We start from the raw sequence: 112,151 nt of genomic DNA, 5'->3' as shown, positions 1-112,151 counted from the left end.
ACGCGGCGGTGGGCCGGGTGGTCGAGGGCAGGCCGGCGAGGCGCTGGCCCGCGTTGCTGCCGTCCTCGACGGTGAGCTGCGGAGTGGCCAGGTCGACCAGGTGGTCGGGGCCCAGGCCGGCCGCGAGCAAGGCCCGCAGGGCGCCCTCGCGGCGGTCGCGGACCTGGCCGAGCGTGAGCGGGCCGCCGACGAAGGCGATGCGGGTGTGGCCCTGGTCGAGCAGGTGGCGGGCGGCGAGCTCGCCGCCTCGGACGTCGTCGACGGCGACGGAGCAGTGGTCGGTGCCGGGGCGTTTGCGGTCGACGATGACGACGGGTGTGCCGCGGCGCGCGAGTTCGGCCAGGGCGGGCGAGTCCGGGTCGACCGGGGTGATGAGGACGCCCTGCACGCGCTGCTGTTCGAGGCGGCGGAGGTAGGCGGCCTCGCGTTCGGCGAGGTTGGCGCTGTTGCACACGAACAGGGACAGATCGTCCGCGGCGGCCGCGTCTTCCATGCCCGCGGCGACGTCGGTGAAGAACGGGTTGCGCCCGTCGAGCATCACGTAGGCGAGCACGCTGCTGTGCCCGGCGCGCAGCTGGCGCGCGGACTCGTTGCGCACGAAGCCCAGCGCGGCCATCGCGGCCTCCACTCTGGTCCGCGTCTTCGGGCTCACGCGCTCGGGCCGGTTGAGCACGTTGGACACCGTGCCGAGCGAGACGCCGGCGGCCGCGGCCACATCCTTGATCCCCGCCGCGCGGGGTGCGGGGGCCGCGACCTCGTTCGAGTCTTCCACCGCCACCCACCCTGTGTTGAGACGCACTGTTGAAACGAGCTGTTGAAACGTGACAATCACGGGTTGCTGCTTGAAAAACCGCGACTAGCTCGAGATAAGCCCTGGTTGCGTTTTTCGTTGACTTCCCGTTCCGCCACATAGTAGCGTCACCGCGCCAGGTTTGTGAAACCTTTCAATCCCGGAGGTCGCGATGACGCGGCAGGAGCGCGACCGAGTGCCACTGCTCGAGGTCCGCGGGGTCACGAAGTCGTTCGGCGCGGTCGCGGCGGTCGCGGGCGTTTCCTTCCCCCTCTACGCCGGCGAGGCCCACGCGCTGGTCGGCGAGAACGGCGCGGGCAAGTCCACGATCGTCAAGATGCTGGCCGGTGTGCACCGTCCCGACCAGGGCGAGCTGCTGCTGGACGGCAAGGAAGCGGAGTTCTCCTCACCCGCCGACGCGAAAGCCACGGGCATCGCGGTGATCTACCAGGAACCGACGTTGTTCCCCGACCTCACGGTCGCCGAGAACATCGTGATGGGCCGCCACCCGCGGGGCCGGCTGGGGATGATCGACCGCTCGGCGATCCGCGCCGAGGCCGAACGGCTCTTCGCCCGGCTCGGTGTGCGCATCGACCCGAACCGCCCGGCGCGTGGGTTGTCGATCGCCGACCAGCAGATCGTGGAGATCGCCAAGGCGCTCAGCGCCGACGCGCGGGTGCTGATCATGGACGAGCCGACCGCGGCGCTGAGCCTGGTGGAGGTCGAGCGCCTGTTCTCCGTGGCCCGGGCACTGCGCGACGAGGGCGCGGCCATCATGTTCATCTCGCACCGGTTCGAGGAGATCGTGGACCTGTGCCAGCGCGTGACCATCATGCGCGACGGTCGTCACGTCTCCACCGACGCGGTCGAAGAGGTGACCGTGGACGAAATGGTGCGCCGCATGGTGGGGCGTGACCTCGACGCGCTGTTCCCCAAGCAGGACGTGGAACCGGGCGCGGTGGTGCTCGAAGTGGACGGTCTGACGCGCGAGGGCGTGTTCCGCGACGTGTCGTTCTCCGTGCGGGCGGGTGAGATCGTCGCATTCGCCGGGTTGGTCGGGGCGGGTCGGTCCGAAGTGGTCCAGGCGGTGTTCGGAGTGGACGAACGCGACGCCGGAGTCGTGCGGCTCAACGGGAAGAAGCTCAAGCCCCACTCGCCGCGCGCGGCGATGGCGGCGGGCATGGCGCTGGTGCCGGAGGACCGGCGGCAGCAGGGGTTGGTGATGGACCTGTCGATCGAACGCAACGTGACGCTGCCGCGGGCACGAGCGCTGTCGAAACTCGGCCTGCTTCTCGGCCCGGGCGAGCGCCGGGAGGCGTTGCGCTGGACCGAACGCCTGCGCACCAAGTACGGCCGCCTCGGCGACGCGGTCGGCACGCTCTCGGGCGGCAACCAGCAGAAGGTGGTGCTGGCCAAGTGGCTCGCGATGGCGCCGCGCGTGCTGATCGTGGACGAGCCGACGCGCGGGATCGACGTCGGCACGAAGGCTGAGGTGCACCGGCTGATGTCCGCGCTGGCGGCCGAAGGTGTGGCGGTGGTGATGGTGTCCTCGGAGCTGCCCGAGGTGCTGGGCATGGCCGACCGGGTGCTGGTGATGCGGGAGGGCCGGATCGTGGCGGAGATCCCGCGCGCCGAGGCGGACGAGAACTCGGTGATGTTCGCGGCGATGGGACAGGGGGCGGTGGCGTGAACGCGACCAAGGTGGCGGCCCCGCCACCGCGCCAGGTGAGCCCGGGAGAGCGGCGATCGGTGTTCGGAACCGTGTTCAAGGCCCGTGAGTCGGGCATCATCCTGGCGCTGATCGTGCTCGTGGTGTTCACCGCGACGCAGAACTCGCGGTTCCTTTCGGGACAGAGCATTCGTGACATCCTGCTCGGCACGGCGATCCTCGCGGTGCTGGCCGTCGGCCAGGCCGTCGTGATGATCACGCGCAACATCGATCTGTCCGTGGGGTCGGTGCTCGGTCTGTCGGCCTTTGCCGTCGGCACGATGCTGCGCGACAACCCCGGCCTGCCGGTGATCGTGGCCCTGCTCGCCGGCTTGGTCGTCGGCGCGGCGTGCGGCCTGATCAACGGCGCGGTGGTGCGGTTCGGCCGGGTCCCGGCACTGGTGGTCACCCTCGGCACGCTGTACGCGTTCCGCGGCGCGGTCTACTTCTGGGCCGGCGGGCAGCAGATCAACGCGGACAAGCTCCCACGCTCGTTCCTCGACTTCGGCGACGCGTCGGTGCTCGGCATCCCGTGGCTGGTGCTGATCGCGGTGCTCGTGATGGTGATCGCCGGGGTGGTGCTGCGCAACTACCGCGGCGGGCGCGAGCTCTACGCCATGGGCTCGAGCCCGCAGGCCGCGCAGCTGGCCGGCATCAAGGTCGGCCGCAACACCACCATCGCGTTCCTCGTCAGCGGGGCGCTGGCCGGGCTTGCCGGCGTGCTCTTCGCCGCGCGGTTCGGCACCGTCGACGCCGCGGCGGGCACCGGGTACGAGCTCAACGTCGTGGCCGCCGCTGTCGTGGGTGGGGTCGCGGTGTTCGGGGGCAGCGGTTCGGTGTGGGGCGCGAGCCTGGGCGCCCTGCTGCTGACGGTGATCGGCAGTGCGCTGGCCGTGCTCGACATCGACCAGTTCTGGCAGCAGGCGATCGTCGGCGCCCTGATCCTGCTGGCCATCGGAGCCGACCGGCTCGTCGCCGTGCGGGTCGCCAAGGCCCTGAAGAAGAGGGACTCCCATGTCTGACCCCACCACCGCTGCGCGGCGGCCCGCCTGGCTTTCGCGGCTCGCGAGCTGGGACGTCGCCGTCATCGCGATCGCGATCGTGGTCCTGCTCGTCGCGTCGGGCACCATCGACAACTTCGGCACCGGCCGCAACTACACGTTCCTGTTGCTGGACCTGCTGCCGATCGCGTTGATGGCGCTGCCCATGACGTTCATCATCGTCACCGGCGAGATCGACCTGTCGGTCGCGAGCACGCTCGGGCTCACCTCCGCGGTGATGGGTTCCCTGTGGAACTCAGGCCTGACGATCGAGACGATCATCCCGCTGTGCATCGTGCTCGGCGCGGTCCTCGGCGCGGTGAACGGCTTCTTCGTCACGGTGCTGAAGCTGCCGTCGCTGGCCGTCACCATCGGCACGATGGCGCTCTACCGCGGCCTGGCGTTCGTGGTGCTCGGCGACAGCGCGGTGGCCGACTTTCCCGGCTCCTACACGTCGTGGGTGACTGGGACAGTGGGCGGCAGTTCGATTCCCAACGTCCTCATCCCGCTCATCGTGCTGGCGATCGTGTTCGGGGTCGTCCTGCACGCCACCCCGATCGGCCGCGGTGTGTTCGCGGCGGGCGCCAGCGACACCGCGGCCCGGTTCGCCGGCATCCGTACCGGCCGCGCGAAGTTCTGGCTCTACGTCGTCAGCGGCGCCGTCGCCGGGCTGGCCGGGGTGCTGTGGACGCTGCGCTACTCCAGCGCCCGCGCCGACAACGGGTTCGGCCTCGAGCTCGCCGTGGTGGCCGCCGTGCTGCTCGGGGGCGTCTCGATCTTCGGCGGCAAGGGCACGCTGCCCGGGGTGCTCGGTGGTGTGGTGCTGCTTTCGGCGCTGCAGAACGCGTTGCGGCTGCAGGACGTGTCGAACGAGGCGCTCAACATCGTGACCGGCGTGCTGCTGATCATCTCCGTGCTGCTGCCCAACATCCTGTCCTCCACCCGCGCCGCGCTGCAGCGGCGCAGGCGGCGATCCCCGTCCCCGAAAGCCGGAGCTCTCGCCGGCGCCGAGCAGTAACCCAGAAAGGTGACGAAGATGTCCCGACGAATCCTGACCGGCGTCGTGTCGCTGGCGAGCGCGGCAGGCCTGGTCCTGAGCCTCACCGCGTGCGGAGGCACCACGAAGAACGACAGCACGGGTTCCGGCCCGGCCGCGTCCACGGCGTCCGCGGACCCGAACGCGGCCAGCAAGCAGGGCGTCAAGATGGCGTTCCTGCCCAAGCAGCTGAACAACCCCTACAGCGACATCGAGGTCGGCGGCGGCAAGACGGCACTGGACGAGCTCAAGGGTGAGTACAAGCTCGTCGGTCCCAACGACGCCAGCGCGTCCTCGCAGGTCAGCTACATCAACACGCTGATCCAGCAGCAGCAGGACGTGATCGGGATCGCCGCGAACGACCCGAACGCGGTGTGCCCGTCGCTCAACCAGGCCCGCAGCGCCGGCATCAAGGTCGTCGCGTTCGACTCCGACGCGGCGAAGAGCTGCCGCGACGTGTTCATCAACCAGGCCAGCACCCAGGGCATCGGCGAGCAGCTCGCGAAGATGGCGAACGAGCTGGCCGGCGGCGAGGGCGAGATCGCGATCCTGTCGGCGACGCCCAACGCCACGAACCAGAACGCGTGGATCGACGTGATGAAGCAGCAACTGACCAAGCCTGAGTACTCGAAGCTGAAGCTGGACAAGATCGCCTACGGCAACGACGACGACCAGAAGTCGTTCCAGGAGGCGCAGGGCTTGCTGCAGTCGTTCCCGAACCTGAAGGTGATCGTGTCGCCGACGACTGTCGGTATCGCGGCGGCGGCCCGTTACGTGAGCTCGTCGAGCTACAAGGGCAAGGTCGCCATCACCGGACTCGGCACGCCGAATCAGATGCGCGCGTTCGTCAAGGACGGCACGGTCAAGGAGTTCGCGCTGTGGAACCCGGCCGACATCGGTTACCTCGCCGCCTACGCGGGTGTGGCGCTGAGCTCGGGGCAGATCACCGGTGCGCAGGGCCAGAAGTTCAAGGCCGGCAAGCTCGGTGAGTACACGGTCGGCGCGGACGGCGAGATCGTGCTCGGCCCGCCGACGGTCTTCAACGCCGACAACATCGACAAGTTCAACTTCTAAAGCGGAGCTCCGGCCGGGCCGCACCGGCCCGGCCGGGTCCGCTGAGTCCACCGAGTCCACCGAGGACGGAGACCGTGGCGCGATACTGCTTCCAGCTCCACGTTCGGCCCGAGCGGATGGCCGAGTACGCCGAGCGGCACCGCGCGGTGTGGCCGGAGATGCAGGCGGCCCTGCGCGACACCGGCTGGCGCAACTACTCGCTTTTCCTGCGTGAGGACGGCCTGCTGATCGGCTACGTCGAGGCCGACGACCTCGCCGCGGCACAGGCCGCGATGGCCGAGACCGAGGTGAACGCCCGGTGGCAGGCCGAGATGGCGCAGTTCTTCACCGGCCTCGACGGCCGCGGGCCCGACGAGGGGTTCGCCCTGCTCACCGAGGTTTTTCATCTGGACGACGAGCGCGCGAGCGCGTGAGAAGGAAAAGACGTGATCGACTTGCCCGACCTGGCAGCCGTGAAATCCGCACTGCGGGCGCAGCGGATCGAGACGCCCTCGTGGGCGTTCGCCAACTCCGGCACCCGGTTCAAGGTCTTCACCCAGGCCGGGGTTCCCCGCACCGCCGAGGAGAAGATCGCCGACGCCGCGACGGTGCACCGCTTTACCGGCGTGGCTCCCAGTGTCGCGCTGCACATCCCGTGGGACCGCGTCGAGGACTTCAAGGCGCTGCGTGCCTACGCCGAGGACCTCGGCGTGGGGATCGGCGCCATCAACACCAACGTGTTCCAGGACAACGACTACAAGCTCGGCTCGGTCACCAACCCGGACCCCGGCATCCGGCGCAAGGCGACCGACCACCTGCTCGAGGCGATCTCCATCATGGACGCCACGGGCTCGCGCGACCTGAAGCTGTGGTTCTCCGACGGCCTCAACTACCCGGGCCAGGACGACCTGCGCGACCGCCAGGACCGCCTCGCCGCCGCGTTGCGGGAGACGTATGACCGGCTCGGCGACGACCAGCGGATGCTGCTGGAGTACAAGCTGTTCGAGCCCGCCTTCTACGCCACCGATGTCCCCGACTGGGGCACCTCGTACGCACACTGCATCGAGCTGGGCGAGAAGGCGACCGTGTGCATCGACACCGGGCACCACGCGCCGGGCACGAACATCGAGTTCATCGTCGCGTTCCTGCTGCGGGCCGGGAAGCTCGGCGCGTTCGACTTCAACTCGCGCTTCTACGCCGACGACGACCTGATGGCCGGCGCCGCCGACCCGTTCCAGCTGTTCCGGATCCTGTACGAGATCGTGCGCGGCGACGCGCTGGACCCGGCCTACGGCATCAACTTCATGCTCGACCAGTGCCACAACATCGAGGCGAAGATCCCCGCGATCATCCGCTCGGTGATGAACGTGCAGGAGGCTACGGCCAAGGCGTTGCTGGTCGACCGCGACGCCCTGCGCGCGGCCCAGCAGTCCGGCGACGTGCTCGGCGCCAACGCCGTGCTGATGGACGCCTACAACACCGACGTGCGGCCGATCCTGGCGCAGCTGCGTGAGGACGCGGGGCTGGATCCGGACCCGGTCGCCGCCTACCACCGCAGTGGCTACCAGCAGAAGATCGAGGCCGAGCGCGCCGACGGGCAGCAGGCCGGATGGGGAGCATGAGCATGACCGTGCCCGAGGAGCTCATCGCCCGCAGCAACGCGCTGGGCGCCGATCCGCGGAACACGAACTACGCCGGCGGCAACACCTCCGCGAAGGGCGAGGTGCTCGACCCGGTCACGGCCAAGCCGGTGGAACTGCTGTGGGTCAAGGGCTCCGGCGGTGACCTCGGCACGTTGACCGAAGCCGGGCTCGCGGTGCTGCGGCTGGACCGGCTGCGTGCGCTCGTCGACGTCTACCCGGGTGTCGAGCGCGAGGACGAGATGGTCGCCGCGTTCGACTACTGCCTGCACGGGCGCGGCGGGGCGGCGCCGTCGATCGACACCGCGATGCACGGCCTCGTCGAGGCGGCGCACGTGGATCACCTGCACCCGGACTCGGGCATCGCCCTGGCCACGGCGGCCGACGGTGCCGCGCTGACCAAGGAGTGTTTCGGCGACCGCGTCGCATGGGTGGACTGGCGCCGGCCCGGATTCCAGCTCGGCCTGGACATCGCGGCGGTGAAGGCGGCCAGCCCGCAGGCGATCGGCGTGATTCTCGGCGGGCACGGGATCACCGCGTGGGGCGCGACTTCCGAGGAGTGTCAGCGCAATTCGCTGGAGATCATCCGTACGGCGGAGAAGTTCCTGGCCGAGCGGGGGAGGGCCGAGCCGTTCGGGGAAATCGTCCCCGGTTTCGAGGGGTTGCCGGAGGATGAGCGCCGCGCGCGGGCCGCGGCGCTGGCGCCGCTGATCCGTGGGCTCGCGTCCACGGATCAGCGCCACGTCGGCCACTACACCGACGCCGACGTGGTGCTGGAGTTCCTGTCGCGGGAGAAGTTGCAGCCGTTGGCAGCGCTGGGCACGTCGTGCCCGGACCACTTCCTGCGCACCAAGGTCCGTCCGCTCGTCGTCGACCTGCCCGCGACCGCGCCGCTGGAAGACGTCGTCGCACGGCTGAAGGAGCTGCACGCCGAGTACCGTGAGTCTTATCGCGCTTACTACGAGCGGTACGCGACGCCCGACAGCCCGGCGATGCGGGGTGCCGATCCGGCGATCGTGCTGGTGCCCGGCGTCGGCATGTTCTCCTTCGGCAAGGACAAGCAGACCGCCCGCGTGGCGGGGGAGTTCTACGTCAACGCCATCAACGTGATGCGCGGCGCGGAAGCTGTGTCGACGTACGCGCCGATCGCGGAGAGCGAGAAGTTCCGCATCGAGTACTGGGCTCTGGAAGAGGCCAAGCTCAAGCGCCTGCCCAAGCCGAAACCGCTGGCCGGGCGGATCGCGCTGGTCACCGGCGCGGGCTCGGGCATCGGGCGGGCCATCGCCGAACGGCTGGCAGCCGAGGGCGCGTGCGTGGCCATCGCCGATCTCAACACCGAGGCAGCCGAGGAGGTCGCCAACGGCATCGGCGGCCCCGACAAGGCCATCGCGGTCACGGCGAATGTCACCGACCCGGCAGCGGTCGCGGCGGCAATCGAGGCGACGACACTGGCGTTCGGCGGCATCGACCTCGTCGTGAACAACGCCGGGCTGTCGATCTCGAAGCCGCTGCTGGAAACCACCGAACGCGACTGGGACCTGCAGCACGACGTGATGGCCAAGGGCTCGTTCCTCGTCTCGCAGGCCGCGGCGAAGGCCATGATCGCCCAGGGCCTGGGCGGCGACGTCGTGTACATCTCGTCAAAGAACGCGGTGTTCGCCGGCCCCAACAACGTCGCCTACGGCGCGGCGAAAGCCGACCAGGCCCACCAGGTCCGGCTGCTCGCGGCCGAGCTCGGCGAGCACGGCATCCGCGTGAACGGCATCAACCCCGACGGCGTCGTCCGCGGCTCCGGCATCTTCGCCGGCGGCTGGGGCGCGCAGCGCGCGGCCGTCTACGGGGTGCCGGAGGAGAAGCTCGGCGAGTTCTACGCCCAGCGCACGATCCTCAAGCGCGAGGTGCTGCCCGCGCACGTCGCCGCCGCGGTGTTCGCGCTGACCGGCGGCGACCTCACCCACACCACGGGCCTGCACATCCCGGTCGACGCCGGGGTCGCCGCGGCCTTCCTCCGCTAGGGAGAGGACCTCATGACCGACACGCTCGGGCGGCCCGTCCCGTCAGTGCCGTCCCTCCTCGACCGCATCACCCCGCGCCGCACCCGCGTCGGCCTCGTCGCCGGCGGGCTCGGCGCGTACTGGCCGCAATTCCCCGACCTGCTGCCCCAGCTGCAGGCCTCGGCGCGCCGGGTCGCCGAGCGTCTGTCGGGAATGGACTGCGAAGTCGTCGACGCCGGGTTCGTCTCCGATGCGGCCGAAGGCGCGGCTGCCGCCGAGAGACTGAGGGTGGCCGACTGCGACCTGATCATCGGCTTCCTGACCACCTACCTGACGTCGAGCATGCTGGTGCCGATCGCGCAGCGCTCGGGTTCGCCGGTGCTGCTGCTGAACCTGCAGCCCGCCGAGGCGATGGACCACGCGTCCTTCGACACGGGCGCGTGGCTGGCCTACTGCGGCGCCTGCCCGCTGCCGGAGATGGCCAACGCGTTCCGCCGCGTCGGCGTCGAGTTCCGGTCGGTGTCCGGGTATCTGGAAGACGGCCGGGCCTGGGTGAAGATCGCGCGCTGGATCAAGGCGGCCGGCGTGCGCGCGGCGTTCCGGCACGGGCGCCACGGCCTGCTCGGGCACCTCTACCCGGGCATGATGGACGTGGCCACCGACCCGACGCTGGTCTCGGCGCAGCTGGGCGGGCACGTCGAGATCCTGGAGGTCGACGACCTGCGCGTGCGCGTGGAGCAGGTCACCGACGCCGAGACGGCGGCGCGGATGGCGCTCGCGCGCGAAGTGTTCACTGTGGACGATTCGGTCGTCGACGAGGACTTCGCCTGGGGCGCCAAGGTTTCGGTGGCGCTGGACCGCCTGGTCGGGGACTTCGAGCTGGACTCGCTCGCGTACTACCACCGCGGGCTCGACGGCGAGACCCACGAGCGCGTCGGGGCCGGGTTCATCCTCGGCGCGTCGCTGCTCACGGCCCGCGGCGTGCCCACGGTCGGCGAGTACGAGCTGCGGGCGTCGCTCGCGATGCTGCTGCTGGATCGGCTCGGTGCCGGCGGTTCGTTCACCGAGCTGCAGGCGCTGAACTTCCGCGACAACGTGGTGGAGATGGGCCACGACGGTCCGGCGCACCTGGCGATCAGCGCGCGCAAGCCGCTGCTGCGTGGGCTCGGCGTGTACCACGGCAAACGCGGTTGGGGCGTGTCCGTCGAGTTCGACGTGCAGCACGGCCCGGTGACGCTGTGCGGCCTCGGCCAGCTGCGCGACGGCACGTTCGTGCTCGTCGCGTCGGAAGGTGAGGTCGTGCCGGGGCCGCTGCTGCAGATCGGGAACACGACGTCGCGGGTGGACTTCGGCTGCGACCCCGGCGAGTGGACCGACGCGTGGTCGGCTACCGGGGTGAACCACCACTGGGCGCTGGGGACCGGCCACCGCGTCGCTGAGCTGAAGGCGGTGGCAGACCTGCTGGGACTCGAGCTGACCGTGGTTTCCGGCTGATGGGTGTCCGGGTGATGCGCTTGGCCGCCGTCGACCTCGGCGCCACGAGCGGCCGCGTGATGGCCGGGACGGTCGGGCCCGGGCGGCTCGACCTGGAAGAGGTGCGCCGCTTTCCGAACGGCGGCGTCCGGGTCGCCGGCGCCACCGGCTCCACGTTGCACTGGGACGTGCTCGGGCTGTACCGCGAAATGCTGGCCGGGCTCGGCGACGCCGGCGCGGTGGCGGGGGTCGGAATCGACTCGTGGGCCGTCGACTACGGGCTCCTCGACGCCGACGGCCGGCTGCTCGGCAACCCCGTGCACTACCGCGACTCCCGCACCGCCGGCGTGGCGGAGTTCGTGCACCGGACAATCCCCGCGCGCGAGCTGTTCGCCGTCACCGGCTTGCAGGAGCTGCCGTTCAACACGCTGTATCAGCTGGTGTCCGAAGGCGACCGGCTGGCGGCGGCCGAGAAGATGCTGCTGATCCCGGACCTGCTCGGCTACTGGCTCACCGGGAGCGTCGGCGCGGAGCGCACCAACGCGTCGACCACCCAGCTCTACGACGTGCGCGAGCGGACCTGGGCGGGTGACCTCGCCGAGCGGGCCGGCATCCCGGCGCGGCTGCTGCCCCCGCTGCGGGAGCCGGGGGAGCGGATCGGGACGTTGCTGCCGCAGCTGGCCGAAGAGCTCGGAAAGCCGCAGCTGCCGGTGATCGCCGTCGGTTCGCACGACACCGCGTCGGCGGTCGCGGCGGTGCCCGCCGAGCCCGGTACGAACTTCGCCTACATCTCCTCCGGCACGTGGTCGCTGGTCGGGCTGGAGCTCGACGAACCGCGGCTCGGCGCCGCGGCGCTGGCGGCCAACTTCACCAACGAGACCGGCGTCGACGGCAAGATCCGCTTCCTGCGCAACGTGATGGGGCTGTGGGTGCTCACCGAGACCCTCCGGACCTGGGCCACCCGCGGCGAGCCCGCGGAGCTGGCGACGGTGCTCGCGGAGGCGGCCGCCGCGCCCCCGCTGGCGGCCGTCGTGGACCTCGACGCCCCCGAGTTCCTGCCGCCCGGCGACATGCCCGCGCGCATCGCCGCCGCGTGCCGCAGAACCGGGCAGCGGCCACCGGAAAGCCGGGGCGCGCTCGTGCGGTGCATCGTGGACAGTCTCGCGCTCGCGTACCGCCGCGCGGTCCGGCAGGCCGCGCAGGTCACGGGCCGGCCGGTCGACGCGGTGCACCTCGTCGGCGGTGGTGCCCGCAACGACTTGCTGTGCCGGCTCACGGCCGACGCGTGCGGCGTGCCGGTGCTGGCCGGGCCAGTGGAGGCGGCGGCACTGGGCAACGTCCTCGTGCAGGCGCGGGCCCTCGGTGCCGACCTGCCGGACCTCGCGGCCATGCGTAGGCTGATCCGCGAAACCCAGCCGCTGCGGCGTTACGTGCCGGGCGGCGGGAACTGGGCTGCCGCCGAAGCGCGGCTGAGCGGGGCGGGGGTGGTGGCGTGAAGGTCGCCGTGCTCGTGACGTGCATCAACGACACGATGTTTCCCGACACCGGCAAGGCGGTGTTCCGGCTGCTGCGGCGCCTCGGCGTCGACGCGGACTTCCCGGAGGCGCAGACCTGCTGCGGGCAGCCGATGGTCAACACCGGTTACCTGGACGAGGCCGTGCCCGTGGTGCGGGCCTTCACCGACGCGTTCGCCGGCTACGACTACATCGTCACGCCGTCCGGGTCCTGTGCGGGTTCGGCGCGTCACCAGCACTCGCTCGTCGCGCGCCGTGCCGGTGAACCGCGGCTGGCGGAGACCGGGCCGAAGGTCTACGAGCTCAGCGAGTTCCTGGTCGACGTGCTCGGCGTGACCGACGTGGACGCCTACTTCCCGCACCGCGTGACGTATCACCCGACGTGCCACTCGCTGCGCATGCTCGGTGTCGGCGACAAACCGCTTCAGCTGCTGCGGGCGGTGCGCGGGCTGGACCTCGTCGAACTGCCCGCCGCCGAGGAGTGCTGCGGGTTCGGCGGCACGTTCGCGGTGAAAAACGCCGACACGTCCACCGCGATGGGCGCGGACAAGGCCCGCCACGTCCGCGACACCGGCGCGGAAGTCCTGGTGGCGGGCGACAATTCGTGCCTGCTGCACATCGGCGGCCTGCTGTCGCGCGAGCGTTCCGGCGTCCGCGTGCTGCACCTGGCCGACGTGCTGGCCTCGACCGAGGAGGACGCGTGAGCGCCACGTTCGTCGGCATGCCGGCGTTTCCGGCGGCCGCGCGGGCGGCGCTGGCCGACAGCCAGCTGCGCCGCAACCTCGCCCACGCCACCGGCACGATCCGCGCCAAGCGCGCGGCCGTGGTCGCGGAGGTGGACGAATGGGAGGAGCTGCGGCTGGCGGGCGCGGCGATCAAGGACAACACGCTCCGGCACCTCGACGAGCACCTGCTGACGCTGGAAGCGGCATTGCAGGAGCGCGGCGCGACCGTGCACTGGGCCCGCGACGCGGCGCAGGCCTGTGAGATCGTCGCCGGCATCGCGAAGAACCACCACGTGGACGAGGTGGTCAAGGTCAAGTCGATGGCCACGCAGGAGATCGGGCTCAACGAGGCGCTGGCCGAACAGGGCATCACCGCGTGGGAGACGGATCTCGCGGAGCTGATCGTGCAGCTCGGCGACGACCTGCCCAGCCACATCCTCGTGCCCGCGATCCACCGCAACCGCGCCGAGATCCGCGAGGTCTTCCGCCGCCGGATGGCCGCCGCGGGCCGGCCCGCGCCCGACGACCTCACGGACGAACCGGCCGAGCTCGCGGGCGCCGCGCGGCTGCACCTGCGCGAGAAGTTCCTGCGCGCCAAGATGGCGGTGTCCGGCGCGAACTTCGCGGTCGCCGACACCGGCACCCTCGTCGTGGTCGAGTCCGAGGGCAACGGCCGCATGTGCCTGACGCTGCCCGAGGTGCTGGTTTCGGTGGTGGGCATCGAAAAGGTCGTGCCGACCTGGTTCGATCTGGACGTGTTCCTGCAGTTGCTGCCGCGCTCCAGCACCGGCGAGCGGATGAACCCCTACACCTCCACGTGGTCGGGGATCACTCCCGGCGACGGGCCGCAGGAGATGCACGTGGTGCTGCTGGACAACGGCCGTACGCGCGCACTCGCCGACTCGGTCGGGCGGCAGGCGCTGCGGTGCATCCGCTGCTCGGCGTGTCTCAACGTGTGCCCGGTCTACGAGCGCACCGGCGGCCACGCCTACGGTTCCGTCTATCCGGGCCCGATCGGCGCGATCCTGAACCCGCTGCTCAAGGGCGTCGGCGTGGACGAGCAGACCGACTCGCTGCCGTATGCCTCCAGCCTGTGCGGTGCCTGCTTCGAAGCGTGCCCCGTTCGCATCGACATCCCCGAAGTGCTGGTCCACCTGCGGTCGCAGGTTGTGGACGCGCACCGCGGCGGCGCACCGAAACCCGAAGCCGTGGCGATGAAATCCGCGGCGTGGGTCCTCTCCGACGCCCGGCGGCTCACCTTCGCCGAACGCGGTATGGGTGCGGCGGGCAAGGCGTTGAACCGCTTCGGCCGCGCAGTCCTGCCCGGTGGCCGACGGGCGGTGCGGCGCCTGCCCTGGCCCGCGTCGCTGTGGACCGGTGCCCGCGACCTGCCCGCGCCGCCGGCGGAGTCCTTCCGCGCGTGGTGGCGCCGGACGGGCCGCCGATGAGCGCGCGGGACGAGATCCTCGCGGCCGTCCGCGGTGCCCTGCGCGACGCCGACCGCGCCGAGGCGCCCGTGCCGCGCGGCTACCGCGGCGCACCACCGCCCGCGGACGTGGTCTCCCTGTTCGCCGAACGCGTGGTCGACTACCGCGCCACCCTCAGCCGGTGCACGCCGGCCGACCTGGCCCGCACCGTCCGTGCCGCGCTGGGATCGGCCGAAAACGTTCTGGTTCCGGAGAGTTTTCCCGTCGACCTCGGCGGGGTAGCCGACGCTGACGACCTCGACTCCTGCGACGCCGTGGTCACCACCGCGGCCGTCGGGATCGCGCGCACCGGCACGCTCGTGCTCGACCACGGCCCGGGCCAGGGCCGCCGCGCGTTGAGCCTGGTCCCGGACGTGCACGTATGCGTCGTCCGGGAGGACCAGATCGTGCCCGGGGTGCCCGAGGCGGTCGCGCTGCTCGACCCGGACCGGCCGCAGACGTGGATCAGCGGGCCCAGCGCCACGAGCGACATCGAGCTGAACCGCGTCGAAGGCGTGCACGGGCCGCGGACCCTGCACGTGGTGCTCGTCGGTCCGTGACACGCCGAGCGAGTTGGTGACGGCTGGGGCGCTATGGCACGATTGTCCACTTGACTTCCGCGGCATCCGGGCAGCACCGCGGCGAAAGCGGTGGTGGCGATGACGGTGCCACGAGTGGTCCTGGCCGAGGACGACGTACTGCTGCGCGAAGGCCTGGCCAGCCTGCTCGACCGCTCGGGGTTCGCTGTGGCCGGGCAGGCCGGAGACGCGACCGCGCTGCTCGACCTCGTCCGGGAGCACCGGCCCGACCTGGTCCTGGTCGACGTCCGGATGCCCCCGACCCACACCGTCGAGGGGCTCGAGGCCGCGCGCACCATCCGTGAGGAGCTCCCCGAGATCGGCATCCTGGTGCTCTCGGCCCACGCCGACGTCGACCACGCGATGGAGCTGCTGGCCGGCGGCCGCGGGATCGGGTATCTGCTCAAGAGCCGGGTCGCCGACGTAGGGGAGTTCCTCGACACGCTCCGGCGGATCGCCAAGGGCGGCTCGGTCGTCGAGCCGGCGCTGGTGCAGGAGCTCGTCGAGGCCCGCCACCGCAACGACCCGCTGGCCGCGCTGAGCGCCCGGGAACGCGAGGTGCTGGGCCTGATGGCCGAGGGCCGCTCCAACGCCGGGATCGCGCGCCGGCTGTGGGTCACCGAGGGGACCGTGGAGAAGCACGTGCGCAGCGTGCTGGCCAAGCTGGACCTGCCGGAGACCACGGACGACCACCGCCGCGTGCTCGCGGTGCTGGCCTACCTCGACAACCGCTAGCCGGTCGTGCCGAGCAGGCCGTGGATCGCCCGCGCGGACAGGATGGCCTTGGGCAGGAACCCCACCGCGGGACCTTCGGCGATCACGTCGCGGTAGTCCTCTTCCTCGTGGGTGGAGATCACGATGATGTCCGAGGACCCGCCGGCCTCCGTGAGCGCCAGGCGCCCGACCAGGTCGAGGCCGCTCTCGCCGCCCAGGTCGATGTCGACCAGCACGACATCGGGTCGCAGTTCGTCGACGGAGCGCAACGCCTCCGCCCCGCCCCGGGCTACCCCCGCGACCGTGACTCCCTCACGCTCCAGCAATCGACGAGCCGCGGCCAGGAAACCCGGACTGTCGTCGACGATCAGGCACCGCACGAATTCACCCTCCCAGAACCGCGCAGTACGCGCATCCCCGCTAACCGGTACGGCCACGGCCGGTCACCCCGTCCGCGTACACCTCGTCGAGCTGGTGCAGCCTGATGCGCCGCAGCGCTTCCGCGAAAGTGCAGGCGCCGTACCAGAACCAGCCGCAGGCGTCGCAGTGGCTGTGCCAGCGCCCGCACCGGGTGCAGTACCTGTTGCTCGCGTGGTGGTGGACTGTCATGACCGGACTTCTTCCCGAGGAACCTTCGTTGCCCCCGTCTCGTCACCCAGTGTGGTGCCCGGAGGGGGTCGCCGTCGTCACGGCGAGCGGGAATTCCCGGCCCCGGCCAGCGGGTAGCTCACCTACCGGCTGGCCGGTACGGCGGCGGTCAGCCGCCCTGCCACCCGAGCGGGAACTCCGCGTTCAACGTCGTGCCGTCGCCGGGCGGGCTGTGGAGGAAGATCCGGCCGCCCAGTGCCTCGACGCGGTCCTTCAGCCCGGCCAGCCCGGTGCCCCGCGCGAAGTCGGCGCCGCCCGCGCCGTCGTCGTTCACGGCGATGCGCAGCAGGTCGGCGCGGGTTTCCACGACGACGGTGATCGTGCTGGCCCGCGCGTGCTTGGTCGCGTTCGTGAGCGCCTCGGCGACGACGTAGTACGCGCCGACCTCGATCGATTCCGGCAGCCGCCCGTCGGCGCGGACGTCGAGATCGATGGGCTGCGGCGAGCGTCGCGCGAGGGCCTTGAGGGCGGGCACCAGGCCGAGCTCGGCCAGTAGCGCCGGGTGGATGCCGCGGGCCATTTCGCGCAGCTCGTCCAGTGCTTCCGACAGCCCGGTGGCGATGCGGTCGAGCTCCCTGTTCGCCTCGCCGGCCTCGTCGGGGATGAGCGCCTGCACCGCGCGCACCTGCAGTGCGAGGGAGACGAGCTGCTGCTGGGCGCCGTCATGCAGGTCGCGCTCGATGCGCCGCCGGGTCCGGTCGGCGGTGGCGACGATGCGCGCGCGGGAGGCCCGCAGCTCGGACCGGGCCTCGGCGTTTTCGATCGCGGTCGCGACGAGCTCGGTGAAGCTCGCGATCTGCGCCTCGGTCTTGTCGGGGAAACGTTCGTCGCTCTTCGTCGACGCGGCGATCACACCCCACAGCCGGCCGGACACCACGATCGGGCAGCCGACGGACGAGCGGATGCCCAGGCCGCGCGCCTCCCGCGCGATCGCCCCCGTCTCGCCGGCGAAGCTCGCCAGCCGTACGGCCTCGCCGCTGCGGCGCACCTCGCGGGCGACACTCAGCCCGTCGAGCTCGATCCGCGTCCCGATGGTGAGGTGCACGGGCACCCGGCTCCAGGCGGCGAGGCCGGTCACCGTGCCGTCCACTTCGTACCGTTCCATGCGGGCCAGGTCGGCGTCGCAGAGCAGGCCGACCTCACGCGTCACGGCCTCGAAGACCTCCGGCGGCGAGACCGATCGGGCGACGAGCGTCGCGACGCGGCGGAGGGCCGACTGCTCCTCGGTCAGGCGTTCGGAGATCAGGGCCGTGCGCTGCAGTCGCGACGCGAGGGTCCCCACCACCACCGCGGTGATGAGGAAAACGCCCAGCGCGACCGCGTTCTGGGCGTCGATGAAGTGCAGCGGAGCAGGGGGCGGGGCGAACAGGACCGCGTAGACGCCGACACTCAGCAGCGAGGTGCCCACCGCCAGCACGGTTCCCCAGACCACGGCGACCGGCAGCACCACGACCAGGTACAACATCAGCAGGGACACCGAGTCCACGTGCGGTTCGAGCACCAGCGCGATGGCGGTGACGACGGCGACCGCGACCACGGCGGCGAGCGCGCCGCTGGAGCGCCGCCGCATGCGCTCTCCGGTCCGGCGGCGCTGCACCATCGTTTCCTCGGACACGCCGCAACACCCACCCCGACAATAGGCGCCGCCCGCGCGCACAGCCAGCCCCGGCCCGCGGGCGAAAGTCCGGGTAGCGGGGGCGGGGGACTCCAGGTGGCAGGAATGCGGACCGGAGCCGGTCCCGGCGATCCTGTGGGGACTCGAAAGCCATGGCGGTAGCCGGCATCGGGACGTGAAGATGTCGCCCGCCCCTCGAGGTCTGCTCCGGATCGGAAGGTGGAAGCGTGATGCGCCAGCACGGCTTGCCCGACCGGGGACGCGCGGCCGCCCTCCGCCGCGTCCCGGCCGGACCTCGGCAGCGGACGCGCTCGGGCCGGCTGCCACGCAGCAGGGCCGCGGCCGTGCCCGTCGCCCGCCGCCGCACGAACGCGGAGAGGACGAGCCATGCCTGAGCAGTTCTCCCGCTGGGGTCTGCAGCTCTTCGGCTGCCCGTGCTCCGTGTGCGGCCGCCCAGCCGAGCGCCTGTGGTTCCTCGCCGACAGCCGCGTCGTCTCGCACCCCGGCGGCGGGCCGCTGTGCCGGCTGCCGAACCCGCAGACCGACGACGACGTCTCGGCGCCGGCCGTCTCGCGCGGGATGAGTGCGGCGTGACCGAGTACGTGGGCCCGCGGCGCTGGTGGTCGAGCGATCGGCTGCTGGGCTGGGACGACTTCGACCTGCGCGGCCAGGCGGCGCGGCTCGGACTGCCGGCCGGCTGGCTGCTCGACCGGGCCGAGCGCCACTCGGGTGAAGGCGCGCCGCGGTGCGCCGACTGCCAGGGAATCTCCGGCGGGCAGTGAAAACCGGGACGGACCGCCGTCCCTGCAGCTACCCGGCCGACGTCGCGTGTCCCCCGCCCCGCGACGTCGGCCGGGTTCCCAATCCGTGCTTGGCCATGCGGGTCCGCGCCCTGGCGGACATCAGGGCCGAACCCAGGTCTCGTTGCGCACGACGGCGAGGTCTTCGAGGTCGAGCGGCTCACCGGAGTCCGTGTGAGGCGCGACGGTGACGGGCTTGCCGGAGCCGCGCTCGACGACCCGGACCGGGCCGCCGCCGGGCTGCAGGTGCTTGTCGGCCCACTGCATCAGCGCCAGCACCACCGGGAACAGATCGCGGCCCATCGGGGTGAGCACGTATTCGTCGCGCGGACGTGAGCCGGGTTCGCGATAGGGCTGCTTCTCCAGCGCACCGAGCTCCACGAGCTGCTTGAGCCGGGCGGCGGCGACGCCGGGGGAGAGGTCCGTGCGATCGACGAACTCGTCGAAACGCGTCGTGCCGTAGAAGGCCTCGCGCAGCACGAGCACGGTCGCGCGGGCGCCCACGAAGACGATCCAGGCGCCCGTGCTGCACGTGAACCGGGACGTCGCGGCGGAGGTGACCACCGTGCTGTCGGGGATGGCGGTCCGGCTGACTGAAACCCGTGCGCCGAGCGGGGTTCGAGCCTGATCCGGCCCGAACCCCGCTCGCGAACTCAGTGCTGGTGGGGCCGCACCACGGGGAACTCGATGTCGGTGTCGGCGACGATGTTGAAGTAGTTCGTGAGGATGTTGAGTGCGAGGTTGCCGATGACCTCGCCGATCTCGGCGTTGGTGACGCCGGCTTCGCGGGCGGTTTTCAGTGCGGTCTCGTCCATCGTGCCGCGGCCGCGGGCGATGGTGTCGGACAGGGTGAGCAGGGCGGCGACGTGCTCGTCGGCCGAGTCGGCGTGGCGGGCGCGCTCGATCTCGTCGGCGTCGAGCTTGGCGACCTTCTTGCCCAGCATCGTGTGCGCCGACAAGCAGTAGGTGCACTGGTTGTACTCGGCGGTGGCGAGCGCGAGGCGCTCGCGGACCGCGGCGGGCAGCACGCCGCCGGCGAGCGCGCCGGACAGGCCGAGGAAGCCCTTCAGCAGCGCGGGGCTGCTCGCCATGGTCTTCGCCATGTTCGGGATCGCGCCCATGTTCTTCTTCGTCTCGGCGAGCAGGACCGCGGCCTGGCCGGTGGCGTGCTCGGGCTCGATCTGGGGCAGCGTCGGCATTTCGGAACCTTCCTAATGTTTGAAACTCGTTCATCCGTTAGGCCAAGGTGGCATGAGCGGGCCGCGGCTGTCAAATGGTTGTGACGCAGACTTCCATTAGGAAGTGGTAGAGTGGAGCCATGACGACCGCTGCCGTGCTCGGCGAACCACTCCCGGTGGAGCTGATGAACACCGTGAAGGCCGGCCGCGACGGCGTGGCCGACGCGCTGACGGGCGACGCCGACGTCGTCAGCTGGCTGGCAGCGATCGCCCCTCGCCTCGAGACCGAGGCGGGCGTCGCGCTCGACGGCGACTCAGCGCCCGTCGCCGACCGGCTGCGACGCCTGCGTGACGCATTGCGCGCGCTCGCCGCCGAGGCCACCGAGGACCCCCGCCCCGTCGCGGTCGAGGTGGCGCGGGCCGAGGCGCTGGCCACGCTCAACGACCTCGCCGAGACCCGCGCCGAGCTCGTCTGGCCCGAGGACGGCGAACCCGCCCGCGTGCTGCGCTCGGGCGGCACCCCGGCCGAACGCGCGGTGGCTTTCCTGGCGCACCAAGGCATCGACCTGCTCGGCGGTGAGCAGCGGCAGAAGCTGCGCGCCTGCCTGGCGCCCAACTGCCTGCTGTTCTTCGTGAAGGACCACTCCCGGCGCGAGTGGTGCTCGGCCGGGTGCGGCAACCGCGCGCGGGTGCAGCGGCACTACCAGCGTCACCACGCCAAGAGCTGACGCCCTAGGCGCCCCGGGCGGCGTCCGGTGGGTTGACGACCGGCAGGTCCCAGGCCCGGCGGAACGCGCTGATGGTGAGCCACGCGAGCCGGGCGTTGACCGGGAAGAGCTGCCGGACCGACGTGAGGGTGTCGAACGACGCGTCTCCCTCGCCGCGCCCGCGTTCGAGATCCGCGGGGCTGAACGCCGGGCCGAACACCTCCAGGACGGTGCCCAGGTAGTACAGGTGCCCGAGTGTTTCGAGCTGAAGCCGGTGCAGTGCAACGGTTTCAGCGCTCATCGTGGCGGTGATGGGCGGCTGCGCCGCGGCCGTCAGCAGCGACGCGCTGTCGGCGAGCGCGTGGGCGTCGACGTGCCGGACCAGCTCGCTCACGGCGACGTCGTCGAAGGTGTCGCGCCCGACGACCGTGCGCAGCGCCGCCCGCTTGTCGCGCAGTTCCTCCCCGGCGAGCCGGTGCGCCACGTCGGCCAGCGGCCCGGCCGAGCCGAGCACCTGCCGCGTCACACGGATCAGTTCGCGTGGCAGCCCACCGGAGAGGCAGTGCGCCAGGCACACGAACGGTTCCGGCAGTCCCAGCACGCGCCGGTTCAGGAGTTCCCGCGCGTCGCCGAGGCGCAGGTACTCGAGCCGGAAGATGCTGTCGAACGTGCTGTCGAAGGCATCGCGCACGGGCAGCCCGCGCCGTTCGAACGACGCCAGCGCGTCCTCCGACACCGAGACCAGCAGCAGGAACCCGGGCACGTCGAAGGTCAGCACCGCCTTGATCTCGTTGACGAAATCCTGGGCCGCATCCGCCGAGACGATCTTGTCCAGCTCGTCGAGGATCACGACCACGGACGGCGTGGTCATCTGAGCCAGCCCGCGGACGCAGTCGACGGTCAGGCCGAGGAAGGCGCTGAACTCGTGCACGATCTGCGGGTACGTCAGCGGCTGCCGGGTGGTCTCGCGAGAGCCGCTCACGCCGGCTTCGGCCCCGACCGGCAGGCCGACCTTGCCCGACCAGCCCGACGTGTGCTTCTGCTGGTACCGAATCCGGCCGAGGTTGCCCTCGGCGACCGCCTTCAGCGCCCGCACGTCACCGGGTTCGAGGGGAGGCTGCTCGCGAACCTCGGTCGGCGCCGGCGACGGAATGCGCCGGTGGCGCCGCGCGAGAGTGGCGACACCGGCCACGCCCAGCAGCGTCACGAGCGCCCACCAGTTCGCCGTGAGCCACGTCCGCAGGTCGGCCTGCGGACTGCGCAACGTCAGCGATCCGAGGAAACCGACGAGGACCCACGCGAGCACCACAGCGGCGAACGGCCACGCCCGGCGCAGCACGGGCCACATAGCCGACCACCGGCTCGGCTGGTCCGCAGCCTCGGCGTCCTCGGACTCGCAGAACTTGATCACCGCCTCGCACATCCGCGCGTAGAGGTGCAGCACGAACTCGCGCGCGTCGTAGCGCACCGGGACGCTCTCCAGCAACGCGATGTGCACGCGGTTGGGGTCCAGGAACCGGCCGGCCTGGTACGCCTCCAGCAGCGTCGACTTGCCCACGCCGCGCGGACCGGCCATCCCGACCGCGCCGCCGCGGATGCCTGAGAGCAACGCCCGCAGCCGCCGGGCCCCATCGGTGTCCAGGAAGACCTGCTCACCGGGACGCATCTGGCCGAGCGCCCCGCGATCGAGCTCGGGCAGCTCCGTGCTGAACGGGGGGTCGAGCACCGCGGCGAGATGCAGCCGCACGCTCTGCTCGACCTGCGCGGCAACGGCCTTCGTCCACTCCTTGGTCGCCGCGTCGCGGGCCAGCTCCAGCTGGTCGCGGCGGCGGGTCCACGCGGGACTGCCGAACCGGGCGGGGTCCCGCGAGAGCCGCGCGGGCACGGAGCCGAGCAGGAGCGGACCGCCGAAGATTGCGATCAGCGAACACACCACGTCGGCCACGAGCCACGCGGTCCATTCCCCGCCCACGCCGGTGAACACCGGGCTGAGGATCGCGGTCGCGGCCACCGTGACGAGCAGTTCCCGGCGCAGGACCGGGCCCGGGACCCGCCGGCCGGGCGGCTCGTCCTTGAGCTTCGAGAACGCGATCGCCGCGACCAGGAACAACAGGAACGCGGTGACGAGGCCGAGGGCGACCCAGACGACCACCGCCCAGAACGGGCCCATGCTCTCGCGTGAAGACGGCCACAACCGCAGGATCAACACCAGGTAGGTCGTGGCGAAGCCGGTCAGGAACGGCCAGCCCGCGCCGCCGAGCGCAGGTTCGCCGTTCAGCCGCCGGCCCGCCCGTGCCACGGCGAGGTGCACCGGCCGGAGCAAGGTGAATCCCGCGATCACCACGGCCGCCGACACCCAGAAGTGCGCGGTCGGGCTCAGCGGAGTCTGGAGCAGCTGCCAGACGACGGCCGGCACCAGGACACCGAGCCACAGGGCTGAACCCAGCAGCACGTGCGCGACCTTGTCACGCGGGTCGGGCTGTCCGGCCGCGTGCTGGGGCGGGGTTTCGTGCGCTTCGAGGACCTGGCGGGCCTGGCGCAGTGCGGAGATGTGCTCGTTGGTCTTGCTGAGCAGCGTGTCCGAGTCCGCGGTGACCCGCTGCACGACCTCCGTCCGCACGCCCTCGTCCCGCACCCGCTGCGCCACGGCCACGTCCGGGGATTCGGCGAAGAAGCCGAGTATGGCCTCGGCCGTGGGCCTGATCAGCTCGCGCAGCTCTTCGACGAGCTCGTCGCGGACCGGTTCGGCGTCCCTCGCGGGTGCCGGCAGGGTATCGGCGAGGGACTCTGGCGGTGCGGTCACAGCGCGGGATCCTATCGGGGCGAACGTACCCACATCGGCGAATGCGGAAATTTCGGCACGCCTTGGACGAGGGTCGGCACACGGGGGCCGACTACGCCGACATCGGTCACGTGGACGTGGTGTTCAAGCGCTCGAAGGGCCACGGCCTGGAGCGCGTCGACGATCGCGGTGCAGGATTTCGGTGACACCAAGGACAACGCGGCCGCTCGAACACTGCGGCTGAACCCACCGGGGCCCTCCGGCCGAATCAGGCCGGAGGACCCGTCTGTCACGAGGTGAACGTGCCGGCCCCGGGCACGGCATCAAGCAGCTGTCGGGTGTACGGATCGGCCGGTGAGGACAGGACCTCGCCGACCGGCCCGTGCTCGACGACGCGGCCCGCCTGCATCACGAGCACGTCGTGGGCCAGGGAGCGGACCACGGCGAGGTCGTGGGAGATGAACAGGTAGCTGAGCCCGAGCTCCTCCTGCAGGTTCCGCAGCAGGCCGAGGATCTGGTCCTGCACCAGCACGTCCAGCGCCGACACCGGTTCGTCGCACACGACCAGCCGGGGACGCACCGCCAGCGCCCGGGCGATGGCGACGCGCTGGCGCTGGCCGCCCGAAAGCTCGTTGGGATATCGCTGGGCGAGCGCGGCGGGCAGTGCCACCTGGTCGAGCAGCTCCGCCACCTGCCTGCGTCGCGACGCGCGGTCGCCGACGCCGAACGTGCGCAGCGGCTCGGTGATCAGCCGCTCGACCGTCCACATGGGATCGAGCGACGCGTACGGGTCCTGGAACACCGGCTGCATCGCGCGGCGCGCGGCCCGCAAACGGGCGCCGCGCAGGCCGACGACCTCGGCGCCGTCGAGGCGGATCGTGCCGGAGGTCGCGGACACGAGCCCCAGCACGAGGTGCGCGGTGGTCGTCTTGCCCGAACCGGACTCGCCGACGATCGCCGTGGTCCGGCCGTGCCCGACGGTGAACGACACGTCGTCCACGGCCCGCAGCGCACCGCCGCCGCCGCGGATGCGGTATTCCTTCGCCACGTGCGACACCTCGAGCACCACGTCGGCGGCCGCCGTGGCCTCGTGCATCGGGCCGTGCAGCGAAGGAGCAGCGGCCACCAGCCGCTGCGTGTAGCCCTCCTTCGGCTCGGTCAGCACGCGACGCGCCGGGCCGGTTTCGACGATCTCGCCCTCGGACATCACCACGACCCGGTCGGCCCGGTCCGCCGCCAGCCCCAGATCGTGCGTGACCAGCAGCAACGCCGTGCCCAGCTCGTGGGTGAGCTTCTCCAGGTGGTCGAGGATCTGCCGCTGCACGGTGACGTCGAGGGCGGAGGTGGGCTCGTCGGCGATGAGCAGGTCGGGCCGGCAGGCCAGACCGATCGCGATCAGCACGCGCTGGCGCATCCCGCCCGAGAACTCGTGCGGGTACTGCCGTGACCGCCGCGCCGGTTCGGGGATCCCGGCCTCGCCGAGCAGCTCCACCGCCCGGGTCCAGGCCTGCCGGCGTGTGCACATCCGGTGCGCCACCAGGGTTTCGGCGACCTGCCGGCCGACACGAGCGACGGGGTTGAGGTTGGACATCGGGTCCTGCGGCACCAGGCCGACCTCGCGTCCGCGCAGGCGGCGCAGCCGTTTCTCCCCGGCGTGCGTGAGGTCTTCGCCGCGCCACCGGATCGCGCCGCCGGTGACGTGCCCGGCGCCGGGCAGCAGGCCGATGACCGCGTGGGCGGTGGTGGACTTTCCCGAGCCGGACTGCCCGACGACCGCGACGCGTTCGCCGGGCGCCACTTGCAGGCTCACGCCCCGCACGGCCGGGGTGCGGCCGAAGGACACCTCGAGGTCGCTGACTTCCAGGAGCGGTTCGGTCATCGTGGTCCCCTTCACCGCGTGCTTTTCGGGTCCAGCGCGTCGCGCAGGGCGTCGCCGAACAGGTTGAACCCCAGGCAGATCAACGCGAGCGCGATTCCGGGGAAGATGCCGGGCCAGGGCGTGCGGAACAGGTACTGCTGCGCGTCCGACAGCATGATCCCGAGGCTCGGCGCGGGCGGCTGGATGCCGAGGCCCAGGAACGACAGCACCGCCTCGCCGATCACCGCGACCGGCATGATGACCGTGGCCTGCACGATGATCGCCGAAGCCGCGTTGGGCAGCACGTGCTGCCCGAGGATCCGCCACGGTCCGGCGTGCATTGTGTTCGCGGCGAGCACGAAGTCGGTTTCCTTGAGCCGCAACGTGTCCGCGCGCACCACGCGCGTCATCGTCGGGATCTGGGCGATACCGAGCGCGATCGCGGCGTTGGTCAGGCCGCCGCCGTTGATGGCGGCGAGCCCGACGGCGAGGATGAGGAACGGGAACGCCAGCAACAGGTCGGCGAGCCGGGAGATCAGCGCGTCGAGCCACCGCCAGTACCCGGACAGCAGGCCGAGCGGCACGCCCACGACCACGGCGAACAGCGCCGACAGCGCCCCGACCTCCAGCGACGCGCGCGTGCCGTAGAAGACGCGGGAGAGGATGTCGCGGCCGAGGTCGTCGGTGCCGAGGGCGAACCCGACCGTGCCCGGCTGCTGGAACGGCGTGGAGAAATGCACCTCGGTCGGCGCGTACGGCGCCAGCAGCGGCGCGAACACCCCGGCGATCACGACGATCAGCAGCAGCACGCCACCGATCACGCCCAGCGGGTTGTGCAGGAGGCGCCGGATAACGCGGCCGTGGACGCGGGCCAGTGGTGCGGGGGTTTCGGCGGCGATCGTCATCGGGTCCTCCCGGAGACTCGCAGGCGTGGGTCGATGACCGTGTAGAGGAAGTCGACGAGCAGGTTGATCACGATGTAGGCCGCCGTGATCACGAGGACCACGGCCTGGATCACCGGGTAGTCGCGGGTGAACACCGAGTCCAGTGTCAGCTTGCCGATGCCCGGCAGGCTGAAGATGCGCTCGGTGACCACGGCACCCGCGATGAGCCCGCCGAGCTGGAGCCCGACGATGGTGGTGACCACGATGAGGCTGTTGCGAAGGCCGTAGCGGAAGATGACGGCAGCGCGCCCGAGGCCCTTCGCCCGCGCGGTGCGCACGAAGTCGGCGGTGAGCGTCTCGACCATCGACGACCGGGTCTGCCGCTGCACCACGGCCGCGTGGGTGAGGCCGAGGATCACCGCGGGCAGCGTGAGGTAATAGATCCCGCGCAGTGGCTGGTCGAAGGGCGAGACGTAGCCGGACGCGGGGAACCACCGCAGCTGCACGGACAGGTAGAGCACGGCGAGGATGCCGAGCCAGAACGTCGGCACCGACAGCGCGAACAGCGAGAAGCCGTTGGCGCCCCACTCGGGCCAGCGGCCGCGGAACACCGCCGCGACGACCCCGGCGAGCACCCCGATCAGGACCGCGACGAGCATCGCGAACACCGCGAGCTGCATCGTCACCGGCAGGGTCGCGCCGATCATCTCGCGCACCGGAGTGCCGGTGCGCACGGACTTGCCGAAGTCACCGGTGAGGGCGTGGCCGACGAACTTGAAGTACTGCACGGGCAACGGGTCGTCGAGCCCCAGCTGCGCGCGTACGGCCGCGATGGCGGCGGGGTCGGCTTCTTCGCCGGCCATCGCCGTGGCGGGGTCACCAGGTAGCGCGCGCACGCCGATGAACACCACGATCGACGCGAGCACCAGGGTCAGAGCGGACTGCCACAGGCGGTGGAGGAGGTAACGTCCCACGGCTCAGCCCTCCTTGCTGCCGACGAACGCGGCCTTGCCGAGCCGCACCACCGCGTCGGCGTACGTCTGGATGCCGGTGACGCGGGTGGACTGCACGGTGAGGTTGCGCAGGCGATAGGTGTAGACGATCGGGTTCTGCTGCTGGATCAGCTGCACGGCCTGGCCGTACAGCGCGGCGCGTTGCTTCGGGTCGATGGTGCGCGTGGCTGCGGTGAGCAGGTTGTCCAATGTGGACGAGCTGAAGCCGCCATAGTTGCCGCCCGAGCCGGTTGAAAGGAAGCGCGCGGTGTTGGCGTCGGGGTCGATGCGGCCGGACCAGCCGAGCATCAGCGCATCGAACGTGCCGCGTTTCTGCACGTCCAGCAGGGTGGAGTACTCGACCGGCACGATCTGCACGGCGAAGCCGCCCTCGGCGACGCTGGCCTGCAGGGCCTGGGCGTAGCGCAGCTGGTCCTGGGTGTTGGTCACCTGCAAGGAGATCGGGAACGGGATGGGCACGCCGGCCTCTTTCAGCAGCTGCCGTGACTTCACCGGGTCGAACGGTGGACAGGCGTCGCTGGCCGGGCTGGAATACGGCGTTTTCGGGGCGATGGGGGAGCAGGCCGGGTCGAACCAGTTGTTGAACACGGTGTCGACGAGCGTCTGGCGGTCCAGGGCCAAGGAGAACGCGAGGCGGATGCGGGGGTCGTTGGCGAGGGGCTTGTCGATGTGTTTCGTGGGTTTTCCGACGCCGTCGACGTTCCCGGTGTTGAAGGTGACGCTCTGGTAGCCCAGCGAGGGGGCTTGCAGCACCTTGAGATCCGGGTCCTGGGCGAGCGCGTCCACGTCCTGGGGCGAGATCGTGTCGGCGACCTGGATGTCACCGGAGCGCAGGTTCGCGGCGCGGATGTTGGCGTCGGTCATGATCCGGTAGGTGATCGTGTCGAGGTGGACGTCCTTGGCGTCGTAGTACAGCGGGTCGCGCTCGACGTCGATCTCGGTCTGCGGCACGCGTTTCACGAACTTGAACGGGCCGACGCACACGGGGTGGTCACCGAAGTCGTCGCCCTCTTCGGCGATCGCGGCAGGCGACATGATCATGCCCGCGCGGTCGGCCAGCGCCGCGGTGATCGGCGCGAAGGGCTGCTTGTAGTGCAGCACGACGTGGCTCTTGTCGGGTGCGTCGATGCGGCTGATCGGGCCCATTTCGCTTTTGCGCTGGGAGGTTTTGAGCTCGAAGTGCCGGCGCAGGCTGGTCGCGACGGCCGGCGCGTCGAACGGGGTGCCGTCGGCGAAAACGATGCCGGTGCGCACGGGGATGGTGACGGTGAGGCCGTCCGGGGAGACCGCGGGCAATGCGGTGGCCAGCTGCGGCACGACGTTGCTGGTGTCGTCGATGTCGTAGAGCTTTTCGCAGATCGTGGTCATCACGTAGCGCGTGTAGAGCGAGCTGGACGTGGTGGGGTCGAGTTTGTCGGGCTCGTTGGACAGGCCCATCACGAGGTCGCCGCCGCGCTGGATCGTTCGGTTGCCGACGGGGGTGCCGAAGTCGTCGCGGTGCTCGCCGCGAGCGCTCGCGTGTTGCACGGGTACGCACGCGGTGAGCGTCAGCACCGCCAGCCCGGCCAGGAGGGGGAGCAGGGACCGAGGAGACATGGCGAACAACGTACGTCGGTTTTTCCCTTACTCCATTTCCGACTGGTTAATGCGTGTTAAATCGTTATTCGCCGAAAAAGGGCACGCCGAAAGGCGGGCCCGGGAATCGGGTCCGCTTTTCGGCGGGATGTGCGGTGATTATCGCCCGGCGGCGTATCCCTGCATTCCGCGGGGGTTCGCCGCGGCCGAGAGAACGCCGGTCTCCGGGTCGCGGGCGACGGCGCACAACCTCCCTTCGGACCAGGGTTCTCCGACGGTCACGAGGTGGCCCCGGCGCTCCAGCTCGGCGATGACGTCGTCGCCGATCCGCGATTCCACGGTGACGCTGCCGGACACCATCGCGCGTGGGTAGAACGAGCCGGGGAAACTGTCGGTGTGCCAGTTGGGTGCGTCGATCGCGCCCTGCAGGTCGAGGCCGCTGCGCACTTTTTCGCGCAACGCGACGGCGAGGAAGAAATGGGCGCTCCACTGGTCCTGCTGATCGCCGCCGGGAGTGCCGAACGCCATCACCGGCACGCCGTCGCGCGAGGCCAGCGACGGTGTGAGCGTGGTGCGCGGGCGCTTGCCCGGGGCGAGCGAGTTGGGCAGGCCGGGGTCGAGCCACGCCATCTGCAACCGGGTGCCGAGCGGGAACCCGAGCCGCGGGATGACCGGGTTGGACTGCAGCCAGCCACCGCTCGGCGTCGCGGCGATCATGTTGCCCCAGCGGTCGACCACGTCGAGGTGGCAGGTGTCGCCGCGCGTCGCCCCGTCCTTGGCGACGGTCGGCTCGCCCGCGCCGGCGGCCGTGGCGACCGCGCCGCCGCCCGCCACGTACTGGGCGTGCTTGCTCAGGCGCGGTTCCCGGCCATCGGGGCTGCCCGGGCGCAGTTCGTGCGAGGCGCGTTCGCCGATCAGCTTGCGGCGGCTTTCGTTGTAGGCGGGGGAAAGCAGTGTGGCGAGGTCGACGTCGGCGCTGTCGCCGTACCAGGCTTCCCGGTCGGCCATCGCGAGCTTCGTGCCCTCGATGAGGGTGTGGTAGTAGTCCGGCGTGGCGTAGTCCAGGCCGTCCGCGTCCGGCAGGAGCGCGAGCTGCTGCAGCAGCGTCGGGCCCTGGCTCCACAGGCCGGCTTTGGCGATGGTCCAGCCGTTCCAGGTGAACGTGACGGGGTCCTCGTAGGTCGCGCGGAAGGCGGCCAGGTCGTCGCCGGTCAGGGTGCCGGCGTGGCGTTCGCCGGAAGTGTCCACGGTGGGCTTGGCCGCGAACTCGGCGATGGCCTCGGCGATGAAGCCCTCGCGCCAGACCCTGCGCGCGGCTTCGATCTGCGTCTCGCGGCTCGCGCCGGCCGCTTCGGCCTCGGCGATGAGGCGGCGCCAGGTGTTCGCGAGGGCGGGGTTCTTGAAGAGCTCGCCGGGTTTCGGCGAGCGTCCGCCGGGCAGGTACAGCTCGGCTGAGGTGGTCCACTCCGTCTCGAACAGCTCCCGGACGGTCTCCACGGTGGCGCCGACGCGGTCCACCGCCGGGTGGCCGTTCTCGGCGTAGGAGATCGCGTACTTGAGGACCTCGCGCAGTGGCTTGGTGCCGTGGTCGTGCAGGAGCAGCAGCCACGCGTCGACCGCGCCGGGCACCGCGGCGGCGAGCGGGCCGGTGCCGGGCACGAGGTCGAGGCCGAGTGAGGTGTAGTGCTCGATCGTGGCGCCGGCCGGCGCGCCTCCCTGTCCGCAGAGGACCTTCGGCGTGCCGTCCGCGGGGGCGACGATCATCGGCACCTCGCCGCCGGGGCCGTTGAGGTGTGGTTCGACGACGTGGAGCACGAACGCGGCCGCGACGGCGGCGTCGTAGGCGTTGCCGTCGTCTTCGAGCACGGCCATCGCGGCGGCCGAGGCGAGCCAGTGGGTGGACGACACCATTCCGAAGGTGCCCTGCAACGTGGGACGGGTCTGGAACATCCCTGCATCGTCGCGCGTCCGTCGGCGTACGTCAAAGACATGTATGACACCGTTCCGATAGCCTGGTGCTATGGAACGTCGGCAGCTCGAGTACTTCGTCGCGATCGTCGAGCACGGCGGCTTCACCCACGCGGCGCGGGCGCTGCGGGTGGCCCAGCCGTCGCTGTCGCGTGCGATCGCCAAGCTGGAGCACGAGCTCGGCGTGGCGTTGTTCCACCGCGTCGGGCGCACCGCCGTGCTCTCCAGCGCCGGCGAGTTCATGGCCGACCGCGCGCGGCTGGTTCTGCGCGACCTTGACGCGCTGCGCGCCGCGGCCCGCGCCGTCGGCGACGGTCTCGCCGGGCGCGTCGACGTGGCGGCCACGTCGTCCTCCGCGCTGGAACCGGTGATCAGCATCATCGCCGACCTGCGCGAACGTCACCCGGGCGTGCTGGTGAGCACCTCGTCGGCCCTGTCGGCGGCGGAGGTCGTGGCGATGGTCCTGCAGGGCCGCTGCGAGGCCGGCGTCTGCGGCAGCGCGGAGCGTCCGGCCGGCCCGGGGCTGGTGGCCCACCACCTGCGCGACGAGGAGTTTCTGCTGGTCGCGCCGCCGGGCTCGGGCATCGCGGACCCGGTCGAGTGGTCCGACCTGCGGGGCATGCGGTTCGTCGTCACCAAACCGGCCACGGCCGTGCGCGCGCTGTTCGACCGCATCGCCGCGACCGTCCCGGACGTCTCCATCGCCGCCGAAGTGGGCGACCGCAGCGTCGTCCTCCCGATGGTCCTGCGCGGCATCGGCGCCGGCCTGATGCCCGACGGCTGGACCGACTTGGCCCGCCGCGCCGGCGCGGAAGTGGTGCGCTTCTCCCCGGCTGAACGGCTGCCGCAGTGGCTGGTGCACCGGTCGGGGCCGATTACGGCGGCTACGCAGGCGTTCCTGGACACGACGTTGGCGGGCGTTCGTCTCGCCGGCCGGGCCGCGGCGGAGGCGCCTGACGTCAGCTGAACTTGGCCGAGGCCACCATCCCGTCGAAAGCCGCGTCCTGGGCGGGTGTGCTGGCGTGTTCGACGATGAGGAGTTTGCTGGTGGGCAGCCACCACATGCGGACCTGGTTGTTCTGCGCCGGGTCCTCGCAGGTTTCCTGGAATCGCGCGTATTCGGCCTTCTTCGGGCCGACCGGGGCGAAGCCGTGTTCCAGGACCGCGCCGCCGGTGGCTTCGGAGGCGACGCCGGGGTCGGCGGAGGGGCCGATGCACGTGGGGACGTCCGTGCCGGGGTACCAGCCGAAGGCGCGCGTCGAGCTGGGGAGGTTGATCATGCCGTCGTCGGCGGCCTGGCGCAGGTCCAGGATCTTGCCGGCGCAGGCGAACGTGGCCGATTGCAGGCAGCCCTCGTAGCCAGGGTCGCGCGACTCGACGGCGTACTGCGTGCCCGCGGGCAGGGTGACGGTCATGGTGGCGATGGTCGCGGTGACGCCGTCGGTGGAGGGGTAGGACGGCTGTGTGGAGGGGACCGGGGAGCCGGTGCCCGGCGCGGGGCTGCCCGGTGAGCCGCCGAGTTGCCCGACGTCACCCGCGGCGCTGGGCTGTGCCCGGCCGGTGGTGGTCTGCGTGCAGGCCGTCAACGTGATCGCCGCCGCGAGTGTGACGGTTGCCGCAAACCAGGATCTTCTTCGCACCGCTGCCCCTTTCCTCAGGTCCCGGTGTTTTCGACGTCCGCCAGTGCGGCCGGGTTCCGCTGGGCCGGGTGGCAACGTTGTGACCCGGCTCGAAACCGTTGCACACCCCGGACACGTTCTCACTCGTGGGCATGACCCAGGCGCGCGAAGGCAACGACGTGAAGCTCTGGCGGGACGACCAGACCCGCGAGCTCCACGGCGAGCTGATCAGCCCGGCGCGCGGCGGGATCGAGCACGGCAGCTGGGCGGCATGCGAGTTCCCCGGCATGCCCGAGCAGATCAGCATCCGCACGTTGCTCGCCCCTGACCGTCCACAGTGGTCGGTTCGGGATCGGCCGCAGCGGCGTTCCGTCCCGACCCGCCAGCCGTCCTGACGCTCAGCCGAACACGGCGCGGTGGCGGCGGACGAACTCGGCGAGCTCCGTCGCCGGCCGGCCTGTGAGGTCGGCGACGGTGGTGGTCACCGTGTCGGCACCCCCGTCGCGGTAGGCGCGGGCGACGTCGACGAGGGCGTTGGCGTGGAAGTGCGGAATGCCCCGGCCGAGCATCGCCGCGCGGGCCTGCTCGGCGGGCAGCCCGCGGTAGCGCACGGGCCGGCCGAGGACGACGGAGAAGACGTCCGCCGCCTCGGCGTAGGTCAGGGCGGCCGGTCCGGTGAGGTCGTAGACGCGGCCGTCGTGCCCGGCGGTGGTGAGCACGACGGCGGCCACCCGGGCGAGGTCGGCCGCGTCGACGAAGCTGATCGGCGCGGTGATCGCGGGGAAGCTGAACTCGCCCGCCGCGCGGATCGAGCGCTGGGCCAGGAAGTTCTGCTGGTAGAAGTTCGGCCGCAGGATCGTCCACGCAAGCCCGGACGCGCGCAACGCTTCTTCGACGGGCCAGTGCAGGGGGGCGACGGGCGAGAGCTCTTCGTCGGCCCGCCACACGGACAGCTTGACCACGCGTGCGCCGACGGTTCGTGCGGCGTCGAGCATCGCGAGCTCGTGGCCGGTCTGGGTCGGGCTCATCGCGCCGAGCAGGAAAACGGTGTCGATGCCGACCAACGCGGGCGGCAGCGTCTCGGGCTTCGCGAGATCGAGCGTCACCGCCGGTTGTCCGGATTCGAGTGCCCGAGCGGTCTTGGCCGGGTCGCGGTAGGCGGCCACGGCGTCCGCACCGAGCCGGGCGATCAGCGCCGAGCCGACGTTGCCGCTCGCGCCGGTCGCGAGGATCACGGCTTGCGCGCGATGCCGCCGACGATGAGGCGCTGGGCCACGTTCATCCCCGACAGCAGGGGACCGGCCGGCCACCAGGCCGCCAGCGGCACGATCTCCGGCTCGGCGCCCGGGCCCGGTGGCACGAGCTCGAGACCGTGGAACAGCTCCCGGATCTCCGCGCGCGTGCGCATGGTGGCCCCGCCGAGCGCGCCGCTGCGGACGGTCTCGATGAGCTGCTCCATGGCCTGGGCGTCGTCGGAGCCGTCGTGCGGGTCGAGGATGTGGGAGATCACCACGAACGAACCCGGCGGCAGGCGGTCGATGAACTCCTGCGTGACCTCGGCCGGGCGGGCGCGGTCGCCCTTCCAGTGGTGCAGCGTCGCGACGAACAGCAGCGCGATCGGCCTGGTCCAGTCCAGGTGCCCGCGCACCACCTCGTCTTCGAGGATGCTGGCGGGCCGGTAGATGTCGCCCTCGACGTAACGGGTTCGCTCGTTCTCCTCCAGCAGCGCCCGCCCGTGCGCGGTGACGACCGGGTCGAAGTCGGTGTACACCACCTTCGCGTCGGGGTTGACGCGCTGCACGACCTGGTGCACGTTCTCGGCCGTCGGCAGGCCCGAGCCGCAGTCGAGGTACTGGTCGATCCCGGCGTTGCGGGCGAGGAAAGTGCAGGCGCGGATGAGGAACGCCCGGTTTTCGACGGCGAGGTCGCGCACCTCCGGCATCTTCTCCGCGAGCTCGCGGGCGACCTTGCGGTCCACCTCGTAGTGCGTGTTGCCGCCCAGCAGGTAGTCGTAGACGCGTGCGACGCTGGCGCGGTTCGGGTCGACGCCCGGCGGGCTGTCGAGTGCCGACGTCTCCGCGTGCTCCGACATCCGGGTTCCTCCTCGGGTTTGCGTGGCGAGTCCGGCACCGAGGGTAGGGGTTCGCAGGTCGCCGCGTAAATCGGGGCGGCGAGGTTCACGGCCTCGGCGGCACCGCGCACTACACGTCGGTGAAGTACCCCGGGATCACGGCTGGCCGAGCGTGATGGCCATGACCCCGGCCGCCGCGATGACGAGGCCGGTGATCTGGGGGCGGCTCCAGCGTTCGTGCAGCAGGGCGCGCGCGAGGACGATCGTGATGGCGGGATAGAGCGACGTGATGACTGCGACCACGGCGAGCTGGCCCGCCCCGGTGGCGGCGACGAACAGCAGGTTGGCCGCGCCGCCGAGGATTCCGGCGGCGGTGGCCGGCCACCACGCGCGCGACCACGACGTGGGCTTCAGCCAGATCGCGGCGATCAGCAGCAGGAGCACGCCGACGGACTGGCCGGCGACCAGCGGCCAGCTGCCCGCGCCCGTGCCCGCGCGGTCGAGACCGATGAACAGGACCCCGAACCCGGCGCCGGCGGTCACGCCCTCGACCAGGCCGGACCGCTTGCGTTCGGCGTCGTCGCCCTGGTGCTGTGAGACGAGCGCGATGGCCGGCAGCACCAGCGCGATCCCCACCCACGACGGCCACGCCAGCCGGTCGCCCGTCGCGAACCCGACGAGCGCGGGCAGCGCCGCCGCGAGCACCGCAGAGACGGGCGCGACCACGCTCATGCGCGCCGTGGAGAGGCCCCGGTAGAGCGCGAACGTGCCCACCGCCGTGCCCAGTCCGCTCACCGCGCCCCACGCGAGCTCCGCGGCGTGCGGCGCGCGCGGGCCCATCACCAGCACGGCGAGCAGGGCCGCGAGCAGGCTCCAGGGCTGCGCCAGGACCGTGACGGTGTTCGGATCGCTGCGCCGCCCGCCCACGCCCGCGACGAAGTCGGAAGCGCCGTAGCTGAGCGCGGACAACAACCCCAGAAGGACACCCACGGGTCCATTCTGCCGATTTCCCGCCGGGCCGGGACCGCGGTGTCAGCGAGGGAGAGGACAGGGCCCGGCGGGGCGGGCTATGCGCCCCGGCGGCCTGGCCCACGATCTCGCCACTCGCGAGCGGCTGCGCCCGCAGCACGCCTCGCCGGTGCCAGCGAGGAAGCGGCGTCAGCCTGGGAGCTGCTGCTCCGCGCTGCACCACCAGCTCGTGCGCCCGCCGACTTTGCCGCGGGCCATGGGCGCGTGGTCGCGCGGGCACAACGCGCCGGGTTTGCGGTAGGGGATCACCGTGAGGGTGTGGACGCCGCCGTGGTCGAGGGCAGCGGTGACGGAGCCGCGGGTGGCGCGCAGGAGGCGGTCGACGGCCGGGCGGTCGAGCTCGTCGACGCGGTGGGCCGGGTGCACGCGGGCGCGCCAGAGGATCTCGTCGGCGAGGAGGTTGCCGATGCCGGCCAGCGCGTGCTGGTCGAGCAGGCGCGCCTTGATGGGCGCGGTGCCCTTGGTGACGGCGGTGCGGAACTCGGCGGGCGTGACCGCGGCGGCGTCGGGGCCGAGCAGTTCGATGTGCGGGTCGAGCGTGATGCGGCCGAGGCGGCGCGGGTCGACGAGCATCATCAGGCCGCCGTCGTCGAAGGTGAGCGCGAAGCGCGACCAGCGGTAGTCGCCCTGCACGCGGCGGCCTTCCCAGTAGTCGCCGCCGTCGATCTCGGTGCCGTCGGCGTCGGCGATCACGATCTTGCCCGACATCCCGAGGTGCACGCCGAGCGCGGGCCCGTCGTCGGCCGTGTCGCACCACAGCGACTTGCCGCGCCGGTGCGCGGCCACCAGCCGCCGCCCGAGCAGCGCGTCGCGGATCTCCCCGGGCGCGTGGGGCCGGCACACGTAGGAATCGGTGTCGTCGACCTCGACGATCAACCGGCCGAGCGCGGCCCGGTCGATGACCGATCGGGCCGACTCGACCTCGGGCAGTTCGGGCACGGGCGACTCCGCGACTCGGGGTGGACACGACGGCGACCATTGTCACCGATGCGACGCGATCCGGGCCGGTGACCCGCGAGCCCCGCGGATCACCGGCCGTGCGTCACTGGCAGGCTTCGCAGTCCGGGTCGTCGATGCGGCACGAGACGCCGTCGGTGAGCTCGAAGTCGAAGTCGTCGAGCACGGGCACGGGCAGGGCCTCGGCCGTCTCGGACGCGGTGGAAGCAGTCATGTCTCTCCCTCGGGTCGGAACAGGTGTCTCCCTTCTGTAGCGCGGAAGATCGTCCGGCATTCCGTGACCCGGACCACAGTCGGGCTTCGGCCCCGGGCAGGAGGAACAATTCTTACCCGTCGATTACCGCCCGGCCCTCGTGGGTAAGAATCGGTAATCCGCACAAAACAACCCCGGAAACTCGTAGGAGATCGTTAATATATTACCATTCCTTTTGTTTCCTTCCTCACGTTTACAATCGCCTTTAAGGTCGTGCTCAGCCACGTCGGAACATTCCCGTGACGTGGGCAAGGGAGGAACGATTCATGAGCAAGTCATCGTCGCGCGGAATGGTGCGGACGGCTTTGGCGGCCGCCGCGCTGGTGCCGTTCGCCGCGGTGTTCGCGGGGGGTACCGCTTCGGCGGCGCCGGTGCCGGACTGGAGCCGGCCGGGGTCGGTGTTCGTGGGGACCAACCACAACAACAGCAGTGATCCGAGCCAGCCGGGCAACCAGGTCGCCTACTACCACCGGGCGGCCGACGGAAAGCTGACGCTGGTGGGCACGTTCGCCACCGGTGGTCAGGGTTCGGGCCCGGGTCAGCGGTTCGCGGGTGACGGTCTCGGATCCGGCAATTCGGTGCGGCTCACCGCGGACCACCGTTTTCTGCTGGTGACCAACGCGGGCAGCAACACGCTTTCCGTGCTGCGGATCCTGCCCGATCGCCTGCAGGTGGTCGACGTCGTCCCGACCGGTGACGGATCCGCGTCGCAACGGTTCCCGAACAGCGTCACGCTGCACGGAAACGTCGTTTACGTGCTCAACGCCTCCGGTCAGGGCAGCATCACCGGGTTCCGGCTCGGGTTCGACGGCCGCCTGACGCCGATCCCGGCTCCACCCGGCAGTTGCAGGCCGACCAGGGCCGCTTCGCCCCCGACGCGCTCAAGGACCCGACCCAGATCTCCTTGAGCCCGGACGGGCACCACCTGCTGGTGTCCATCAAGGACGGCCCCACCAACGACGTGATCCCCGGCGCCAACCCCACCGGTCCCGGCCGCGTGCTGACCTTCACCGTGGACGGTGCCGGCAAACCCGGCAAGAACTTCGTCCGCACCGACTTCGCCAACCGCGGCCCGTTCGGGTTCTCCTTCGACCGCAAGGGCAACGTCGACCTGGCCGAGTTCGTCGGCGGCGGCGTGGAGGACGGGCACCCGACCGGCGCGGCGGGCAGCTACCGCCTCGGGCGCGACGGGCACCTGACCCCGATCAGCACGGCCGTGGCCGACCACCAGATCGACACGTGCTGGGTCGTGAACAACGGCAAATACGCCTTCGGCTCCAACTACACCTCCGGCACGATCTCCAGCTGGAAGGTCAACCCCGACGGCAGCCTCACCCTCCTGCACGAGGTGGCCGGCACCACGGACGCCTCGGCCGACAGCCAGGGCAGCACGCCGCTCGACCTGGGGGTGAGCCCGGACGGCAAGAACCTCTACAACGTGCTCCCGGGCTCGGGCAAGCTCGCCGCCTGGTCGATCGGCGCGAACGGCGAGCTCACCAAGATCGGTGAGTTCGGCGGTCTGCCCCAGACGGTGAACGGCGACCACGCGCCGAGCGACTTCAGCGCGCTCGGCAGCCCCGCGGGCATCGACGTGAGCTGATTCCACGCCCGGAATGGCCGCCGGAAACCGGCCATTCCGGGCCGTCGACCCCAGCGGTCCGTGAATACCCCGCGGTCACTGGGGTCGACGGCGCGGGTGTTCCTCGATGCGACGGCGCCGCCCTCCGGGGCAGGGTCGGCCCGTACCGCGTTGTCCACACTCGTGCGCAAAGGGCCTGAATCATGGAAACCGTCGAGAATTCTCTCCAAGCCGACCTCCTCGTGGTCGGCTTCGGCAAAGGCGGCAAGATCACCGCCGGTACCATGGCCCGGCTCGGGAAGCGGGTCATCGTCGTCGAGCAATCGCCCGAGATGTACGGCGGCACCTGCCCGAACGTCGGCTGCGTGCCCACCAAGGCACTGGTGCACCGCTCCCGCAACCGCCGCCCGTCCGACCCGCCGCAGGAGTGGTACGAGCGGGCCGTGGGCGAGGTGCACGCCATCACGTCGCTGTTCCGCAAGGGCAACTTCGACGGGATGGACGGCCTCGAAACCGCGTCCGTCCTAACCGGGCACGCGGTGTTCACCGGCCCGGACACCGTCCTCGTCGACACCGCCGACGGCCCCGTCACCGTCCGGGCCGAGCACATCCTCATCAACACCGGCTCCACGCCCGTGATCCCCGACCTCCCGGGCCTGCGGACGAGCAAGTACCTGGTCACCAGCACCGACCTCATCCACCGGCCGGAGCTGCCGAAGCGGCTGGCGATCGTCGGCGGCGGCTACCTCGGCATCGAATTCGCCGCCATCTACCGCCAGTTCGGCTCCGAGGTCACGCTCTTCGAGTCGACTGCGCGCATCCTCGACCACCTCGACGACGACGTGCAGGCCGTGGCCGAGAAGATCCTGGTCGACGAGGGCATCGAGATCGTCACCGGCGCCAACGTCACGGGCGTCGAGGACGGTGACGGCGAGGCGATCGTGCAGTACATGCACGACGGCCACGAGTGCACCCTGGCCGTGGACGCGGTACTGGCCGCCGCCGGCCGCAAGCCGGCGACCGAGGGCCTCGGCCTGGCCGCGGCGGGCGTCCGCGTGACCGCCCGGGGCGCGGTGGAGGTCGACGATCACCTGCGCACGAGCCAGCCGCACATCTTCGCCCTCGGCGACGTCAACGGCGGGCCGCAGTTCACCTACGTCTCCCTCGACGACAGCCGCATCGTGCTGGACCAGCTGCGCGGCGAGGGCAAGCGCACCACGACCGACCGCGTCGCCGTGCCGCGGACGCTGTTCATGACCCCGCCGCTGGCGATGGTCGGCCTCACCGAGCGGGAGGCGCGCGAGGCGGGCCACCGGATCAAGGTCTCGAGCCAGCCGGTCGCGGAGATCATCGCGATGCCGCGCGCCTACGTCGTGGACGAGACGCGTGGCGTGATGAAGTTCGTGATCGACCTCGACACCGACGAGATCCTCGGTGCCTCGCTGCTGAGCGTCGACGCGCAGGAGCTGATCAACACCGTGGCGCAGGCGATGCGTCACGGCATCACGGCCTCGCAGCTGGGTGAGGCGATCTACACGCACCCGTCGTCGGCGGAGGCGTTCAACGACGTGATCGCGACCGTGGTCCGCAGCGACGAGAAGTAGCCCCCTCGCGCCCGAAAAGCCCCACACCGTCCACAAAGGATGGTGTGGGGCTTTTCTTTTTCCCCAACGCAACGCACTGGGGGGCCGGGCCCGGGTGCACCCGGACGCGACGCGGGCGCCGCCCGGGCAGGCTCTGACGCGACGACCGGAAACGGAGAACCCACATGCCACCAACACTGGCCGCCGGCCACCTCTACCTCCAGACCAACGAGGTCAAGAACGCGATCATCCACTACTCCCGAGGGGCCGACGGCGCCCTCACCGAGGTGGAGCGCGTGCCTACCGGGGGCGGCGGGTCCGGGGTGTACAAGCCGATCAGCGGCCAGGAGAGCGCGCCGAACGCCTTCGAGGCGGCCGGCAGCGTGATCCTCACGGCGGACAAGCAGTTCCTCTTCGCCACCAACGGCGGCGACAACTCCGTGTCCAGCTTTTCCGTCGGCGGCGACGGCAAGCTGACGCTGCTCGACGTGAAGCGCACCGGCAACCTCGTGGCCGGCCGCAGCGGCACCGCGAAGTCGCTGGCCTTCTCGCCGGCCACCAGCACGCTGTACGTGCTGCACTCCTTCGGCCCGGACCACGTACGCCTGATGACCGTGGACCCCGAGGGCAAGCTCACCTCGCGGCCCGAGGGCTACACCGTGAACACGCCGGACAAGCCGCTGCGCGTGTCCACGATGGTCGTGCTCTCGCCGGACGAGCGCTTCCTCGTCGTCGGCACCACGTTCGACCAGCCGGCGGCGGCCAACCCGGACGGTTCGCCGATCCTGTGGGCCGACCAGCCCGACGGGTCGAAGAAGTCCGTCGCGTCCAACGCGCCCGACCCCGACGGCATCATCGTCTTCCCGCTGCAGCACGACGGTTCACTGGGCGAGGGCATGTTCCAGGACGGCGGCGGCGGGTCGCCGTTCTACCCCGCGTTCCTGCACCATCGCCCGGAGCACTTCGTGATCGGCTACGCCGTGGCCGACGGCATCGCGCTGGCCAAGCTCGACGACCGCGGCCAGATCGGCACCGGTCCCGTCGTGAAGATCGACACCAGCGCCGGCCTGCCCTCGGAGCTGTGCTGGCTCGCTGTCTCGCCCGACGACAAGTGGGTGTTCGCCACGAACTTCGGCTACAGCAACATCTCCAGCTTCCGCATCGACGGCGACGTCGTCTCGCTGGTGCACGACAACGCGTGCCCGAAGGTCCCCGGCGACGGCACCTTCCGCGCGCTCAACGGCACCGTCAGCAGTGGCCCGAGCGACAACTGGCTCACCCCGGACGGCACCCACCTGTACCAGATCTACGCCAACGCCTCGAAGCTCGTGGGCTACGCGGTGCAGCCCGACGGTTCGCTCGCCGAGGTCACCGCCGCCGAGATCCCGTACAACAGCCCGCAGGGCCTGGCCGGGTTCTGAGCCGTGGCGGCGGACGAGGCCGGCCAGGCGCGCATCGAGGTGACGCTGTCGTCGTTGATGCTCAGCCCCCGGGAAATCGAGAAGCTGGTGATCTACCAGGTGGCCGAGCTGGCTCGGCGGCGCAAGGACCGCGGCCTGAAGCTGAACTTCCCGGAGTCGATCGCGCTGATCACCGAGGCGCTGCTGGAGGCGGCCCGGGACGGCCGGTCGGTGGCCGAGGTGACCGAGCTGGGCAAACAGGTGCTCACGCGCGAGGACGTGCTGCCCGGTGTGCCGGAGATGGTGAACGTGGTGCAGGTCGAGGCCACGTTCCGCACGGGCACACAGCTCGTGGCCGTGGCCGACCCGATTCCTTAGGAGCACAGGATGATCCCAGGCGAGTGGCTGCCGGCCGACGAGCCGATCGAGCTCAACGCCGGCCGGCGCACCGCGCGCCTGCCGGTGCGCAACACCGGTGACCGGCCGATCCAGGTCGGTTCGCACTTCCACTTCTTTGAGGTGAACCGGGTGCTGGACTTCGACCGCCCGGCGACGCTGGGCATGCGGCTCAACGTGCCTTCGGGGCAGTCGATCCGCTTCGAGCCCGGCGACGAACGCGACGTCGAGCTCGTGGAGTTCGGCGGCGCCGGGCGGGTGGTCGGGTTCAGCGGGCTGCTCGACGGCGGTTTCGCGGTTCGCGGAGCGGCGGCCCGGGCGCAGGCACGGGCCGCCGAGCGCGGCTTTACCGGAGCGGGGGAGCAGGCGTGACCACGATTTCGCGGCGGCACTACGCGTCGCTCTACGGCCCGACGGCGGGTGACCGCTTCCGGCTGGCCGACACCGACCTGCTCGCCCGCGTGGAACGCAGCCTCATCCTCCCGGGCGAGGAAGCGATCTACGGCGGCGGGAAGTCCATTCGCGACGGCATGGCGCAGGCGCCCGGCGTGCGCAACTCCGACGGCGCCCTGGATCTCGTGATCACCTCGGTGATCGTGATGGACGCCGCGCTCGGCATCCTCAAGGCGGACATCGGGGTCAAGGACGGGCTGATCGCCGGCATCGGCCAGGCCGGCAACCCGTACGTGCAGGACGGGGTGTCGCCCGGGCTCGTCATCGGGCCGGGCACGGAGGTGATTTCCGGCGAGGGCCTCGTCGCCACCGCCGGGGCCATCGACACCCACGTGCACTTCCTGACGCCGGCCCAGATCCCGCACGCGCTCGCCAGTGGTGTCACGACGCTGCTGGGCGGCGGGACCGGGCCCGCCGACGGGTCCAAGGGCACGACCTGCACACCCGGGCCCTGGAACCTGGCCCGGATGTTCGAGGCGACGGCCGCGCTGCCGGTCAACATCGGCTTGATGGGCAAGGGCAACAGCAGCCGCCCGGAAGGCCTGCGCGAGCAAGTGGAGGCCGGCGCCTGCGGGCTGAAGGTCCACGAGGACTGGGGTGCCACCCCGGCGGCGCTCGACTGCGCGCTGTCGGTCGCCGACGAGTACGACGTGCAGGTGGCGCTGCACGCCGACACCCTCAACGAAAGTGGCTACCTGGCCGACACGCTCGACGCTATCGACGGCCGGACGATCCACAGCTACCACACCGAGGGCGCCGGCGGCGGGCACGCGCCGGACATGATGGCGATCGCGTCGCTGCCCAACGTGCTGCCGTCCTCGACCAACCCGACGCGGCCGTACACCACGGACACGACGGACAACCTGTTCTACATGACGATCGTGACGCACCACCTCAACCCCGACAACCCCGAGGACGTCGCGTTCGCGCAGTCGCGGATCCGCGCCGAGACCGAAGCGGCCGAGGACGTGCTGCACGACCGCGGTGTGCTGAGCATGTACTCCTCGGACGCGCAGGCCATGGGGCGCATCGGGGACACCGTCACGACGTGCTGGCGCACCGCGGACAAGATGAAGAAGCTCACGGGCAGCCTGCCCGGGGAAGCCGCGGGCGACGACAACCAGCGGATCCTGCGGTACCTGGCGAAGCTCACGATCAACCCGGCTCGCACGCACGGCATCGGCCACGTCGTGGGCTCGCTGGAGCCGGGCAAGCTCGCCGACATCGTGCTGTGGCCGACCAACACCTTCGGCGTGAAACCCAAGTACGTGCTCAAGGGCGGGTTCGTCGCGTGGTCGGTGATGGGTGACGCCAACGCGTCCATCCCGACGCCGGAACCGGTGCTGCTGCAGCCGATGTTCGCCGGGCTCGGCAAGGCGGTGGGGCGGACGTCGATCACGTTCCTCTCGCAGGCGGCGCAGGAGGGCAAGCTGTTCGAGCGGCTCGGGATCGACCGGTGGACCGAGGCCGTGCGCGGCTGCCGGACGGTGGGCAAGGCGCAGATGGTGCGCAACGAGCTGACCCCCGACATCGCGGTGGACCCCGAGACGTACCAGGTCACTGTGGACGGTGAGCCGGCCGTGGTGCCCGCGGTCGACGAGGTCGCCATGGCGCAGCTGTACTACATCGTCTGATGGCCGGGCCCGTCCGATGACCGGGATCCGCTGATGCCGCCGTTCCTCGGGGGCGCCGATTGGCTCACGGGCTTCCTGTCCGTGCTGCAGCTGAGCGATTCGGCGTTCCCGAGCGGCCGCTACACGCTGTCCTACGGCCTGGAAACCCTCGTGCAGTCGGGTTTCCTGGCGACGCCGAGCGACCCGCGGGCGCTCTCGGCCCTGCTGCGGGACCAGGTGCTGCTCGGGGTGGCGCCGTCGGACGGGGTGGCCCTGGCGTGCGCGCACCGCGCCACCGCGTCGGGGGACTCGCTCGACCTCGAGTGCGTGACCGAAGCCGACGAACGGCTGACCGCGGTGAAGCTGCCGCGGGAGGCGCGGGAGACGTCGGCGCGCACGGGGCGGGCGCTGCTGCGGATCGCCAAGTCGGTGTTCCCGACGAAGGCGTTGCTGCACTACGCCGACTGCGTCGCGAGCGGACGGTCGCCCGGCAATCACGCGGTGGTGCTGGGAATCCTCAGCGCGTCGGTGGGCGTGCCGCGGCTGGAGGCGGTGGCGGGGGAGCTGTTCGCGTTCTCCGCGGCCTGGGTCGCGGCCGGCGTGCGGCTGGCCGTCACCGACCACAGCACCGCGCAGGCCGTGTTGCACGACGTGCGGGCGGTCACGGCCGAAGCGGCGATGTGCGCCGTGGACAAGGACCCCGACGCCATCACGAGCTGCACGCCGCTGCCGGACGTGGCGGCGATGCGGCACGAGGAAACGCAACTGCGGCTGTTCGCCAGCTGAGGAAGGAAATCATGGAGCCCCACTCGCATTCCCACGCCCATCCGCATTCCCACGACCACGCGGAGTTCTCCGCCGTGCGCACCCCCGGCGTCGCCCGCATCGGCATCGGCGGCCCGGTCGGGTCGGGCAAGACGGCGCTCATCGAGGCGCTCGTGCCGATGCTGATCGCGGCGGGCCATCGCCCGCTGGTCGTCACCAACGACATCTTCACCAGCGAAGACGCCCTGCACGTGCGGCGTACCCTGGCGGGGGTGCTCGCGCCGGAGCGGGTCGTCGGCGTGGAGACGGGTTCGTGCCCGCACACCGCGGTGCGCGACGACCCGACCATGAACCTCGACGCCGTCACCGAGCTCACCGACCGCTACCCCGACGCGGACGTGGTCCTCGTCGAGTCGGGCGGCGACAACCTGACGCTGACGTTCAGCGCGGCGCTGGCCGACTACTTCGTCTTCGTGATCGACGTGGCGCAGGGCGACAAGATCCCGCGCAAGCGCGGCCCGGGCGTGACCCACTCCGACCTGCTGGTGATCAACAAGGTCGACCTGGCGGACCTCGTCCGGTCCGATCTGTCGGTGATGGACCGCGACGCCGGCGCAGTGCGCGAGGGTCGCCCGTTCGTGTTCACCAACTGCTTCACCGGCGAAGGACTCGACGAGGTCACCGGTCGCGTCCGCGAGGTGATCGGCCGGTTCGCGCCCGCCGCCGAAGTGGGATGACCCGTCGCGACGACCCGGCCTGGTGCACGCCGGCGCATTTGCCCGAGGAGCTGCTCGGCTTCGAGGGGTCCGTTCGTGACAGCCTGGGTGTCGGGGCGCCCGGCAAGCTGGGCGTGCTCGAACTCGCGCTCGCCCCGCGCGCCGGCACCACCCGGGTCGTCCGGCAGTACCAGCGCGCGCCGCTGCACATCTACCGCCCGATCCACCTCGACCCGCACCGGCCGGACATGGCGTTCGTGTTCCTGCAGCAGCAAGGCGACGGCTTCGTGCAGGGCGACCGCTACCGCATCGACGTCGACTGCGCGCCCGGCTCGGCCGTCCACCTCACGACGCAGGCGGCCACCAAGGTCTTCGGCGCGCGCGACAACTACGCGACGCAGTTGGTGAACCTGACCGTCGGTGCCGGCGCGGTGCTGGAGTACCTGCCCGACCCCGTCGTCCCGTTCCGCGGCTCGCGCCTCTTCCAGCGCACGGCCGTGACCATCGCGCTCGACGCGACGGTGATCCTCGGCGAGATCCTGCTCCCGGGCCGCGTGGCCCGGGGCGAGGCGCACGTCTACGACCTGTACTGGGCCGAGCTGGAAGCCCGCACTTCCGGCGGCGCTTTGCTGTTCGCCGACACGCTGCGCCTGCGCCCGGGCGGTGCCGGCGACCCCGGCTCACCCGCGACGCTGGGCGGGTACCAGGTGGTGGCGAGCCTGTACGTGGTGTCCGACCGGATGCCGCCGGCCGAGCTCGTGGCCACGCTGCGCGAGGTGCTGGCCGGGGTGCCGGACGTGCTCGCCGGGGTCTCCGAGCTGCCGGCCGCGTGCGGGGCCGCCGTGCGGCTGCTGGGCCACACCTCCCAGGCCGTCCAGGCCGCGCTGCACGCCGCTTGGGACCGTGCTCGTCTCGGCTTGCTGGGTGCGCCCGCCCCCGGCCTGCGCAAGGGCTGAGCTCAGTCGTCCGCGCCGGCGGCCAGGACCAGGTGCAGCTCGGTGCGTGTGGTGATCGACAGCTTGGTGAACACCTTGTGCAGGTGGTACTCGACCGTGCGCGGGCTGATGGACAGGGCGGTGGCGATCTCGGGGTTGGAGCGGCCGTCACGGGCGAGCGAGGCGATGCGGTGCTCCTGCGGCGTGAGCTGGGAGCTGGTTTCCGGCACCCGGCGGCGCGCGCGTTCGCCGGTGGCGAGGAGTTCGCGCATCGCGCGCGCCGCGAAGGCTTCGGCGCGCATGGCGACAAAGGCCTCGTGGGCGGCGCGCAGGGGGCCGCGGGCGTCGACGCGCCGGCCGCGGCGGCGGAGCCACTCGCCGTAGATCAGGCGGGCGCGCGCGAGGTGCGGGGTGATGCGCGAGCGGCCCAAGCGGTCGATGGCCTCCGTGTAGAGGTCTTCCGCCGCCTGGCCGTCGCGCAGCAGCGCACGCGAACGGGCGTCGACGCCGAGGGCCCATTCGGTGCCGCTGAGACAGGTGCGTTCGGAGAGGCGGTCGGCCGCCGCCGTGGCGGTGGCCAGGTCGCCGGTACGGACGGCGCCTTCGACGAGCTCGACCAGCGACCAGCCTTGGAGCTCGATGCCGTCGCGGTCGAGGACGTCGCGGGTCGCTTCGGCGGCTTCGGCGTACGCGGTCAGGCCATTGCGGAGCACGGCGGTGGCGTAGCGGGCCGTGGCCGACACCATGCCGCCGTTTTCGAGGCAGGACTCGGCGAACGCCGGCAGCTCGTGCCCACGCCACGCGGCCAGCACACAGGCGGCGTGCGGGAACGACGGGGTGCCGGTGAGCCGGGTGAGTGATTCCGCCTCTGCCACCAGCGTTTCCGCCCGGGTGAAGTGTCCGAAGTGGACTTCGGCGAGGGCGCGGTGGGTGAGGACGTACGGCAGGATCGTGCGCGCGCCGGTTTCGCGGGCGCTGGCGAGCTCCTCCCGGGTGAGGTCGTGCCAGGTGTCGTCGTCCCACAGGTCCGGCGCCACGAGGCACGCCAGCAGCCGCGAGCGGGCGTCGTCCTCGTGGTCGTTGTCGAGGGTTTTCAACGCGAGCTTGAGCGGCTCGACCGCGGCCGCGTAGCCCGCGGTGCAGCGTTGCGCGACACCTTCGAGCAGCCGGTCGGAGCCCGTCGGCCGGTGGGTGGCCAGGCGCGCGAGCACGGCGTGAACGACGTCGACGTGGCCGGTGAATATCGCCGCGCCCAGGGCTTCGAGGTAAGCGGGCCGCGCGAGGCGGGGTTCGCACAGTTCCAGATCCTGGGCCGACGTCAGCAGCCGCCCGACTGCCGGCCCGCCGCGGCCGGAGTCGAACGCCATGCGGGCGCGCACCCGGTTGGCCCGAGCCCGGGCGGCGACGCCGGGGGAGCCCAGCTCCGCGACGGCGAGCAGGCGGACCGCCGAGTCGACCGCGCCGGCCGCGTGGTGCGCGTCGGCCGCCGCGACGGCCCGCTCGGCGCGCAGCCGCGGCTCGGCGGTGCGCAGCGCGGCGTGCTCCAGGAAGGCGGCCGCGGCCGGCAGCCCGCCCCGGCGGCCGGCTTCGTCGGCGAGTCGGGCCAGCGACTCGGCGAGAGCCTCGGCCGGCTCCACCGTCGCGTGCGCGAGGTGCCACGCGCGCCGGTCGGGTTCGAGCCCCGGATCGGTCGCCAGGGCCAGGGCACCGTGAACCAGGCGACGTTCCGCGCCGGACGCGAGGCCGTAAACACACTGGCGCAGACGGGGTTCGCGGAAGGTGACCCACGCGCCGAACGAGACGAGGCCGGCCGTTTCGAGTGGTTCGGCCGCGTCCGGCCCGATCGCGAGCCGAGCGGCCGCCTGCCACAGGCGGACCGGCTCGCCGAGCGGCTCGGCGGCGGCGAGGATCAGCAGGAGCCGGCCATCGGGTGTCAACGTCGCCGCCGTGCGGGCGGTTTCGGGGCAGGACAAGGGAACCACGCCGTAGCCGCCGGCGAGGCCGCCCGTCGGTCGGACGGCGTCGAGCAGCAGCCGCGGGTTCCCGCGGGACTCCGCCACGACGCGGTCGAGCACGGCGTCGTCGAGTGGCGTGTCCAGTGCGGACACGAGGAGTTCGCGGGACTCGGCGTGGCCCAGCGGTTCGAGGCGGAGACCCGGCAGGTCGGCGAACCGCTCGCCGTGTTCGGCGAACACGAGCGTGACGGGCGCCGGCCCGAGTCGCCGGGCGACGGCCGCGAGCACGGCGGCCGAGGATTCGTCCAGCCACTGCGCGTCGTCGACCACACACAGCACCGGCCGCTGTTCGGCCGCCAGTGCCAGCAGTTCCACCACGGCGACACAGACGGGGAGCCGTTCGGGCGTGGGGCCGATGCGGAGCCCGACGGCACTTTCCAGCACCTCGCGCCGGTGCGCGTGCAGCTTCGCCAGCTCGGTGGGCAGGGCCGAACACAGCAGGTGCAGCGCCGAATACGGCAGGTCCGCTTCGGCCGCGATCCCGCGTACGGTCAGCACCCGATGCTCGTCGGCGGCGTTGGCGAGGTGGGTGAGCAGGGCTGTTTTCCCGAGTCCTGCCGCGCCGCGGACCACGATCGTGCCGCCGGCGGCGAGCAGTTCTCGTAGCTGGGCGTGTTCGGGGTCGCGTGCGACGAGGGGGAGTGGTGTGTTCATCGTGGCGCGTCCTCGGTTCCGGGCCGGTGCTCGGCGAAGGCCACGTGCAGCTCGGCTCGTGATGTGATGCGCAGCTTCGCGAAGACCTTGCGCAGGTGGTATTCGACCGTGCGGGGGCTGATCGACAGCGCGGCGCCGATCTCCGAGTTGGTGAGGCCGTCGCGAGCGAGCGCGGCGATCCGGTTTTCCTGCGGGGTCAGCGCCGGGGTGGTGGTTGCAGGGGTCTCGGGTTCGCCGATCGCGAGCTGCGCGCGGTCCGCGAAGGCTGTGGCTCCCATGCGAAGGAACTCACCGTACGCGGCGCGCAAGGGGCCAGCAGCCTCGTCGTCGCGCCCTTGCCGGCGCAGCCATTCCCCGTGACCGAGCCGGGTGCGGGCCAGGAGCGTCCGGATCTTCGTCCGTGCCAGGCGTTCGATCGCTTCGCGGAACAGGAGTCCGGCTTCGGGGCCCTCGGCCAGCAGCGCACGCGAACGGGCTTGGGCACCCAGTGCCCAGTCCGTCCCGCATCGGTCGGTGCGGTCGACGAGCATCTGGAGCGCGTTGTCCGCGACGCCGAGCCGGCCCGCGCCCGCGGCGGCTTCGACCAGCTCGACCAGCGCCCAGCCCGCCGTCGCCACTTCGTCGCGCTCGACGACACGCTGGGCCGCGGCGAGCGCCCGTGAGTGGTCGCCGACGGCGTTGCCCGCCACCGCGGTGGCCAGCTCGACGCAGGTGCGGGCGAGTCCGTGACCGGCGGGGCCGATGAACTCCTGACCACGCCAGGCCGCGACCAGCGGGGTGGCGTGCGACAACGGTGCCTGGCCCAGCTTCGCGCTCATCGTGCGAGCCTCGTCGTCCAGCGCGGCCGCGCCGGTGAGATTGCCGGTATGGATCGAAAACAGTGCCCGTCCGGTCAAGACATCCGGCAGGGCACCAGGATCAGCCGCGCCGCTCACCGCCCGGTGCCACGCCTGGTCGTCCCACAGTTCAGCGGCGACGAGCCCCGCGAGCCACGACGGCCGAGCCGTTTCGAGAGCCGCCGTCAGCGGCCCGACCGCGGCGCCGAAACCGTCGGCGCCGCGCAGCATCAGCCCGGCCGCGAGCCCGTCACAGGGACTCGCTGATCCCGGGGCGAAATCGACGCCGGTGAGGACGGCGGCACCGAGTGCGTCGAGGCCCGCTTGGCCGGGCGGGCCGAATGCCGCGGCCTGGTGGGTCGCGCGCAGCAGTGCTTCCGCGGCGGCGGGCGTGCGGGTCGAGGTGAACGTGAGCCAGGCTCGCAGGCGAGCGGCCTCAACCCGCTGTGCCGGTTCGAGCGGGCCGGTCATCGCGTCCAGCAGCCGCAAGGCGCGGCCGGGCTGCCCGGCGTCGAGTTCGGCGGCCGCCGCGGCCAACACACGTTCGGCGCGCAGCGCCGGGTCGGCGGTGAGCGCGGCGGCCACCCGCAGGAACGCTGCCGCCGCACTGGGTCCGCCTCGCTGCCGAGCCGAGGACACCTGCGCGACCAGGCCGCCGGCTGCTGCCGGATCCGGGCCCGCCACCGAGCGGGCGTGGTGCCAGGCCCGCCGGTCGGCCGAGGTCGACGCGTCGGCCAGCGCCCGGTGGACCGTGCGCCGCTCCGAAGGCGTGGCCCCGTGATAAACCCAGCCGCGCACCGCCGGGTCGGTGAACGTGACCCACTCGCCGACCGTGAGCAACCCGTCCGGCGCGACGGTCGGAATTCCCAGCCGCGTGGCGGCCCGCCACAGCAGCGCGACATCACCGGTCGGGTCCGCGGCGGCGGCCAGCAGCAGCGTGCGGCTCGCCGAGCCGAGGCGCAGCACCCGCTCCCGGGAATCGGCGTCCGGGTTCCCGTCGGCCAGCCCGAACCCACCCGCCGGCGCAAGAGCGTGCACGGCCGACCGGATCGCCCGCGGATTCCCCCGCGTCTCCGCGACGAACCGGTCGACCACGTCCTCGTCCACCGGCTCCGCGACCAGCGACTCGACCAACGCGCGAGCGCCGGCCCGGCACAACTCGGGCACCACCAGCTCAGGCAAGTCCGCCAGCACACCGGCCCCGGCGCGCTCCGCGAACAGCAGCACGACCCGTCGCTCCGGCAACCGCCGCGCCACGAATGACAGAGCGCGCACCGACGGCTCGTCCAGCCCCTGGACGTCGTCGACCACACACAGCACCGGCGCCGCCGCCGACACGAGGACCGTCGTGGCCACCCCGACCAGGAACGGATCGGAGTCCTCTGTGACCGCGCGCAGCGCCCGCGCCTGGTGGGGCAACAGCTGCTCGAACACCCCGCCGAGCTCGGTGCACAGCTGCCGCAGAGCCGCGTACGGCCGCGTCTCGGACGAGCGCACGTGGACCACCCGATACCCGCGCGCTCGCGCGACGACGTGCCGCAGCAACGCCGTCTTCCCGACGCCCGGGGCGCCCCGCAGCACGAGCGCGCCGCGGCCGTCCCGCACGAGCTGGTCGAGCAGGTGGACTTCGGCGGCACGGCCGTGCAGAGTGACGTCGGTTACGGCATTGGCCGGGTTCGGGTCGGGCACGGCGTCGACGCTCGCGGGTCCCCGGCCGCTTCGAACCCGGGCCGCCCCGGGCCCGACCCCCGGACCCGGGCGAACTCGGGCGAATCGGCGGCACCGGTGAACGCTGTGTACCCGGCGCTGGTCGTTGATCGGGATATCCTGCGGACGCCCGCTGGTCGCCGTGACCGGAAGGGAAGAGCGAGCACACGGGCAGGTGGGTGAGTGCTGGACCGGCGCGCGGAACGCGAGACTCTCGAGCGGCTGCTGGACTCCGTCCGCGCCGGCAAGAGCCAGGTGCTCGTGCTGCGCGGCGAGGCAGGCGTCGGCAAGACCGTGCTGCTGGACCACCTGGCCCGCCAGGCCGCAGGGATCCGCGTCGCCCGCGCCGGGGGCGTCCAGTCCGAAATGGAGCTCGCGTTCGCCGGCCTGCACCAGCTGTGCGCGCCGATGCTCGACGGCGCCGAAGCCCTGCCGGACCCGCAGCGGGTGGCGCTGCGCACCGCGTTCGGCCTGAGCCCCGGCCCCGCGCCCGACCGGTTCCTGGTCGGCCTGGCCGTGCTGGGTCTGCTGGCCGAAGCGGCGCGGGACCGGCCGTTGCTGTGCGTGATCGATGACGCCCAGTGGCTGGACAGCGCTTCCGCGCAGGCTCTCGCCTTCGTCGCCCGCCGGCTGGTTGCCGAGTCGGTCGCGCTGGTGTTCGCCGTGCGGGAACCGGCCGCGACCGCGGAGCTGACGGGCGTCGCGCAGCTCGTGGTCGAGGGCTTGCCCGACGCGGCGGCCCGCGACCTGCTCGACTCCGTGCTGCGCCTGCCGGCCGACGACCGCGTGCGCGACCGGATCGTCGCCGAGACCCGCGGCAACCCGCTGGCGCTGGTTGAGCTCTCGCGCGGGCTGAGCCCGAAGGAGCTGGCCGAGGGGTTCTCCCTGGCCGGGGCGACCACGATCCCGCGCCGCATCGAGCAGCGCTACCAGGCGCGGCTGGCCCGGCTCGACGCCGACGCCATCCGCTTGCTGCTGATCGCCGCCCTCGAACCGCAGGGCGACCCGGTGACGCTGTGGCGCGCGGCCGGGCTACTCGACATCGGCTCCGAAGCCGCGGAACCCGCCCTGGCGGCCGGGTTGATCGAGATCGGCACCCACGTGCGCTTCCACCACCCGCTCGTGCGCTCGGCGATCTACCAGGCCGCGGCCCCGAGCGAGCGGCGGCGGGCGCACTGGGCGCTCGCGCAGGTCACCGACCCCGAGACCGACCAGGACCGCCGCGCCTGGCACGCGGCGCAGGCCGCCGAAGCGCCCGCGGAAGAAGCGGCCGAGGAGCTCGGCCGCTCGGCGTGCCGCGCACAGTCCCGTGGCGGCATGGCGGCGGCCGCGGCGATGCTGGAACGCGCGGCCGAATTGACGGCGGACCCCCGGACCCGAGCCAAGCGCACCCTGGAGGCGGCCCACATCACGCACGTCGCCGGGACGCCGGAGGAAGCACTGCGCCTGCTGTCGATCGCCGAGGCTGGCCCGCTCGACCGGCTCGAGAAAGCCCAGGCCGACCTGCTGCGCGGCCGGATCTCGATGACCGTCAACCGCGGCCGCGAAGCACCGCCGCTGCTGTTCGCCGCGGCCCGGCAACTCGAGGGGCTGGACGTGCGGCTGGCCCGCGAGACCTATCTCGACGCCCTGCTGGCCGGGATGTTCGCGGGCGTGACCGACGCCGACCTCCGCGAGGTGGCCGAAGCCGCGCGCGCCGCACCGCGGTCGCCGCAACCCCCCGGTCCGGCCGACCTGCTGCTGGACGGCCTGGCGATCCGCTTCACCGACGGCTTCGCGCCCTCGCTGCCGGTGCTGCGGCGGGCGCTGAGCGCCTTCCGCAACCCTGAGTTGTCGCTGAAAGAACTGCACTGGCTGTGGCTCGCCCACATCATGGCCGGGAACATGTGGGACGAGCAGACCCTCGACACCGCGCGGCACCTGCAGCTCGCGCGCGACAAGGGCGCACTCAACACGTTGCCGCTCGCGCTCGCGTCGCACATCGGCGCCCACGTCTACGCGGGCGACCTGGTCACCGCGGCGCATCTGCGCGACGAGCTCGCCGAGGTGTCGCGGGCGACCGGGATTCCGGCGGCGACGTACGGGACGCTGCTGCTGGCCGCGTGGCGCGGCCGTGAGGACGAGGCGCGCGACGTGATCGCCCGCACCGAAGCCGAAGCAGTGCGGCGCGGGGAAGGGTTCGGGCTGCTGATCGTCGGCTCGGCCCGGGCGGTGCTGTGCAACAGCCTCGGCTATTACGCGGAAGCGCTGACGTCGAGCGAAGCCGCGCGGCAGCGGCCGCCGGTGATGGGCGTGGAGCCGTGGCTCGCGCTGGTGGAGCTGATCGAAGCCGCCACCCGCCTCGGCGAAACCGCGGCGGCCGAGGACGCGTTCGCCAAGCTCGTGGAGACCACGCGCGCCAGCGGCACCGACTGGGCGCTGGGCGTCGAAGCCCGCTCACGCGCGTTGCTGGCCAGCGGCGAAGACGCCGAGAGCGCTTACCGCGAGGCCGTGGAACGCCTTTCGCGCACCCGCATCCGGGGTGAGTGCGCGCGGGCGCGCCTGCTCTACGGGGAATGGCTGCGCCGCCGGCGCCGCCGGGCGGACGCGCGCGAACAACTGCGCACCGCCCACGACATGTTCACCGAGATGGGCATGGAGGCGTTCACCGAACGCGCGGGGCGCGAGCTGCGCGCGACCGGCGGGACCGCGCGCAAGCGTTCCGTCGAGACCGGAACGGAGCTCACCGCTCAGGAGGCCCAGATCGTGCGGATGGTGCGCGAGGGACTGTCCAATGCGGAGATCGGCGCGCGGCTGTTCCTCAGCCCCCGCACGGTGGAATGGCACCTGGGCCGGATCTACGACAAGCTCAACGTGACGTCCCGGCGCGGGCTTCAGAGCTGAGTGGGCTCCTCCAGCGCCGCGAAGCCCGACACGTCCACGCAGGCGATGCCGCGTTTCTCCACGATGACCATCAGGATCGCGTCGCAGTGCTCGCAGCGGGCCACCACACCCGGCGCGTCGCGGTAGACCCGCAGCTGCGCCAGGAGTTCCGTGGCGCCGCAGGACGCGCAGGTTCCGCTGGCCGTGGTCATCTCGCCGCCGAACACCGCGTTGAGCGTGCCGGCGATGGCGTTGCCGTCGAAGGTCGTCATGGTGTCCCCGTTCCGCCGAAGCGTTCGGTCCGGATCCGCCCGGGCCCGTGGCCGAGGTCGACGAGCGTGTTCGCCACGGTCTCGACGAACGCGGTCGGCCCGCACACGTAGACCAGCGGCTCCTCGGCGGGCGGGAGGCCGGTCCGTGTGAGGAAGTCCCGGTCGATCCGCCCGCGCTCGCCCGGCCAGGTGCCCGGGTTTTCACGAGTGAGTGTGACGCGGATGTCGATGCCGCCGCGTCCCCCGAGCCGGGTGAACTCGTCGGCGTAGATCAGGGTTTCCCGGGACCGCGCCGAATACAGCAGCCGCATCGGCACCGTGCTGCCCGCGGCGGCGTGGTGGCGCAGCATCGACCGGAACGGCACCACGCCGGAGCCGCCCGCGACGAGCAGCACCGGACTGTCGCACGTGGACTCCCACACGAAGTGCCCGCCGACGGGGCCGCGCAGCTCCACCTCGTCGCCGATCCGCAGCTCGTCGACGAGGTAGGGCGAGACCTCGCCGTCGTCGAGTCGTTCGACCGTGAGCACCACGTGGGGATCCTCGGGCGCCGAGGCGATCGAGTAGCTGCGCTCGGCCTGGTAGCCGTCCTCGGCGGTCAGGCGGACGTCGACGTGCTGGCCCGCGCGGTGGCCCGGCCAATCCGGCAGGTCGAAGACGATGCTGCGCGTGTTCGAGGTCTCCGCGACGAGGCCGGTCACCGTCGCCTGCTGCCAGGTCAGTCGCCCGCGTAGCGCTGTTCCCGCCATGGGTCTCCGTAGTCGTGGTAGCCGTAGCGCTCCCAGAAGCCGGGTTCGTTCTGCTCGCGCAGCTCGAGGCCCCGCACCCACTTTGCGCTCTTCCAGAAGTAGAGGTGGGGCACGAGCAACCGCACCGGGCCGCCGTGCTCGGGCTCCAGCGGCGCCCCGCCGAACTCGTGGACCAGCCAGGCCTTGCCGCCGGTGAGGTCGGCCATCGGCAGGTTCGTGGTGTACCCGCCTTCGCTGAACGCGACCGCGTAGCCGGCTCGGGTTTCCACGCTGTCCAGGAGAATGTCGAGAGAGACACCGGTCCATGAGGTGTCCAGCTTCGACCACTTGGTGACGCAGTGGATGTCCACGGTGATCGACTCGGCCGGCAGCGCGCGCATCGCCTCCCACGTCCAGGTGACCGGGCTCGTCGCCGCGCCCCGCACCGTGAACGTCCAGTCGCCGGCGACCACCTTCGGCGTCGGCCCGGCGGACAGCACCGGGAACCCCGGCGTCACGTACTGCCCCGGCGGCACGCGCGCCGGGTCGGCTTCGGCGCGGCGCTTGCCGTGGAAGTTGCGGGTGAACGCCATCAGGTGCACCTCCCGTGCCCGGCTGCTCCGAGCTCCCTGCGACGCAGCGTTTCTCCCCGGGCCCGCGCTTCGCGTCGGGGAACCCCCGCGTCGGCCCACCGGGCCGGGCACGACCGGGGTCCCGCGCCCGGGCTCCCCCCGATGCGACCGGGCTCGGTGCCCGGGCACCCTGGCGGACAAGGAAGTAGCCGGGGAGGAGTGAAAGGGTGACCGGCACGATCGGCTCCCGGGCCGGCCTGCGGGTGGTGGTCACAGGAGTGCTCGAGGTCCGCGCGGCGCAGGACGGGCGGCTCGACCTGGCCGTCGCCCTGGACGGCTCGGGGGACTGCGTCGCGCTCGAGTTCCCCTCGGACCCCACCGCGCTGACCCGGGCCGCCATCCTGCGTCCGGTGATCGCGTCGGGCCGGCTGCGCGAGTCCGAGGGGCGCTGGATCCTGCACGTGGAGTGGCTCCGTCCGGCGCGGCTCGTTAGCGGCTGATGAGCGCGGACGAAGACCGCGGGTCCCGTCGAGACGACCCTCGATGTGGGCAGCGCCCGCTCGGACCTGGTGACGCTCCACACCGGACACGAGCTCGACACGTCCGATCCGTCCGGTTTCCGGGCCGTGGTCGAGCCATTCGTTGCTTCGTGCCGGTCGGGCGAAACCGTGGGAAACCCGCGTCTCACCTGGGCAACGCGCTGTGAACCGGCAGACCTCGCCGATCCGGGAGACACTCGTACGCGGCCGCTGAACGGCGCGCGGCCGGAAGGTGGATTCATGGTGGAGGGGAAGGCCGGCGACGTTCAGGTCGTCGAGCCCGCGGTGATCAACCGGGCGGTCGGCGCGGCCGCGATCGGCAACATCACCGAGTGGTACGACTTCGGCGTCTACGGGTACCTGGCGACGACCATCCAGAAGGTGTTCTTCACGGACCTGCCGGCCTCGGCCGGGCAGATCGCGACGTTCGGCGTGTTCGCGGTCTCGTTCCTGATCCGGCCGTTCGGCGGGCTGATCTTCGGGCCGCTGGGTGATCGGATCGGGCGGAAAAAGGTCCTGTCGCTCACGGTGATCCTCATGGCGCTGGGCACGTTCGCCCTCGGCGTGATCCCGAGCTACGGCGCCATCGGCCTCGCCGCGCCGCTGCTGGTGCTGCTCGCGCGGCTGGTGCAGGGCATCTCGACCGGCGGCGAGTACGGCAACGCCATGACGTTCATCGCCGAGTATGCGCCGGACCGCCGGCGCGGGTTCTTCGGCAGCTGGCTGGAGTTCGGCACGCTGACCGGGTACGCGTTCGGCGCCACGATCGCCACCGTGCTCAGCGCGGTGCTGTCCGACCAGGCGCTGCTGACGTGGGGCTGGCGCATCCCGTTCCTGCTCGCACTTCCGCTCGGCGCGGTCGGGCTCTACTTGCGGCGGCGGCTGGAGGAGTCGCCCGCGTTCGCGCAGCTGCAGGAGAACGAGAAGCAGAACGAGCGCGTCCAGTCGCTGGGCGGCGAGCTGCGCGCGGTGTTCACGAAGTACTGGCCCGCGATGCTGCTGTGCGCCGGGCTCGTGCTGACGTGGAACGTCGCGAACTACATGCTCACCAGCTACATGCCGACCTACCTCACGGAAACGCTGCCGGAGCAGCACACCGGCGTCGGCAAGACGGCGTCGGAGATCCTGCAGATCGTGGTGCTCGTGCTGCTGATGGTGGTGATCACGTTCGTCGGCCGGCTGTCGGACAAGGTGGGCCGGCGGCCGGTGATCCTGGCGGGCTGCCTCGGGCTCGTGGTGTTGTCGCTGCCCGCCGTGCTGCTGGTCCGCGCGGGTGGCAACACCTCGACGTTCTTCGGCCTGCTGGTGATGGGGCTCGTGCTGGTGCTGTTCTCGGCGATCCTGCCCTCGACGCTGCCGGCGCTGTTCCCCACGAACGTCCGCGCCGGCGGGTTGTCGATCGCGTTCAACCTTTCGGTGTCGCTGTTCGGCGGCACCACGGCGACGGTGATGAGCGCGCTCGTCTCGGGTACCGGAGACCTCAACTGGCCCGCGTACTACCTGATGATCGCCGGCGTGATCGGCGGAATTTGCGTGTTCTTCATGCGGGAGACCGCGCGCAAGCCGCTGCCGGGATCGGTGGCGCGCCAGGGCTGACCGGCCCAAGCCGTCACTCGTCCGGGCACACTCGGTCACGCCCGAGCCGCTCCGATGGTCCATCGTGGTCGCATGGACAACACCTTCGAAGGCCGCCTGCTCATCGGGGCGACCGGTTCGGCCGCGGTCGCGACGCTGCCGATGTACCTCGCCGCGCTGCGGACGGTCTTGCGCGGCCCGATCACCGTGCTCATGACGCACACCGCCGCGACCTTCCTGCCCGCGCACACCGCCGGCCTGTTCGCCGACCGCGTGGTGACCGGTGCCGACCCGGCGACGTGGCCGGCCGACAACCACGCCACCCTCGCCGCCGGGCACGACCTCACGGTGATCCTCCCGGCCAGCGCGCACACGCTGTCCACGGTCGCCGTCGGCGCCGCGCCGAACATGCTGGCCACGACCGTGCTGGCCGCCACGCACCCCGTCGCGTTCTTCCCGGTGATGACGGCGGAGATGTGGGCCAAGGCCGCGGTGCAGCGCAACGTGGCTCGACTGCGGGAAGACGGCTACCACGTGTACGACCCGGCGTCCGGTCCGCGCTACGACGTGGCGGCCGGCGCGTTTGTCGAGAGCCCGCAGCCCCCGCCGCCGCCCCGGTTCCTCGAGATCGTGCGCGAGCTGATGGGCTGACCCTCAGGGCCGGTTGGCCCGGTAGGTCCCCGGTGTCGTGCCCTCGACGGCGCGAACGCCCGGTGCAGCTGGGCGGCGCCACCGAAGCCGGATTGCGCGGCGATCGCGGCCACCGGCAGGTCCGGCCGGTCGCGCAGCAGCCGCCGCGCACGGGCCACGCGCAGGCGCCGGGTCAACGCGGTGAGCGACTCGCCGCCTTCGGCCAGCGCGCGGTAGACCGACCGGCGCGACAGCCCGCACCCCGCGGCGCCGGCGTCCAGCGCCGGGCCGGCCAGGTGCTGCCGGACGAACCGGCGGATCCGTTCCCGCGACAGCGCGGCCGACGTCGGGGTGGTGCCGCGGGCGGCCCAGCCGAGGGCCGTTTCCAGCAGGCCGACGGCGTGCGGCAGCAGTGCGGCGGCCACTTCCGGGTCTTCCCGCTGCTGGCGGGCCAGGCCGGCGAGGAATTCGGCCACGAGCCGGCCGGGGCCGCGCCCGTCCAGCGCGACGGCCGTGCCGCCGGCCGCGACCCGGGCGGGCAGCAGCGTCCGCGGCACTCGCAGGATGACCTGGGAGAACGCTCCCGCGAACTGCAGCCGGTAGGGCCGCGAGCTGTCCAGCACCGTCATCGTCCCCGATTCCAGAGCGGCCGTCCGGCCGTCCTGCTGCGCCAGGGAGCGCCCGCTTGGTTGCACGTTGACCAGCAGGTACTCCTCCGGGTCGCGCGCGATCAGCCGCTTCGTCCTCGCCACTTCCTGCGGGCCGGACGCGATCGTCGACAGCCCGACGCCGTCGAGGGCGGCGTGCTCGAGCCGGCCCGCGAACGGCGCCTCGCCGGTCGCGCGGGCCGCGACCTGCACGAGGGTGTCGCAGATGACGTCCGACCAGTACCCGAACGCGTCGGGCGCGGCGACGTCCTCTGTGGACCAGGACGAGGGCTCTTCCACCGTTCGATGGTGACACCGGGCGAGTGTCAGCGTTCGGTGATGCTCGCCGCCCGGTCGAGATGCAGCACGAGGTCGGCTTCCGGCAGCGCCTCGCGCGCCGCCCGCTCGTCGGCCGGGGCGAGGCCGGACAGCTCGATGCGCAGCCCGCCGAGCCGGCGAAGGCGCACGAGGTCACGCGCCGGGGTCGCGGCGGTGAGGACGAGAGCGCGCAACGCCGGCAGCGCGGCCAGCTCGTCGACCTCCGCGACCGACGGGATGCCGGCCGCGGCGACGGTGTGCACGTCGGCGAGGCGGGTGATGCCGCGCAGGTCGCGCTGGTCCGCACCCATGTCGACCACGAGCTCGCCGACGCGCAGGCCCTCGGGCAGCACGTCCAGGCCGTCGACGAGCTTGCGGTGGCGCACCGACAACCGCGGCAGGTAGGTGCCCTCGACCGAGGCCAGGGCCTTGATCGCGTCGAGGGTGCCGGCGTGCAGCCGCAGATCGGTGAGGTGCATGCGCGACAGCGCCGAGAGGTCGGTCAACGCGCTGCTGAAACCGGTGATCCACACCGAACGCAGCGCGCGGCAGGCGACGAGCCCTTCGAGATCGTGCACGACGTCGTTGGACTTGATCTCGAGGTGGCGCAGGGCAGGCAGCAGCACCGCCTCGCGCCGCGGCTGCAGAACCTCGTCCACGCCGTCGACGAGCACCATCGCGCGGCCGGAGCGCAGCAGCTCGCTGACCCACCGGGCGGGTTTCTCGCCGGCCAGCGCCGGCGCCGTCACGCGCACGAAGTCTTCCGGCTGGGGCAGGCCGCGGTCGGCGAACTCGCGCAGCGGCACGAAAAACGGCACGACGCCGCGCCAGGGGCCTTCACTTTCGCCGTCGCGGCTGAACTCGGCGGTGGCCGCCGTGTAGGCCAGCCACTGCAGCAGCGTCGTCTTCCCCGCGCCCGCGCCGCCGACCAGCAGGACCCGGCGCTCGGCGGCCAGCGCGTGGGCGGTGTTGGTGCCTGCGCCGGTCAGCGCCGAGCCCGCCGCCGTCCCGCCCTGGCGGGTGACCGACGGGGCCGCGTAGTACTGCGAGAACGAGTGGCGCACGGGGGGCACGGCCGTGGCCGACCTGGAACAGCTCGAACGTGGCGTAGTCGGTCGCGAGGTAGGACAGGTTGTGCTGCTCGAAGGCCTCGGCGCGGTCGCGCGTGCGCCGGTCCTCCTGGCCCTGCAGGTCGGCGACGGCGCGGCGGATCTTCAGCACGTCGCCGGTCATCCCGGCCTGCACGGCGCGCATCACCTCGTCGACAGCCCGAGCGCGGCGGGCGACGCGCCGGCAGCACTCGTCGAGCAGGCGGTGGAACGCCGCGGCGGCGTCGGCGCCCAGGGCGGCGGCGTCGAGCGCGTGGCCACCGGCGGTGCGGACGCGGGCCCGCAGGCGGTCTTCGTCGACGAGCACGGCGGGGTTCGTGCGCACGAGCCCGCCCACGTCGGCGGCGTCGAGGGCGACCGCCACCGCGTCGAGCGCGGCCTGCCAGTCGCCGTCGGGCACGGCGGGGAACTCGACCCGCCGCAGCTCGGCCAGGTCCTCCTCGGCCGCGACCAGCTGCCGGTGGGGATCGCCCAGAGCGCGCGCCCGGCGTTGAGCCGTGAGCTTGTCGGCGCCGCGCTCGACCGCCCACTGGTACAGCGCGGAGAAGGTGGCACCCAGCGTGGCCACCAGTGCGGAGGAGAGCGGATCTACGACGACACCCCCAGCGTGCGTTCCGCGATCAGTTTACCGGCCGGGGCGACCCGCGGCGAGGACGTGAGCCGCACCGCGTGCGGGAATCAATCGAGGCCCGCGTACGCTTTCACGGGCGTGAAGAACATTGGTTTCCTCTCGTTCGGCCACTGGTCGGACACTGCGCACTCCGAGACCCGGTCGGCGAAGGACTTCCTGCACCAGTCCATCGACCTGGCGGTGGCGGCCGAGGAGCTCGGCGTAGATGGCGCCTACTTCCGCGTGCACCACTTCGCGCGGCAGGCCGGCAGCCCGTTTCCGCTGCTCTCGGCCATCGGCGCCCGCACCTCGAAGATCGAGATCGGCACCGGCGTGATCGACATGCGCTACGAGAACCCGCTCTACATGGCGGAGGACGCCGGTGCGGCCGACCTCATCTCCAGCGGCAGGCTCCAGCTCGGCATCAGCCGGGGATCCCCCGAGCAGGTGATCGACGGCTGGCGCTACTTCGGCTTCGCGCCCGCCGACGGCGAGACCGACGCGGACATGGCCCGCCAGCACGCCGAGGTCTTCCTCAAGGTCATCGAGGGCGACGGTTTCGCGCAGCCGAACCCGCGCCCGATGTTCGCCAACCCGCCCGGCCTGCTGCGCGTCGAACCGCACTCGCCCGGCCTGCGCGAACGCATCTGGTGGGGCTCCGGCTCCAACGCGACCGGCGTGTGGGCCGCGAAGCTCGGCATGAACCTGCAGAGCTCCACCCTCAAGGACGACGAGACGGGCGAACCCCTGCACGTCCAGCAGCGCAAGCAGATCGAGGCCTACCGCGAGGCGTGGAAGGAGGCCGGCCACGAGCGCGAACCGCGCGTGTCGGTCAGCCGCAGCATCTTCGCCCTCACCAACGACCTCGACCGCGCCTACTTCGGCCGCGACCGCAACTCTCAGGACCAGGTCGGCATGATCGACGAGAACACCCGCGCGATCTTCGGCCGCTCCTACGCGGCGGAGCCCGACGAGCTCGTGCGCCAGCTCAAGGAAGACGAGGCCATCGAGGCCGCGGACACCTTGCTGCTGACGATCCCGAACCAGCTCGGGGTGGAGTACAACGCCCACGTGCTGGAGAGCATCCTGACGCACGTGGCCCCGGAGCTCGGCTGGCGCTGAGTTCCGCGCGCCACCCACCGGGCGTCCCGGTGGGTGGCGCGATCGCGCCGGCCGTTCGCCCGGTTCGCGCTGTCTTGCGACGGTGAACCGGATCCGGGGGATTCCGCTCGCCGCGCTCGTGCCGGCCGGGTGCGGGGCCGGGGTTGGCCCTCTCGGAGATCACCGAACGGCCGACGACGCGACCCGGTGACGCCGGACATGCACCTGGTCTTCCGCATCCACCACGACGGCGTCGAGGCGGGATGGACGAGGACCGAGCCGGCGACCGCCTGCTACCAGGCCGATTCGACTACCGCGGACTCGTTTCCGAGAGTGCCGTGGACTGCCCACCGGACGCGACCCCGGTGACGCCGCCGCCCGCCGCGCCGGTCGAGGTGCCGGGCACCTTCGCCGATCCGCTGCGGAAGGTGCTCGCGACGGCAAGGACGGCGATGTCCCGGCAGGGAACGACACCGCCGCACTGATCCTCAGGCCTCGTGCACCACTCGCCCGCCGACGACGGTCATGGTGACGGCGAGGTCCTTGATGGAGCGCGGGTCGGCGGTCAAGGGGTTGTCGTCGAGGACGACGAGGTCGGCGAGTTTGCCGGGGTCGAGCGTGCCGAGGGTGTGCTCGGCGAACTGCGTCTGCGCGCTGCCGAGGGTGTAGAGGTGCAGGGCCTCGCGGGCGGTGATGGCCTGTTCGGGGCCGAGGACATCGCCCTTGAGGGTCTCGCGCGTGACCATCCAGCCGAGCGACCACAGAGGGCTGGGCGGGACCACCGGGGCGTCGGTGCCGCCGCCGGCGAGCAGGCCCGCGTCGAGGATGTCGCGGATCGGCACGGCGCGGGAGCCGCGTTCGGCGCCCCACCACTTGACTTGGTTGGCGCCGAGCAGCACGGGGTGGTCCTGGACGCTCGCGAGCAGGCCCATCTTCCGCATGTGCGCGAGGTTCGGGCCGCTGGGGAGGAACAGGTGCATCAGCACCCAGCGCAAGTGCGCGAGCGAGGTGTCGCGGTGCACGGTGGCGAGGACGTCGACGATGAAGTCCATCGCCGCGTCGCCGACGACGTGGGTCTGCACCTGGAACCCGTGGCGCGCGGCGCGGCGGTACATCTCGGTCAGCTCGTCCTTGCCGCCGGGCGGCAGGAGCTGCACGCCGTGGTAGTCCGGGCTGGTCTGCTCGCCGGGCACGACTTGGTACGGGTCGCGCAGGAAGCCGCCTTCGACGCCGCCGTCGGAAAGGTACTTCAGGCCGTCGAAGCGGAGCATGTCGTCGCCGGTGCGCGGCTTGAACGCCGCCACGGCCGCGTCGACATCCGCGAGTGCCGCGATCCGCCACAGCAGGTGCGCCCGCGTGGTCATCTCGCCGTCGTGCCACAAACGCGTGTAGATCTCGATCTGCGACGGGTCCAGCCCCGGCTCGGTGACGCCGGTGATACCCAGCGCGTTGTGCTCGGCCATCTGGTCGCGCAGCTGCTGCCGCTGCTGGTCGGCCGACGGCGGGGCCGGCAGCACCGGCGTCACGAGCGAGCGCGCGCGTTCCAGCAGCACGCCCGTGGGCTCGCCGCCGGCGTCACGGACGATGACGCCGCCCGTCGGGTCCGGCGTGTCGCGCGTGATGCCGACCAGCTCCAGCGCGCGGCTGTTGACGGTGGCGACGTGGCCGCCGCGCGGGATGAACACCGGGTTCTCGGGCGACACCGGGTCGAGCTCGGCCCGCGCGGGCAGCCGGCCTTCGGCGAGCAGGCTCTCGTGCCAGCCCGACCGCGCCTGCACCCACGCGCCGGCCGCGCTCGCCGCGACCCGGGTACCGATGGCCGCGACGACGTCGGCGATGCTGCGCGCCTCCAGCAACGACACATTCGGCCGGTCCAACGCCGAGGTGAACTGGTGCAGGTGGCTGTCGATCAGCCCGGGCACCACCGTGCGGCCCTTCAGGTCCACGGTCCGCGTGTGCCGCCCACGCAGGCGCAGGATCCGGTCCGACGTCCCGACCGCTTCGACGCGTCCCCCGCGGATCGCGATCGCCTGCGTGGTGCGCCCGTGCAGGGCCGCCGTGACGACGTGTCCATTGTGGAGGATCAGGTCGGCCCCGGCGTCCGGGCGGGCCGCGGCTTCCGCCGGCGCCCCGAGCATCATCGGCGTCACGGCCAGCCCGGCCGCCGCGGCGAACAACGTCCGCCTCGAGACCGCCGAGCTCTCCCATGCTTCGGAACCGCACAACTGGCACATACGCCGACCCTTCGGACGAAAGACCCGTGGTACATCGCGTGCTTGTGGCGGCGGTGACCGTATCAACACATCGGGGTCGAGTAATAGATCTTCCCCATCGAAGATCCTTTTGCTATGGACTCGAGGTCGCCGAGGTGGCGGGGCTCGTGTGGTGGACCTTGGTCGTCGGTTCGGAGACAGGCTCTAGTGCCCGCTGCAGCACGACGTGCGGCCGCGGCGACGTAATGCGGGTCGTGCCACCAGAAGGCGGCGTTGGCGGGATGGCCGGGGGCCGGGGCGAGCCGGCGGTTGACCGCGGCCTTGGTCGCGGCCGAGGTCGAGGCCGACGCGAAGGGCGCCAGCAGGTCGTCCACCGGGTGCACACGACCGGCCACGAGGGTCTGCCGGACGTCGGCCGCGGCGGTGATGTCGGTGAGCGGGTCGGCGCCGAGGACGACGAGGTCGGCGTAGTGGCCGCGGGCAATCCGGCCCAGTGGTTCGCCCAGCACTTCGCCGGCGATGCTCGTCGCCGTGGTCAGGGCTTCGTACGGGGTGAAGCCGTACTTGACCATCGCGCGCAGGTTCATGTGTGTGCTCACGGCGGTGTGGTCGATGGGGGAGTCGGTGCCGTGATGACGCGCCCGCCGCCGCGCAGGATGGCGGCGGCCTGGGCGACCTGGCGCCGCAGGTTGTCGAGCAGTGCGGTCTGGTCGGCGGATTTCGCGGCGGTGACGGACTTCCGCAGCGAGGTGTATTCCCACGCCGGGTAGAGCGTGCGCACGCGGCGGTCGGTCACGAGGCTGGTGTCGTCCCGGAACAGCGCGCTGGCGGCGAACAGCGTGGGTGTGCGCGCGGCGCCGCGGCGGACGAAGGGCTCCACCACGTCGTCGTAGCCGGAGCCGAGCAGCGACACCGTGCGCGAGTAGCCGAGGCGGTTGGTGGCGCCCATGTGTTCCATGCCGTCGCCGCCGAACGCGAGCGCCGGGTGGTGGTAATGCGAGGTCACGGGCAGCCGCCGCGCGTGGGCCCAGTCGATCACGCGCCGGTGCATTTCGGGGCTGAGCCGGACGTAGGCCTTCATCAGTTCGTAGTCGAGCTTCTCGGCGCGCTCGAGTTCGAGCTCCAGCTGGCGCTCGTCGAACGTCGGGCGCATGAAGTTGTAATAGATGCGCGAACCGTCGATAGCCTCGCCGGTCGCGAAGTACCGCGGCCCGAGCCGCGCCCCGGACTGGATCGACTCGCGTTCCTCCACCATGTGGTAGGCCGGGCTGCCGGGGGAGGGGTCGTGGTGAACCCGAGCGAAAGCCACAGCCGGCCCTGGCGGTCCCCGTAGCCGTAACCCTGCATCTGGCGGTGGTTGTGCATGTCGATCATCCCGGGCACGACCACGCCGTCACGTGCGTCGACGACGGTGCCGTCGAGCCCGCTGCCCGCCGGTTCCACGGCGGTGACGCGCCCGCCGTCGACCACGATGTCCACATCGGACCGCAGCGTGCGCGAGGTGCCGTCCCACATCCGGCCGGCGCGCACGACCACGCGGCCACGGCTGCGGGCGTTGGTCCAGGTCAGGTTCGTCGGCACGGTGCGTGGCTTCCCGCCCGAAGCCGCGACGAGCCGCAGCCGGCCGTTGTTGAGGTACAGCAGTGTGCGCGAGTCGCCGCTCCAGCTCGGCGCGGCGGTGACCTCGTCGGTGATCTGCCGCGGTTTCCCGGCGAAAGTGCCGTCCGCGTGCACGTCCACCACCCACAGGACGCTGGCCACCACGAACGCCATCCGCCGCCCGTCCGGCGACCACACCGGCCCGTCGTCACCGCGGGTCTGCAGCGAGCGGTCCGGCATCGGGTCGACGTAGCGGCCCTGGCCGGTCGCGACGTTCACCAGCAGGATCTTGCTCAGCCCCTCGCGGTAGCGTGAGGAGAACGGCTTCACCGCGGCCAGCGCGATCACCTTGCCGTCGGCCGACCACGTCGGGCGCCCGGGCTCGAACGTCGCGGTGAAGATCTGCCGGACCGCGCCCGTCGCGACGTCGACGGTGTGCAGCGCACCCGTCTGGTCGAGGAACGCGATCTCGGCGCCGTCGGGGGACCAGGTGCCCGACACGGCGGCGAGGTCGGGCAGGTTCGTCAGCTGCCGGTCCTGCCCGGTCTTCAGGTCGCGGATCCAGAGGTCGAGCGTGCCGGCGCGGTCGGTGGAGTACGCCAGCTTCGCGCCGTCGGGTGACCACGCGGGATCGCTCTTCCACCAGCCGTCGCCGGTCAACGGACGCGGCGGCCGGCCGAGCTCCATCACCTGGATGTCGTTGAGCGCCCGGAAAGCGACCCTGCGGCCGTCGGGCGAGAGCACGGGGCTCCCGATGCCGAGCACCGGATTCGGCTTCGTCGAGGTGAAGTCACGCGGCCGCGCGTGCACCGGGCCCTTCGCGACCGTGACGGGAGCGGTGAACGGCACGTCCGTCGCCGTGCCGCCGCTGAGGCTGCGCCGCCGCAGCGCGCCGTCGGCGGTGTAGAGGTACTCGTCGGCGCTCAGCCACGAGACTCGGAACGGGAAGACGTCTTCGCCGGTGAACAGCGGTTTCCCGCCCCGCATCAGCTCGGCGACGCCGACCGCGACCGGTGGCACGCCGCCGGAGTAACGCGCGTAGACGAGGTCGCCGCCATCCGGTGTCCACATCGGACTGTGCAGCACCGTGCCCGGCTCGGTGGCGAACGTGCTGCGGGCGCCGCCGGCGACCGTGACGACGTCGATCCTCGTCCCGGCCGCGACGAAGGCGAGCTTGCTCCCGTCCGGCGACCACGCCGGTTCGTACTCCTCGTCGGGCGTCTCGGTGACGAGCGTGGCCCGCCCCGACGCGACGTCCAGCACGTGGATGCCGTAGCTGCCCGGCGCGTCGGACGAGTAGGCGATTTTCTCGCCGTCCGGCGAAAAAACGGGTTCCCGGTGGTCGAACGGCCCGCTCGTGAGGCGGCGCAGACCGGTGCCGTCGGCCCGGATCGTCCAGAGGTCGAAGCTGCCTTCACGGTAGGACTGGAACACCAGCGTGGAGCTGTCCGGCGACCACGTCGGCATCGCGATGTCGAAAAGGTCGCCGGTCAGGCGCCTGGCCTGCCCGCCCCGCGCCGGCACGAGCCACAGGACGCCGAGCAGGTCGAGGGCGACCTGGCGGCCGTCCGGGGACACCTGCGGCGAGCGGCTGACCCGCGCGGGGCTCGGCCACCGCCGGTCCGGCGTCCGCGGTGCCGAGGCCCACGGCCCCGACCGCACCCGCCACGCCGGTCAGGAATCCCCGCCTGTTGACCGTCACCGAGCCCCACCTCCACCTCGACGCAAGATCGAACCGGACCCTAGTACCGAAGTCGTGCCGTGAGTGAACGCTCGACCACGGAACGACACGAACAGAGCAGCCGCCTTGCCCGGACGTCCCGGCCGGTGGGGCGTCCGGGGTGGCGTCGAAAGCCCGGTGGCCAGATCCCGGCCGCGCCGAACGCCGCGTGGAACTCGGCGAGCAGGTCGCTGTACTCCTCGATGTCGCGCGAGATGTTCGGCAGCGTGAGCGCTTCCTCGACGCCCGCGGCGCCCAGTTCGGCGACGTCACCGAGGATCTGCTCGATGCTGCCCTGGTACGGCGGACGATCCGCGGTCTCCACGCGCACGAACTCGCCGCCGAGCGCGATGATCGCGATGCAGCGGATCGCCTGCGGATCGCGGCCGTGCTCCTCGGCCCGCTTGCGCAGGTCGGTCAGCGTCGAGGCGACCTGAGCGGGCGGCACCATGACCGGGAGCCAGCCGTCGGCGCGGCGGGCGATGCGCTCGAGCGGCTTGGGGGACCAGCCGCCGAGGAACACGGGGATCCGCTCGGCCGGTTTGGGGCCGGTTTCGGCCGGCCACAACGTGTAGCGCTCGTTCTCGAACGACGCCGGGTCCGGGCCCCAGACCGCGTCGGCCACGTCGAGGAACTCCTCCAGGGCGGCGCCGCGCTCGGCCATGGGCCGGGGCGCGGTGGCGGCGAACTCGTCCACGGACCACCCGGTGCCGAGCCCCGCGACCACCCGCCCGCCGCTGATCGCACCGATGGCGGCGAGCGAGTTCGCCAGCCGGTAGGGCAGGTGCAGCGGCGGCAGGAGCACCGAAGCGCCGATCCGGACCCGCGAGGTGACGGTCGCGGCCATCGTCATCGCCACGATCGGGTCGAGCACCTTGCGATAGACGTCGGGCCAGGCGCCGTCGCCGTACTCGGTGAGCCGGTGGATTCCTGTCTGGTCCTGCGGGTAGAGCACCCGTTCGGCCACCCACACGCTGTCGTAGCCGAGCTCCTCGGCCTTGCGGGCGCCGCGGACCAGGTCGGTGCGGGGGTCGAACTTCCAGTTCTGCGGCAGCGTTACGCCGAGCCTCATCCAGGTCTCCTTGCTGACCATCGATCATTGACTGTCAATCAATGATCAGCGTACACCGAAACTGGTTGAGAGTGAAACCATCTGCGCGCTATAGGCGGGCGAGTGCCTTCGTCACGTCGAGGGCGGGGTCCAGCTCGTGCGCGCCGCGCAGGGCGCCGGCGAGCAGGGCGCAGAACGCCTCCACCAGCGCGGGGAGCTCGAACGGGCGGTCGTCCCGCAGCCAGTCGGCTGTCAGGCGTTCGGCGCCGTCGGCGAACGAGCGCAGTGCCGCGGCCACGGCGGGGCGGTCCGGATCGAGGCCGAGCAGCCCGGCGAGCACCCGCAGGTTCCGGCTGCGGAGGCCGGCGAACGCCTCGTCCCGGCCACCGATGAGGACCAGGTTCAACGCCAGGTCGGGGTGTGCGGCGAGGAAGGTGACGAACCCACGAAAGCGCGCCCGGATCCGCTCGGGCACCGCCGCCGGCTGCTCGGCCTCCTCCGCCTCGCGCAGCTGCTCGTAGACCTCGGCCACGGCGGCGACGTACGCGCCCTGCTTGCCCTGGAAGTGGTGCGACACCAGCCCGTGGGCCACGCCGGCGGCGCGCGCGATGTCGCTGACGGTCACCTCGGCGTACGGCCGCCGCGAGAACTCCGCGAGCGCGGCTTCGAGCAGCTTGCGCCGGGTCTGCTCGGCGGCGGCCTGGCGCGCGGTCAGTGGCTTCTCGGGAGTCACGGACCGTCACGGTACTGCAGGCGACCGGCGGCGGGTTTCGTGGTCACCGCGGGTGCGGACAAAATGCGATTCCTTTTCGCGAAAAGAATCGCGGCGAATGGCGAAGGTCAGGCTTCGGCGACCGCGAGACCGCTCACGCACAAGCCGGCGGTGGCGAATCCGCTCACGACGTGGCCGAGAATCCGGCGAAGGCGAAACATGGTCATTTCCTCCTGTCGATCCCGGTCGGCCATCCGGCCCTTCGTGATCGACGCTAACAGGAAACCCGGACCACGCCTCGCTCGAAAACGATCTTGCACGCTTTCGTGCCCCCGCCGCCCTTTCCGTTCACGCTCCGTCGTGGGCGAGTGTTTTCCCGGCCGAACCGCGCCGGAGGAGACCCCACGGTTTGAACACCGTCAGCAAATAGGAGAACAGCAGCAGGCTCGGCGCCACGAACACCGGGTACAGCAGATCCGACGGGCGCGCCGCAGTTTCGCCGGCCATCAGCGCCCGGCCGTAGTCGGCGGCCGCGTTGATCCCCGGTCGCAGGGAAGCCAGGATGAGCACCGTCATGAGCACGTTCACCGCCAGTTTCGCGGCGACCCACCAGTACCGGACCAGGCCGTACTTGCTGCCCAGTCCGAGCACGACCCCGGTGGTGAGCGTCAGCACGCTCGCGGCGAACATCGGCCACACCGCGAAGAACTCCAGTGCCCGCAACGAGGTCGCGGTCACGGCCGGGTCGCCGGTCAGCAGTGCCGTGCACGCGAGGATCCCCAGTGCGAGGTCGAGACCGAACCACGCCGCCGCGGACACGAGATGCCCGACCAGGTACCACTTCCGGGTGCGCGCGCCGAGCCGCCACCCCTGTCCGGTCGCCATGCCGCCTCCTCCGTCGATGGCCCGTGCTGTGCGTCCATCGTCGGGGCGAGGCGGGCGGGCGTCGTCCGTCGAGCTGCGGTACTTCGACGTACTACGGCGTGCGTACGCGGGCTGTGGTCACCGGCCCGGGAGGGCGTGATCCGGCGCGCTCACGCGGCCGGCGCCTCGATGTCGTCGTACACGCGGACCGCGCTGAGCAGCCCGTCCGGACCGCGGTCGAACACGCACACCCCGGCCTGCGGCGCCACGTCGTGCCGGCCCCACGCCACGCAGTTGTACTCGAGGACGCAGCGCACGCTGTCGTCGGTGACCACGCACGGTTCCAGGTGGACACCGCCGGCGGCGAACGTCTTCGTGAAGAACTCGCGCAGCTCGTCGGGGCCGGTGTGCTGGGTGTGCGTGCCGATGGGCTCGCGCAGGTAGCCGGTGGGGGAGAAGGTGCCGACGATCGCGTCGGCGTCGCCGGCCGCCAGCGCCGCGAGGTAGTGGCCGACGACGTCGCCGAGCGGGGTGTCGGCGGACGCCAGGATCGGCGGGCGCAGGTGCCGGTGCCCGTCGACCGGCCACTGGCTGCAGTAGGTGCGGAAGACCACGGACCGCTCGTTGGCCGACTCGGCGACCACAGCCACCGGCCAGGCCACCTCGTGCCCGTCGCCGCCGAGCCACGCCAGCAGCTCGACCACGGCGCGCCCGCCGACGCGCGTGGTCGCGATCGTCTCCGCGCGGGCGTGCTGCTCGCCCAGCCAGACCTGGTTCACGTGGACGAAGTGCCGCAGCTCCTTGCGGCCGCGGATCTCCCCGGCCCGCGGGTCGAACACCGCGATCTCGCCGGGCCAGACCGTCTCGAGCGTTTGCGCGTCGCCGCCGGTCAGCGCCGCGAAGAACTGCCCGACGGGATCCTCGTGCCCCTGGACGCGGGTCTGCTTGCGTGCCAGCTCGGCGGCGTTGACGAAGTCCGGGAACCACGGCATCTCGACCCACGCTCCTTCTCCCGAGCGGACACCCGGCCCCCACCCTGCCGTGTCCGGCGCCGCGGCGACAGTCCCGGAGGGCCGACTTCACCCGGCGTATAACGCCCTATACGGCGCGGCAGGTGCACTCGTCCGGATCAGAGGCCGGTCAACCGCGTCAGACCGGCGAACCCGTCTTCGGTGCCGGGCCAGCGGGCGCGCACGGCGTCGATCCCGGCGCGGCGCACGACACTGCGCAGCACCAGGGTGACGACGATGGCGTCGTCCGCGTAGCCGAGCACCGGGATGAAGTCCGGGATCAGGTCGATCGGCAGCGCAAGGTACACCAGCAGCAGAGCTAGCCGTACCCGTACGCCGCGGGGGAGGTCGCGGTCGGTGGCCAGGCGGCGGATCAGCCGCAGGACGTCGGGGAGCAGGCGCAGCGCCTCCCGCAGCAGGTCACCGCGCGGGCGGGCCACGGCGAGCACGGCCACGAGGGCGAGCCACAGCAGCAGCAGCCCGCCGGCGAGCCCGATCAGCAGGTCCCACCAGAACGAGCCGGTCACCGGCTCGGGCCGGGACCGAGGTTTGCCATCATGGCCTGATGCTACGGAAGCGCCGTTCAGGAACGTAGCTGCCGGTTCTTGATTCCGTACTGCGCCATCTTCCGGTAGATCGTCGCGCGGCCCATGCCGAGCTCGGCGGCCGCGCGGACGACGGTGGCGCCAGGCTGGGCGAGGCAGCGCACGATCTCGTCGCGTTCCATCGCCTGCAGGCGGCTGAGCCGGTGGCCCGTGGTCGTGAACACCTCCGGCGGCAGGTGGTGCGTGTCGACGGTGTCCGCGCGGGCGGCGGCCTCGGCGACGACGCGCCGGAGCTGCTTGGCGTTCTCGGGCCAGTCGTGGGTCGCCAGCGCCCGGGCGGCGGCCGGGGTGAACGAGACGGCGCGGCCGCGAGCGCGGTGGGCGAAGTGGTGGGCCAGCGGGAGGATGTCGTCGGGCCGCAGGCGTAGGGGCGGGAGTTCGACGACGGTGTCCACAAAAGACATCAGCGGCTTCGGGATCGCCGCGGAATCCGAAGCGGTCAGGACGAAACCGGTCGGGTGACCGGTGAAGCGCGCGGCCAGCTCGCCGGCGGCCCAGGCGGGCAGGGCGTCGACGCCGGAGACGATCACGCAGGTGTCGGCCTTGCCGACCTCCGGCGACCACATCGCGAGCCATGCGTCCACGTCGTCGGGCGCGGGCGGCCGCGCGTTGAGCACGCGCTCGCGCGGGTGCAGCTCGCGGCGGGCCAGCGCGGCCAGCGCCGTCTTGCCGGCGCCCGGCTCACCGACCACGGCGACCGTGCGGCCGCGGCCCATCGTGTCCATCGCCTCCAGCAGCGCGTGCTGCCACGCGGCCGAGAGCTCCGGCGGGTCGATGCGGTCGGCGTACACGCGGAAGACCTCGCCGCGCGGAGCGGGGCGCGGGCGGCGGCCCGAGGCGCGCGCGAGCATGAGCGAGGTGGTGTGCCCGGCGGCGGTCTGGGCCAGCGCGAGCAGCAGGCCCGACGACTGCTCGGACCACGTCGTGAGGTTCACGCTGCCCGCCAGCGCGCCCGTGATCGGGTCGAGCACGGGCACGGCGGCGCACGTGTAGCCGCGCAGGCTGGTGCAGTAGTGCTCACCCGCGCGGACCAGCGACGGCGTGCGGTCGGCCAGCGCCAGGGCGAGGCCGTTGGTGCCGGCGTTGCTCTCGGCGTAGGAGAACCCCGGTGCGAGGTGCACCCGATCCAGCGACCGGGTCATCCCCGGGTCGCCGCACAGCCGGCTGAGCACCAGGCCTTCGCTGTCGGTGAGCATCAGGCTGATGGGTTCGTCGGCCAGCGTCGCGTGCAGGCCGCGCAGCACCTCGTCGCCGCATTCGAACAGCAGGGAACCCGTGTCGACCGTGGCCGTGAACACGGGTTTCACCTCGTCGTCGGGCACCCCGTAGCGCGCGCTGCGCTGCCACGACGCCCGCAGCCTCGGCGTGGTGTCGCCGCGGGGCTCGAGCCCGTCACCGCGTGTCATGCCACCTCCCGGGAGACGCCACACTGCGTCTCGGCCGATTGTGCGTCCGGCTTGGGTAAGGCTAGAAGACCCAGGGTAGCCGCCGCCGCACTCTCGTGTCTCAAATCGAGACAGCAAGGCCCACCCCGACCGGCAATGATCGCCCTAAGTTCCGGTCTTGACGTGCCGATGTGGTCACGAATGCGGAGGAAAGCCCATGTACAGCAAGGACGGCGAGAAGTACTTCATCCTCGACGCGCACGTCGCGCTCTGGGACGCGCGGCCGGAGAACCAGCGCAACATCCACGGCAAACAGTTCATCGACTGCTTCTACGACTACCACCGCAACCTCAGCCCCGAGTCCGAGGTGTGGCCGTACGAGGACTACCTCTACTACGGCGGCGAGAAGCTGATGAAGGACCTGTTCACCGACGGGTACGTGGACCACGCCATCTTCCAGCCCGCGGCCCTGCCCGCCTTCTACAACAACAACTTCGGGCAGACCGACGAGGCGTTCGCGCTGACGCAGAAGCACCCCGACAAGCTCACCTACAACCACTGCTGGGACCCGCGCTTCGGCGAGGACGGCCTCAAGCAGCTGCGGGAGGACGCCAAGCGCTTCAACCTCAAGGGAGCCAAGCTTTACACGGCCGAGTGGTTCGGCGACTCGCGCGGCTGGAAGCTCGACGACAAGTGGAGCTACCGCTACCTGGAGGCCGCGCAGGAGCTGGGGATCAAGAACATCCACATCCACAAGGGCCCGACCATCCGGCCCCTGGACCGCGACGCGTTCGACGTCGCGGACGTGGACAAGGTCGCCACCGACTTCACCGACCTCAACTTCGTGATCGAGCACTGCGGCCTGCCCCGGCTGGAGGACTTCTGCTGGATCGCCACGCAGGAGCCCAACGTGCACGCCGGCCTCGCCGTCGCGATGCCGTTCATCCACACGCGACCGCGCTACTTCGCGCAGATCATCGGCGAGCTGCTCTACTGGCTCGACGAGAACCGCATCCAGTTCTCCAGCGACTACGCGATCTGGACGCCGAAGTGGCTCGTCGAGAAGTTCGTGGACTTCCAGATCCCCGAGGACATGACCGAGTACGCGCCGCTCACCACGGACATCAAGAAGAAGATCCTGGGCCTCAACGCCGCGGCCATGTACGACATCCCGGTGCCCGCGGAGCTGCAGGTGAAGAACCCGCCCGCGGACGCGAAGGCCGAAGCGGCGGCGGTTGCCTGATGCCCGATCTCGAACAGCTGGCGCGCAGTGCGCTCGACTCGGTCTACGACCCGGAGCTCGACGAACCCATCACCGATCTGGGGTTCGTGCGTTCCGTGGCCGCCGTCGACGGCGAGCTCACCGTGCACCTGCGGCTGCCGACCTCGTTCTGCTCGCCCAACTTCGCGTACCTCATGGCTTCGGACGCGAAGGACGTGCTCACCGCCGTGGCCGGCGAGCGGCGCGTGGTCGTGCAGCTCGACGACCACCACGACTCCGACCTGATCAACCGCGGCCTCGCCGCCGACGCCGGGTACCTCGGCACGTTCGGCTCCGAGGCCGAGAAGGACCTCGACGAGCTGCGGCTCACCTTCCGGCGCAAGGCCCACACGGCCGCCATGGAGCGGGCGCTGACGGGCCTGCTGCGCGCGAATCCGGCACTGCCTGAAGAGGATCTGCACGACGTGACGCTCGGCGGCCTGCCCGCGGGCCGCACGACCGACGCGCTGCTGCGGCGGCGGGCGGCGCTCGGCCTGAGTGTCGAGCCGGGTGAACCGGTGCTCGTCGACGAGCACGGCGAGCCCTACCCGCGAGAAGAGGTCCCGCTGCGGCTGCGGTTCGCCCGGTCGATCCGGATCTCGATCGACGGCAACGCGCACTTCTGCCGCGGCCTGCTCCGCACGCGTTACCCCGGGTCGGAGACCGACCAGACGACCCGGCCGCACGATCCGTCCGTTTCGGCTGTCGCCGGTGAGGAGGCACGAGCTTCGTGAAGGCTGTCCAGGTCGTCGGGTACGACGAGAAGCTGCGCATGACCGACGTTCCCGAACCCGAGGTGACCGGGCCGCACGACGTGCTCGTGCGCATCGGCGGGGCGGGCGTGTGCCGTACCGACCTCCACATCATCGAGGGGCAGTGGGCGGAGAAGTCCGGCGTCACCTTGCCTTACACGATCGGGCACGAGAACGCGGGCTGGGTGCAGGCCGTGGGTTCCGCCGTCACGAACGTGGCCGAGGGCGACAAGGTGATCGTGCACCCGCTGATCACGTGCGGGCTGTGCCCCGCGTGCCGGCGCGGCGACGACGTGCACTGCGAGAACAGCCAGTTCCCCGGCATCGACACCGCCGGCGGCTACGCGCAGGTGCTCAAGACGTCGGCGCGCAGCGTGGTCAAGCTCGACGACTCGCTGGAACCCGCGGACGTCGCGGCGCTGGCCGACGCCGGTCTGACGGCGTACCACGCGGCGGCCAAGGCGTCGCGTCGCCTTCACCCGGGTGACAAGTGCGTGGTGATCGGCGCGGGCGGGCTCGGGCACATCGGCATCCAGGTGCTCAAGGCGATGACCGCGGCCGAGCTGATCGTGGTCGACCGCAACGCCGACGCGGTGAAGCTGGCCGAGTCGATCGGCGCGGACCACGGCGTGGTCGCCGACGGCGGCCACGTGGCGGCCGTGCAGGAGCTGACGGGCGGCCACGGCGCAGAGGTCGTGGTCGACTTCGTCGGCGAGGGCGGTGCGACGCGCGACGGCGTGGCGATGCTGCGCCGCGCGGGCGACTACCACGTGGTGGGCTACGGCGAGAACATCAACATCCCGACGATCGACGTGATCTCCACGGAGATCAACTTCATCGGGAACCTCGTCGGCTCCTACACCGACCTGTGCGAGCTGATGGTGCTGGCCGCGCAGGACAAGGTGAAGCTGCACACCACGAAGTACTCGCTGGACAACTTCCAGCAGGCCCTCGACGACCTCGACGGCGGCCGCATCCGCGGGCGGGCGATCCTGGTCCCGTGAGCGCGGCCGTCCACAGCGGACGCGCCCGCGGCGGCGCTACGCTGCTGAGGGCACGAAGGAGGAACAGATGATCTTCATCACCGTGAAGTGGCAGATCAAGCCGGAGTACGCGGACCGGTGGCCGGAGCTCTCGCGAGAGTTCACCGAGGCCACGCGAGCCGAACCGGGCAACAAGTGGTTCGACTGGTCCCGCAGCCTCGACGACCCGAACGAGTACGTCCTCGTGGAGGCTTTCGCCGACGACGCGGCCGCGGCGCACGTCAACGCGGACCACTTCAAGAAGGCGCAGGCCGACTTCCCGCAGTACCTGCAGAAGACCCCGGACATCATCAACGCCACCCTCGACCAGGACACCTGGTCGGAGCTGGGTGAGATGAAGGTCGGCTGAAGCACCAGAACACGACTGCGGCGGTGCACCCCTGGGCGGGTGCGCCGCCGTTTTCGTGCGCGGCGTCCTTTCGCTCGGTGATGGCGTGTCTGTGACGATCGAACTGAGCGCCGTAACCTCGCGCCGTGGTCGGGACCGGCAGGGCCCCGCAGTACGTCGGGCGACCAGGCGGGCGCGGGCATGCCCGCGCCCGCGATCCATGGCAGGAGCTGAGCAGCAGCGGCGGTGCGAGCGCGTCCGTGGTAGGCAGGACCGGCGCGCGTCTCGGTGCTCGACACTTCCCCGATCGTGGCGGGGTCCGCGGCGGCCGAGGCCCTGCGCCGAACCGTGGATCTCGCGGTGCTCGCCGACGGGCTCGGATACCACCGCTACTGGGTGCCCGAGCACCACGGCATGCGCGGCGTCGCCGGCTCGGCGCCGGCGGTGGTCGTGGGGCGGCTCGCGGCGGCGACGAGCCGGATCCGCGTGGGGGCCGGCGGGGTGCTGCTGCCGAACCACGCGCCGATCGTGGTGGCCGAGCAGTTCGGGACGCTGGCGGCGTTCCACCCGGGCCGCATCGACCTCGGGCTCGGTCGGGCGCTCGGCGGGGCCCCGCGCCGCCGCGGACGCGGTGCGCAGCGAACGGGAGCGCGCAGCGAAAACCTTTGCGGAGCAAGTGAAAGAGCTGCTGGGCTACTTCGCCGGCGACGGGTCCGTTCGCGCGGTGCCCGCGGTCGGCAACACGCCGGAGGTCTGGGTGCTCGGGTCGAGCGCGGCCGGCGCGCGGGTGGCCGCCGGGCTCGGGTTGCCCTACGCGTTCGCCCATCACCTCAACGCCCGCGGCGCGGTCGAAGCGCTGCTCGCCTACCGCGAGAGCACCGTGTTCCCGACCCTGCTGAGCGTGGCCGTGATCGCGGCGGACACCGACGAACGGGCGGAGTGGCTCGCGGGGCCCGAGCGGCTGAAAATCCTCAGCCGGCACCACGGCCGCCGGATTCTGTTGCCGGACCCCGAAACGGCCGCCGCCCACCCGTACAGTGAGGCCGACCGCGCGGAGCTCGAGGTGCGGCGCGGCCACCTGGTAGTGGGCTCGCCGCCGGCCGTGCAGGAGCGGCTGCAGGGCCTGCTCGACCGGATGGGCCCGCACGAGCTGATGATCACCACGCCCGTGTATGACCACGGGGACCGGCGGCATTCGTACGAGCTCGTCGCGGACCTCGTGAAACGCCTGCGGCCCGCGCACAGTGACTAGGCCGACGGTCCACTGTGGTCAGACCGGCCGTCGCCGGTGGGCTGTCTCCGAGGGGAGCTCGCCGAATCGCGCACGGTACTCCTGCGCGAACCGGCTCAGGTGCGTGAACCCGCAGGAGTGCGCGATCTCGGCCACCGTCCGGTCGGCGCCGAGCAGGGCCCGGTGCGCGCTTCCGAGCCGGATGTCGCGCAGCAGCGCGGTCGGCGTGGTGCCGAGCCGGCGGCGGAAGTGCGCTTGCAGCTGGCGCGGCCCGAGGCCGGCCGCGCGGGCGAGGTCGGTGACGGTCACCGGTTCGGCGTGGTGCTCCTCCAGCCACGTGCGCGCCCGCTCGACCACGTCGGCCGGCTCGTCGGCGGGACCGTCGAGCAGCTCGGGCGACGACGTGTGCGGCAGGCCGAGCAAGATCGCGGTGAGCAGCTGGTCCTCCAGCGCCCGCAGCACGCTCGGCCCGAGCGGTGCACGGGCGTCGGCGAGGGCGAGGCAGGCGGTGCGCCACGCGGAGTCGAGCAACGCGGCCGGACCCGCCGCCGGGGCGTTCGGCGGCAGGAACCGCAGCGCGGTGCTCGGCGCGCGGCCCAGCAGGGTGCCGAGGTGCTCCTCGACCCGCGACATCCGCGTGGACAGCACCAGGGCGCCGGCGTGCGGGTCGGGGCGCATGACCGTGTGGGCGTCGCCGGCCAGGGCGAAACCGGATGTGAGCACTTTGCCGGTGACCTCGGGCGCCGAGACCCACATCGGGCCGAGCGGCACGGTGAGCGCGAACCGGTTGCGGGTGGGGAAGGCGTCCACGGTGACCTGGGCGCCGTAGCGGACCACGACCAGGTTCAGCGCGCCGAGCCCCGCCACGGCGACGGTGCCGTCGGGGCGGCCGCGGCGGGGCTCGATCTCGTGCACGACCGTCACGTCCTGCACGCGGTCGCGCAGGTCGGTGAGCCGGGTGGAGTGCAGGGACGGCGCGAGCAGCGTGCCGTCTTCCGAGCTCGGCGGTAATCCCGTGGTCACCGGCGGCTCCCCTCTGGTGTCCCGTCAGCCGGCGGGGGCCCGGATTCCGCGGGCCTCGAGGCGCGGCAGCACTTCCTGGGCAAAGTAGCCGAGCTCGCCCACGTAGTCCACGAACGACAGCGTCATCCCGGCGAACCCGGCCTCGTGGAACGCGGCGATCCGGTCGGCGACCTCGTCGGGCGTGCCGATCAGCGGGCAGCTGCCGTGGCCGGCGGCGAACCGCGCGCGGAACGTCGCCAGCATCTCCGGCGTGAAGGACTGCGCGTGCAGGCCCTGCAGCCGCATGAGGTTGTCGACGGCGGCCCAGTCGGCCTGCTCGTCGGCGTAGTAGCGCAAGTACTCCTCGGCTTCGGCGCGGGTCGGTCGGCAGACGACGTGGCCTAGGGTGAACACACCGACCTGGCGGCCGTGGTCGCGCTCCGCTTCCGCGCGGACGGACCGCACGATCCCGGCGCCGTCCTCCGGCCCGCCGACGATGGTGAACGCGACGTCCGCGTTGCGCGCCGCGAAGCCGCGGCCCTGCGTCGACGAGCCGGCGTTGAGCACCGGCAGCGGCCCGTCGGGCGGCTTCGGCATCCCCTCGACGCCCTCGAGCTTGAAAAACCGGCCTTCGTGGTCGAACCGGCCGTCCTCGGTCCAGATCCGGCGGACGACGTCCCACCACTCCTGTGCCAGGGCGTAGCGGGCGTCGTGCTCGGCCGGCAGATCCGCGCCCAGCGCGCGGTACTCGGGCTCGTTCCAGCCGGCGACGATGTTGATGCCCGCGCGGCCCGAGCCGACGAGGTCGGCGGTGGCGAGCTGCTTGGCCACCACGACGGGGTGGTTGAACGCCGTGTGCACGGTGGTGAACACCGTGATCCGCCGGGTGCGGGCGAGCAGCGCCGCCGCGAGCGTGGTCGGGTCGAGCACGCCCTCGTGGAAGTTGGTCTCGCCGCCGTAGCCGATCCAGCGCGCGATCGGCAGCAGGAAGTCGATCCCGACCGCGTCGGCGAGCTCGGCCAGGCGCAGGTTGTCCTCCCAGCTGCCCGACCAGCGCTCGGGGATCTTCGTCACGGCCAGCCCGGACGAGCAGTTGGCCGAGAACAGCCCCAGCTTGAACCCCTTGCCGTCGGCGACGGGTTTGACCATGGCCCCTCCTCGGGGTGCGGTGGCGATGTGGTGTGCGGAAGTCTCACTCCGCCGCGGGTCCGCGGCCATCCGGGACGCGAGGGGAATGGCCGGATCGCGCACTGTCGACATTGCGTACTTGTGACGGTCGATGCCGGGATTCGTCGCACTGCGCAAGCTCGACGTGCCGGACGGGCGGGAGCTGGCCATCGCGTACTTCGAGACCGAGGAGCACATGCGCGCCTGGTACGACGATCCCGAACACCGGGCCGTGGAAGCCCTGGGCCACCGGCAGATCCTCGACGACTAGACGATCGAGATCCTCGAGCTGACGCGTTCGTACACCAAGGCGTCGTCGACTGTCGTGGCCACCGCGGAAGACGAGCGCGCTGCCGACGAGCTCGTGGCCGGGCTGCACGCGAAGGCTCAGTTGTGATCTCGGCGAGGATGCTGGCCCGTCCTTGGGCTTCTCGGGCACTGTAGGAGCAGGTGGCACGGGAGGAGAAGGCGTGAAGGTCGTCATCGGTGCGGAGCTTCGACCGACGGTGGTCGAATCCGGGGAACTGACGTCGCTGTCGGTCGAGCGAGCCGAGGGGGTCACCGAAACTGACGTCGACGCCGCGTTGCGCGGGGCCGGGGCGGGCACCGCGGCCGAGGGCTACGCGTGGCTGTCGGTGGCGTGGCTGCGCGGTGAAGGGCCGAGTGACGATCCACAGTGGACGGAAGCGTTCGGGAAGATGATCGCCTACGCTGCGAGCAAGGGCTGGACCGATTCGCAGCAGGACTCGGTGCGGGCCCACCTGTCGTGATGAGGACGGCCTGAAGGGAAAGCGGATGCCGGACGCGATCGTGGTCGGCAGCGGTGTCAATGGCCTGGTCGCGGCCGCCGAGCTGGCCGGCGCCGGCTGGTCGGTGACGCTCGTGGAGCGCAACGACCGGCTCGGCGGGTTCATCACGAGTGAAGAACGCACGCTCCCGGGCTACGTGCACGACACGTTCTCGTCCTGGCACCCGTTGTTCGTCTCGGGCGGGGCCTACGCGGCACTGGGGGAGGAGCTGCACCGGCACGGGCTCCGCTACCGCAACGCCGGCGGTCCGCTCGTCGCGAGCATCGGCGACGACGGCCACGCGGTGGTCGCGCACCGCGACCCGGAGCAGACGGCGGCTGAGTTCGCGCACGCCGAGGATCGCACCCGGTACCTGAAGGCGTTGCAGGATTTCCTGGACCACGCCGGCCCGGTCGGCGGATTGATGGGCTCGGAACTGCGCTCGCCTCTGGTGGTCAAGCACGCCGGCGGGCTCGCGCGCGGCCTCGGCCGCACGGGCACCGAACGCTGGGTTCGTGACTTCGTGAGCAGCGGCCGTTCGTGGTGCGCGCGGGAGTTCACCGGCTCCGAGGTCGACCACCTGTGGATCCCGTGGCTGCTGCACGCGGGCTTGGCGCCCGACCAGGCTTCGGGCGGGTTCCTCGTGCCGGTGCTGGCCGCGACCATGCACGGGTTCGGCCTGCCCGTGGTCGAGGGCGGAGCCGGCCGGTTCGTCGAGGCGTTCCGGTCACTGCTCGAAGCCCGGGGGGTGGAGATCCGCACGGGCGCGCCGGTCGAACGCATCCTCGTCGAGGGCGGGCGCGCGGTCGGTGTCGTGGCCGGCGGCGAGACCCTGCGGGCCACGCGGGCCGTGGTCGTGTCGGTGACGCCGACGGCGCTGTACGGCGAGCTGCTGCCGGCCGGGTCCGTGTCCGAGCAGGTCACCGACGAGGCCCGGCGCTTTCGCTACGGCCGCGCGGAGCTGCAGATCCACGTCGCCCTCTCCGCGCCGCTGGACTGGCTCGACGAGCGGCTGCGCGAGATCCCGCTCGTCCACGTCTCCGACGGCTCGGCCAGTACCGGCATCGCCTGCGCCCAGGCGGAAGCCGGCCTGCTGCCGGACCGCCCGACGATCGTGGTCGGCCAGCAGTACCTGCTCGACCCGTCACGCGTGCCCGAGGGCGCGGCCGCGTTGTGGTTGCAGCTGCAGGAAACGCCGTTCGCCCCGGTCGGCGACGCGGCGGGGGAGCTCGACGTCACCGGCGGCTGGACGCCTCGGCTCGCCACCGCCTACGCCGACCGCGTGCTGGACCGGATCGCGCGGCACGCGCCCGGGCTGCGGGAGAAAGTGCTGGCCGTCGACGTGATCACCCCGCCCGACCTCGAAGCCGCGAACGTCAACGCCGTGGCCGGCGATCCGTACGGCGGCGCCGCCGAAGTCGACCAGAGCTTTCTGTGGCGCCCCCTGCCCAGCGCGGCCCGCCACCGCACGCCGGTGCCGGGCCTGTGGCACATCGGCGCGTCGACGCACCCGGGCGCCGGGCTCGGCGGCGGCTCGGGCCACCTCGTCGCCCAGAGCCTCACGACCCCGTCGCGGGCGGAGACGGCGAAGTCCACGCTGACCTCGTGGTTGAGGGGCCGCCGCTCCTGAGCGTCGGCCCGCGACGACGGGTGCGGTGGCCGCGAAACCGACCTAGCATCAGCGGTCACGGCGGCAGGCGGGAGACGGCATGGCGGCCGGCAGTGAACCTCTCGGCACGCCGCCCGCGAAGGCGGTGCTGCGCCGCGCACGGGCGATCCTGCGGTCGTTCGACGCGAGCTCGTCCGTGCTCGGGATCAGCGAGCTCGCCCGCCGCAGCGGCCTGCCGAAGGCGACGGTCCACCGCCTCGTGCAGGAGCTCGTCGAATGCGAGCTGCTGGAACGCGACGGGCACCGCTACCGCCTCGGCACCTGGCTCTACGAGCTCGGCCAGCGCGCACCCGCGCACCGCTCGCTGCGCGTGGTCGCCGCGCCGTTCCTCGACGATCTGGCGCACGTCACGCAGGAGACCGTGCTGCTGGTCGTGCCCGGAAGGAGCGGGATGCTGTTCACCGAGAAGTACGTCGGCAGCCGGGGCCGCGGCCGGGTCGTCACGCAGCTCGACGGCCGCGTTCCCCCGCACTCCGCGGCTTCGGGCAAGGCGATTCTCGCGTTCGGACCGCCCGAGCGCGTCGACGAGCTGTGCGCCACGACCGGTCCCGAAACGCAGCCACCGCTCGACGAGCCCCGGTTGCGCGCCGAGCTCGCCGAGATCCGCCGCCGCGGCTACGCGGTTTCGCACATCGAGCCGGCCCCGGGCTACGGCGCCATCGCGGCCCCGGTCTGGTCCGATGCGACGGTGGTCGCGGCCCTGAGCATCGTGGCGCCGGGTGACCGGCTGGACATCGGCCGGTTCTCGGCCGCACTGCAGCTCGCCTGCACCGCCCTGACGCGCCGGCTCCGCGGCGCCCACGCACAAGCGTTCCGCTGACTGGACCGTTGACCTTCTGCGCGCCGCGGCGCCGGCGCACCATGGCCGCTCCCCATCGGGACGCGCGCCGTCCCGGCACCCGAGGAGGACCAATGGCGGACTCTCTTCACCCACCGCGGCAGTCGATGCGCCGCGTCGTGCTGGCGGGCCTGGTCGGCAACGCCCTGGAGTGGTACGACTTCTTCCTCTACGGCACCGCCGCCGCGATCGTGTTCAACAAGCTGTTCTTCCCGGCCGTGGACCCGATCGCCGGCACCATCGCCGCGTTCGGCACCTACGCGCTCGGCTTCGCGGCGCGGCCCATCGGCGGCATCGTCTTCGGCCACTTCGGCGACCGCATCGGGCGGCGCGCGATGCTTGTGACGACGCTGACGCTGATGGGCCTCACGACGGCGCTGGTCGGCGTGCTGCCGACGTACCAGCAGATCGGGCTGTGGGCACCGATCCTGCTGACCGTGCTGCGGATCGTCCAGGGCATCGCGGTGGGCGGGGAGTGGGGCGGCGGGGTGCTGCTGATCAGCGAGAACGCCGACCCGAAGCGGCGCGGCATGCAGACCGCGCTGGGCCAGAGCGGCGTCAGCATCGGGTTCGTGCTCAGCGCCGCGGTGTTCGCGCTGCTGAGCGGGACCACGAGCGCGGAGGCGTTCCAGTCTTGGGGCTGGCGGATCCCGTTCCTCGTGGGGGTCGTGCTCATGGTCGTCGGGCTGGTGATCCGGATGAACGTGCTGGAGACGCAGTCGTTCGCCCAGGTGCGGCGGCGCCACGAGACCGAGCGGTTCCCCGTGCTCGCCGCGATCCGCAAGCACCCGCGCGCGGTGGTGGTGTCCTTCGGCGCCCGCCTCGCCGAGAACGGCGGCAGCTACATCTTCCTGGTCTTCGTGCTCACGTACGCGAGCCAGATCGGCATTCCGCAGTGGGTGACGCTGGTCGGGGTGATCCTCGGCGAGCTCCTCGAGGCGATCGCGATGCCGTTGTGGGGAGCCCTGACCGACCGGGTGGGCCGGCGCCCGGTGTACCTCGGCGGCGCGATCGCGATGATCGTGTGGGCCGCCCCGTTCTTCGCGTTGCTGCACACCCGGGAGACCTGGCTGGTGTGGCTGGCCATCGTGGTGGCCAACGCCGCGTGCCACGGCGCGATGATCGGCGCGCAGGCGAGCTTCTTCAGCGAGCTGTTCGGCAGCGGCGTGCGCTACAGCGGGGTCGCGCTCGGACACGAGCTCGCGTCGGTCCTCGCCGGCGGCCTGTCCCCGCTCATCGCGACGGTGCTGCTCGCATGGAGCGGTTCGTGGTGGCCGGTCGCCGCCTACCTCGGCTTGCTGGGGCTGCTGACGGTCGCCGCGCTCGCGTGGGCGCCGGAAACGCGGGGCCGCGACCTCGACGCCGTCGGGTCACCCGAGCCCTCGCGGCCGAGCGAGCTCGCCCGATGACCGCCGCCGTCGTCGCCGCGTACGAACACCCCTACACCCGGCACGCGGCTGCGGGGACGACGACCGAGCACGTGCTGACCGCCGCGTTCCACGGGGTCCTGCGCGAAGCCGGTCTGCGGCCGGACGACGTGGACGGGCTCGGCGTCGCCAGCTTCACCCTCGTGCCCGACCACGCGATCGACCTGGCCTGGCGGCTCGGGCTGCGGTTGCGCTGGCTCATGGAAGACCCCCACGGCGGCGCGAGCGCGCTCAACCTGCTGCAGCACGCGGTGCGCGCGGTCGAGGCCGGTGACGCCCGGACCGTGGTCCTGCTCGCCGGCGACCACCTCGACCGCGCGGCGTTCCGCGAGCTCGTCGCGAACTACAACCGCGCCACCGCGGAAACCCTGACGCCCCTGGGTATTTCGGGGCCGAACGCGCTGTTCGCCATGCTCACCCAGCGGCACATGCTGGCCACGGGGCTGACGGAGGAGGACTACGCGCTGGTGCCGATCTCGCAGCGGTGGTGGGCCGGCCGCAACCCCGGGGCCGTCTACCGCGCCCCGCTCGGGCTCGACGAGTACCTGGCGGCGCCCGTCGTCGCCGCACCGCTGCGCCGCTACGACTGCGTGCCGGTGGTGACCGGTGCCGACGCCGTGGTCGTCACCGCCGCCGCGCGGGGCGCGCGGGCCGAGGTGCGCGCGTTCGGCGCGAGCCACAACCACGACGGGCAGCAGGGCGACGGGCTGCACACCGGCCACCACCTGATCGCCGACCGGCTGTGGGCGGACGCGGCGCTCGGGCCGGCCGAGGTCGGCCTCGCCTGCGTCTACGACGACTACCCGGTGATGGCCCTGGCCCAGCTGCAGGACCTCGGGCTCGCGCCCGACCCGGGCCGGTTGCTGCACGAGCGCCTTGCCGTCGACCACTGGCCGCTGAACCCGTCGGGCGGCCAGCTCTCGGCCGGCCAGGCCGGAGCCGCGGCCGGGCTGCACGGGCTCGTGGAGGCCGTGCAGCAGCTGCTGGGGCGCGCGGGCGAGCGGCAGGCGGCCGCCCGGCACGCGCTCGTGACCGGCTACGGGATGGTCCTGCACCGCTACGGCGCCTGCGCCAACGCCGCGATCCTGGAGGGGAAACGATGACGGACTCGCCGACCGCACGCGTCGAGCAGGTGACCGAAGCGAACGGCGTCCGCGTGGCGACGTTGCGCACCAGCGCCGGGGCCGTGGTCGTCGGCCGGCTCGAGGGTGACGAGGAAGCCGGCGCCGACGTCCGCGTCACCGCGGCACCGGAGGGCCCCGGCACGGCGTGGGTGCCGGTGGCCCACCGGTTGCCGGACCGGTCGGAGCCGCTGCGGGCGCTGTGGCCCGACGCGTGCACCGTGCCGAAGCTGCTGACCCGGCAGGCCGAGCGGCACGGGGACCGGCCGCTGGTCATCTGCGGCGAGGTCACGTGGACCTACCGGGACACCGCGGACCGTGCGGCGCGGGCGGCGGGCATGCTCCAGCGTCGCGGGGTCGTGGCCGGGGACCGGGTCGCGCTGCTGTGCGGGAACCGGTTGGAGCTGCTGGAAATCGTGCTCGGCTGCGCGTGGCTCGGGGCCGTCGCCGTACCGCTGAACACCGCGCTGCGGGGCGCGGGCCTGCGGCACACGCTGGCCGACTCCGGCGCGCGGGTGCTCGTCGCCGAGCCGCACCTCGTCACCGCGCTGGAGCACCTCGACGTGCCCGAGACGCTGGCGCAGGTCTGGGTGCTCGACGGTCCGGACCACCCCGTGCTCGCCGACGCCGTGCCGCCGGTCGACGCCGCACCCGGTGACACGCTGGCCATCCTGTACACATCCGGCACCACGGGGCTGCCCAAGGGCGTGTGCTGCCCGCACGCCCAGTTCTTCTGGTTCGGCGTCGGGGTCGGCGAATGCCTGGAGCTCGCCGCGGACGACGTGCTCTACACGTGCCTGCCGCTGTTCCACATCAACGCGCTCACCGCGTTCTTCCAGGCTCTGCTGACCGGCGCCCGCATCGTGTTCGGCGCGAAGTTCTCCGTGTCGCGCTACTGGGCCGAGGCGGCCGCGTGCGGAGCGACGGTGACCTACGTCCTCGGCGCCATGGTGCAGATGCTCCTGGCCGCGCCCGAGTCCGAAGTGGACAGCCGGCACCGGGTCCGGATCGCACTGGCACCGGCGACCCCGCCCGTGTCCCACGCGCAGTTCCACGCGCGGTTCGGCGTGCGGCTGATCGAGGGCTACGCGTCGACCGAGACCAACATGATGGTCGGCGCCCACGCCTCGACCCAGCGGCCGGGCTGGATGGGCGTGGTGCTGCCCGACTACGAGGCGCGCGTGGTCGACGCGGCCGGGCTCGACGTCCCCGACGGCGAAGCGGGGGAGCTGCTGTGCCGCTCGCGCCTGCCGTACGCGTTCGCGACCGGCTACTTCGGCAACCCCGCCGCGACGGCCGCGTCCTGGCACGACCTGTGGTTCCACACCGGCGATCGCGTGGTGCGCGACGGGGCCGGATGGCTGCGGTTCGTCGACCGGGTGAAGGACAGCATCCGCCGCCGGGGCGAGAACATCTCGTCGCTGGAGGTCGAGCAGGTCTTGGGCGAGCACCCCGCCGTCGCGGCGGTCGCGGTGTTCGCCGTGCCGTCGGAGCTGGCCGAGGACGAGGTGATGGCCGCGGTCGTCACCCGGGCCGAGGTGACGCCGCTGGAGCTCGTCCAGTGGTGCGAACCGCGGCTGTCGTACTTCGCGATCCCGCGGTACGTCGACCTCGTGGCCGCGTTGCCGCTGACCGAGAACGGCAAGGTGCGCAAGGCCGTCCTGCGCTCCCGAGGCGTGAGTGACGGCACGTGGGACCGCGAGGCGGTGGGCTACCGGCTCCGGCGGTGAACCGCGCGCGTCTCCTCCGCAGGTATGAGACGGCGGCCGAGGTTCGTCCGCGCGGTCGATCTTCGCCGGCGCCGGTTCCGGGAGTCTCGACGCATCGGCACACGAAGGAGATCCCGATGCTGAAGACGGACTTCATCCCCGAGGCGCTGCGGCTTCCGGAGGGCAGGATCACCGGGCTGCCCGCGTGGTACTTCGTGCTCGTGGGGCTGCTCGCGGCGAGCGGGGACCTCACCGTGCAGTTCCAGGACCGGTACCCGTGGGTGGCGCTGCTGCCGCTCGTCGTGCTCGCGGTCCACGTGGTCCTGTGGTCCACGATGCTCGCGCGGCGACGGCAGCTGCTGCGCGCGGTGTGGCGCCGCAAGCAGGCGCTGGGCCTGGTGGCGACGCTGTTCGTGGCGCGGCTGCTCGTGCAGCTCGGCCTCACGCGGCTGACCGACAGCGTCGCCCCGCTGCACAGCTACACCCACCTGATCCTCGGCCTGGTCATGCTCGTGGTGACGACCGTGGGCGCGTGGTTCGACCAGTGGCTGGTGCTGCGCGTGGTGAACAAGGACCGGGCGTGAGCCGTCAGCGGCGTGGACGTAACCGAACCCGGCGAGGTCTTCGCCGGTGGCCCAGGGGAGAAGGCCGTCGAGGGCGAGGTGGAGCATGAGCGTGGCGGGGCCGTAGCGGAAGTTCGAGCGCGTCCGGGCGCCGCCGCGCGCCGCCTTCGACGACGGACATGCCGTTGTCCAGGTCGGCGAACAGCTCCAGCAGCGGGAACATCGCACCCCCGCTGACGTCGGGGGCGAAGTCGAGGTGCAGGCCCCAGCACGCGGCCATCGCCTGGGCTTCGCGGGTCGAACCAGGTTTCGCCGAGCTCGCGGGTGCTCATCAGCAGTGTCCGGGCCAGGTCGAGCGCACCGCCCACCCCCTGCTCGCGGACCAGCCGCGCGGCCTCTCGGACAGCCGCTTTCGACGGCAGCGCCGAGCGCGAACAGGTGCGGCGCGAACCGCTGGTACACCGAGTACAGGCGCTCGAACCCCTCGGCGTCCGCCGGCGAATGGGCGGCGAGGCCTTCGAGCGTTGTCGCGTGGTCGTCGTGGACGCGCAGGCTCCGCCCGTCGGGGAAGACGTTGGCGTAGGGCCGGCGCGTGACCCGGAACTTCAGGCCGAGCCGCGTGAGGTCGGCGCCGAAGTCGGCGTAGGCGGCGGAACCGAGGAACAGGTTCTGGTTCGTCGAGTACAGGTCGTGCTCGAACCCCGGCAGCGTCACCTCCCCGCTCGCGATCGCCCCGCCCACGCGGTCGTTGCGCTCCACGACGGCCACGGACCACCCGGCCTTCGCGAGGTACAGCGCCGCGACGAGCCCGTTGTGCCTACCGCCGATGACGATCGCGTCGTACGTGCTCACCGATCCGCCTCGCGCTTCGGCGGGCCGAAGACCTCCGCGTTGTGCTCCCCGACGGACGGCGCCGGACTCGGGTCGAGGCGCGTGCCGTCGACGACGAGCGGCGACTTCGGCGCCAGGTGCGGGCCGACGCCGGGTTGGTCGAGGGGTGCGAAGAGCTCCTGGTCCGCCAGCCCCGGGTCACGGCCGACCTCGGCGAAGGTGCGGTAGCGCTGCCACAGGATTCGGTGGGCGTCGAGGGCCTTGGCCGCGTCGGCGTACGGCGTGGTGGCGAACCAGCGGGCCAGCAGCGCCGAGATGAGGTCGCGGTGCTCGAAGCGGGCGGCTTCACCGGAAAAGTCGATGGCGAGGGAATCGCCCAGAGCCGCGAAGGCGGCGGTGAGACCCGTGGCGGCCAGCAGCTTCGTCCAGTGGCGTTCGGTCAGGATGACGACCACGACCGCCACGCCGTCGGCCGTGGTGAAGTCGCGACCGTAGGTGCCGTGGATGTCGTTGCCGGACTTGGTGCGTTCGTGGTCGGTGACCTGGGCCTCGGCGAGGTAGCCGAGGTTGCCCGCGGTGGCGAGGGCGACGTCCTCCAGCGCGACGCGCAACGACGCGCCCCGGCCGGTCCGCAGGCGGCGGCGCTCGGCGGCGAGCAGGCCGGTCGCGAGGTACAGACCGGCGGCGAGGTCCCACGCGGGCAGGACGTGGTTGACCGGCCCGGGCACGTCGGCCGGGCCGGTGACCAGCGGGAACCCCGTGGCCGCCTGGACGGTGTAGTCCACGGCGGCGCCACCGTCCGAGTGGCCTTCCAACAGCGCGTGGATCACGTCGGGACGCCGGGCGGACAGCGCGGCGTGCGTGAGCTCGGGGTGCCGGGCGGTGTTGGTGACGACCACGCACGGTCCACCGTGGACGATCAGGTCGGCCACCCGGTGTCGGTCCACTTCGGCCGCGAGGTCGACCGCGATCGCGCGTTTCCCCTTGTTGAGCCCGGTCCAGTACAGGCTCGTGCCCGAGCCGGCCAGCGGCCAGCGCGTGCGGTCGGGCGCGCCGCCCAGCGGCTCGACGCGCACGACGTCGGCGCCCAGCTGGGCCAGGGTCAGGCCGCACAGGGGAGTGGCGACGTAGCTGGAGATCTCGACCACCCGCAGCCCGTCGAGCAGTGCCTCAGGCATCCGCACCGCCCCGGCCGGTGAAATCGGGCTTGCGGCGTTCCCGGTGCGACGCCAGGCCTTCGCGCGCTTCCGGCCCGGCGAACCCGTAGAACTCCAGCGCCAACGAGGAGTCGAAGATCGCGCCGGCGATCTGCCGGTACCACGCGTTGAGGCTCTGCTTCGTCCACCGGACCGCGTTCGGCGCGCCCAGCGCCAGCTCCCGGGCGAGGTCGCGCGCGGTCGGCAGCAGCTGCGCGTCTTCCTCCACGCACAGCGAAACGAGGCCGATCCGCTCGGCCTCCTCGCCGGTCATCGGGCGGCAGGTCATCAGGTAGTACTTGGCTTTCGCCATCCCGCACAGCAGCGGCCAGCAGATCGCCGCGTGGTCCCCGGCGGCGACGCCGAGCCGCGTGTGCCCGTCGACGATCTTCGCGGTCTTCGTGACCACCGACACGTCCGCGAGCACCCCCGCGACCAGCCCCGCGCCGACGGCCGGGCCGTGGATCGCCGAGACGATCGGCTTCGAGCAGTCGATGATATTGTAGACGAGGTCGCGCGCCTCCCGCATGGTGCGCGAGCGAGCCTCGAAATCGGTGGTCAGCTTCTCGACCAGGTCGAACGAGCCGCCGGCGGAGAACCCCTTGCCCTCGCCACGCAGCAGCACCGCGTTCACCGCCGGATCGCGGTCGAACTCGCGCCAGATCTCGGCCAGATCGCCGTGCGCGGCCTCGCTCACGGCGTTGAGGTTCGGCCCGTCGAGCACCAGCTCGACCACGCCGTCCTCGTCCGGCCCGTCGACCCTCAGGTGCTCGAAACGCGCGTACCGGCTCATGCGGCTCCCTCCGCTCGTGGGTGATCAGGGCTCAGTCTGCACCGTCGGCGCCCAGGAGTTCGGTCACGACGGCGGCCGTCGCGCGCGACACCGCCGCACGGTGGCGCTTGAGACGAGCGGCCGAGTCGCGGCCGCCGGGGGAGCGGATCTCCGGCGGGGTGAGGTTCCACGACTGCGCCAGCGCGAGGGTGAGCATGAGGACGTCGATGCCCTGCTCCGCGTCGATGCCGTGCGCGGTGGAGATCTCCGCGGCCTTGTCGACGTGGGCGCGCACCTCCGCGGCCGAGGCTTCGGGGCGCTCCAGCGCCTTCCACTGCATGAGGCGCATCACCGTCGGCTCGGCGACGAGGTAGTCGAACAGGGCGCCGATGTAGGCGGGCAGGTCGTCGGGCGTGAAGGGGACCAGGTCGGCGAGCACGCCGAGCCGCGCGTCGAGAACGGCGTCGAAAAGGGCGTTCTTGGAGCCGTAGTACGCGTAGATGGCCTGCTTGTTGGCCGAAGCCGCGGCCGCGATGCGATCGACCCGGGCACCGGCGAGGCCGCGCTCGACGAACTCGTCGTGGGCCGCTTCCAGCAGGCGGGCGCGGGTCGCGTCCGAGTCGTACGTCATGGGTTCAGCGTAATAAACCAACTGGCTGGTTGACAATCCGCGGCGGCCGTGGCTAGGTTTTAAACCATCCAGTTGGTTTAGTCTCGTGCGCGGAGTAAACCAGCCAGTTGGAACTATCGAGGGGTACGACATGGGTACCTGGTTCGTCACCGGCGCGTCGACCGGCATCGGCCGGGCGGTCACCGAGCAGCTGCTGGCGCGGGGACACCGCGTGGCCGCCACCGCCCGCCGGCCGGACACACTGGCCGATCTGGGACCCGAGCACCTGCTGTGGACCGCGCAGCTGGACGTGACCGACACGGCGCGGCTGCGGTCGGTGGTCGAGCAGGTGTTCGCGGAGTTCGGGCGCATCGACGTGGTCTTCTCCAACGCCGGCGCCGCGGCGTTCGGGGCGGCCGAAGAGCTGCCGGACGAGGTGATCGAGGGGCAACTCGCGCTCAACACCATCGCGCCGATCCAGCTGTTCCGCGCCGTGCGGCCACACCTGCGCGCGCAGGGCGGCGGCCGGTTCGTCCAGACGTCCACGATGGGCGCCCACCTCGCCGGCCCCGGCGGCAGCCTGTACCACGCGTCGAAGTGGGGTGTGGAGGGCTTCCTGGAGTCCGTGATCGGCGAAGTCGCGCCATTCGGCGTCGGCATCACGATGGTGGAACCCGGCACCGTCCGCACCGGGTTCGGCGCGGCGACGACCGTCGCCGAACCGCTCGACGTCTACGCGAGCACGCCCGTCGGCCAGGTCCGCCGGTACCTCGAAGGCGCCGGCAACCTCACCGGCGACGCCCCGGGTGACCCGGCCCGCGTCGCGACGGCCGTGATCGACTCCGCCGACGTCACCCCGGCCCCGCGCCGCCTCGCCCTCGGCAGCGACGCCTTCGAAGCGATCCGCGCCGCGCTGTCCACGCGCCTCGCCGAGCTGGCCGCGGGCGAGGACGTGGCCCGCAGCACCGATTTCCCCCGTTGAGACCTCGGCACCCGGGTGCCGAGAAGAGCGAAGAGAGCCGGAAACAATGACTGACACCGCACTGCCGTTCACCGCTTCGTCCACTGCCGCCGAGGTGCTCGACGGCGTCGACCTCACCGGCCGCCGCGCCATCGTCACCGGAGGCGCGTCGGGCATCGGCCTCGTCACCGCCCGCACCCTGGCCGCGGCCGGCGCCGACGTGACCGTCGCGGTCCGTGACCCCCAGGCCGTCGAGGACCTGCCCGCCGTGCAGCTCGACCTGGCCGACCGCGCGGGCATCGCGGCCTTCACCGCCGCGTGGGACGGACCGCTGCACCTGCTCGTCAACAACGCCGGGACCATGGCCCTGCCCGAGCTCACCCGCACCGCCGACGGGTGGGAACGGCAGTTCGCCGTGAACCACCTCGGCCCGGCCGAGCTCACCCTCGGCCTGCACGCCGCCCTCGCCCAGGCCGGCGGCGCCCGCGTGGTCAACGTCGCGTCCTCGGCCCACCTCATGTCCGCGGTGGACTTCGCCGACCCGCACTTCGAGCGCACGCCGTATGAAGCGTGGACCGCCTACGCCCGCTCGAAGACCGCGATGATCCTCTTCACCGTCGCCCTCGCCGAACGCTGGGCGGCCGACGGCATCACCGTCAACGCCCTGCACCCGGGCTGCATCATGACCAACCTGCAGCGCCACCTCGACGAGGCCCAGCTCGGCTTCGTCGGCGCCACGGACGCCCACGGCAACGTCCTCGCCGTCCCGCCGGGCTGGAAGACCCCCGAGCAGGGCGCGGCCACGTCGGTGCTGCTGGCGGGCTCGCCCCTGGTCGAGGGCATCACGGGCCGCTACTTCGAGGACAACGCCCTCGCGCCGGTCCAGCCGAACCCCACGCCGGGCGCCAGCGGAGTCGCGCCGTACGCGATCGATCCCGAGCTGGCGGCGCGGCTGTGGGACTCGACGCTGCGCCTGCTCGGCTGACCACAGTGGACAGCGCGGGACCGGCTAGCGAGCTACTCCCGGAACGCCGAGCTCCTTCAGGAACAAGTCGTCGAAGCTGAGCCCGAGTACCTGGCGCACGTCGGGTTCGGGCCAGTCGCGGTGCTGCGCGACGTGCGCGACGAGCTGCTGTCGGCGGAGGACGCACTCGACGTGTACGGCGTGACGGTCGACCTGGAGGTGCTGACCGCGACCCGGCGCCCAGCGGACGGTAGTGAGTTCGCCTGACAGTGACGGGAATTCTCGCACTGGCCGATGTGGACAGTGCGGGAATCCCCGGTGTTCCAGGCAGGTGGAAGGGCGTCGCCGACCGAGTGAGCCGGCGACGCCCGGTCGGCGCGGCCTGGCTGGGACCGCGTGCCGCGCCTGAAATTCGGATACCCCCTCTGCCGCCCGTGAAACTTCGCGTGCGCTGCCGTCTTGCCGGTCGTACTTACACTCGGACGGGTGATGGAGCACTCCGGTGAGACCCGTGACGAGAAGCTCGGGCGGAACGTGAACGAGCTCCTCCAGGAGTTGCGCGTGGCCCAGGCCGGGGTGCAGATCCTGTTCGGATTCCTGCTTTCGGTGGTGTTCACCTCCCTGTTCCGCGAGGCGAGCGGGTTCGAGAAGGGCCTGCACCTGGCGGCCGTCGTGTTCGCGGTGGCGGCGACGGCGCTGCTGACCGCGCCCGCGGCCTGGCACCGGCTGCTGTTCCGGACGGGCCGCCGCGAGCGCATCGTCGGCGTGGGCAATCGCGTGGTTATCGCCGGGCTGGTGTGCCTGGCGCTGGCCATCACGGTGACGGTCGCGCTCATCGCGAAGGTCGTCTACGGCGCGGCGGCGATGTTCGGCGTCGCCGGCTTCGTGCTGTTGCTGTTCATCGGGTTCTGGGGTGTCATGCCGCGCTTGCTCAAACGCGGGTGAGCGGCCGGACCCGATCGGCGGGGAGATTTTCAACGCCCGGCTAGCTGCGGGGCACAACGGCTACGCTGGGGCGCCTGCGTTGCCACGGGAGGCCGGATGACCACGTCGGAGAGCGGGCTCGGGAACGTCGACATGAAGGTCGAGGTGATCGTGATCCCCGTCGCGGATGTCGAGCGGGCCAAGGCGTTCTACACGGGAATCGGCTGGCGGCTGGACGAGACGCCGCCGTGGGTCGTCCAGCTGACCCCGCACGGGTCGCCGTGCTCGGTGCAGTTCGGGGCGAACCTCACGGACGCGAAACCCGGGTCGGCGAAGGGGTACGTGGTCGTCTCCGACATCGAGGCGACTCGCGCCGCGCTGGTCGCCGCCGGCGTGGCCATGAGCGAGATCTTCCACTTCGGCGCAGCCGGGCCGGAGCCCGGGCTGGACCCGGACCGCACCAGCTACCAGTCGCAGGCCACGTTCGCCGATCCCGACGGGAACCAGTGGCAGCTGCAGGAGGTCACCACGCGGCTGCCCGGGCGGGTCGACGCGGCGGAGACGTCGTTCGCCTCGGTGAGCGACCTGGCCGACGCGATGCGCCGCGCGTCGGTGGCCCACGGCGAGCACGAGAAATGCACCGGCCAGGCCGACGAGAACTGGCCGGAGTGGTACAGCCGGTACATGGTGGCCGAGCAGGCGGGCACGGAACTGCCGCTCTGAGGCTTTCACGAGCACGGAGAACGGATGACGGACGTCGAGCGGGGGCGAGGTCTGGCGGGCCGGACCGTCGTCGTCATCGGGGGCAGCGCGGGGATCGGCCTGGAGACCGCGGGGCTCGCGCGGGCCGAGGGCGCGCAGGTCGTGCTGACCGGACGCGATCCGGAGAAGCTCGAAAAGGCCGCGGCCGACGTCGGAGCGCAGGACACGGCGGCGTTCGACGCGACCGACCCCGCGGCGATGGCCGCGTTCTTCCAGGGCCTGACTGCCGTCGACCACGTCATGATCACCGCGGGCGCGCCGCACTACGGGCCGCTGCTGGAGATGACCGCGGCCGAGATCCGCGACGCGTTGAGCGACCACCTCGTCGTCGGCCTCGAAGTGGCCCGCAACGCCGCCCCGAAAATGCCGCCGGGCGGCTCGCTCGTCCTGATGGGCGGCACCGGCGGCCGGCGGGTGAACCGTGCGCTCGGCATCGTGTCCTCGGCCACCGCCGCGCTGCCCCCGTTCGCGGCGACGCTGGCGCTCGAGATCGCGCCGGTCCGCGTGAACCTGATCGCCGCGGGGTTCGTGGACACGCCGTTGTCCGCCTCCCTGCTGGGCGAAGGCCTGGCCGACCGCCGCGCCGAACTGCGCGCCACGCTGCCCATCGGCCGGGTCGTCACCCCGGCGGACGTCGGCGCGCTCGCCGTGCACCTCATGATCAACACCGCGCTGACGGGCGCCACGTACGACATCGACGGTGGGCAGCAGTTCGTGTTCTGAGCCGGGTCGGGGGCGGGTAAGCCTCGGGTGGCGGATTCACGTTCCAGTCCATTGAGGACGGTCGAACCGATGTGGCGAAGGTGGAGCGCTGCGGGCGGGCTGCTGCCGGGCCCGGGCAAGCAGACGGTCGACGAACCTCCGGTCGTGTGCGGCGTCAGGTGCGTCCGGGTCCGATCGCTACGGCAAGACGTCGGCCGCGAGCCCACGCGGGTGCGCCGCGATGGTGTGCTCGGCGAGGCGTCGCCGGAGCGGCTCGGCGGTGAGGTAGCCGCCGGCGAGGCCCGGGACTTTGTCGCCGTCGGGTGCGGTCGCCCAGCGCCACGAGGTCGGGATCGGTGCCGATCAACCGGCCGGCAGGCTGCTCGTGAGGTGGTGAACTCGGCGTCCGAGACTCGGTGCGGCCGCTTCGTGGGCGGCCGCCACCGTACGTCGCGACGGCCCAGGCCGGCAGTGCCGAGCCGGACGTGCCCGTTCGGCCAGGCCGAGCCGGAGAACCCCGGTCGGCTCCGCTCGTCTCGCGCACGGGCCGAGGCCGGTCCGCCGAGGGCGCGCCGCAAGGGCGATCAGGCCACACTGAAGATGATGCTCGGGGACGGGGAGTGGTCGAAAACGGCAGGTCAGTCGGTTTCCGGCTGCTGCCATTCGCGCCCGGCGCGCTGCGCGGCGATCCGGATCTCGTTGCCGGCTTCCCAGCGGTTCTGCCCGGGCAGCTCGGCGGCGCGCGACGTGGGTTCGGCGTCCGCGTCCGGCTGTTGTCGGATCTCCTGTTCGGCCATGGTCATGGTTGCCTCCGTTCTCTTTGCCCCACAACGATTCCGGATACCCGCCCCCGCGGCAAGCAAACGCGACTCCGCTTCACCCGGAAGGTGAGGGGTTGCGCATCCGGCTGGCACCCCGTCGCCCCCGGCGCGGCGGGTGCCGGTGACGCCCGCTCGTCCGCCGCTCCACAACGAGCCGGAGGTGCCCGACGCACCCCGCACCCGGAAAGGCCAGCGGATTCCGGCTATCACGGGCCAGTTGGAGTCCGATGTGGACAATCACGATCAGGCCGGGCGGTGCGTCGGTGAACCGCGTTCACGCCGAGCGCCGCGCCGACCCCGAACCGGTGACCGGCGAGGCACCCGGGCGCCGGCATCGGACAGCACTGGGGGCGCAACCCCTCGGCCCGGGCTCGGGCCGCTCAGTCGCCGCCGCGGAAGTTCTCCGTACTGCTCGGGTGCCCGCGGCGGGACCGGCCCTGCTCGTCCTCCAGCGGCGTTTCCCCTTCGGCCCGCCGCGCAGGGGGCGGATGGTTGCCGCTCGAGTCCTCGTCGGCGGCCACGGGGTGGGGTTCGGACATGGGTCGTTCGTCGTCCACGGTCGCTCCCGAGGTCAGTCGTCGCCGGGCCACTCGCCGCTGGCCTTCTCGTAGCCGAGGGCGCCGGCGCGCTCGGCGGCGGCCGTCACCACGCCGAAGATCGCGCCCTGCACAGCCGCGGCGATGAGGATCTCCTGCCAGCTGCGGTGCTTGTCCGTCGCGTTCGGGGCATCGTCCTCGCCGGCGATCCGCTGCCACAGCAGCTTGAAGACCTGGCCGGCGACGAGACCACCCAGCGCGCTGACGGCGAAGTTCAACGGTTTGTACAGCATCTTCTTCATGCCGGCCGGGTACCCCGGCGCGAGCGGGTCTCAACCTCGTCCGGGCCCGCGAGGCGGCCCGCGCCGCGGCGGTGCCCTACGCGATCGTCACCGGCCGCCTCGCGGTGCTGCGTCCCCTGCGGATGCTGGGGTCCGACCGCGTGCCGCGGGTTCACCGCAACCTGGCCGACGCGATGGCGTGGCTGTTGATCGTGACGCGCCTGCGCTCGTGACGCCGGCCGAGTCCGGGTGCGTGAGGCCGTGCAGGAGCGAGGCCAGCCCGCCGGGCGCGCGCCCGTGCAGCCGGGGGCTGGTGAACACGCGGGCCGCCGGCTCGTGGCAGCGCCGGAACCCGGCCGAGCCGAGCCGGTGCCACAGGGCGTGGTCCTCGCCGGTCGCGAGGGGGCCGAAGCCGCCGACGGCGAGGTGCGCGTCGGCGCGGACGGCGAGGTTGGCGCCGTAGACGTTGGCCTCGGCGCCGGCCACGATGCCGTGGTAGCGCGCGGCCGCCGCCGAGCTGCCAGGAAAGGTCGCGGACAGGTGGGCCGGACCGGCCGAAGCGTGCCAGCCGCGGCGGGCGCGGTCCAGGTGGCGCAGCGCCCACACCGGCGTCACCTCGGTGTCCGCGTCGGTGTTGAGCAGCACCACGCCCGAAGGCGTGACGGAGTCGAGCTCGTCGAGCGCCACGCGGCAGCCGAGGTCCGCACGGCGCCGATCGTGCCGAACCGGGTCGTGGTCACCACGCGGGCGCCGTGGCGGCGGGCGATCGCCGGGGTGGCGTCGGTGCACCGGTCGGCCACCACGATCACCGTCCGGGCCGTGCCGGCCGGCAACAGGGCGAGCGAGCGCCGGACGGCGTCGAGGCAGCGGGGCAGGAGGGCAGCTTCGTTGCGGGCGGGCACCACCACAGCGACGGCGTTGATCACCGGCGCCTCAGCACGTGCAGCAGGAACTCTTCGTCCCGGTGCTCCACCACGACGCCGAGCCGCGGGTGGTCGAGCAGGTGGCGGTGTGCTTCCCGGCCGTCGCGGGGTGCCTCCGGAGCCCAATGCCGCCAGTGGACGGCCACGATCTCGCCACCCGGGCCCAGCGCCTCGACGGCCCGCTCCACGGTGCGGGCGAGGTCAGCGTCGTCGAGGTAGTACAGCAGCTCGCTGAACACCACCAGGTCCACGGGGCCGCCGGGCAGCACCTCCGGCGCGGCTCCTCTGTGGACGCTCACCGAGGACGAGCCGGCGGTGGCCAGGAGGGTGCGCTCCACCGCGTCTGTGACGGGGTCCGAGGCCAGGAGCCGGTCGCACCGGCCGGCGAGCTCACGGGTGAGGGCGCCGGTGCCGCAGCCGGGTTCGACGACCGTGCCGTAGTGCTCCCGCGGAAGCGCCGCCAGCAGCAGCGCGCGCTTGCGGCGTTCGTACCAGCTCGTCGCCACCTGCCAGGGGTCGGGCGAACCCGCGTAGAGCTCAGCGAATCGGCCGACGGGCGCGGACCGCGCGGGCGGCACGCGGAAGAACGTCTCATGCGGCCGGTCGAAGTGGGCCAGCACCTCGGGCGGCAGGATCGGGCCCTCCCCGCGTGGCCCGGATTTCAGCTGCGACACGAACTCCCGCAGGCCCGCTGCCTTGGCCGCGCGCTGGGCGGGGGAGAGCGAAAGCGAACGGGCCAGGTTCCAGGGAACGTCCGCCGCGTCCGGCCGGACCCAGTGCCACAGCCAGATCGGGTACGCCCAGCGGTGTGCCGTCACGGGCGCCGCGGCCACCGCCGCACGGCCCGCCGCCTGGTGGTCCGGGTGCGGATCCTCGGGCCAGGGCAGCAGGAGCAGGTCCCGGCCGGCGGCGAGCTCCCGCAGCGCGTCGGTCAGCTCCGGGACGTGCTCGGCCAGGCCGGAGTCGGGCAGGCCGAGCCAGACCAGCTCTGCTCCGGACAGACCCTGGGCTTCGAGCGAACGCACCAGCTCCTCGCGGCGCGTCCGGCCGAGTTGCGCGCGCTCGTCCGCGTCGGCGTCGGGGAACGCGGCTTCGCCGTCGGTGGCGACGACCAGGGTCACCTCGGTGCCGGCCGCGTGCAGGTGCTGCACCAGGCCGCTCGCGCCGAGCGTCTCGTCGTCGGGGTGCGCCGCCACCACCAGCGCACGGCGGAAGTCCTCCTCCGGCCACGGCTCGAACTCGCGGGTCCACTCGCTCTCGGGCACGAACGGCTTCACGGCGTCACCTCCACCACCCGGCGGCCCAGCGCGGCGAGATCCCGCTCGCCGTGGTGCTGGCGGACGAAGACCTGCAGGTCGGCGAGCCGCTGCGCGAATCGCCGGTCGCGGCACATCGGCGCGGGCCCGGTGATGCGGGGCGCGCGGTCGAGCACCTCGCGGACGGTGTGCTCGACGCTCGCGCGGCAGGTGTCGTTGAGCAGCGCGGGATCCGCCGCGTCCTCGAGTGTGGCGGCGGTCGCGGTGAGCAACGCGTCGGCCGACGCGAGCGCGGCGTGCAGGGCACCGAAGTGGGCGAGCTGGTGCTCGTCGGCTTTCGCCGCCAGGACTTCGCGCACTACGTCGACGATCCCGGCCGCCCCGCCGAGCCACACCGCCGCCACGCCCGTGCCGCCGAACACGAACCCGGGCCGCTCGAGGTACCAGCCGGGCGGCCCGACGAGGGCTTCCGGCTCCACGGGCACGTCGGCGAACTCGACGTCCCCGCTGTCGGACGCGTCCATCCCGAGCGCCTGCCACGCTTCGGGCCGGCGCGTCACCCCGGGCGCCGAAAGGTCGACTTCCACCAGCCTGTCCTGCGCGGCGACGAGCGCCCGATCGAGGGTCGTGAGACCGGAGCAGAACCGGACGGTGCCGGTCAGCCGGTCTCCGTCCAGGACCGCGCCGGTGCCGCCGGACTTCGCGGCCCAGACCCCGTACCGCGCCCCAGGTTCCGGCTTCCGCCCGGCTTCGGCGAGGATCGCCACGGCGTCGGTGTGCCCTTCAGCGAGGCGCGCGAGGGCCAGGTCGCGGCGCCCCAGCGCGGCCAGCGCCGCCCAGCGCCGAGCCAGCCCGCCGTGGCCGGGCAAGGGCAGCTCCAGCGCGCCGCCGGCCGCCAGCGCGCGCAGCTCGGCGGCAACCCACTCGACGGTCCGAGGCATCGGAACCGGTTCCGGGGGTGGCGCATCGGCCAGCAACGAGGTCATCGAGGATTCCTGTCTGCCGCAGGGACGGGGATCGGCCGGGAGTGGTTTCGCCGCTGTAGTACGAGGAATGGCGCTCGGCGGCGAGGATGACTTAGGAGGGCGCGAGCTCGCCCGGGTGCGCGGCGCGGCCGAAGGGCGCCTGCGAACCGAATGTCTCGGCCTTCTCCGGCGGGAACATCGAGGGGATCACCGGTGTCCACACCGGATCCGGCGCCACGCAGTCGACGCGGGTCCCGCGCTCGGCCACGCCTGGGCCATCGAGTAGGTCCACGCGTGGATCGCGCCCTTGGTGGCGGAGTAGTCGACGAGGGACTTGTCGCCCCGCAGGCCGTTCACGGAGCCGGTGTTGACGATCGCCGGCCAATCGACCAGGTGGGCCGGCCCGCGGCGGTCGCGCGGAAGTAGCCGTGCATGTTCACGTCGAGCGCGCGCAGCCACTGCTCGTCGGTCAGATCCTCCGGCGAGCGGTTCCATCTCCTCGGTGACGCCGGGTGGCTCCTGCTGCTGCGGGCGTTGCTCGTCCGACATGCGATCTCCTGTGCGGTCGGGGGTTGCGATCCGCGGGTACCCCCGCCGAGGCGATTCCAAAGCTGCGGAGGTCATTTCTCGTGAGTTCGGGAGACGTCAGCGCGGTGGCACTGGCCGGTGGTTGCGGATCAGGTCGCTGCCGCGTTCGTAGTCCTCGTCGGCGTTGTGGGTGAGGACGCCGACCGCCTCGCCGTCGCGCTCGTACCAGACCGTGAAGCCGCCGTCGCGGGAAACCGGCCGCGCGGCGGCGAAGCCGTCGCCCCACGCGGCGTACTTGAGCACCTCGTCGCCGATTTCCGACCAGAAACCGGGAACCGCGTCCCACGAGGCGTCTTCGCCGGCGGCCGAACGGCCCGCGATCTCACCCATCGCGAGGCCTTCACCCCAGTGCTCGACCGCGAGCGCGCGCCCGGCGGCGGGGTTGTGGGCGAACGCGAGGTCGCCCGCCGCGTAGACGTCCGGGCGGCTGGTACGCAGGTGCTCGTCGGTGCGCACGCGGCCGTTCTCCACCGCCAGGCCGGCTTTCTCGGCGAGCGCGATCCGCGGCCGGATTCCGGTGGCCAGCAGCACCACGTCGGTGTCGAGCGCCGGGCCCAGGTCGGTGTGGACGCGGTGGCCCTCGCTCACCGCGTCGAGCCGGGTTCCGCGCAGCACGCTGGCACCCTCGGCTTCGAGCCAGTGCAGGATGAGCTCGCCGGCGTCGCGCCCGAGCCGCCGCTCCTGCGGCACGGAGTCGGCGCACAGCACCGTGACCTGAAGTCCGAGGCGGGCCAACGAGACCGCCGCCTCACACCCGATGAACCCGGCGCCGACCACGACGGCGCTGCGGGCACCTTCGGCCGCCGACCGCAATTCCCGGGAACTGCTCAGGGAACGCAGGCAGCGGACCTCCGGATGGTCGGCTCCCGGCACCGGCGGCCGGGCCGGTTCGGCGCCGGTGGCCAGGACGCACTGCGTGAACCCGTGCACGGCCCCGGAAGCCGTCCGGATCTCGCGCTCACCGAGCGCGGTGACGCGGTCGTCGAGGCTCAGTTCGACGTCGTCTCCCGGGCCTTCGAGCGCGAGGTCCGGCTCACCGGATTCGCCGCGGAGGAAGCCCTTCGACAACGGCGGCCGGGCATACGGCAGGGCTGGATCAGCGGAAAACAGCCGCACACGGCCCTTTCCGCCTGCTTCGCGGTACGCCCGGGCGGCGGACACCCCCGCCGGGCCACTGCCGATCACGACCAGTGTTTCGTCTGTCATGGCCCTCGGCTACCCGGTCGGGCGGCGGTTCTCACTTCTCCCGGGCGGCCCGCAGATCCGCGATGAACTCGGCCCGCGCCGTCTCGCGGTCGGGGGCGCGCAGGACGGACGAGGGGTGCACGGTCGCGACGCCGATGTCGAAGAGACCGGCGAACTCCTCGGGCGGCGCCATCGGCTCGCCGCGCCGCCGGGTGATGCGGAAGGCCGTGCCGTACACCGACTGGGCCGCGGTGGCGCCCAACAGGAGCAGCAGCCGCGGCCGCACGGCGCGCAGCTCGCCGACCAGCCAGGGCCGGCAGGCGACGACCTCAGCGCGCGAAGGCTTCTCGTGGATCCGCCGCTTGCCGCGTTCGGTGAACTTGAAGTGCTTCACCACATTGGTGACGTACATGGCTTCACGGTCGAACCCGGCTTCGGCGAGCGCCTCGTCGAGGAGCCTGCCCGCCGGGCCGACGAAGGGCTTGCCCTGCCGGTCTTCCTGGTCACCGGGTTGCTCCCCGGCGACCAGGACCTCGGACCGGCGCGGCCCCTCGCCGAAAATGGTCTGCGTGGCGGCGCGGTACAGCCCGCACCCCGTGCAGTCCGCAGCCGCCCGTCGCAGGCGGGTGAGGTCGGCGGTGTCGGGCGGTGCGGCGCCGTCCGCGTGGCTCGTCGGCATGGCGGCCGGTTACCCGGCTGGAGCCGCCGGCACACCTGCCACCTCAGGGCTGCGAAAGCCCCAGGTGGTCCCGCAGCGTCGTCCCCGCGTACTCCGTCCGGAACACGCCGCGGTCCTGCAACAGCGGCACCACGGTGTCGGCGAACTCGTCGAGCCCGCCCGGCGTCACGTGCGGCACGAGGATGAAGCCGTCGGCGGCGTCGTTCTGCACGAGGTCGTTGATGGCGGTCGCGACGGTCGTCGGGGAGCCGATGAAGGTCTGGCGCCCGGTGACCTCGATGACGACTTCCCGCGCGGTCAGGTTCTTGGCCTCCGCGAGCTGGCGCCACTCCTTGGCCGTGGCCAGCGGGTCGCGGTACATCCGCACGCTGGCGCGGCCCTTCGAGATCAGGTCCTCGCCGACGACGGGGTCGAAGTCGGGCAGCGGGCCGTTCGGGTCGTGCTCGGACAGGTCGGTGTTCCACAGCTGTTCGAGGAACTTGATCGCTGTCTGCTCGCTGACCTGCTGCAGCCGCACCTCGTGGGCCTTTTCGTGGGCGTCGGCGTCGCTGTCGCCGAGGGCGAACGTCGCGGCGGGCATGATCACGAGCTGGTCGGGCGTGCGGCCGTACTTCTTGAGGCGGCCCTTGACGTCGCGGTAGAACGGCTGGCCGGTTTCGAGCGTGCCGTAGCGGCTGAAGATGGCGTCGGCCGTGGCGGCGGCGAACTCGCGGCCCTCGTCGGAGTCGCCGGCCTGGATGGTGACCGGCCGGCCCTGCGGCCCGCGCGGCACGGGGAACCGGCCGTCGATGGTGAAGTGCCGGTCGTGGTGGGAGAACGCGCCCGCGTGGGCGTCGGACAGGAAGCGGCCGCTCGCCTTGTCGGCGACGACCTCGTCGCCGCGCCAGGAGTCGAACAGCTCCCAGGCCGTGCGCAGGAACGTCTCGGCGCGCGAGTACCGCTGGTCCTGCGGGAGGAAGCCGCCGCGGCGGAAGTTCTCGCCGGTGAAGGCGTCCCACGACGTCACGACGTTCCACGCCGCGCGCCCGGCCGAGAGGTGGTCGAGCGACGCGAACTGGCGCGCCACCTCGAGCGGCTCGTTGAACGTCGAGTTGATCGTGCCCGCGAGCCCCAGCCGCTCGGTGACCGCGGCCAGCGCCGAGAGGACCGTGAACGTGTCGGGGCGCCCGACGACGTCGAGGTCGTAGATGAGGCCGTTCTGCTCGCGCAGCCGCAGGCCTTCGGCGAGGAAGAAGAAGTCGAACTTGGCGCGCTCGGCCGTCTGCGCGAGTTTCACGAACGAGCTGAACTCGATGTGGCTGCCCGCCTCCGGGTCGCTCCACACGGTGGTGTTGTTGACGCCCGGGAAGTGCGCCGCGAGGTGGATCTGCTTCGGCTCGGTCATCGGGTCCCTCCTCAGGCGGCGTAGCGGTTCGCGGGGCGGGGCAGGCCGAGCCGGCCCCGCAGCGTGGCGGCTGCGTAGTCGTGGCGGAAGGCGCCGCGCCCACGCAGCTCGGGCACGAGCCCGCGCGTGACGGCGGTGAGGTCGTCGGGCAGCGCGCCTGGGCGCAGGCGGAAGCCGGTCAGTCCGGCGGCGTGCCAGTCGAGCAGCAGGTCGGCGAGCTCGGCGGGCGTGCCGGTGAACACGTGCGCGTCGGAGCTGTACTCGGCGCCCGCGACGTCGTCGAGGCGCGCCTTGCGGTCGGCGGCGGCGCCCGGCTTGTCGTCGAGGAACACCACGAGGTCGGCGAAGACCCGCAGCCGCTCGTCCACGGCGGCGCGGATCTTCGCGACGTCTGCCCGGTCCCGCGGCGTCACGTACACCAGGTCGGCGGCTTGGCCGGCCAGCCGGTAGGCCCGGTCGTTGTGCGCCAGGGCGGCGACGGGCGGCTGGCCCTGCGGCGGCCGCGGGGTGATCGACGGGCCCTTCACCGAGAACCAGCGGCCCTCGAAGTCGATGTAGTGCAGTTTCTCGCGGTCGACGAACCGGCCGGTGGCGACGTCGCGGATCTCCGCGTCGTCCTCCCAGCTGTCCCAGAGCCGGCGCAGCACCTCGACGTAGTCCGCGGCCTCGTCGAACAGCTCCGCGGCGTCGGCCGGTTCGCGACGGCCGAAGTTGCGGTACTCCTCCTCGTGGCGCGACACCTGCACGCGCACGCCCGCGCGGCCACCGCTGATGTAGTCGAGCGTCGCAATGGCCTTCGACAGGTGGAACGGCTCCGTGTGGGTGACCACGGCCGTCGGCACCAGGCCGATGCGCGAGGTCAGCGGCGCGACCCGCGACGCGATGAGCACCGCGTCGAGCCGGCCCTGGACGACGTCGGCGCGGTCCTCGAACGGGCCGCGGGCGTCGGTGCGCAGAGACAGGAAGTCCTCGAAGGTGACGAAATCCAGCTTCGCCGCTTCGGCCTCCTGCACCAGGTCGGTCCAGTACCCGGCGGTGAGCAGCTCGGCCGGCCGTGCCGCCGGCTCCCGCCACGCCGCCGGGTGCCAGCCGGCCCCCTCCAGGGCGACGGCGAGCAAGGGTCCACCTGCCATGTGCGCGTCCTTTCCGCTCGGCCTGCCTTCGCAGTGTGCGCCGGGATACGCGGGTGCGGCAGCCGGAACCAGCCATTGGGAAAGCCGGGGTTTTCCCGCCCGATCGGGAATAACGCCGTGGAGTAGCGTCCACGCGGAACCCGGAGTGGACGAGGGAGTGGTGATGGCAGGAGAAGGCCTGGTGACGGTCGCGAGCAGCCGACCGGTGGGGGAGACCGTGGACCGGCTCGTGGAGCTGGCCGAGAACGCGGGGCTGGTCGTGTTCGCACGCATCGACCACGCGGCCAACGCGGTCGCCGCGGGCCTCGAGCTGCGGCCCATGCAGCTGCTGGTGTTCGGCCACGGCCGCGGCGGTACCCCGCTGCTCGCCGACGGCCCCACGAGCGGCCTCGACCTGCCCCTGAAGGTGCTCGCCTGGGAAGACGACCAGGGCGCGGTACACGTCACCTACAACGACGCCACGTGGCTCGCCGAGCGCCACAACCTCGGCGACGCCAGCGCGGCCGCGGTAGCGGCGTTGGGCAAGGGGCTCGTGACGCTCGTGGGGAAGGCGACGGAGTAGCAGTCTTCAGCAGCGCCGAGCTCTGCGCGGGCTCGGCGCGAATGCGCTTGGACGGCGGGCAGGGCACTCGCCACTGGCGCAGTGCTTTGCCTGCCGTGGTGTGGGCGGAACTTTCGGCGTTGCCGGCGCGCTTTCTCGCCCCTGAAAGCGCCCCAAGCTGTTCCTCAGCTCAGCAACGACGAATGCCGCGCTGCCGTCGTCACCGGGCCGACCAGCGTGGGCTGCAGGCGGCGGGCCGCGTCGAGGTGGTCGGCGGTCCAGATCATCTTCACGGCGGTCGCGGTGCCCTGGTGGTCGTCGCCGGAGAGGTCGCGGTGGACGGCCGTCAGGAGGCGCGCGTCGGCGGCCGGGTCGCGGGACTTCACGGGCGGGACGGCGCCGGGGCCGGTGAGGGCGTCGGCGGTGGCTTCGTACCAGTGGGCGAGTTCGTCGCCGGCGGCGAGGACCTCGGCGCGAGCGGCGGTGCGGTCGCCGGCGGGGCCGCCCGTCTCGCGGCGCCACAGGTCCAGCACGGCCTCGGCGGTCAAGCGGAGCACCGCGACCGCCGTGATCATCGCGGCGACGTCGGCCAAAGGCACGTGCTTCGGGCCGCGCTCGGTGAGGAACACGCGGAACGCGTCGTCCAGGCGGCGGGCCGCGGCGGCGGCGCGGCGGTTCTCGTCGCCGGGCTCGATGGTCGCGGGGACGAGCGCGTCGCAGCGGCTCACGCCGTACTCGACGGCGCCGCGCAGGTAGCGGGCGCTTTCGGCGAGGCCGTCGGCGACGGCGCGCCGCAGCTCGGCCGCGGCGCCGCGGGGCCAGAACACGACCCCCACCACGAGGCTGACCGCGCACCCGAGCGCCACGTCCTCCACCCGCACCAGCCCGATCCGCAGCCCGGCCGGCGCGATGAGGGAGAACAGCAGCAACAGCACGACCGTGAACCCGGCCTGCCCGGCGGCGAACGAGATCACGGCGGGCGCGAGCCCCGTGAACACCACCGCGATCGGCAGCAGCGCCCAGAACACCGCCGTGTCGTGGCCGAGCAGCAGGATCAGCACGCTGCCGACCACGATCCCCGCGACCGTGCCGAGCAGCGCCCGCACCGCGCTCTGGCCGGTGCTCAGCGCGTTGGACCGCAGCACGGCCATGGTGCCGAACGCGACCCAGAACGAGTGCTCCACCCCGGTCAGCTCCGCGATGAGCACGGCCGCCCCTAGCGCGATGCCGCCGCGCAGGCTGTTGTGCAGCGTCACCGAGTTCCACGCGACGTGCGCGCCCGTCCGTTCCTGCACCGACGACAACGCCGAACCCGCGCCGTCCGGTCGCCGCCCGATCAGGTGCTCCCACCAGGTCCGCCGCCGCGCCGCCACGGTCAGCTCGATGTTCTGCGCGATCGCCGAGATCGCGAAGCTCATCTCCTGCGCGCGGAAGCTCGGTTCGAGCGACGTCACGAACTCCGCCGTGTCCGGGTCCGGCAACGCGGACGTCGCGGTGGCTTCCATCTCCCCGCGCGCGTCCCGCAGCCGCGCGAGCTCGGCCATCAGGTCGTCGGGCGCCGAAGCCACCACCTTCAGCAGCCCCGCGCCGTGGTCCAGCAGCACGGCGGCCGCCAGCTTGACCTCCGACACCGCCGCCGTCGTGGCGCCGTGGCCTTCGGCGACGGGCATCCGCGCCAGAATCCCCTCGAGCCACACGACCTCGTCGATGAGCCGCACGAGCGTGCGTGTCGAGGTCGTCAGCCCCGTCGGCCGGTAGGGCGTGCCGAAGAACGAGTCCCGCAGTGCGGCGACGGCGGCACTCGACTCCGCGACGACGTCGTCGACCTGCGCCACCACGTTCGGCAGGAACCCGCAGCGCACGCACTCGACCTCGGTCCGCAGCCGCTGCGCCAGCAACGCGCACGCCCGCGCCGTCGCGAGCCGCAGCGGGTTGCGCACCGGCGAGGGCCACAGCACGGCGACGGCGGCCATCGACACAACCCCCGCCATGCCCCAGCCCAGCAGCCGGTCGGGCAGTGTGGCGAGCGAGCCGGGCAGCGTCGCGGGCAGGATGAACGACACGAGCAACGACGTCGTGGCACTCGCGATCACGGAGCTCACCACGGCGGCGAACAGCACCACGAACGCCACCACCACCGTGGTCACCGCCGCGAGCCACACGACCCGCGACACCAGCGTGCCCAGCGAGATCAGCACACCGCCGGCGAGCACGAGCGCGCCCTGCGCGAACACCCGGTCGCGGATCGGCCCGCCGAAGTCGACGAACAGCAGCAGCGCCACCGAGCCGACGGACGCGAACAGGCCCGTCAGCGCGTTGCCCAGCACCAGGTTCCCGACCGCGAACAGCGACGGCAGGATGATCGCGGCCCGGCCCGTGCGGCGCAGGGCCGAGAGGTTGTTGTCCCGGCTTCGCAGCCACTCGAGAACCGTCATGGCCCGCCGTGCCTCCCACCGTCGAGGGGGCACCACGCCCGGACGCGAGCATGGTCGGGCAAAACCGCGCGTGTCAAGGACCCGCACCGGGCTTGGATCCACTGTGGAACGCCGCCACGCACCGCGCGGACCTGGTTGACGGTCCTCATGCTGCCCTGGGGCGCCCGCTCGCCGGCCGCACGATCACCCCGACCCTGCCCTTCGACGCGGTGACCGGCGTGCTCACTCACTCCAGGTCGACGCGCACCGTCAGCAGGTTGTTGCCCAACGTACGCACACCGACGCTGTTCAAGCGCGGCAACGACTTCAGCCGGGCCACGGCGTCGTCGTCGGGCAGGACGTGGGCGGTCACGCGGTGCCAGTGCCCACGCAGCCGCACGCGGACGTGCGGATCGGCCTGCAGGTTGCGGACGTACTGCGCGCGGGTGCCGAACTCCGACACCAGCCAGAACTCGTCGCCGGTGCGGCGGCCGCCGACGGGCGTGCGGCGGGGGAGACCCGACGTGCGGCTCGTGGTCTCCAGCAGGACCTGGCCGGGCAGCCGCGACAGCACGGGGTTGCCGACGCGGCGCTGGAACGTCGTCACCAGCCGGTGCCACCCGCTGCCCCGTTGGGCGGCTTCGCGCAGCCGCCACGGGATGACCACCGCGTGGGCGGGCGTCGCGAGCGCCCACAACGCCCGGGCCGGTGCGCGGTCGAACCGCACGGTCGTCGTCCACCGGACACGAGAGCCGACCTCGACGGTGTTGCGAGCGGTCAGCAGGCTTGACGGCGCTTCGAGCACCACCCGGCCGGGCTCGGAGCTCACGACCGTCCAGCCGAGCACGAGGCCCGGCCCCGGCCGGGTGCGCAGGCCGAGGCCGAGGCACCGCCAGCCCACGCGCAGGAACGTCCGCAGCGCCGCCGGCGCGTCTTCCCAGACGGCGCGCGCCCACTGCTCGGCGGTGCGCTCGTCGCCGGCGGGCCGGGCGAGGTCCACTGTGGACGTGTAGTCGGGGGTCACGCGGTCCAGGCTAGTGGCTCGAAGCCCCCGGCGCGCGAGCGTGCTCGACCGAGGCGGGCGCGTCCGGGCCCCAGCTGGCCAGCAGCCGCAACGCTTCCTCCGACTTCGAACCGGGCTCGGTGTGGTACACCGACAACGCCTGGTCCTGGTCTTCGGGCAGCGTGAACGTCTCGTAGTACACCGTCAGCTCGCCGACGAGCGGGTGCCGCAGCCGCATCGTCGCGTGCGTTTTGCGCTTCACGTCGTGCGCGGCCCACATCGTGCGGAACTCCTCGCTCTTCACCGACAGCTCCCCGACCAGCTCGGTGAGCAGCGGGTCGTTCGGGTGCTGCCCGGCGTCGAGCCGCAGCTGCCCGACGACGTCGGCCGCCTTCGTTCGCCAGTCCGGGTACAGGCTGCGCGCGGCCGGATCCAGGAAGACGATGCGGGCCCAGTTGCGGTCCTGCGGCGCTCGCGCGGTCCAGTCGCCGAACAGCGCCGACGCCGTCTTGTTCCAGGCGAGCACATCGGTGCGGCGGCCCCACACATACGCGGGCACGCTCTCGATCGCGTCCAGCATCGTCTGCAGCACCGGCCGCACCTGCTGCCGTTGCCGCGGTGCCGGCCGGTCGCGTTGCCGCGGTTTGGCCAGGTGCAGCAGGTGCGCGTGCTCGGTCTCCGACAGGTCGAGCGCGGTGGAGATCGCGTTCAGCACCTCGAGCGAGACGTTGCGGCCGTTGCCCTGCTCCAGCCGCGTGTAGTACGCGACGGAAACCCCGGCCAGTTGCGCGAGCTCCTCACGTCGCAACCCCGGCACACGCCGGCGTCGGCCGTACTCGGGCAGCCCGACGTCGGCGGGCTTCAGCCGGGCGCGCCGCGAGCGCAGGAACTCGCTCAGCTCCGCGCGCGGGTCCAGCGCCTGCTCGGTGCGAGGGCGCGTCGCCATGTCCCTCAGTATCGCGTCGGAACCACGAAAACGCTGCTCCTGAGCCTGTCCCTGCCAGTAGCAGGCATGCCGGACGTACGCGAAACGGGCACCTGGGTAACCCTGCCCGCCCGGCGCACAGTGAACCCGGGCCCGCCGAACGGCCCGGCACCAGGGAGAGGGATCAGTGAGATGACCGAAACCACCGCAGCTTCGCCCGCCACCGCGCGCGGCCGGGACCGGCTCCCGGGCAAGGCCCTCTTCGGCCTGTTCCTCGCCGGGTTCATCGGCATCCTCACCGAGTGCCTGCCCGCCGGCCTGCTGCCCGAGATCAGCCGGACCCTGTCCACGAGCGTCGCGGCCACCGGCCAGATCGTCACTGTCTACGCCGCTGCCACCGCGCTCGCCGCGATCCCGCTGTCGCGCCTGACCGTGAAGTGGTCGCGCAAGACCGTGCTGCAGGTCGCGCTGGGCACCGTCGCGATCACCAACGCGCTCACGGCGTTGTCCACCGACTACACCCTCACGATGGTGATCCGGTTCGTCGCCGGCCTCGGCACCGCGCTGGTCTGGACGCAGCTCGCCGGGTACGCCGCGCGCCTGTCGCCGCCGAGCGTGCAGGGGCGCGCGATCGCGATCGCGCTGGCGGGCACGCCGATCTCACTGGCCCTCGGTGTCCCGGTCGGCACGTGGCTGAGCACCTTCGGCGGCTGGCAGACGGCGTTCTGGGTCGCGGCGGCGCTGAGCCTGCTGAACATGCTGTGGTTCGTGGTGAACCTGGCGAACCTGCCCGGCCAGGCGGGCCACGAACGCTTCACGCTCGGCCAGGTCCTCGCGATGCCCGGGCTGCGCACGATCCTGTTCGCGCTGACCACGTACATGGTGGCGCACAACATCCTCTACACCTACGTGACCGACTTCCTGCGGTTCGCGGGCCTGGAGAGCCAGGTCGGGTGGGTGCTGTTCGCCTTCGGTGTCACGTCGGTGCTGAGCGTGGTCGTGGTCGGCGCGCACATCGACCACCACCTGCGTAAGCTGATCGTCGCGAGCACCCTGTTGTTCGCGGTGAGCGTGCTGGTCCTGGCGGTGCTCTCGGGTGTGCCGGCGTTCGTCTACCTCGCCGCGGCGGCGTGGGGGCTGGCGTTCGGCAGCTCACCCAGCCTGTTCATCGGCGCCGCGATCACCGCGACGGTCGAAGCCGCCGACGTGGCCCAGTCGATCGTGATCTCGTTCTTCTCCGGCTCGATCGCGCTCGGCGGACTCGTCGGCGGGCTCCTGATCGCAGGCCTGGGCACGGCATCGATCACGTGGGCTTCGCTGGTGCTGCTGGTCTTCTCGGTGATCGCGGTGGTCGGCGGTCGCGGGCACGCGTTCCCCAGGGGCGCCTGAGCACCCCCGGGGAACGGCGTCAGCGCGGGAAAACCGTGCCGTCGA

At 72.2% G+C, this 112,151-nt stretch carries 110 protein-coding genes and 4 pseudogenes (2 of these 114 only partly in view); 56 read left to right on the top strand and 58 right to left on the bottom strand.

Annotated features, from left to right (window positions below; all coding sequences use genetic code 11):
- On the bottom strand, positions 1-724 hold the 5' portion of the coding sequence (locus tag QRX50_RS34740) for a LacI family DNA-binding transcriptional regulator (RefSeq protein ID WP_285974645.1). It extends 278 nt beyond the left edge of the window; only the first 724 of its 1,002 coding nucleotides appear in the window; the start codon lies at positions 722-724; its stop codon lies beyond the left edge, outside the window.
- Between the two features lie 238 nt (positions 725-962).
- Here QRX50_RS34740 and QRX50_RS34735 point away from each other — a divergent pair, with 238 nt between their 5' ends.
- The 13 genes from QRX50_RS34735 (at position 963) to QRX50_RS34675 (ending at position 15,752) form a co-directional block, all read left to right on the top strand.
- Positions 963-2,480 carry a sugar ABC transporter ATP-binding protein gene (locus QRX50_RS34735; RefSeq protein ID WP_285967340.1) on the top strand — a complete coding sequence of 506 codons (1,518 nt, stop codon included), beginning with the start codon at positions 963-965 and terminating at the stop codon, positions 2,478-2,480.
- The gene (locus QRX50_RS34730) at positions 2,477-3,520 is read left to right on the top strand and encodes an ABC transporter permease (RefSeq protein ID WP_434533167.1); all 1,044 of its coding nucleotides are present in this window, start codon (positions 2,477-2,479) and stop codon (positions 3,518-3,520) included. The genes QRX50_RS34735 and QRX50_RS34730 overlap by 4 nt, the downstream gene beginning before the upstream one ends.
- The gene (locus QRX50_RS34725) at positions 3,513-4,556 is read left to right on the top strand and encodes an ABC transporter permease (RefSeq protein ID WP_285967339.1); all 1,044 of its coding nucleotides are present in this window, start codon (positions 3,513-3,515) and stop codon (positions 4,554-4,556) included. The genes QRX50_RS34730 and QRX50_RS34725 overlap by 8 nt, the downstream gene beginning before the upstream one ends.
- Positions 4,557-4,574: 18 nt before the next feature.
- The gene (gene rhaS, locus QRX50_RS34720) at positions 4,575-5,648 is read left to right on the top strand and encodes a rhamnose ABC transporter substrate-binding protein (RefSeq protein WP_285967338.1); all 1,074 of its coding nucleotides are present in this window, start codon (positions 4,575-4,577) and stop codon (positions 5,646-5,648) included.
- Between the two features lie 74 nt (positions 5,649-5,722).
- Positions 5,723-6,061: an L-rhamnose mutarotase gene (locus QRX50_RS34715; protein ID WP_285967337.1), complete on the top strand. Its 339-nt coding sequence runs from the start codon at positions 5,723-5,725 to the stop codon at positions 6,059-6,061.
- 12 nt (positions 6,062-6,073) lie between these two features.
- Positions 6,074-7,249 (top strand): L-rhamnose isomerase, encoded by a 1,176-nt coding sequence (gene rhaI / locus QRX50_RS34710; RefSeq protein ID WP_285967336.1) that lies wholly within the window; start codon positions 6,074-6,076, stop codon positions 7,247-7,249.
- 2 nt (positions 7,250-7,251) lie between these two features.
- Positions 7,252-9,282 (top strand): bifunctional aldolase/short-chain dehydrogenase, encoded by a 2,031-nt coding sequence (locus tag QRX50_RS34705; protein ID WP_285967335.1) that lies wholly within the window; start codon positions 7,252-7,254, stop codon positions 9,280-9,282.
- A 12-nt stretch (positions 9,283-9,294) separates the two neighbouring features.
- Positions 9,295-10,755 (top strand): L-fucose/L-arabinose isomerase family protein, encoded by a 1,461-nt coding sequence (locus QRX50_RS34700; protein WP_285967334.1) that lies wholly within the window; start codon positions 9,295-9,297, stop codon positions 10,753-10,755.
- Between the two features lie 14 nt (positions 10,756-10,769).
- Positions 10,770-12,230, top strand: coding sequence for a rhamnulokinase (locus tag QRX50_RS34695; RefSeq protein ID WP_285974643.1), 1,461 nt, complete (start codon positions 10,770-10,772; stop codon positions 12,228-12,230).
- Positions 12,227-12,952 carry a (Fe-S)-binding protein gene (locus tag QRX50_RS34690; RefSeq protein WP_285967333.1) on the top strand — a complete coding sequence of 242 codons (726 nt, stop codon included), beginning with the start codon at positions 12,227-12,229 and terminating at the stop codon, positions 12,950-12,952. The genes QRX50_RS34695 and QRX50_RS34690 overlap by 4 nt, the downstream gene beginning before the upstream one ends.
- A 17-nt stretch (positions 12,953-12,969) precedes the next feature.
- Positions 12,970-14,421, top strand: a complete 1,452-nt coding sequence (locus tag QRX50_RS34685; protein ID WP_285974642.1) for a lactate utilization protein B — start codon at positions 12,970-12,972, stop codon at positions 14,419-14,421.
- On the top strand, positions 14,418-14,999 hold the full coding sequence (locus QRX50_RS34680; RefSeq protein WP_285967332.1) for a LutC/YkgG family protein: 582 nt from the start codon (positions 14,418-14,420) through the stop codon (positions 14,997-14,999). Before QRX50_RS34685 ends, QRX50_RS34680 begins: the two co-directional genes overlap by 4 nt.
- Positions 15,000-15,098: 99 nt before the next feature.
- Positions 15,099-15,752, top strand: a complete 654-nt coding sequence (locus tag QRX50_RS34675) for a response regulator transcription factor (protein WP_285967331.1) — start codon at positions 15,099-15,101, stop codon at positions 15,750-15,752.
- Here the strand turns inward: QRX50_RS34675 and QRX50_RS34670 are convergent.
- The 3 genes from QRX50_RS34670 to QRX50_RS34660 form a co-directional block, all read right to left on the bottom strand.
- A complete protein-coding gene (locus QRX50_RS34670) occupies positions 15,749-16,111 on the bottom strand; it encodes a response regulator (protein ID WP_285967330.1) in 363 nt (120 codons plus the stop codon). The two genes, QRX50_RS34675 and QRX50_RS34670, sit on opposite strands and share 4 nt — an antisense overlap.
- Positions 16,112-16,151: 40 nt before the next feature.
- Complete coding sequence (locus QRX50_RS34665; protein ID WP_285967329.1) at positions 16,152-16,340, bottom strand: hypothetical protein; 189 nt, start codon at positions 16,338-16,340, stop codon at positions 16,152-16,154.
- Positions 16,341-16,488: 148 nt separating this feature from the next.
- Positions 16,489-17,994, bottom strand: coding sequence for a sensor histidine kinase (locus QRX50_RS34660; RefSeq protein WP_285967328.1), 1,506 nt, complete (start codon positions 17,992-17,994; stop codon positions 16,489-16,491).
- A gap of 387 nt (positions 17,995-18,381) precedes the next feature.
- On the opposite strand from QRX50_RS34660, the gene QRX50_RS34655 reads away from it, so the two are divergent.
- Positions 18,382-18,588: a hypothetical protein gene (locus QRX50_RS34655; RefSeq protein ID WP_285967327.1), complete on the top strand. Its 207-nt coding sequence runs from the start codon at positions 18,382-18,384 to the stop codon at positions 18,586-18,588.
- Positions 18,585-18,776, top strand: coding sequence for a hypothetical protein (locus QRX50_RS34650; protein WP_285967326.1), 192 nt, complete (start codon positions 18,585-18,587; stop codon positions 18,774-18,776). Before QRX50_RS34655 ends, QRX50_RS34650 begins: the two co-directional genes overlap by 4 nt.
- Positions 18,777-18,896: 120 nt before the next feature.
- Here QRX50_RS34650 and QRX50_RS34645 read toward each other — a convergent pair whose 3' ends face one another.
- Positions 18,897-19,358 (bottom strand): winged helix-turn-helix transcriptional regulator, encoded by a 462-nt coding sequence (locus tag QRX50_RS34645; RefSeq protein WP_285967325.1) that lies wholly within the window; start codon positions 19,356-19,358, stop codon positions 18,897-18,899.
- Positions 19,359-19,447: 89 nt separating this feature from the next.
- Entirely contained in the window at positions 19,448-19,993 is a 546-nt protein-coding gene (locus tag QRX50_RS34640) for a carboxymuconolactone decarboxylase family protein (RefSeq protein WP_285967324.1), read from the bottom strand.
- A gap of 119 nt (positions 19,994-20,112) precedes the next feature.
- Here QRX50_RS34640 and QRX50_RS34635 point away from each other — a divergent pair, with 119 nt between their 5' ends.
- Positions 20,113-20,700, top strand: a complete 588-nt coding sequence (locus QRX50_RS34635) for a CGNR zinc finger domain-containing protein (protein WP_285967323.1) — start codon at positions 20,113-20,115, stop codon at positions 20,698-20,700.
- A gap of 4 nt (positions 20,701-20,704) precedes the next feature.
- Here QRX50_RS34635 and QRX50_RS34630 read toward each other — a convergent pair whose 3' ends face one another.
- The 6 genes from QRX50_RS34630 to QRX50_RS34605 form a co-directional block, all read right to left on the bottom strand.
- Positions 20,705-23,482 carry a transcriptional regulator gene (locus QRX50_RS34630; RefSeq protein ID WP_285967322.1) on the bottom strand — a complete coding sequence of 926 codons (2,778 nt, stop codon included), beginning with the start codon at positions 23,480-23,482 and terminating at the stop codon, positions 20,705-20,707.
- A gap of 268 nt (positions 23,483-23,750) precedes the next feature.
- Positions 23,751-25,340, bottom strand: a complete 1,590-nt coding sequence (locus tag QRX50_RS34625; protein ID WP_285967321.1) for an ABC transporter ATP-binding protein — start codon at positions 25,338-25,340, stop codon at positions 23,751-23,753.
- Positions 25,341-25,351: 11 nt separating this feature from the next.
- Positions 25,352-26,224, bottom strand: coding sequence for an ABC transporter permease (locus QRX50_RS34620; RefSeq protein WP_285967320.1), 873 nt, complete (start codon positions 26,222-26,224; stop codon positions 25,352-25,354).
- Positions 26,221-27,177: an ABC transporter permease gene (locus QRX50_RS34615; RefSeq protein ID WP_285967319.1), complete on the bottom strand. Its 957-nt coding sequence runs from the start codon at positions 27,175-27,177 to the stop codon at positions 26,221-26,223. Before QRX50_RS34615 ends, QRX50_RS34620 begins: the two co-directional genes overlap by 4 nt.
- Before the next feature lie 3 nt (positions 27,178-27,180).
- Positions 27,181-28,812: an ABC transporter substrate-binding protein gene (locus tag QRX50_RS34610; protein WP_285967318.1), complete on the bottom strand. Its 1,632-nt coding sequence runs from the start codon at positions 28,810-28,812 to the stop codon at positions 27,181-27,183.
- Between the two features lie 138 nt (positions 28,813-28,950).
- Entirely contained in the window at positions 28,951-30,741 is a 1,791-nt protein-coding gene (locus tag QRX50_RS34605) for a gamma-glutamyltransferase family protein (protein WP_285967317.1), read from the bottom strand.
- A 70-nt stretch (positions 30,742-30,811) separates the two neighbouring features.
- Here QRX50_RS34605 and QRX50_RS34600 point away from each other — a divergent pair, with 70 nt between their 5' ends.
- On the top strand, positions 30,812-31,726 hold the full coding sequence (locus QRX50_RS34600; RefSeq protein WP_285967316.1) for a LysR family transcriptional regulator: 915 nt from the start codon (positions 30,812-30,814) through the stop codon (positions 31,724-31,726).
- On the opposite strand, the gene QRX50_RS34595 is transcribed toward QRX50_RS34600, so the two are convergent.
- Positions 31,719-32,399: a hypothetical protein gene (locus tag QRX50_RS34595; protein ID WP_285967315.1), complete on the bottom strand. Its 681-nt coding sequence runs from the start codon at positions 32,397-32,399 to the stop codon at positions 31,719-31,721. The two genes, QRX50_RS34600 and QRX50_RS34595, sit on opposite strands and share 8 nt — an antisense overlap.
- Before the next feature lie 131 nt (positions 32,400-32,530).
- On the opposite strand from QRX50_RS34595, the gene QRX50_RS34590 reads away from it, so the two are divergent.
- Positions 32,531-32,773, top strand: a complete 243-nt coding sequence (locus tag QRX50_RS34590) for a hypothetical protein (protein ID WP_285967314.1) — start codon at positions 32,531-32,533, stop codon at positions 32,771-32,773.
- 3 nt (positions 32,774-32,776) lie between these two features.
- On the opposite strand, the gene QRX50_RS34585 is transcribed toward QRX50_RS34590, so the two are convergent.
- From QRX50_RS34585 to QRX50_RS34565, 5 genes are all read right to left on the bottom strand, one after another.
- Positions 32,777-33,613, bottom strand: a complete 837-nt coding sequence (locus QRX50_RS34585) for an SDR family oxidoreductase (protein ID WP_285967313.1) — start codon at positions 33,611-33,613, stop codon at positions 32,777-32,779.
- Positions 33,610-34,470, bottom strand: coding sequence for an SAM-dependent methyltransferase (locus QRX50_RS34580; protein ID WP_285967312.1), 861 nt, complete (start codon positions 34,468-34,470; stop codon positions 33,610-33,612). Before QRX50_RS34580 ends, QRX50_RS34585 begins: the two co-directional genes overlap by 4 nt.
- A 135-nt stretch (positions 34,471-34,605) precedes the next feature.
- Positions 34,606-35,439 (bottom strand): DMT family transporter, encoded by an 834-nt coding sequence (locus QRX50_RS34575; protein WP_285967311.1) that lies wholly within the window; start codon positions 35,437-35,439, stop codon positions 34,606-34,608.
- A gap of 168 nt (positions 35,440-35,607) precedes the next feature.
- Positions 35,608-36,417, bottom strand: coding sequence for an Fpg/Nei family DNA glycosylase (locus tag QRX50_RS34570; protein ID WP_285967310.1), 810 nt, complete (start codon positions 36,415-36,417; stop codon positions 35,608-35,610).
- Positions 36,418-36,520: 103 nt separating this feature from the next.
- Entirely contained in the window at positions 36,521-36,649 is a 129-nt protein-coding gene (locus QRX50_RS34565; protein WP_285967309.1) for a hypothetical protein, read from the bottom strand.
- A gap of 305 nt (positions 36,650-36,954) precedes the next feature.
- Between QRX50_RS34565 and QRX50_RS34560 the strand changes: the two genes are divergently transcribed.
- From QRX50_RS34560 to QRX50_RS34515, 10 genes are all read left to right on the top strand, one after another.
- On the top strand, positions 36,955-37,596 hold the full coding sequence (locus tag QRX50_RS34560) for a lactonase family protein (RefSeq protein WP_285967308.1): 642 nt from the start codon (positions 36,955-36,957) through the stop codon (positions 37,594-37,596).
- Positions 37,533-38,288: a beta-propeller fold lactonase family protein gene (locus QRX50_RS34555; RefSeq protein WP_285967307.1), complete on the top strand. Its 756-nt coding sequence runs from the start codon at positions 37,533-37,535 to the stop codon at positions 38,286-38,288. The genes QRX50_RS34560 and QRX50_RS34555 overlap by 64 nt, the downstream gene beginning before the upstream one ends.
- A gap of 182 nt (positions 38,289-38,470) precedes the next feature.
- Positions 38,471-39,871, top strand: coding sequence for an FAD-dependent oxidoreductase (locus QRX50_RS34550; protein ID WP_285967306.1), 1,401 nt, complete (start codon positions 38,471-38,473; stop codon positions 39,869-39,871).
- 164 nt (positions 39,872-40,035) lie between these two features.
- Entirely contained in the window at positions 40,036-41,271 is a 1,236-nt protein-coding gene (locus QRX50_RS34545) for a beta-propeller fold lactonase family protein (protein ID WP_285967305.1), read from the top strand.
- Between the two features lie 54 nt (positions 41,272-41,325).
- On the top strand, positions 41,326-41,628 hold the full coding sequence (locus QRX50_RS34540) for an urease subunit gamma (RefSeq protein WP_220247702.1): 303 nt from the start codon (positions 41,326-41,328) through the stop codon (positions 41,626-41,628).
- 9 nt (positions 41,629-41,637) lie between these two features.
- A complete protein-coding gene (locus tag QRX50_RS34535) occupies positions 41,638-42,018 on the top strand; it encodes an urease subunit beta (RefSeq protein WP_285967304.1) in 381 nt (126 codons plus the stop codon).
- Positions 42,015-43,733 (top strand): urease subunit alpha, encoded by a 1,719-nt coding sequence (ureC, locus tag QRX50_RS34530; RefSeq protein WP_285967303.1) that lies wholly within the window; start codon positions 42,015-42,017, stop codon positions 43,731-43,733. Before QRX50_RS34535 ends, ureC begins: the two co-directional genes overlap by 4 nt.
- Positions 43,734-43,766: 33 nt before the next feature.
- Positions 43,767-44,498: an urease accessory protein UreF gene (locus tag QRX50_RS34525; protein ID WP_285967302.1), complete on the top strand. Its 732-nt coding sequence runs from the start codon at positions 43,767-43,769 to the stop codon at positions 44,496-44,498.
- A gap of 11 nt (positions 44,499-44,509) precedes the next feature.
- Positions 44,510-45,214 (top strand): urease accessory protein UreG, encoded by a 705-nt coding sequence (gene ureG, locus QRX50_RS34520; RefSeq protein WP_285967301.1) that lies wholly within the window; start codon positions 44,510-44,512, stop codon positions 45,212-45,214.
- A complete protein-coding gene (locus QRX50_RS34515; protein WP_285967300.1) occupies positions 45,211-46,149 on the top strand; it encodes an urease accessory protein UreD in 939 nt (312 codons plus the stop codon). The genes ureG and QRX50_RS34515 overlap by 4 nt, the downstream gene beginning before the upstream one ends.
- A gap of 2 nt (positions 46,150-46,151) precedes the next feature.
- Here QRX50_RS34515 and QRX50_RS34510 read toward each other — a convergent pair whose 3' ends face one another.
- Entirely contained in the window at positions 46,152-48,797 is a 2,646-nt protein-coding gene (locus QRX50_RS34510) for a helix-turn-helix transcriptional regulator (RefSeq protein ID WP_285967299.1), read from the bottom strand.
- Positions 48,794-51,322, bottom strand: coding sequence for a LuxR C-terminal-related transcriptional regulator (locus tag QRX50_RS34505; RefSeq protein WP_285967298.1), 2,529 nt, complete (start codon positions 51,320-51,322; stop codon positions 48,794-48,796). The genes QRX50_RS34510 and QRX50_RS34505 overlap by 4 nt, the downstream gene beginning before the upstream one ends.
- Positions 51,323-51,523: 201 nt before the next feature.
- On the opposite strand from QRX50_RS34505, the gene QRX50_RS34500 reads away from it, so the two are divergent.
- Positions 51,524-54,223, top strand: a complete 2,700-nt coding sequence (locus tag QRX50_RS34500) for an ATP-binding protein (RefSeq protein ID WP_285967297.1) — start codon at positions 51,524-51,526, stop codon at positions 54,221-54,223.
- Here QRX50_RS34500 and QRX50_RS34495 read toward each other — a convergent pair.
- Genes QRX50_RS34495 through QRX50_RS34485 form a run of 3 tightly spaced genes read right to left on the bottom strand, consistent with a single transcriptional unit; the run spans position 54,214 to position 55,798 of the window.
- The gene (locus QRX50_RS34495) at positions 54,214-54,474 is read right to left on the bottom strand and encodes a DUF6510 family protein (RefSeq protein WP_285967296.1); all 261 of its coding nucleotides are present in this window, start codon (positions 54,472-54,474) and stop codon (positions 54,214-54,216) included. The genes QRX50_RS34500 and QRX50_RS34495 overlap by 10 nt on opposite strands.
- Positions 54,471-55,223, bottom strand: a complete 753-nt coding sequence (locus QRX50_RS34490) for a ferredoxin reductase (RefSeq protein WP_285967295.1) — start codon at positions 55,221-55,223, stop codon at positions 54,471-54,473. Before QRX50_RS34490 ends, QRX50_RS34495 begins: the two co-directional genes overlap by 4 nt.
- On the bottom strand, positions 55,193-55,798 hold the full coding sequence (locus tag QRX50_RS34485; RefSeq protein ID WP_434533371.1) for a sulfite oxidase-like oxidoreductase: 606 nt from the start codon (positions 55,796-55,798) through the stop codon (positions 55,193-55,195). The genes QRX50_RS34490 and QRX50_RS34485 overlap by 31 nt, the downstream gene beginning before the upstream one ends.
- A gap of 203 nt (positions 55,799-56,001) precedes the next feature.
- On the opposite strand from QRX50_RS34485, the gene QRX50_RS34480 reads away from it, so the two are divergent.
- The 3 genes from QRX50_RS34480 to QRX50_RS34470 all read left to right on the top strand — a co-directional run bounded on the left by QRX50_RS34480 (position 56,002) and on the right by QRX50_RS34470 (position 58,539).
- Positions 56,002-56,274, top strand: coding sequence for a hypothetical protein (locus QRX50_RS34480; protein WP_285967293.1), 273 nt, complete (start codon positions 56,002-56,004; stop codon positions 56,272-56,274).
- 279 nt (positions 56,275-56,553) lie between these two features.
- On the top strand, positions 56,554-57,909 hold the full coding sequence (locus QRX50_RS34475; protein ID WP_285967292.1) for an MFS transporter: 1,356 nt from the start codon (positions 56,554-56,556) through the stop codon (positions 57,907-57,909).
- Positions 57,910-57,981: 72 nt separating this feature from the next.
- Positions 57,982-58,539, top strand: coding sequence for a flavoprotein (locus QRX50_RS34470; protein WP_285967291.1), 558 nt, complete (start codon positions 57,982-57,984; stop codon positions 58,537-58,539).
- On the opposite strand, the gene QRX50_RS34465 is transcribed toward QRX50_RS34470, so the two are convergent.
- The 3 genes and pseudogenes from QRX50_RS34465 to QRX50_RS50460 all read right to left on the bottom strand — a co-directional run.
- Positions 58,449-59,465 carry a cupin domain-containing protein gene (locus QRX50_RS34465; protein ID WP_285967290.1) on the bottom strand — a complete coding sequence of 339 codons (1,017 nt, stop codon included), beginning with the start codon at positions 59,463-59,465 and terminating at the stop codon, positions 58,449-58,451. The genes QRX50_RS34470 and QRX50_RS34465 overlap by 91 nt on opposite strands.
- Positions 59,466-59,491: 26 nt before the next feature.
- A complete protein-coding gene (locus tag QRX50_RS34460) occupies positions 59,492-60,556 on the bottom strand; it encodes an NACHT domain-containing protein (RefSeq protein ID WP_285967289.1) in 1,065 nt (354 codons plus the stop codon).
- A gap of 211 nt (positions 60,557-60,767) precedes the next feature.
- Positions 60,768-61,160 (bottom strand): annotated as a pseudogene (locus tag QRX50_RS50460) (NACHT N-terminal Helical domain 1-containing protein); the annotation flags it as partial.
- 141 nt (positions 61,161-61,301) lie between these two features.
- On the opposite strand from QRX50_RS50460, the gene QRX50_RS34455 reads away from it, so the two are divergent.
- Together QRX50_RS34455 and QRX50_RS34450 are read left to right on the top strand one after the other, a co-directional pair.
- Positions 61,302-62,324: an LLM class flavin-dependent oxidoreductase gene (locus QRX50_RS34455; RefSeq protein WP_285974641.1), complete on the top strand. Its 1,023-nt coding sequence runs from the start codon at positions 61,302-61,304 to the stop codon at positions 62,322-62,324.
- 242 nt (positions 62,325-62,566) lie between these two features.
- Positions 62,567-62,788, top strand: coding sequence for a hypothetical protein (locus tag QRX50_RS34450; protein WP_285967288.1), 222 nt, complete (start codon positions 62,567-62,569; stop codon positions 62,786-62,788).
- A gap of 3 nt (positions 62,789-62,791) precedes the next feature.
- Here QRX50_RS34450 and QRX50_RS34445 read toward each other — a convergent pair whose 3' ends face one another.
- The 10 genes from QRX50_RS34445 to QRX50_RS34400 all read right to left on the bottom strand — a co-directional run bounded on the left by QRX50_RS34445 (position 62,792) and on the right by QRX50_RS34400 (position 73,483).
- Positions 62,792-64,537 carry an amidohydrolase gene (locus QRX50_RS34445; RefSeq protein ID WP_285967287.1) on the bottom strand — a complete coding sequence of 582 codons (1,746 nt, stop codon included), beginning with the start codon at positions 64,535-64,537 and terminating at the stop codon, positions 62,792-62,794.
- A gap of 62 nt (positions 64,538-64,599) precedes the next feature.
- The gene (locus tag QRX50_RS34440; RefSeq protein ID WP_285967286.1) at positions 64,600-65,115 is read right to left on the bottom strand and encodes an amidohydrolase family protein; all 516 of its coding nucleotides are present in this window, start codon (positions 65,113-65,115) and stop codon (positions 64,600-64,602) included.
- Positions 65,112-65,669 carry a hypothetical protein gene (locus tag QRX50_RS34435; protein WP_285967285.1) on the bottom strand — a complete coding sequence of 186 codons (558 nt, stop codon included), beginning with the start codon at positions 65,667-65,669 and terminating at the stop codon, positions 65,112-65,114. Before QRX50_RS34435 ends, QRX50_RS34440 begins: the two co-directional genes overlap by 4 nt.
- Positions 65,597-67,693, bottom strand: a complete 2,097-nt coding sequence (locus QRX50_RS34430) for a hypothetical protein (RefSeq protein ID WP_285967284.1) — start codon at positions 67,691-67,693, stop codon at positions 65,597-65,599. The genes QRX50_RS34435 and QRX50_RS34430 overlap by 73 nt, the downstream gene beginning before the upstream one ends.
- A 164-nt stretch (positions 67,694-67,857) precedes the next feature.
- Positions 67,858-68,907, bottom strand: coding sequence for a TIGR03619 family F420-dependent LLM class oxidoreductase (locus QRX50_RS34425; protein ID WP_285967283.1), 1,050 nt, complete (start codon positions 68,905-68,907; stop codon positions 67,858-67,860).
- Positions 68,908-68,995: 88 nt separating this feature from the next.
- Positions 68,996-69,619, bottom strand: a complete 624-nt coding sequence (locus tag QRX50_RS34420) for a TetR/AcrR family transcriptional regulator (protein ID WP_285967282.1) — start codon at positions 69,617-69,619, stop codon at positions 68,996-68,998.
- A gap of 327 nt (positions 69,620-69,946) precedes the next feature.
- Positions 69,947-70,483 (bottom strand): hypothetical protein, encoded by a 537-nt coding sequence (locus QRX50_RS34415; RefSeq protein WP_285967281.1) that lies wholly within the window; start codon positions 70,481-70,483, stop codon positions 69,947-69,949.
- 149 nt (positions 70,484-70,632) lie between these two features.
- The gene (locus tag QRX50_RS34410) at positions 70,633-71,454 is read right to left on the bottom strand and encodes a nuclear transport factor 2 family protein (protein WP_285967280.1); all 822 of its coding nucleotides are present in this window, start codon (positions 71,452-71,454) and stop codon (positions 70,633-70,635) included.
- Between the two features lie 137 nt (positions 71,455-71,591).
- Positions 71,592-71,999, bottom strand: a complete 408-nt coding sequence (locus tag QRX50_RS34405; RefSeq protein WP_285967279.1) for a YkvA family protein — start codon at positions 71,997-71,999, stop codon at positions 71,592-71,594.
- A gap of 56 nt (positions 72,000-72,055) precedes the next feature.
- Positions 72,056-73,483: an AAA-type ATPase lid domain-containing protein gene (locus QRX50_RS34400; RefSeq protein WP_285967278.1), complete on the bottom strand. Its 1,428-nt coding sequence runs from the start codon at positions 73,481-73,483 to the stop codon at positions 72,056-72,058.
- A 196-nt stretch (positions 73,484-73,679) separates the two neighbouring features.
- Between QRX50_RS34400 and QRX50_RS34395 the strand changes: the two genes are divergently transcribed.
- From QRX50_RS34395 to QRX50_RS49910, 6 genes and pseudogenes are all read left to right on the top strand, one after another.
- On the top strand, positions 73,680-74,705 hold the full coding sequence (locus tag QRX50_RS34395; RefSeq protein WP_285967277.1) for an amidohydrolase family protein: 1,026 nt from the start codon (positions 73,680-73,682) through the stop codon (positions 74,703-74,705).
- Positions 74,705-75,457: an iron-sulfur cluster assembly protein gene (locus QRX50_RS34390; protein WP_285967276.1), complete on the top strand. Its 753-nt coding sequence runs from the start codon at positions 74,705-74,707 to the stop codon at positions 75,455-75,457. The genes QRX50_RS34395 and QRX50_RS34390 overlap by 1 nt, the downstream gene beginning before the upstream one ends.
- Positions 75,454-76,479, top strand: coding sequence for an NAD(P)-dependent alcohol dehydrogenase (locus QRX50_RS34385; RefSeq protein ID WP_285967275.1), 1,026 nt, complete (start codon positions 75,454-75,456; stop codon positions 76,477-76,479). Before QRX50_RS34390 ends, QRX50_RS34385 begins: the two co-directional genes overlap by 4 nt.
- 67 nt (positions 76,480-76,546) lie before the next feature.
- On the top strand, positions 76,547-76,867 hold the full coding sequence (locus QRX50_RS34380; RefSeq protein ID WP_285967274.1) for a putative quinol monooxygenase: 321 nt from the start codon (positions 76,547-76,549) through the stop codon (positions 76,865-76,867).
- 267 nt (positions 76,868-77,134) lie between these two features.
- Positions 77,135-77,440: pseudogene (locus QRX50_RS49915) on the top strand (MsnO8 family LLM class oxidoreductase); the annotation flags it as partial.
- 82 nt (positions 77,441-77,522) lie between these two features.
- On the top strand, positions 77,523-78,098 hold the full coding sequence (locus tag QRX50_RS49910) for an LLM class flavin-dependent oxidoreductase (RefSeq protein ID WP_353074021.1): 576 nt from the start codon (positions 77,523-77,525) through the stop codon (positions 78,096-78,098).
- A gap of 18 nt (positions 78,099-78,116) precedes the next feature.
- On the opposite strand, the gene QRX50_RS34370 is transcribed toward QRX50_RS49910, so the two are convergent.
- Complete coding sequence (locus QRX50_RS34370; RefSeq protein WP_285967273.1) at positions 78,117-79,100, bottom strand: helix-turn-helix transcriptional regulator; 984 nt, start codon at positions 79,098-79,100, stop codon at positions 78,117-78,119.
- A 24-nt stretch (positions 79,101-79,124) separates the two neighbouring features.
- The gene (locus QRX50_RS34365) at positions 79,125-80,228 is read right to left on the bottom strand and encodes an LLM class flavin-dependent oxidoreductase (protein WP_285967272.1); all 1,104 of its coding nucleotides are present in this window, start codon (positions 80,226-80,228) and stop codon (positions 79,125-79,127) included.
- Positions 80,229-80,358: 130 nt separating this feature from the next.
- On the opposite strand from QRX50_RS34365, the gene QRX50_RS34360 reads away from it, so the two are divergent.
- The 8 genes from QRX50_RS34360 to QRX50_RS34325 all read left to right on the top strand — a co-directional run bounded on the left by QRX50_RS34360 (position 80,359) and on the right by QRX50_RS34325 (position 88,382).
- Positions 80,359-80,517, top strand: coding sequence for a hypothetical protein (locus tag QRX50_RS34360; protein ID WP_285967271.1), 159 nt, complete (start codon positions 80,359-80,361; stop codon positions 80,515-80,517).
- A 199-nt stretch (positions 80,518-80,716) separates the two neighbouring features.
- The gene (locus QRX50_RS34355; RefSeq protein WP_285967270.1) at positions 80,717-81,016 is read left to right on the top strand and encodes a hypothetical protein; all 300 of its coding nucleotides are present in this window, start codon (positions 80,717-80,719) and stop codon (positions 81,014-81,016) included.
- Between the two features lie 25 nt (positions 81,017-81,041).
- Positions 81,042-82,664, top strand: a complete 1,623-nt coding sequence (locus QRX50_RS34350; RefSeq protein WP_285967269.1) for a phytoene desaturase family protein — start codon at positions 81,042-81,044, stop codon at positions 82,662-82,664.
- A gap of 79 nt (positions 82,665-82,743) precedes the next feature.
- Positions 82,744-83,523 carry an IclR family transcriptional regulator gene (locus QRX50_RS34345; protein WP_285967268.1) on the top strand — a complete coding sequence of 260 codons (780 nt, stop codon included), beginning with the start codon at positions 82,744-82,746 and terminating at the stop codon, positions 83,521-83,523.
- Positions 83,524-83,615: 92 nt separating this feature from the next.
- The gene (locus tag QRX50_RS34340; RefSeq protein WP_285967267.1) at positions 83,616-84,950 is read left to right on the top strand and encodes an MFS transporter; all 1,335 of its coding nucleotides are present in this window, start codon (positions 83,616-83,618) and stop codon (positions 84,948-84,950) included.
- Positions 84,947-86,071 (top strand): thiolase family protein, encoded by a 1,125-nt coding sequence (locus QRX50_RS34335; protein WP_285967266.1) that lies wholly within the window; start codon positions 84,947-84,949, stop codon positions 86,069-86,071. Before QRX50_RS34340 ends, QRX50_RS34335 begins: the two co-directional genes overlap by 4 nt.
- The gene (locus QRX50_RS34330; RefSeq protein WP_285967265.1) at positions 86,068-87,819 is read left to right on the top strand and encodes an ATP-dependent acyl-CoA ligase; all 1,752 of its coding nucleotides are present in this window, start codon (positions 86,068-86,070) and stop codon (positions 87,817-87,819) included. Before QRX50_RS34335 ends, QRX50_RS34330 begins: the two co-directional genes overlap by 4 nt.
- Before the next feature lie 116 nt (positions 87,820-87,935).
- Positions 87,936-88,382 (top strand): hypothetical protein, encoded by a 447-nt coding sequence (locus tag QRX50_RS34325; protein ID WP_285967264.1) that lies wholly within the window; start codon positions 87,936-87,938, stop codon positions 88,380-88,382.
- Positions 88,383-88,949: 567 nt separating this feature from the next.
- On the opposite strand, the pseudogene QRX50_RS34320 reads toward QRX50_RS34325, so the two are convergent.
- The 4 genes and pseudogenes from QRX50_RS34320 to QRX50_RS34305 form a co-directional block, all read right to left on the bottom strand.
- A pseudogene (locus tag QRX50_RS34320) lies at positions 88,950-89,213 on the bottom strand (FAD-dependent oxidoreductase); the annotation flags it as partial.
- Positions 89,210-90,370, bottom strand: coding sequence for a CoA transferase (locus QRX50_RS34315; RefSeq protein ID WP_285967263.1), 1,161 nt, complete (start codon positions 90,368-90,370; stop codon positions 89,210-89,212). The gene QRX50_RS34315 and the pseudogene QRX50_RS34320, both read right to left, overlap by 4 nt.
- Positions 90,363-91,181 carry an enoyl-CoA hydratase/isomerase family protein gene (locus tag QRX50_RS34310; RefSeq protein ID WP_285967262.1) on the bottom strand — a complete coding sequence of 273 codons (819 nt, stop codon included), beginning with the start codon at positions 91,179-91,181 and terminating at the stop codon, positions 90,363-90,365. Before QRX50_RS34310 ends, QRX50_RS34315 begins: the two co-directional genes overlap by 8 nt.
- Positions 91,182-91,212: 31 nt before the next feature.
- Positions 91,213-91,791 carry a TetR/AcrR family transcriptional regulator gene (locus tag QRX50_RS34305; protein ID WP_285967261.1) on the bottom strand — a complete coding sequence of 193 codons (579 nt, stop codon included), beginning with the start codon at positions 91,789-91,791 and terminating at the stop codon, positions 91,213-91,215.
- Between the two features lie 130 nt (positions 91,792-91,921).
- Here QRX50_RS34305 and QRX50_RS34300 point away from each other — a divergent pair, with 130 nt between their 5' ends.
- The 6 genes from QRX50_RS34300 (at position 91,922) to QRX50_RS34275 (ending at position 96,104) form a co-directional block, all read left to right on the top strand.
- Positions 91,922-92,752: an SDR family oxidoreductase gene (locus QRX50_RS34300; protein ID WP_285967260.1), complete on the top strand. Its 831-nt coding sequence runs from the start codon at positions 91,922-91,924 to the stop codon at positions 92,750-92,752.
- A gap of 46 nt (positions 92,753-92,798) precedes the next feature.
- On the top strand, positions 92,799-93,716 hold the full coding sequence (locus QRX50_RS34295; RefSeq protein ID WP_285967259.1) for an SDR family NAD(P)-dependent oxidoreductase: 918 nt from the start codon (positions 92,799-92,801) through the stop codon (positions 93,714-93,716).
- Positions 93,717-93,836: 120 nt separating this feature from the next.
- On the top strand, positions 93,837-93,962 hold the full coding sequence (locus tag QRX50_RS34290) for a hypothetical protein (protein ID WP_285967258.1): 126 nt from the start codon (positions 93,837-93,839) through the stop codon (positions 93,960-93,962).
- A gap of 222 nt (positions 93,963-94,184) precedes the next feature.
- A complete protein-coding gene (locus QRX50_RS34285; RefSeq protein ID WP_285974640.1) occupies positions 94,185-94,640 on the top strand; it encodes a DUF6328 family protein in 456 nt (151 codons plus the stop codon).
- A gap of 96 nt (positions 94,641-94,736) precedes the next feature.
- Positions 94,737-95,342, top strand: a complete 606-nt coding sequence (locus QRX50_RS34280; RefSeq protein ID WP_285967257.1) for a VOC family protein — start codon at positions 94,737-94,739, stop codon at positions 95,340-95,342.
- 24 nt (positions 95,343-95,366) lie between these two features.
- Positions 95,367-96,104, top strand: a complete 738-nt coding sequence (locus tag QRX50_RS34275) for an SDR family NAD(P)-dependent oxidoreductase (protein ID WP_285967256.1) — start codon at positions 95,367-95,369, stop codon at positions 96,102-96,104.
- Between the two features lie 617 nt (positions 96,105-96,721).
- On the opposite strand, the gene QRX50_RS34270 is transcribed toward QRX50_RS34275, so the two are convergent.
- From QRX50_RS34270 to QRX50_RS34215, 12 genes and pseudogenes are all read right to left on the bottom strand, one after another.
- Complete coding sequence (locus tag QRX50_RS34270) at positions 96,722-96,886, bottom strand: hypothetical protein (RefSeq protein ID WP_285967255.1); 165 nt, start codon at positions 96,884-96,886, stop codon at positions 96,722-96,724.
- A 398-nt stretch (positions 96,887-97,284) separates the two neighbouring features.
- Positions 97,285-97,461 carry a hypothetical protein gene (locus QRX50_RS34265; protein ID WP_285967254.1) on the bottom strand — a complete coding sequence of 59 codons (177 nt, stop codon included), beginning with the start codon at positions 97,459-97,461 and terminating at the stop codon, positions 97,285-97,287.
- Positions 97,462-97,475: 14 nt separating this feature from the next.
- Complete coding sequence (locus QRX50_RS34260) at positions 97,476-97,742, bottom strand: DUF4235 domain-containing protein (RefSeq protein ID WP_285967253.1); 267 nt, start codon at positions 97,740-97,742, stop codon at positions 97,476-97,478.
- Positions 97,743-97,829: 87 nt separating this feature from the next.
- The gene (locus tag QRX50_RS34255) at positions 97,830-98,408 is read right to left on the bottom strand and encodes a glycosyltransferase family 2 protein (RefSeq protein WP_285967252.1); all 579 of its coding nucleotides are present in this window, start codon (positions 98,406-98,408) and stop codon (positions 97,830-97,832) included.
- Entirely contained in the window at positions 98,333-98,647 is a 315-nt protein-coding gene (locus QRX50_RS34250; RefSeq protein ID WP_285967251.1) for a glycosyltransferase, read from the bottom strand. The genes QRX50_RS34255 and QRX50_RS34250 overlap by 76 nt, the downstream gene beginning before the upstream one ends.
- Positions 98,644-99,921, bottom strand: coding sequence for a bifunctional PIG-L family deacetylase/class I SAM-dependent methyltransferase (locus QRX50_RS34245; RefSeq protein WP_285967250.1), 1,278 nt, complete (start codon positions 99,919-99,921; stop codon positions 98,644-98,646). The genes QRX50_RS34250 and QRX50_RS34245 overlap by 4 nt, the downstream gene beginning before the upstream one ends.
- Positions 99,918-100,886: an acyl-CoA dehydrogenase family protein gene (locus QRX50_RS34240; RefSeq protein WP_285967249.1), complete on the bottom strand. Its 969-nt coding sequence runs from the start codon at positions 100,884-100,886 to the stop codon at positions 99,918-99,920. Before QRX50_RS34240 ends, QRX50_RS34245 begins: the two co-directional genes overlap by 4 nt.
- A gap of 94 nt (positions 100,887-100,980) precedes the next feature.
- Positions 100,981-101,350 (bottom strand): annotated as a pseudogene (locus QRX50_RS34235) (SDR family oxidoreductase); the annotation flags it as partial.
- Between the two features lie 160 nt (positions 101,351-101,510).
- On the bottom strand, positions 101,511-102,659 hold the full coding sequence (locus tag QRX50_RS34230) for an NAD(P)/FAD-dependent oxidoreductase (RefSeq protein ID WP_285967248.1): 1,149 nt from the start codon (positions 102,657-102,659) through the stop codon (positions 101,511-101,513).
- 31 nt (positions 102,660-102,690) lie between these two features.
- Positions 102,691-103,317, bottom strand: a complete 627-nt coding sequence (locus tag QRX50_RS34225) for a UdgX family uracil-DNA binding protein (RefSeq protein ID WP_285967247.1) — start codon at positions 103,315-103,317, stop codon at positions 102,691-102,693.
- Positions 103,318-103,360: 43 nt separating this feature from the next.
- A complete protein-coding gene (locus tag QRX50_RS34220) occupies positions 103,361-104,701 on the bottom strand; it encodes an NtaA/DmoA family FMN-dependent monooxygenase (RefSeq protein ID WP_285967246.1) in 1,341 nt (446 codons plus the stop codon).
- A gap of 11 nt (positions 104,702-104,712) precedes the next feature.
- Entirely contained in the window at positions 104,713-105,834 is a 1,122-nt protein-coding gene (locus QRX50_RS34215) for an LLM class flavin-dependent oxidoreductase (protein ID WP_285967245.1), read from the bottom strand.
- A gap of 163 nt (positions 105,835-105,997) precedes the next feature.
- On the opposite strand from QRX50_RS34215, the gene QRX50_RS34210 reads away from it, so the two are divergent.
- On the top strand, positions 105,998-106,396 hold the full coding sequence (locus tag QRX50_RS34210; RefSeq protein ID WP_285967244.1) for a DUF302 domain-containing protein: 399 nt from the start codon (positions 105,998-106,000) through the stop codon (positions 106,394-106,396).
- A 164-nt stretch (positions 106,397-106,560) separates the two neighbouring features.
- On the opposite strand, the gene QRX50_RS34205 is transcribed toward QRX50_RS34210, so the two are convergent.
- The 3 genes from QRX50_RS34205 to QRX50_RS34195 all read right to left on the bottom strand — a co-directional run bounded on the left by QRX50_RS34205 (position 106,561) and on the right by QRX50_RS34195 (position 110,738).
- Entirely contained in the window at positions 106,561-108,810 is a 2,250-nt protein-coding gene (locus QRX50_RS34205; protein ID WP_285967243.1) for an FUSC family protein, read from the bottom strand.
- Positions 108,811-109,036: 226 nt separating this feature from the next.
- Positions 109,037-109,813 (bottom strand): nitroreductase/quinone reductase family protein, encoded by a 777-nt coding sequence (locus QRX50_RS34200; protein ID WP_285967242.1) that lies wholly within the window; start codon positions 109,811-109,813, stop codon positions 109,037-109,039.
- A gap of 10 nt (positions 109,814-109,823) precedes the next feature.
- Positions 109,824-110,738, bottom strand: a complete 915-nt coding sequence (locus QRX50_RS34195) for an MmyB family transcriptional regulator (RefSeq protein WP_285967241.1) — start codon at positions 110,736-110,738, stop codon at positions 109,824-109,826.
- A gap of 171 nt (positions 110,739-110,909) precedes the next feature.
- Here QRX50_RS34195 and QRX50_RS34190 point away from each other — a divergent pair, with 171 nt between their 5' ends.
- The gene (locus QRX50_RS34190; protein ID WP_285967240.1) at positions 110,910-112,106 is read left to right on the top strand and encodes an MFS transporter; all 1,197 of its coding nucleotides are present in this window, start codon (positions 110,910-110,912) and stop codon (positions 112,104-112,106) included.
- Between the two features lie 19 nt (positions 112,107-112,125).
- On the opposite strand, the gene QRX50_RS34185 is transcribed toward QRX50_RS34190, so the two are convergent.
- Positions 112,126-112,151: the end of a 4-oxalomesaconate tautomerase gene (locus tag QRX50_RS34185; RefSeq protein WP_285967239.1), read on the bottom strand. 1,033 nt of this gene lie beyond the right edge of the window; only the last 26 of its 1,059 coding nucleotides appear in the window; its start codon lies beyond the right edge, outside the window; the stop codon is at positions 112,126-112,128.

The sequence above is a fragment of the Amycolatopsis sp. 2-15 genome (assembly GCF_030285625.1).
In the GTDB taxonomy this organism is placed as follows: Bacteria; Actinomycetota; Actinomycetes; order Mycobacteriales; family Pseudonocardiaceae; genus Amycolatopsis; species Amycolatopsis carbonis.
Note: the sequence above shows the minus strand (reverse complement) of the source record. Positions and strands in the feature narration are given on the sequence as shown.

Coding starts and splice junctions, on each gene's coding strand:
- QRX50_RS34735 (WP_285967340.1), top strand. CDS start 963: ATGACGCGGCAGGAGCGCGACCGAGTGCCACTGCTCGAGGTCCGCGGG.
- QRX50_RS34725 (WP_285967339.1), top strand. CDS start 3,513: ATGTCTGACCCCACCACCGCTGCGCGGCGGCCCGCCTGGCTTTCGCGG.
- rhaS (WP_285967338.1), top strand. CDS start 4,575: ATGTCCCGACGAATCCTGACCGGCGTCGTGTCGCTGGCGAGCGCGGCA.
- QRX50_RS34705 (WP_285967335.1), top strand. CDS start 7,252: ATGACCGTGCCCGAGGAGCTCATCGCCCGCAGCAACGCGCTGGGCGCC.
- QRX50_RS34700 (WP_285967334.1), top strand. CDS start 9,295: ATGACCGACACGCTCGGGCGGCCCGTCCCGTCAGTGCCGTCCCTCCTC.
- QRX50_RS34695 (WP_285974643.1), top strand. CDS start 10,770: ATGCGCTTGGCCGCCGTCGACCTCGGCGCCACGAGCGGCCGCGTGATG.
- QRX50_RS34685 (WP_285974642.1), top strand. CDS start 12,970: ATGCCGGCGTTTCCGGCGGCCGCGCGGGCGGCGCTGGCCGACAGCCAG.
- QRX50_RS34680 (WP_285967332.1), top strand. CDS start 14,418: ATGAGCGCGCGGGACGAGATCCTCGCGGCCGTCCGCGGTGCCCTGCGC.
- QRX50_RS34675 (WP_285967331.1), top strand. CDS start 15,099: ATGACGGTGCCACGAGTGGTCCTGGCCGAGGACGACGTACTGCTGCGC.
- QRX50_RS34665 (WP_285967329.1), bottom strand. CDS start 16,340: ATGACAGTCCACCACCACGCGAGCAACAGGTACTGCACCCGGTGCGGG.
- QRX50_RS34655 (WP_285967327.1), top strand. CDS start 18,382: ATGCCTGAGCAGTTCTCCCGCTGGGGTCTGCAGCTCTTCGGCTGCCCG.
- QRX50_RS34640 (WP_285967324.1), bottom strand. CDS start 19,993: ATGCCGACGCTGCCCCAGATCGAGCCCGAGCACGCCACCGGCCAGGCC.
- QRX50_RS34635 (WP_285967323.1), top strand. CDS start 20,113: ATGACGACCGCTGCCGTGCTCGGCGAACCACTCCCGGTGGAGCTGATG.
- QRX50_RS34625 (WP_285967321.1), bottom strand. CDS start 25,340: ATGACCGAACCGCTCCTGGAAGTCAGCGACCTCGAGGTGTCCTTCGGC.
- QRX50_RS34620 (WP_285967320.1), bottom strand. CDS start 26,224: ATGACGATCGCCGCCGAAACCCCCGCACCACTGGCCCGCGTCCACGGC.
- QRX50_RS34610 (WP_285967318.1), bottom strand. CDS start 28,812: ATGTCTCCTCGGTCCCTGCTCCCCCTCCTGGCCGGGCTGGCGGTGCTG.
- QRX50_RS34605 (WP_285967317.1), bottom strand. CDS start 30,741: ATGTTCCAGACCCGTCCCACGTTGCAGGGCACCTTCGGAATGGTGTCG.
- QRX50_RS34600 (WP_285967316.1), top strand. CDS start 30,812: ATGGAACGTCGGCAGCTCGAGTACTTCGTCGCGATCGTCGAGCACGGC.
- QRX50_RS34590 (WP_285967314.1), top strand. CDS start 32,531: ATGACCCAGGCGCGCGAAGGCAACGACGTGAAGCTCTGGCGGGACGAC.
- QRX50_RS34580 (WP_285967312.1), bottom strand. CDS start 34,470: ATGTCGGAGCACGCGGAGACGTCGGCACTCGACAGCCCGCCGGGCGTC.
- QRX50_RS34565 (WP_285967309.1), bottom strand. CDS start 36,649: ATGACTGCTTCCACCGCGTCCGAGACGGCCGAGGCCCTGCCCGTGCCC.
- QRX50_RS34560 (WP_285967308.1), top strand. CDS start 36,955: ATGAGCAAGTCATCGTCGCGCGGAATGGTGCGGACGGCTTTGGCGGCC.
- QRX50_RS34550 (WP_285967306.1), top strand. CDS start 38,471: ATGGAAACCGTCGAGAATTCTCTCCAAGCCGACCTCCTCGTGGTCGGC.
- QRX50_RS34545 (WP_285967305.1), top strand. CDS start 40,036: ATGCCACCAACACTGGCCGCCGGCCACCTCTACCTCCAGACCAACGAG.
- QRX50_RS34535 (WP_285967304.1), top strand. CDS start 41,638: ATGATCCCAGGCGAGTGGCTGCCGGCCGACGAGCCGATCGAGCTCAAC.
- QRX50_RS34525 (WP_285967302.1), top strand. CDS start 43,767: ATGCCGCCGTTCCTCGGGGGCGCCGATTGGCTCACGGGCTTCCTGTCC.
- ureG (WP_285967301.1), top strand. CDS start 44,510: ATGGAGCCCCACTCGCATTCCCACGCCCATCCGCATTCCCACGACCAC.
- QRX50_RS34515 (WP_285967300.1), top strand. CDS start 45,211: ATGACCCGTCGCGACGACCCGGCCTGGTGCACGCCGGCGCATTTGCCC.
- QRX50_RS34510 (WP_285967299.1), bottom strand. CDS start 48,797: ATGAACACACCACTCCCCCTCGTCGCACGCGACCCCGAACACGCCCAG.
- QRX50_RS34495 (WP_285967296.1), bottom strand. CDS start 54,474: ATGACGACCTTCGACGGCAACGCCATCGCCGGCACGCTCAACGCGGTG.
- QRX50_RS34490 (WP_285967295.1), bottom strand. CDS start 55,223: ATGGCGGGAACAGCGCTACGCGGGCGACTGACCTGGCAGCAGGCGACG.
- QRX50_RS34475 (WP_285967292.1), top strand. CDS start 56,554: ATGGTGGAGGGGAAGGCCGGCGACGTTCAGGTCGTCGAGCCCGCGGTG.
- QRX50_RS34470 (WP_285967291.1), top strand. CDS start 57,982: ATGGACAACACCTTCGAAGGCCGCCTGCTCATCGGGGCGACCGGTTCG.
- QRX50_RS34450 (WP_285967288.1), top strand. CDS start 62,567: ATGGACGAGGACCGAGCCGGCGACCGCCTGCTACCAGGCCGATTCGAC.
- QRX50_RS34445 (WP_285967287.1), bottom strand. CDS start 64,537: ATGTGCCAGTTGTGCGGTTCCGAAGCATGGGAGAGCTCGGCGGTCTCG.
- QRX50_RS34435 (WP_285967285.1), bottom strand. CDS start 65,669: ATGCGCCCGACGTTCGACGAGCGCCAGCTGGAGCTCGAACTCGAGCGC.
- QRX50_RS34425 (WP_285967283.1), bottom strand. CDS start 68,907: ATGAGGCTCGGCGTAACGCTGCCGCAGAACTGGAAGTTCGACCCCCGC.
- QRX50_RS34415 (WP_285967281.1), bottom strand. CDS start 70,483: ATGGCGACCGGACAGGGGTGGCGGCTCGGCGCGCGCACCCGGAAGTGG.
- QRX50_RS34410 (WP_285967280.1), bottom strand. CDS start 71,454: ATGCCGTGGTTCCCGGACTTCGTCAACGCCGCCGAGCTGGCACGCAAG.
- QRX50_RS34400 (WP_285967278.1), bottom strand. CDS start 73,483: ATGACACGCGGTGACGGGCTCGAGCCCCGCGGCGACACCACGCCGAGG.
- QRX50_RS34395 (WP_285967277.1), top strand. CDS start 73,680: ATGTACAGCAAGGACGGCGAGAAGTACTTCATCCTCGACGCGCACGTC.
- QRX50_RS34390 (WP_285967276.1), top strand. CDS start 74,705: ATGCCCGATCTCGAACAGCTGGCGCGCAGTGCGCTCGACTCGGTCTAC.
- QRX50_RS34380 (WP_285967274.1), top strand. CDS start 76,547: ATGATCTTCATCACCGTGAAGTGGCAGATCAAGCCGGAGTACGCGGAC.
- QRX50_RS34365 (WP_285967272.1), bottom strand. CDS start 80,228: ATGGTCAAACCCGTCGCCGACGGCAAGGGGTTCAAGCTGGGGCTGTTC.
- QRX50_RS34360 (WP_285967271.1), top strand. CDS start 80,359: ATGCCGGGATTCGTCGCACTGCGCAAGCTCGACGTGCCGGACGGGCGG.
- QRX50_RS34350 (WP_285967269.1), top strand. CDS start 81,042: ATGCCGGACGCGATCGTGGTCGGCAGCGGTGTCAATGGCCTGGTCGCG.
- QRX50_RS34345 (WP_285967268.1), top strand. CDS start 82,744: ATGGCGGCCGGCAGTGAACCTCTCGGCACGCCGCCCGCGAAGGCGGTG.
- QRX50_RS34340 (WP_285967267.1), top strand. CDS start 83,616: ATGGCGGACTCTCTTCACCCACCGCGGCAGTCGATGCGCCGCGTCGTG.
- QRX50_RS34335 (WP_285967266.1), top strand. CDS start 84,947: ATGACCGCCGCCGTCGTCGCCGCGTACGAACACCCCTACACCCGGCAC.
- QRX50_RS34330 (WP_285967265.1), top strand. CDS start 86,068: ATGACGGACTCGCCGACCGCACGCGTCGAGCAGGTGACCGAAGCGAAC.
- QRX50_RS34325 (WP_285967264.1), top strand. CDS start 87,936: ATGCTGAAGACGGACTTCATCCCCGAGGCGCTGCGGCTTCCGGAGGGC.
- QRX50_RS34315 (WP_285967263.1), bottom strand. CDS start 90,370: ATGCCTGAGGCACTGCTCGACGGGCTGCGGGTGGTCGAGATCTCCAGC.
- QRX50_RS34310 (WP_285967262.1), bottom strand. CDS start 91,181: ATGAGCCGGTACGCGCGTTTCGAGCACCTGAGGGTCGACGGGCCGGAC.
- QRX50_RS34305 (WP_285967261.1), bottom strand. CDS start 91,791: ATGACGTACGACTCGGACGCGACCCGCGCCCGCCTGCTGGAAGCGGCC.
- QRX50_RS34300 (WP_285967260.1), top strand. CDS start 91,922: ATGGGTACCTGGTTCGTCACCGGCGCGTCGACCGGCATCGGCCGGGCG.
- QRX50_RS34295 (WP_285967259.1), top strand. CDS start 92,799: ATGACTGACACCGCACTGCCGTTCACCGCTTCGTCCACTGCCGCCGAG.
- QRX50_RS34285 (WP_285974640.1), top strand. CDS start 94,185: ATGGAGCACTCCGGTGAGACCCGTGACGAGAAGCTCGGGCGGAACGTG.
- QRX50_RS34280 (WP_285967257.1), top strand. CDS start 94,737: ATGACCACGTCGGAGAGCGGGCTCGGGAACGTCGACATGAAGGTCGAG.
- QRX50_RS34275 (WP_285967256.1), top strand. CDS start 95,367: ATGACGGACGTCGAGCGGGGGCGAGGTCTGGCGGGCCGGACCGTCGTC.
- QRX50_RS34270 (WP_285967255.1), bottom strand. CDS start 96,886: ATGACCATGGCCGAACAGGAGATCCGACAACAGCCGGACGCGGACGCC.
- QRX50_RS34260 (WP_285967253.1), bottom strand. CDS start 97,742: ATGAAGAAGATGCTGTACAAACCGTTGAACTTCGCCGTCAGCGCGCTG.
- QRX50_RS34240 (WP_285967249.1), bottom strand. CDS start 100,886: ATGACCTCGTTGCTGGCCGATGCGCCACCCCCGGAACCGGTTCCGATG.
- QRX50_RS34230 (WP_285967248.1), bottom strand. CDS start 102,659: ATGACAGACGAAACACTGGTCGTGATCGGCAGTGGCCCGGCGGGGGTG.
- QRX50_RS34225 (WP_285967247.1), bottom strand. CDS start 103,317: ATGCCGACGAGCCACGCGGACGGCGCCGCACCGCCCGACACCGCCGAC.
- QRX50_RS34220 (WP_285967246.1), bottom strand. CDS start 104,701: ATGACCGAGCCGAAGCAGATCCACCTCGCGGCGCACTTCCCGGGCGTC.
- QRX50_RS34215 (WP_285967245.1), bottom strand. CDS start 105,834: ATGGCAGGTGGACCCTTGCTCGCCGTCGCCCTGGAGGGGGCCGGCTGG.
- QRX50_RS34210 (WP_285967244.1), top strand. CDS start 105,998: ATGGCAGGAGAAGGCCTGGTGACGGTCGCGAGCAGCCGACCGGTGGGG.
- QRX50_RS34205 (WP_285967243.1), bottom strand. CDS start 108,810: ATGACGGTTCTCGAGTGGCTGCGAAGCCGGGACAACAACCTCTCGGCC.
- QRX50_RS34195 (WP_285967241.1), bottom strand. CDS start 110,738: ATGGCGACGCGCCCTCGCACCGAGCAGGCGCTGGACCCGCGCGCGGAG.
- QRX50_RS34190 (WP_285967240.1), top strand. CDS start 110,910: ATGACCGAAACCACCGCAGCTTCGCCCGCCACCGCGCGCGGCCGGGAC.